Source organism: Kiritimatiellaceae bacterium (assembly GCA_013141415.1).
Taxonomy (GTDB): domain Bacteria; phylum Verrucomicrobiota; class Kiritimatiellia; order Kiritimatiellales; family Tichowtungiaceae; genus Tichowtungia.
Genome location: JABFQY010000003.1, coordinates 115,343 through 230,685 on the forward strand (window position 1 = coordinate 115,343; position 115,343 = coordinate 230,685).

Below are 115,343 nucleotides of genomic sequence, written 5' to 3' on the forward strand. Positions count from 1 at the left end.
TTCGGGCATAGCCATCGGTTGCACCCAGATGATGCAGGCGGAGGCGGTTAGCAGGGTTTTCAGGCAGTCGCGTTCGCCGGGCGAAAAGAAGGTGCTGCAAACCAGTCCGTCGAAGGTAGCCAGTTCGTTTTGCAATGCAATCACCTCCGCTTCAGACGCACGCCGCGAGACGCGCAGAGCACGGCGCGGACCGGAATCGTTGAGCAACGCCTGATTGCCTTTAAAGCGGCTCTGCTTTACCCAGCCCTGAGGAACATCGCGCAGCGCCCAGCGGCGCGGATTGGCCCGCACATAATTTTCGCGAACGGCCAGCTCTTCGGCATCAAAGCAGATCACATCGTAATAATTAGGGGCCCACACTTTGCCGGGCACTTTCTGTTCTTTCTCACCATGGTGAGAGATTACCGGTTGCACGAGGCCGGCACGGCGCGCTTCGCGGGTGACCGAGCCTTTAAAGAGGTTGAGCACCTCGCCCAGCCCGGCTCCGCCGGGCCGGAGAATGCGCACAATCCCATGGAAGTGGTTCGGCATGAGCTGCCAGGCCCCGAGCCGGATATGGGAGTAGTGTTGCGGAATCTCGCCCCAGAACCGTTCAACCAACTTTCCGAGCGCATTGGGGTGCATTTCTCCTTTTCTGACCGTTCCGAAAAAATGGCGGTGATAGTCGGCACCCAACGTGACGAAATACCAGCCGGGCCGCGAATAGTCGCGACCATCCATCCGCAGTTTCTGCGACATGCTTTTTTTGAGCTCCGGCAGCATACTCTCCCCCTCAATGTAACAATGAATTACAAAGAGTTTTTCAAAGCGAGAAAATTTTTAGTTGCATATCATCAGGCAAATCGAGATCAACGGTGACAGGCCGTCCAAACTTCGGATGGCGGAAGCTGAGTCCGGAAGCGTGTAAAGCCTGACGATCCATTCGTAACCGTGCGCGGTCGGCGTCCGTGAGAGTATCTTTGCAAAAGCGGAGAAAAAGGGTTTCGTCCACGCCGTAGAGTTTGTCGCCGACAATCGGTGCTCCCAGCGCCAGCAGCGTGGCGCGGATCTGATGCAGCCGTCCGGTATGCGGTTCCGCTTCGATCAGCGCGATATCGCCGCATTGTTTAATCAGCCGGAATTTAGTTTCCGCCCATTCGGCATCCAGCGTCTCGGGACGAGCCGCTTCACCTGGAATAAACTTCCGTTTTTTGCGGATAGCTGACTCCGTGTCAGCGACCAGCCATCCGGCGGTTTCCAGTTCCGCCGGAAAATCCGTCGATTCCACCAGCGCCTGATAGCGCTTCACGACCTTGCGGCCGGAAAACTGTTTGCGGCAGTTTTCGGATGCGGCAAAATTTTTCGCGATAACGACCAGTCCGGAGGTTTCGCGGTCGATGCGGTTGACGAATGTAAAATCGGTTAAGCCCTGCTCATTTTTCAGCCACGCCCAGAGCGTATGGTTGAAATAGCGTCCGCCCGGATGGCACGGCAGATTGCCGCTCTTATTGACCAGCAGAAGATCCTCGTCGTCTGAAATGATGCCGATATTAAAATCAACCGGCGGCTCCGGCCGGTCGTCGGGTTCATAGCTCAGCCGATCGCCAGTCCGCAACGGAGTTTCCGGAACGCACGGCTGGTCGTTAACCGTCACAACTCCGGCCTTGATGCGCTCACACCAGCCGGCCCGGTCATGATAGGAAAAACGCTCGGTGAGGAAATCAGCCACCGCTGTTCCGTCCGCCGTTTCAGGTACTTCAAAAACCATTTCCCGTTTCATCCGGTCACTCATAACAGAAACTGACCAATAAGCCGATCTTGATTCTATTCACCTTTGCTTCTTGGCGGCTTTGCGGTTATTTTCTCCGCCATGAAAATACTCTGCTGTGGAATTTTTCCGGCACTGCAACGAACGCTGGAAATGAAATCGCTGAAGCTCGGCGCGGTCAACCGCGTCCGCTCGGTGACGCTTTCGGTCGGCGGCAAGGCGACCAACGCCGCGCGCGTTCTGAACACGCTCGGCGGCGATCCCCTGCTCTTCGGTTTCGCCGGTGGCAATAACGGCGCGGTGATCAAGCGCCTGCTTGACGATGAAGGCATTACCCATGCTTTTGTCGGAACGAATGCCGAGACCCGTACGTCGCAAACTCTGCTGGCCGATGACGCTCATGATTTCACCGAGCTGGTCGAAGAGGGCCCGGAACTTCCGGCCAAAGATTGGAAATCTCTGATTAAAAAATTTCAGATGATGGAAAAGGAAATCATCATCATTTCCGGTACGCTTCCGGCCCACGCGCCGCAGGAGATTTATGCCGAACTGATTCAGGCGGCGGACGGCAAACCGGTTATTCTGGATACGTCCGGCAAGCCGCTGCTCGCGGCGCTGGAGTTTCAGCCGGAACTGGTAAAAATTAACGCCGCCGAGCTGCTCAAAACAATGAACAGCGACAACATAGAAGACGCCGCGCAGGAAATGATCGCTCAAGGCGCCGGTGCTGTCGCTATCACACAAGGCTCCCAACCGGCCCTGCTGATTACCCGCGAAGAAACAGTTCAGTTTTCGGTTCCGAAAGTGAATGTCGTCAGCACACTTGGTTGCGGAGACTCGGTTAATGCCGGAATCGCTTTCGCGCTCCGGAAAGGCAGTTCGCTCAAAGAGGCGTTTGTCTTCGGGCTGGCCTGCGGAGCATCCAACGCCATGAACCGCCTGCCAGGCGTCGTTATGCCTGAACAGATCGCCGCCCTCGTCCCGCAAATTAAAATTCAGAAATGATCCCTCGCAGAGAATCAGAGAACGCAGAGGAAAATCAGATTAAATCTCTCTGCGCTCTTTGCGCCTCTGCGAGGATTATGAAGTTAAGTTGAGTATGGTTCCTTTTACACAGTACAAGCAGTGGATGATTGAGCGGTACGGCGACGCGCTGTTCCGCGTACCCGTCGAAATCGCTTCGACCTGTCCGCATGGACGGTGCGCCTTCTGTTCTGAAAACGGAGCGCGGGCTCAGCAGACCCAGCGGCAGGAAAATCCGATCGATCAGATTGAAGCGGCGATTAAATTTTCCAAGCGGCGCTATAAGGCGCAAAAGCTGATGCTGTACGTTCAGGCTTTCACCGCCGACATGACCAGCCCCGAACAGCAGAAACTGATTCTTCAATGTCTGGAAAACTACCGGTTCGAAGCGATCAGCATCGGGACACGCCCCGATTGTCTGCCAGAGGCGGCAATTCATTTTCTGGAAACTTTAAAAACGCCCGCTGAGGTCAGCGGGCCTACAGCTTGTTGTAGGCTGGGTGACCCCACCCGGCGCGAAGTCTGGGTGGAACTCGGTGTGCAGACGGCCAACGACGAAACGCTGAAACGAATTAACCGCGGCCACGACTGGGAATGCAGTAAGAAAGCCATTCTGGCGCTGGCGGCGCGCGGAATTCACGTCGCTCCGCATATCATCATCGGACTTCCCGGAGAAACTTCCGACGACTGGAACCATACGGCGGAAGAACTGACGCAACTACCTATTTCAGGAATCAAGATTCACAACCTGCACGTCATGAAGGGAACCGAGTTGGCAAAAAAACCGCCGCCGGTGCTGAACCACTGGGAATATGCCGAGGCGCTGATGGAATTTCTGCGGCGGATTCCGGCGAAGATTCCGGTGATGCGCATTTCGACCGACACGCCGGATGAAGAATTGGTCGCTCCACACTGGCATTTAGAAAAAGGACAGTTTCTCGACTACGTCATTCAGCAGATGACTATGCGGGAAATCCGGCAGGGAGATTTATGTGGAAGAGGCTTCCAGCCTCTGGCCAGCGGCAAGGATGCCGCTTCCACATTGCCTGTCACCACCGATGACGGAAGTATCACGTTCTTCAGCGAAGACTGGAAAGAGCACTACCATACAAAAACCGGCGCGCGGCTGGAGGCAGAAAAAAAGTTTGTCGAGCCATCAGGTTTAGTTGCCAAACTCCAAAACTCAAATCTCAAACTTCTCGATGTCTGCTTCGGACTCGGCAACAACTCGCTGGCGGCGCTGTGTGCCACGAAAGGCGCAAGCCATCAGCTCGATATCACCGCGCTGGAAGTGGATAAACGAGTCGTCCGCGCCGCCGCCGAATGTTTTCAAACACTGGAAACCGATCCGGTTGATTGGAAAAAAACTCTAACGGAGCTTCTGAAATCGAATCAATCGGTAATCGGCAATCATCAATTGGCAATCCGGTGGGGCGACGCCCGCCGGCTGATCCAGAGTTTGGAAGCCGAATCATTCGACATCGTCTTCCACGATCCGTTTTCCAGCCAGCACTGTCCGGAGCTGTGGACGGTGGAATTTTTTCAACAGCTTTACCGCGTGATGAAGCCGGATGGCGTTCTGCTGACGTATTCATCCTCGCTACCGGTGCGCGGCGCGATGATCGAGGCCGGTTTTATGATCGGCGAGACAAAGCCGGGCCATCCGATGGGTAACGGCACGATCGCCGCTAAACGGCTGAGTGACATTGAGTTTCCGATCACTGAAAAACCGGATGCCCGGCGCAGTATTCCGTACCGCGACCCGTATCTCTGCGCGACCTCAAAAACCATCCTGCGTAACCGGCAGGAAGCCATTGAATAGTGCGCGGCAGAAAGGTACATTCGCCGCTCAATTTAAAGGATCTTATGAAACAGATGCTGGCCGATTTGAAACTTCCGTTGCTACTGGTGACTCTAATAAGTCTGTGTGCCGTGCTGGTGATGCCAATCACACCGATTGACGAGACGCGCTATCTGTCTGTCGCGTGGGAGATGTGGAACCACCATTCCTTTCTGGTGCCCTACTTAAACGGCGAACCCTATTCCCACAAGCCGCCCCTGCTGTTCTGGCTGCTGCACGCCGGCTGGGCGCTGTTCGGCGTGAATGATTTTACGCCGCGAATGATTCCGGGAATTTTCAGCCTGCTGAATCTTCTACTGGTGTACCGCATCAGCCTCCGGCTCTGGCCACAGGAACGCAAGACCGCTTTTTTCGCCGGGCTGATTCTGGCGACCACATCAATCTGGGATGCATGGTCTATCGTGATCATGTTCGACATGGTTCTGACGTTCTGGATTCTGCTGGGACTGCTAGGAACGCTGCGCGCCGCTGATTCGAAACGCGGCGGCTGGCTAATGCTGGCGGCCGGTATTACTGGCGGACTGCTGACAAAAGGTCCGGCTGTATTGGTCTATCTTCTTTCTGTTCCGCTTCTGCGTGCCGCATGGGATACTCGGAGAGCCACGCCGGTTCGCGCAAAATGGTACTTCGGCATTCTGGGCGCCGTTGCGCTGGGCTTTGCCGCCGCCCTGCTATGGGTCATCCCGGCGGCAATTCAAGGCGGCGAAACCTACCGGCAGGCCATTCTTTGGGGCCAAACGGCCGGACGGATTACGTCATCCTTTGCACATCGTCTGCCGTTCTGGTTTTATCTGCCGATTGTTCCGGTTCTCTTTTTTCCATGGATACTTTTCCGCCCGTCTTTCGCAAAGCTCAGTCTGAAATCAGCCGACACCGGAACCCGTTTCTGTCTGGCATGGCTTGCCCTGCCGCTACTCGTTTTTTCCATGATCAGCGGCAAGCAGGTGCACTATTTGATTCCGTTCATTCCGGCAGGCGCATTGCTAATCGGCCGTAACATTGCCAAAGCCGAAGGAACCGCCGGAAAGCGTTCGGTGAAAGCCTTCGGAATTCTTTTCCTCCTGCTTGGGCTGATTGCGCCGATTCTTCCGTTCATCAATCTCGGTGAAGAAATCGGAAAACTGCCATCCGGTTCAACATACATTGCTTCAGCGGGACTGCTGACTGCCAGCCTGCTGTTACTGATTCCGTTCCGCTCAAGCGGTAATTACGCCACAAGGCTTGCCGTCAGCATGACACTGGTGCTGATTTTCGGCCTCTTCGAGGCAAAAAAAAGCTTTATGGAAAACTACGACATAAAAGAAGTGGCCATACGCATCCGAAGTGAAATGGATGCGGGGCATGCCGTAGCAAATATGGCGAATTACCACGGGCAATATCAGTTTCTAGGCCGACTGACACAACCCATTGCCGAGTTGGAAGAAAATCCCGATGCCATTAATAATTTTGCGGCAAGCAATTCCGGCGCGCTGTTTATCAGTTATAAACACAAAGAAGACGCGCTACCTGAAGGAGCTGAAATCTGGTTTACCCACAAATACAGAGGGCGCAACGTGGTGCTTTGGCACCTATGTATCGCCCAGCCTTAAACTGCTGTCCGGCGACGGTGGGTGATATCAAGAAACAGATTGTAGGCAGCCACGCAGGCAGGAAAAAGATTCGACAGAATACCGACGGAGTCGTTTTTCCCGAACGTGAAATAAGATAGCAGGCAGACGCTTCCAGTCAGGCTCATGTACCAGAAAAGTTGCGGGAACGTCGGTTTCTTTTTCATGTGCGACGCGATCAGTTGCACAAGCCAGCGACCACCGAAAAGAACAACACCGACATAGCCAACCAATTTCCACGGTGTGACAATCCAAGCTCCAATGGTAAACAGTTCATTGTTCATTGTGCCGCTCCATCTTCGGGTAAATTACTTTGCGGTTCAGAAGCCAGCGAACGCCGAATAAATCGTAAATCCCGCGCAACGCCCGGTTCCAGTTGGTGTATTTAGAAACACCGAGAGTTCTGGCGCGATGATTAACCGGCGTTTCCGCAATGCGCAGTCCGGCATGTTTAAAAATTGCAGGAAGATAACGGTGCAGTCCGTTAAACGGAACAAGCAGTTCGACGTGTTCGTGGCGGAAAGCCTTGAGCGAGCAGCCGGTATCGCTGATACCGTCATTCAGAATGCTCCGGCGAATTGCATTGGCGGCCTTGGACGCAACACGGCGGCTCCATGTGTCGCGCCGTTTTACCCGTTGGCCGCAGGCTACATCGTTCTGATCAAGCAACGCTGTCAGCTTTTCAATGTCGGCCGGATCATTCTGGCCGTCGCCATCCATCAGCACAATCAAATCGCCGGAGGCGGCGCGCATACCGGCGTACATCGCGGCGCTCTGTCCGCGGTTTTGAGTCAGCCGGAGGCCGCGCACGGACGGTATGCCACAAATGATTTCCCATGTCCGGTCGCGGCTGCCGTCATCTACTGCGATGATTTCCGCGTCCGGCTGACAGGCCCGTACTTCTTCCAGAACGGAACGGACACAGGCTTCTTCGTTATAAAAAGGAATGACGATGGATTTTTTTACGTTGCTCATTCGGCATCTTTTTCCTGCTTCTTCGGCGGCAGGTTAAGTTTGATGTGCAGTTCGCGCAGCTGCTTAAGTTCCACTTCGCCGGGCGCGCCCATCAGCAGGTCTTCCGCTTTCTGATTCATCGGGAAAGCGATGACTTCGCGAATGTTCGGTTCGTCAGCCAGCAGCATCACCATGCGATCCACGCCGGGAGCGATACCGGCGTGCGGCGGTGCGCCGTATTTGAAAGCGCGGTGAAGCGCCGGGAATTTGGTTTCGACCACTTCCTGTCCATAACCGGCGAGATCAAACGCCTTGATCATCAGTTCAGGACTATGGTTGCGCACCGCACCGGACGAAAGTTCGGTGCCGTTGCAAACGATGTCGTACTGGTACGCCAGAATATCGAGCGGGTCTTTGTTGATCAGCGCATCCATTCCGCCTTGAGGCATCGAGAACGGATTGTGACTGAAGGCCACCTTGCCTTCATCGTCGAGCTCGTACATCGGGAAGTCGACAATCCAGCAGAAGCGGAAGACGTCTTTTTCGAGCAGACCCAGACGGTTGCCGAGTTCCGTACGAACCGCACCGCCGATGCTCTGCGCCCCCTTCAACATGTCGGCGATGAAAAACATCGTGTCGCCGTCGCCAGCATTGCCAAGCGCCTTGAGCTGCGCCAGTTCATCCGCGCTGAGGAACTTGGCGATCGGGCCTTTGGCTTCGCCGTCGGCCCAGCTGATGTAGCCAAGACCTTTGGCGCCGACCGACTGCGCGAAGGCGACCATGTCGTCGAAAAATTTGCGCGGCTGTCCGGCGCACCCTTTAACAGAAATGGTTTTAACCACGCCGCCCTTCTCTACCACACCGGCAAATGCTTTGAATCCGCAGGTGCGGAAAATATCACTGGCGTCCTGCATAATGAGCGGATTGCGCAGGTCGGGTTTATCCGAGCCGTACTTATCCATCGCTTCGCGGTACGGAATGCGAATGAACGGAATTCCATCCACTTTTTTGTCGCTGAACTCTTTGAAAATAGTGGCGAGCAGTTTTTCATTCACCGCGAAGACATCGTCCTGTGTGGCAAAGCTCATTTCCATATCGAGCTGATAGAACTCGCCGGGCGAGCGGTCGGCGCGGGCGTCTTCGTCGCGGAAGCACGGAGCAATTTGAAAATAGCGGTCGAAGCCGGAAACCATCAGCAGCTGCTTGAACTGCTGCGGAGCCTGCGGCAGAGCATAGAATTTTCCGGGATGAACGCGGCTCGGCACGAGATAATCGCGCGCGCCTTCCGGCGACGAGCTGGTGAGGATCGGCGTCTGGTATTCAAGAAAACCCTGCTCGGTCATCAGTTGACGGATACGGGAAATCACTTTGGAGCGCAGAACGATGTTGTCGTGCAGGCTCTTGCGGCGCAGATCGAGGAAGCGGTATTTGAGACGCAGTGCTTCAGAACAGTCATCGTCTTTGTTGACCTGAAATGGAATGACTTCGGCTTCGCCGAGCACTTCCATGGTTTCGGCAACCAGTTCGATTTCGCCGGTTATCAATTTCGGATTAACGGCGGAAGCATCGCGGGCAACAATCGTGCCGGTAAAACAGCAAACGGTTTCCACGCGCCAGTGTTCGATGTTTTTATAAAACGCCTTGTCTGGGCTGATTACAATCTGCGTAATGCCATAGTGGTCGCGCAGGTCGATGAACAAAACGCCGCCGTGGTCACGGATGGTGTTGACCCAGCCGGAAAGGCGCACGGTCTGTCCGACGTTTTCTTTGCGGAGCTGACCGCAGGTGTGTGTACGAAATTTATGCATAATTGATTCCATTTGTTTGTGCAGGGGCGGGATGAGTCCCGCCCTTACAGAAGTTCCATCAGTTCAGGCAATTCGACTTCCCGTTGAGAGCCGTCGGCCATGTTTTTCAAAACAAAAGTTCCTTTTTGAAGCTCGGTGTCGCCGCGAATGATCACAGCTTTTGCACCGACCTTGTCGGCGCGGCGCATCTGTGCCTGAACCTTGCGCGCAGTCAGTTCCATTTCGCAGGCAATGCCGCGCTGACGGAGCATTTGGAGCAGAAGTAGATTTTCATTCAAGGCTGCTTCGCCGAGCGAAACAATAAAAACCGGTTGAGGCGGTGCAAACTGTTCGGCCATGATTCCGGTGGCTTCAAGTGCGGCAATAACCCGCTCGACACCCATCGCAAAGCCGACGCCATCGACAGAACGTCCGCCGACATCAATGCGGTAGCGTCCGCCGCCAGCCAGTGCATTCTGTGCGCCGAGACCACCATGCACGACTTCCCAAACGGTGTGGACGTAGTAATCGAGGCCGCGAACAAGTGAAGCATCCACTTCGACATCGATTTCCAGTTTTTTCAGCGTTGCAATTACCGTGTCGAGATAGGCGCGGGATTCCGCGCTCATAAACTCGATGACCGGCGGAACGCCGGCAATGACTTTTTTAACCACCTCATCTTTGGAATCGAGCAGACGCAATACATTGGTTTCAAACCGCTGTTGCGCTTCTTCCGGTAGTTCGCTCAAGCGCGGACGAATGGCTTCGCGCAACCCGTTGACTACGGCGGCGCGATCTTCGGGAAGTCCGATGGTATTGAGGCGGATTCTGGCGCCTTTAAGTCCCCACGCGGCCAGCAAATGAACCTGCAGAGCGATGACTTCGGCGTCGGCCAGCGGATTCGGCGCGCCGACCGCTTCGAGACCGATCTGATGAAACTGGCGTTTACGACCGGCCTGCGGGCGTTCGCAACGGAACATAGGGCCCATGTAGAAAATACGCGCATTGGCGGTTTCTTCGCCACCGGAAGCAACATAGCGGATGGCACCGGCGGTTCCTTCGGGGCGCAACGACAGCTTGCGTCCGCCGCGATCTTCCAGCGTGTACATCTCTTTTGTTACCACATCGGTCGTGTCACCGAGCGAATGAGTAAAAAGTTCGAGTTTTTCGAGGATGGGTGTGCGAATCTCCGAAAAACGATAACGCGCGAAAATTTCGCGCGCCCGCTGTTCGATCATTTGCCAGAGTGCGATGTCCGGAGGTGCAATATCGGACATACCCTGGATGGGTTGGTGCGATGTGGAGGCCATGGTCTAGATGCCGGTAATCTTCTGCTTCATGATTTTGCCGGGCTTGAATTTGACGACACGACGCTCGGGAATCGTTACAACATCTTCCGGCTTATTGGGATTGCGCCCGATACGGGCTTTCCGGACATTGATTTCAAAGACACCGAAGTTGCGGAATTCAACGGTTTCGTTCTTCTGTAACGCTTCGACAATGTAGTCCAGTGATTTCTGAAGGATGGCTGCAACATCCTGCTGAATGAGCCCAGTCTCGTCTGCGATACGAACTACTAAATCTCTTTTTGTCATGGTGTCCACCGATCCCTTTCGAATTGTCTAGGCTGTAACAAGTTACAGCTTCAAACAGGCCGCCAATCTTAGTGCGGCTATGCGTACGGTCAAGCCCTATTCCGAAACGTTTTGTTCAACGCGCAGAAATTCCATGAAAAATCAGCGCCACGATCATTCCGAGAAAGGTCAGCAGCGCGAGCGTTTTGTTAAACAGGTAGAAGGTGTCGGTTGGTTTAACCATAAGCACAGGTACTCCCGCCTCAATGTGCGTCGAAGGCACAACCAGAATCCGGGTAACCACACCGCGTAAAATTTCTTCGCCGTGCGTAGTGGTCCAGGTGACATCGGCGTTTTTGGCGTTACACGCCTCCAAATCAGACCGGGCTTTCATCAGGACGCTCAGCTTTTCTTCGACTGCCGCGTCTTTGGCCGCCTTAGCGGCTTCAAAAGCGGCTTCGGCTTCGGTCACTTTGGCGCGATAGCCTTCGTCGTAAAGGCTGGCCAGCGGCACCGCATTCCCTTTGATCTCATCCCCCGGCTTGACCAGAATGTCTTTTACAACGCCGGAAACTTTAAAGGGAACAGGGATTTCCAGCGGATGCCTCTTCAAAACCTTTTCGGTCGGGAACCATGCATCACGAATAGACCAGACACAGAGAAATCCGCAAAAGACGGCGGCGACCATGAAATCTTTTGTTCCTTTAACCTGACTGAATCTGCCTTTTGCCATGTCGTGCCCCTCAGTAATGGATTAATAACTTTTTGCAAAAACCACGCGGCCTAAGCTCGGACGTCCGCTAACGACGCAGGTTCCGGCTCCGCTTTGTGCATAGTCGAACGGAATGCAACGGATCGTCACAGACAATTCGTCATTAATTTTCTGTTCGGTTTCTTCGGTTCCGTCCCAGTGCGCCAATGCAAATCCGCCGCGGCCTTTGAAAAATTCAACAAACTCGTCCCAGCTGTCAATCGTGCGGGTATTTTCCGCACGGAATGTGCAGGCCCGGTCAAAAAGATTTTTCTGCATATCGGCGAGCACATCGGCGATTGCCGCCACGAACTCGGCGCGGGGCTGTCCGTATTTTTCTTTTGCACCTTTATCACGGCGCGCCACATACACGCCGCCGTTCTCCATATCGCGCGGGCCGATTTCCACACGCACCGGAATTCCCTTCTTAACCCACTGCCAGCCCTTTTCGCCGGCATTGATGTCGCGACCATCGACGACCACTTCAACCGGGCGTCCGTCATAGTGCTGTGCGCGGAGCATGGCGGCGGTTTCATTGCAGTACTGCATAATCTTTTCTTTGTCGGCGTCGTTACGGATGATCGGCAAAATCACTACATGCGACGGAGCCAGCCGCGGCGGCATAATCATGCCGTCATCATCGGCATGAGTCATAATCATTCCGCCGATCAGCCGCGTTGAGACGCCCCACGATGTAGTCCATGCGGTTTCCACCTTACCTTCGCGTGACTGAAATTCGATGCCCGAAGCTTTGGCAAAATTCTGACCGAGGAAGTGGCTCGTTCCTGCCTGAAGCGCCTTGCAGTCCTGCATCAGCGCCTCAATGCAAAGTGTATTCACCGCGCCGGGAAAGCGCTCACCAGCGGTCTTTTCACCGGTCAAAACCGGCATCGCCATATAGTCTTCAGCGAACTGCTTATAGACGTTCAGCATCTTGACGGTTTCTTCCCACGCTTCTTCTTTCGTCTCGTGAACAGTGTGCCCTTCCTGCCAGAGAAATTCCGCCGTGCGCAGAAAAAGCCGCGTACGCATTTCCCAGCGAACTACGTTAGCCCATTGGTTGATCAGGATCGGCAGATCGCGGTAGCTTTGCACCCATTTAGCGTAGGTCGCGCCGATAATGGTTTCAGACGTTGGACGAACCACCAGCGGCTCCTCCAGTTCACCAGCCGGAATCAGTTTACCACTCGGACCGACTTCAAGACGATGATGCGTGACCACCGCACATTCCTTGGCAAACCCCTCGACGTGTTCGGCTTCTTTCTCCAGATAACTCAGCGGAATGAAAAGCGGGAAATAGGCATTCACATGACCGGTTGCCTTGAAATAACGATCCAGTGCTGTGCGGATATTTTCCCACAGCGCGTAGCCCCATGGTTTAATCACCATGCAACCGCGAACATCACTGTTCTCAGCCAGCTCAGCGGCACGCACCACCTGCTGATACCACTCCGGATAATTCTCTTCCCGCGTCGGGGAAATTGCTGTCTTCACCTGTTTATTCATGAATCAGTCCCTTCTCAAAATTTTCCTTCAGATCCGCAATACGCTTCATAATCAGCTCGCCGATCAGGCCGTAGGCATCGCGTCCTTCGCCCAGCCCGCGGATTTCTTCCTGCGTGATCAGGTTTCCGAAGATCACGGAAACTGGATTGGGCTTCCATCCCTCGCTGTGCTTAGACCATGCCTCGTAAGAGCCGTGGATATAAACAGGCACCACCGGAGCATTGCCCTTGGCAACCAAAAAACCGATTCCCGGCTTCGGCGGCTGAAGAGTTCCGTCAACCGAACGGGTTCCTTCGGGGAACAGCGCCACAGAAGCTCCATCTTTCAACAGCGCAATGGCCGTTTTCATCGCCTTTATATCGCCCTTGTCGCGATCCAGCGGAATCACGCCGACCTTATGCAAAAACCAGTTCATGAACCCTTTTTTAAACAGCGTATCACGGGCCATGAAATGAGTCATTCGCGTCCGGTAGGTGCAGGCTCCAACCGCCGGAGGATCGATGTAGCTGGCGTGGTTCGAGGCGATAATCACCCCGCCGGTCTTGGGCACATTCTGCAGTCCGTAAAATTTAATCCGGTTCTTGAGCTGCAGGCAGATCAGAAAAAAATTACAGGTCATGCTGTACCAGATCGGGTTGATCATTTTATCGTTGCGCGGCTTTTCCAGCTCCGCAATACGCCCCATCAGAATCCGGGTGACTTCTTCGATATCGTGTCCCGACGTATCAATCACATAAGCGCCAACGGCAATTTTCAGCGGAGCGGTCTTGCGCGACGAATCCTTCTGATCACGCCGCTGAAGTGATTCGAGAACTTCCTGCGCTTTCTCTGTTTCTCCGCTTGCCACCAGTTCCGCGTGACGGCGCTTGGCCCGCTCTTCCGGATTGGCATCCAGATAAAATTTGTACGGCGTTTTCGGAAATACTACCGAAGCAATGTCGCGGCCTTCCATCGCCAGCGATCCGAGCTTTTTCAGTTTACGCAGACGGGCGACCACAAATGTGCGCACCGCCGGCATCGCCGCAATATCCGAAACCGCTTCGCGTACTTCCTTGCCGCGCAGCGCTTCACCCGGCTCAACGCCGTCAATCGTGAAAGCAACCGCACCGTTACGCACTTCAAACTTCCACTTAGACTTCAGCAGAACCGGCAGAACCAGTAGCGGGTTTTTCGTATTCACGCCTTCCTGAATCATCTTCCATGTCACACCGCGATACAACGCGCCGGAATCCACATAGATGCAGTTCATCCGCTTCGCCACTTCCCGCGTCACCGTGGATTTTCCCGATGCCGCCGGACCGTCAATTGCAATAATCCGTTGTCTGTTCATTCAACCTTTCCGCCCAGCCATTCCAAATGGTTCCAAAAATCAGGATAGGATGTCGCCACGCATTCCACCTGCGCCAGTTTGACCGGAGCATTAGCGAATGTCGCCAGCATCGCCATAGACATGGCAATCCGGTGGTCGCCGTGCGAATCCAGCGGCTCCTTCGGTGCGTGCAGTCTTGCCGGACCGTGAATCGTCATGCCATCGGCGTGTTCATCCACTTCGACGCCGAAGGCCCGCAGATGCGCCGCCGTCACCGCAATACGATCCGACTCCTTCACCCGCAGTTCCGCTGCATCACGGATTACCGTATCGCCGCTGGCCAATGCGCCGGTTACCGCCAGCATCGGCAGTTCATCAATCAAATTAGGAATTTCATCGCCACCGGTTTCTGTGCCGTGCAGCTGTGTGCCGCGTACAAGCACCGTACCGATCGGATCGCCCTCTTCTTCAGTAATTTCAATTTCGATCAGTGCGCCCATCCGTTTCAAGACATCCAGCAGCGCTGTGCGGCGCGGATTCAGGCCGACGCCGCGCACAGTCAATTCTGCGCCGGGACGCGCCGCAACCGCCGCGATCCAGAATGCCGCGCTCGAAAAATCACCCGGCACTGTCATCCGGCGCGCCTTGATTTGCGGGCCTGCCGGACCGAACCCTTGCAAACTGATTTCCGACCCATTGATGTGTAACGGAATTTCCAATGCCTGAAAAAGTTTTTCCGTATGGTCGCGCGTCGGGCGCGGCTCGATCACCGTTGTTTTGCCTTCCGCAAAAAGTCCGGCCAGCAAGATGCAGGATTTCACCTGCGCCGAGGCCATCGGCAGTTCGTAACGAATACCGTGCAACGGCGTACCGTGAATCGTCAGCGGCAGCGTGCCCTTTTCGCCGGTCAGCTCAATTTTCGCCCCCATCAGCTCCAGCGGCGTTTTAATGCGACCCATCGGGCGGCGTGAAAGCGAAGCATCGCCGGTCATTGTTACGGTCATCTTCTGCCCCGCCAGCAGGCCGGCCAGCAAGCGGGTGCCGGTTCCGGAATTGCCCATATCAAGCGGATTGGCCGGTTCTTTGAACTTTCCGCCTGTGCCGGTAATCTTCAGAACATCGCCTTCGAACTTGGCCGAAGCACCCAGAGAGCACATCGCACTCAGTGTGCTCATGGCGTCTTCACCGCGCAGGAAGCCGTGGACTTCCGACGTGCCCTTCGCCAGTGCCGCCAGCATGGCGATGCGCTGTGAAACGCTCTTGTCGCCGGGAACGCCCAGCTCACCGCCGAATTTAGAAACAGGATAAATCGTTTTTGAATGCATAATTTTACCCGCAGAATACACAGAACTACACAGAACCTTTATCTTGGGTCAGAATAAATCTTTCATGTTCAAGTTTCGGATGATGCCCGAAATTGATCAAAAGACCCACTTCTAATCCGGTTGCGTTTAAATAATTCAACGTCTGAGATCGATCCTTATTTGCTAATTGGTCAGTTGCCTTAATCTCCAGAATAATTTTGCCAAAACAGACGAAGTCGGCCTTGTAAATTTGATCCAGTGGTTGTCCCTTATAACTGAGCGGCAGGATTTTTTGCGGTTCGTGCGGGATTCCCTGAAGCTTGAATTCGATCGCCAGACACTCCTGATAAACCGCCTCTAAAAATCCGCATCCTTTTTCTTTATAGACCTCAAAGCAGGCTCCGAGAATCCGGTATGTTTCTTCTTTAAATATAAATTCGCCCATTTCTGTGTCTTTCTGCGTGTTCTGCGGGCTATTGCAACAGCTCCTTGCGTTTGTCACGGGCGGCGGCGAACCAGTTGGCCAGCTTTTCGCCATCCCCTTCATCAATCAGCGCGGAAAGAGCATCGAGCTGTCCGCGAAAAGTGGACAGCGCCGCTTTCAGCGCGGGTGTATTGGTGCGAACGATATCGCTCCAGACCTGCGGCGAGCCTTCGGCGATGCGCGTCGTATCGCGGAATCCGCTGCCGCAAAATAAACCGTTGTCGCCTGCCGAAAGCGCCAGTGCGGCCGCAACAACGTGCGGCAGATGGCTGGTTGCCGCCAGAATGCGGTCATGCGAAACAGCATCCATAACCGTCACCAGCGACCCCGCGCTTTTCCAAAGATTGGAAACCTTTTCAATCGACGTTTCATCCGCCAGCATCGGTGGCGTCACGACGGTCACCGCGCCTGCATATAAATCGGCATTACCCGCCTCAATGCCCTGCTGCTCCGAGCCGCAAATTGGATGAGAGCCGATAAACTCCACATTCATTCCTTCAAGCGCACCAATCATCAGGCGGTTCAGCGCCTCTTTGGTACTGCCGACATCCGTGAGAATGGCGCCGGGTTTAAGTCCGGCACGGCAGGCTTTGGCCAGTTCAGGAATGGTTAATACCGGCACACAAAGAACCACGATGTCGGCATCCCTGACCGCTTCGGCCGGATCGGCGAAGACCGCATCCGCAATACCAAGATTCAGGGCCGCTTCACGGGTTTCCTGACGACGGGCATAGGCATGGATGCGTACCGGTACGTTGCGCTTTCTCAGCGCAAGTCCCAGCGACGAGCCCATCAGTCCGCTTCCTACTATTGCAATGGTCTGCATACAACGCTCCTAAGGTGAGCGGGGAATCTACAAAACCGGACTCCGGAAACAAAGTAGAAATGCACACCGGCCCGAAAAACCCGGCACCGGAGATTGTCTTTATAATAAGTTTAGCCGGAGTTTTTAATTGTTATGCGCCGTTCAATTCCGTAGAACCGCCCGACAGTTCCGTATGCAAAAGCATCTACAGCTTATCTTGACCGGTCTGGTGTGCTTACACCTTCTTCCGGCTTTCGCGCAGGAAATTCCGGCTCAACCGCTTCGCTGGATGGGCCACTGGAAAAACGAAGGTCTGCGCGAAAAGCTGGTTTTGGATGTGCTGGATGATTTTAAGTTCCAAAATCAGGAAATCCCCGTTCAGTTCGCCTTCGCCGCCGACATCCTTCCTGAAAAGAGTCAAAAGGCCGAAGCGGAATTTCTTGCCGACATGATCCGTTCGGGGGAAATCACCTGGGATGTCGTCTGGCTGGATGCATCAATCTATAGACATGTAGCCGTCCTCTTAAAAGATCCGGACTGGGGACGGAAACATCTGGTCGATTTTTCGGAGGTTCCCGGATTCAAGGAAACGCAGAAACCGTTTCTTGTTGAAGGGACGAACTGTCACCAGAAAACCGGCGGTGTTTTCGTAGGCCCGTATATTGAAGGTTTTTTCTATGCTCTCTGGTACAATGCCGCCGTGGCGGAAAAACTGGGTATAAAAATCCGCGAAGAGGAAATGACTGCGGAAAATCTCCTCCAGTATGTGCAGCGAGTGGACGAATATAACCGGACGGCCGTCGTCCCGATCTCAGCTTTCATTGACTTTAAGTATTCCGGCTCCTTCCCGCGTTTGGCATACAACCTCTATCTTTCTGCTCAACCGGACGGCACGGAAAAAAACGATTCGGCCATCCGGCAGGTGCTGGAAACATTTGAGAAACTCGGTCAGCTCCATCCAGTTCTGATGAATCAAACGAATATGTACTGGCGGGATGCGGCCCGCCTGCTGACGGAAGACAAGGCGCTTTTCACGATCGAACCGACCTGGCGGTATAATGCGATTCAGAAAAACTATCCGCAACTCCTCTCCAAAATGCGGCTGGCTCAACTGCCGGGTTTCCAAAAACAGCAGTATTATGCAGGCGGCTTCATACCGGTCTGGGCCGTTATGAAAAACAGTCCCAACCGGGATGCCGCGATCCGGCTTATGCAGTTCTGGAGCCGTCCGGAAATTGCCGAGAAATGGGTTCGTTACACAAAAAGCCCGACCGGACTTGCCGGCAATCTTTACAATCCGGAATACGGGCAGGATATTTTCGCCGAGTATCAGCGCAAACTGTCATCCACCCGCACCATGAAACCCGATATTTTCACGCTCAAGCAGGATGAATCTCCAGCCTATCTGCTGTTTGATCATCTTGATTCACTACTGCAAGGCAGGTTGACAGCCGCAGAGGCCTACCGCAAAATCATGAAAATACCGGAATGAAAAACACCTCTACTTCTCTGGCGTTCAAACTCGGACTGGCGATTTTTATGGTCGCCTCCATCAGCTTTTCCGGTCTGGGAATTTACTATACAAAGCTTTTTTCGCAACAGATCGACCAGCAGCTGTTTGCACAGGCCCGGATTCCAGGGCGGCTCATGAACCAGCAAACTCTTCCGTACAATACGGCCCGCGATCTGTCGGCGCTGTCCGGACTGATCGGTGAAAATGTCATTTATGCCGCCGTCAGCCGGCGCGATCACCGCATCTATTACTGTTCCGAACCGGCGCACGAAGGCAACTACACCGACATTTCAAAAAAACCGAACTCCGGTGCTGTAACCGAAACCATAACCGCTATTTCCCCTGAAACCGGCACAGCATACCTCGCCATTTCGATACCGCTGTTTTCCGACGGCAAGTATCTGGGCAATCTTTATCAGGAAATTGATACCGGAAACACGGTCATGGAAAAGAAACGGATCGCCGCCCTCTTTTTCTTCGGCGGTCTGCTTTGCATTATATTGACCACTTTAGTCGGAGCGTTTCTGATCCGGAAACTGACTATGCCTCGCATCACTGCCTCAATTGAGTGTCTGCGAACGGTCGCTACCGGAAACTACAGCGCACGAATCACAGACATCAAATCGCTGGACGAGCTTGGGATGCTCGAGCGCGGGATTAATCACATGATTCAGCGGCTCGACGAACGGCAGGCCGAAGATACCCGCCTGCATGCCGAGCTTAAAATCTCTAAAGAAGCCGCCGAAAGTGCCAGCCGGAGTAAAAGTGAATTTCTGGCCAATATGTCGCACGAGATCCGGACCCCCATGAACGGCATCATCGGAATGGCCCAGCTCATGGAAGACACCAGCCTGACGCCGGAACAGCTTGACTACATCCAGACCATCTCTGACTCCGCAAAAAACCTGATGGTCATCGTCAACGATATTTTGGATCTTTCACGCATAGAAATAGGAAAATTCTCCCTGAAAGAAGAAACCGTTTACGTCCCCGTCATGCTCCGCGAACTGCATAAATTTTTCACACCGGCAGTCAGCAGCAAAGGGCTTGATCTCCACATTGACTGCGGAGACGACGTGCCGGAGGCCGTTATCACCGACGAAGGCTGTCTGCGGCAGGTTCTGATCAACCTGATGGCCAATGCGCTTAAGTTTACTCACAAAGGACATGTGAAAGTCTCCGTTCACTGTGTTGAAAAAACCGGCGCAGACTGCACCCTTGATTTCCACGTTCAGGACACCGGCATCGGAATTTCCAAGGAGGCCCAGAAAATTATTTTCCGCGAATTTACGCAGGCCGACGGATCACACACCCGCAAATACGGCGGCACCGGCCTCGGTCTGGCCATCTCGCGCCGGATTGTCGAAAAAATGGGCGGAACGCTCAGCGTCTCCAGCGAACCGGATAACGGTGCCGTATTTTCCTTCCGCGTCACCGTTCCGCTGGCTGTCATCGCGCCTGCCGAACAGAATTCCGGCAAAGGAAATCTATCAGCCCCCGCCAACTATGCGCTTACCCGTCCCCTTCGTGTACTGCTGGTCGAAGATAATCTGCTGAACCAGAAAGTGGTTTTAAAAATTCTCGAAAAAGAAGGCTATCGGATCGATGTTGCAGGCAACGGACAGGATGCTGTTGAAAAACTCCGGTTAACCGATCCGCCGGAACAGCGTCCCGCCTATGACATCATTCTAATGGACGTCCAGATGCCAATCATGGATGGATTGCAGGCGACCGCCGCCATCCGCCTGCACAATAAAACGATTCCGATCGTCGCGCTCACTGCACACGCCATGAAAGGCGATCGGGAAAAATTCATCCGGGCAGGCATGACCGATTATCTGGCCAAGCCGATTCACCGTGAAGAATTACAGGCCGTCCTGAACCGTTACACACCGTGCGCCTGAACGATCAGATCTGAACAAAGGTCAGCTTGTCGTCAACCAGACCGACCGCCACCGGTTTATCGCTTGTAACTTCACCGCGCAGAATCGCTTCAGCCAGCGGATCTTCCAGATTGCGTTCGACCGAACGGCGCAACTGCCGCGCACCGTACGCCTTGTCGAATCCTTTTTTGATCAGGAACTGCTTGGCCTCTTCCGACAGATTGATCGTGATCTTGCGGCCTGAAACCCGTTCCTGAACCCGGGCGATTTCGAGACCGAGGATGATCTCGATATCTTTTTCGTTGAGCTGACGGAAAACGATGATGTCATCGAGACGGTTGACCAGTTCCGGCTTAAAGGTTTCCTTGCAGGCGGCCATCATAACGGCTTTCAGCTTCTCGTAATCGTTCTCTTCGCGTTCCGGCGCAAAACCCAGCCCGCCTTTGGAAATGTGGCTGGCGCCGACGTTGGAGGTCATGATGACGATCGTATTGCGGAAGTCCACACTGCGTCCGAGACTGTCGGTCAGGCGGCCCTCTTCCAGAATCTGCAACAGCATGTGCATGACATCCGGATGCGCTTTTTCAACTTCGTCGAAAAGTACAACGGAGTAAGGACGACGCCGCACGCGTTCCGTGAGCTGTCCGCCCTCATCGTGCCCGACGTAACCGGGCGGCGAACCGACAAGACGTGATGAAGAGAATTTTTCCATGTACTCGGACATGTCGATCTGAATCAGTGCATTAGGGTCGTCAAACATGAAGCGCGCCAGTTCTTTGGCGAGCATCGTTTTGCCGACGCCGGTCGGGCCGAGGAAAGCAAATGAACCGATCGGACGGCGCGGATCTTTCAGTTCGGCGCGCGAACGGCGCAATGCGCGGCTGATCGCCGAGACCGCTTCGTTCTGTCCGACAACGCTCTTTTCAATCTGCGCTTCCATCTGGAGAAGTTTGGCGAGCGCCTGCTCGCCCATTTTATCAACCGGTACGCCGGTCCACTTGGAAACGATGATTCGGATTTCCTCCTCATCAACCGTCGAAAGGTTTTCTTTCTGCGTCGATTCCCATGCTTTCATGGCGGCATCGAATTCTTCCTTGGCCTTGCGTTCAGCATCGCGCATCGCGGCGGCTTCTTCGAACTTCTGTTCGCGGATGGCCGCGTCTTTTTTATGCTGTGCCTCAGTCAGCCGCTGACGGATTTCCTGAAACTCCGGCGGCTTGACCATATTGGCGATATGACTGCGCGCACCGGCTTCGTCGATCAGATCAATCGCCTTATCCGGCAGGAACCGGTCGGGCAGATAGCGGGCGGAAAGCTTGGCGGCGGCATCGAGTGCGGCGTCGCTGATTTTGGTGTGGTGATGCTCTTCGTATTTCGGACGAAGCCCTTTGAGAATCTGTACGGTCTCTTCAATGGTCGGCTCATTCACCATCACCGTTTGAAACCGGCGTTCGAGCGCGGCATCTTTTTCAATCGACTTGCGGTATTCGTTCAGTGTCGTAGCACCGATGCATTGCAGTTCGCCGCGCGACAGCGCCGGTTTGATAATGTTGGCGGCATCCATCGTTCCTTCGGCGGAACCGGCGCCGACGATCGTATGCAGCTCATCAAGGAACAAAAGCGTGTTTTTCGTTTTGCGGATTTCATCCATGACCGCTTTGATGCGCTCTTCAAACTGTCCGCGGTATTTGGTTCCGGCCACCATCAGTGCCAGGTCGAGCGTGATCACTTTTTTATCGGCCAGCAGTTGCGGAACCGTGCCGTCAGCGATGGATTGCGCCAGTCCTTCGGCGATGGCGGTTTTACCGACGCCCGCTTCGCCGAGCAGCACCGGATTGTTTTTGGTGCGGCGGCAGAGAATCTGAATGACGCGTTCGATTTCGTTTTTCCGGCCGATTACCGGATCAAGCTCACCCTTCTTTGCCATTTCGGTGAGATCGCGCCCGAAGGCGTTAAGCGCAGGTGTTTTGATTGCCTGACCGTCAGCGGCTTTGGGCTGTGTACCGTATGCCGGAGCTTCTTCTTCGTTCACCTCCATCGAGCCGTCATAGTCCGGATCGAGCATGGCCATAATTTCTTCACGGGCTTCTTCTAAATCCACGCCCATGTTTTCGAGCACACGGGCGGCGATGCCCTCGCCTTCGCGGAGCAGGCCAAGGAGAATATGTTCGGTGCCGACGTAGCTGTGGTTGAGCGAGCGGGCCTCGCTGGTCGCCAGCGCCAGTACTTTTTTGGCGCGCGGCGTAAACGGAATATTGCCGGCCGTTTTGGTGTCGGTTCCGGTGCCGACCGCTTTTTCAACTTCAAGGCGGAGCGACTGCAAATCGACGCCCATCGATTGTAGCGCACTGACCGCCACGCCGCTGCCAAGCGCGACGAGGCCGAGCAGGATGTGCTCCGTGCCGACATAGTTATGGTTAAACTGCTCGGCTTCCTTGCGGGCCAGATGCAGAACACGCTGAGCTCTGGGAGTAAAGTTTTCCATAGGTGCTGTCCTTATTAAAGTCGGGCGATTATTCCAGAACGCGCCTTGAATTCAAGCTATGTTCACCGATGAGCGCGAAACCATTGGATCAGCTTGTTGGTGGAGCTGTCGTGCTTGAGTTTCGCGTCGCTTTCCAGCTCCGGAAGAATCGCCGACGCGAGAACTTTACCGAGCTGCACGCCCCACTGGTCGAAGGAGAAAATATCCCAGATCATACCCTGCGCGAAAATTTTGTGTTCGTAGAGCGCGATGAGCTGGCCGAGCACTTCCGGCGTCAGTTTTTCCGCCATGATGGTATTCGTCGGACGGTTGCCTTCGAAGGTTTTGTGCGGAATCAGTTCCGCCGGAGTCTTTTCGGCTTTCAGTTCTTCGGCGGTTTTACCAAACGCCAGAGCTTCCGTCTGCGCGAAGAAGTTGGCCATCAGTTTGGCGTGGTGGTTGCCGAGCGGATTGTGCGATTTCGCGAAGCCGATGAAGTCGCACGGGATCAGCTTGGTGCCCTGATGAATCAGCTGATAGAAGGCGTGCTGGCCGTTGGTTCCGGGCTCGCCCCAGATGACCGGGCCGGTCTGCCACTCAACGCGCTTGCCGTCCTGCGTGATGTACTTGCCGTTCGATTCCATATCGCCCTGCTGGAAGTAGGCGGCGAAGCGGCTCAGGTACTGGTCATACGGCAGGATCGCCTGCGTCTCGGCGTTGAAGAAGTTGTTGTACCAGATGCCGAGCAGAGCAAGGATCACCGGCATATTTTCTTCAAACGGAGCTGTACGGAAGTGACAGTCCATCGCATGAAAACCGGCGAGCATCTTGCGGAAGTTTTCCGGGCCGACGGCAATCATCACCGGCAGGCCGATTGCCGAGCAGAGCGAATAGCGTCCGCCAACCCAGTCCCAGAAGCCGAACATGTTGGCGGTGTCGATGCCGAACTTGGAAACTTCTGCGGCGTTGGTGGAAAGCGCCACAAAATGTTTGGCGACGGCGGCTTTATCTTTCAGCGATTCCAGCAACCAGGTCCGCGCCGTTTCGGCGTTGGTCATGGTTTCCTGCGTGGTGAATGTCTTGGACGCAACGATGAAAAGGGTTTCGTCGGCATTCAGATCGCGCACGGCCTCGGCGATATGCGTTCCGTCCACGTTGGAAACAAACCGGAACGTCAGGTTGCGCTGAGTGTACGGCTTCAGCGCTTCGTAGGCCATGACGGGGCCGAGATCGGAACCGCCGATGCCGATATTGACGATATTTTTGATCGGCTTGCCGGTATACCCTTTCCACTCGCCGGAGCGGACACGGTTGGAGAACACCTCCATCTGATCGAGCACCTCATGGATGCCGGGCATGACATTTTCGCCGTTCATCAGCACCTCTGTGTCACGCGGGGCGCGCAGTGCGGTGTGCAGCACGGCGCGATCCTCGGTGCGATTAATTTTCGCGCCGGTAAACATCGCTTCAATTTTCCGGCGCAGTCCGGTCACTTCGGCCAGATCAACCAGCAGGCAAAGCGTTTCGTCAGTGATGCGGTTTTTGGAATAATCCAAAAGCAGGTCGCAGGCATTCAGCGAAAACGTTTCGGCGCGCTGCGGGTCGGCGGCAAACAGGTCGCGCAGGTGTTGCGATTCAGTTTTTTTCCAGTGTTTGGAAAGCTCTTTCCATTCGGCGGATTTTGTCAGCATGTTTTTCTCCGGTTAAATCAGGCCGCAGAGAGTAGCGGGTGAAGGCGGACGGATAAACCCAAAAATACAGTAAAGTCAGCGAACGTGCGCTTGTTTCAGCGGGCGTTTGTGATACAAGGGACAGGTTATGCGTAAATACCCGCTCTACCTGCTGCTGCTCGCCGCCGCCCTGACCGGATGCGGCAAGCCCGAGGCTTCCGCCGGTGCAACCAATGCACCGCCGCAGGATGCGCTTCCGTCCGGACGAATTGCCACCCGCGTAGCTGACCGCCTGCCCCATATTCATTTGAACCGTGATAATTTTAACGACGCGATTGCCACCAACGCGCTGAGCCTTTTCATTGACTCACTCGACTACGACCATACTTTTTTTCTCGCTTCCGACATTGCCGGATTTCAGTTGCAGGCAACCAATCTGGATAATCAGGTCGCCGCCGGAGACACTTCCTTTGCACAGGTTGTTTTCGACATTTTCAAGGAGCGGGTAACCAACCGCGTGGCCTACGCCAATCAACTGCTTGATAAGGGATTAGATACCGACACACAGGAAACCTACCGCTGGAAACGCGAAACCGCCCCCTGGCCCGTCGATCAGGCGGAATGGGATGATCTCTGGCGCAAAAAGGTTAAGAACGACTATGTGGCCCGGCTGGCGGCCATTGAATCCGGAGAGAATGATGAAAAAGCCGAGGGCACCAACGTCGTTGCCAAGACCGCTAAAATTCTATCGCCGGTCGAATTCGTCCGCGAACGCTACAAGCAGTATCAACTGCTGATCGAAAGCAACCTCGACAACGAAGCTCTGTTGCAACGCTACCTGAGCGCCTTCACTCACAGCTACGACCCGCACAGCGACTACCTCTCTCCGCGCGGCGTAGAAGATTTTGATATCAACATGAGCCTTTCGCTGGTCGGTATCGGTGCAACCCTGCGCAGCGAAGACGGTATGGCTAAAATTATGCAGCTCATTGCGGGCGGCCCGGCGGAACAGGACGGGCGGCTTCAGGCGGGCGATAAAATTATTGCTGTCGCGCAAGGCGATAAGGAACCGGTCAGTATTCTCTACTGGCCGCTCAGCAAAGCCGTCCGCATCATTCGCGGAGAAAAAGGAACCAAAGTCGTTCTGACTGTTATTCCCGCCGACGACGCCACCGGTACGCGCACCAAGATCATTGATATCGTCCGCGACGAAGTGAAACTGGAAGCACAGGCCGCCAAGGGCACAGTACGGGAATTCAAGGAACCCAACGGCGCGTCTTACCGCGTCGGCGTGCTCACCCTGCCCGAATTTTACGCCGACTTTGAAGCGGCCCGCAACGGCGATGCAACCGCAAGGAGATCCTCCACGGATGTACACCGCATTCTCAATGAATTTGCAACCAACCATCTCGACGGCGTCATTCTGGATCTGCGCAATAATGGCGGCGGATCACTGACGGAAGCCATTGATATTGCCGGCCTTTTCATTTCGACCGGCCCCATCGTTCAGGTGCGCGAACAGCGCGGTGTCTCCGTTCTGCCCGACGGCGACCCGGATATCGTATACAGCGGCCCGCTCGTTGTACTGGTTAACCGGCTCAGCGCCTCGGCCTCAGAAATTGTGGCGGCGGCGCTGCAGGACTATGGCCGCGCTGTAATTGTCGGCGACAGCAAGACGCATGGCAAGGGCACCGTGCAAACCGTCTATCCGCTTTCCAAACTCACGGAAGACCTCGGCTCGCTCAAAGTAACCACAGCCAGCTTTTACCGCATTGCCGGAGGCTCCACACAGCTCAAAGGCGTTGTCCCCGACGTGATTCTTCCATCGCTCTACGATGCGCTGGAAATCGGCGAAGAATATCTGCCGCACACCCTGCCCTGGTCGCAGGTGCGCAGCGCCTACTACCGTCCTTGGGCCGAATCTGTCAAACCGGTCATTCCCGGTCTGCAGAAAAACTCCGCGGCACGTATGACCGGAAACCCGACGTTTGCCACATTTCTTGCCCGCCGTGACCAGATTCGCAAACGGATGGAAAACCCGGAAGTTTCACTGAAGGTTTCCGACCGCGTCGGCGAAATCGTCAGCGAAAAGGAACTGGAAAAACTTCAGGACGAGACCATGGATAGCAAGAAGGCGGATAAAGACGATCCGATCCTTGCCGAGACGCTCAACATTCTTGCCGATCTGGTGGATGTCAATTCGAGCAAAACGGTGGTCACTCAGACACAGTCAGGAAAGCCCGCTCTTCCTTGATTAGTTTGCGCGGGGTTGCAACCGGCCCGGAAATGCAAATTCGATTCCCTCTTCATTAAACCGGCTCAGCACAGCCAGATTAAACGACTGATCAAATTCCATAAACGCCCAGTAGTCGGAAGCCGGAACAAACCAGTAGATCACTTGAATATTCAGCGAAGCCGAATTGAATTCGTTAAAATGAACGCGCGGCGGCATATCCGGATGCATCTTCTGATTGGCGCGATTCAACTCTTCTTTGATGATCGTCAGTGCCCGCTCCATTTTTCCCGGCGGCGTATCACAAGCAACGGCGATATTGGCCAGACGTTTGATATAAGGACGCCGGGTGATATTACGAATGCTCTTATTGGCCAGCTCGCCGTTCGGAATCGTCACCAGATGGCCGTCAACTGTGCGCAAGCGGGTCGAACGCATTCCGACTTCTTCCACCGTGCCTTCGGTGCTATCCACGCTGACAGAGTCGCCCATCTGAAACGGACGGTCGGCAAAAATCACCAGCGAGCCGAAAAAGTTTTTGATCGTATCCTGCGCCGCCAGTGCAACGGCCAGGCCGCCGACGCCGAGGCCGGCGAGAATTGAAGTGATCGGTTTATCGCTCAACTGCTGGGCAATTTGCACCAGGCCGAGAATCACCGTCACGGTACGCAGTGTTTTTCGTACCACCGGCTCCATCATATCGTCCAGCGCCGTCCGCGTTTTTGCTCTCAGATGGCGCACCCACCAGCCGGAAAGTTCCGCCATTTGGTAAACCACATACGTCACGACGATCGTGATCAGCACCGCCGTTACATCGCCGCGCAGTGAGCTTTTGACGGCCAATAGCCGCAGGGCCAGACAAATACCGATGGCCGTCGCCGGAAACGTCGTCGAACGTGCCGACAGCTCCAGCACCGTCCGGCGCAGACTGCTCTGGCCGAGCGGAGTTTTCCGGATGGCCTGCTCGCAGAAATATTTCATAAACCGTCCGGCCAGAAAACCGGACAGCACCAGCAGAATCATCAGCAGGAAATCCCAGAAGCTGTTTGTTTGCGCCGCCTGCTGTACAACCGTTGTAACCGTCGCCGTTTCCATTTTACTCCACTCCTAATCGTCCGTTTCGCTGTACCGCATCATGCAGCCAGCGGATTGTTTCAGGGCTTACCATATCCTCCGAAAACCGCCAATCCCAATTCCCCTGCGTCGTGCCCGGCATATTCATCCGCGCCGCGCCGCCCAGCCCCAGCACATCCTGAAGCGGCAGAACCGACCACTTTGCCGGCGCGCGCAGTGCCAGCTCCATCAAGTCGCGGTGCGTTGCTATACCATCTGTTTGCAGGTAATCGTGAACACGACTGCGTTCCAAACCATCAATCTGCTCCAGCCAGCTTTGCGTTGTATCGTTATCGTGCGTGCCGGTATAAACCGCCCAGTTTTTCTCGGTTCCTTCAGGACAATAGCCCGGACGGCCCATTGGTTCCGCGCCGAACCGGAACTGGAGAATCCACATGCCGGGGAAACCGCATGCCTCGCGCAACGCTTCCACTTCGTCCGTAATGATCCCGAGATTTTCGGCAATCACATGCTCATCTAACCGGAACTTCTTTCCGAGGCCTGGGGAAAATTCTGTGCCGCAACGCAGTTGCTTTTCCAGCATCTGAAAGAGTTCGAGCCCCGGCCCTTTCACCCAGCGACCATGAATCGCTGTCGGTTCATTCGCCGGAATTTCCCAGTAGTCCTCAAAGCCGCGAAAATGGTCGATACGAACGATGTCCGTCATATTCAGAATGTGGCACATCCGGCGGGTCCACCACGCATAGTTCGTTTCGCGGTGCGCCGCCCAGTCGTAAAGCGGATTGCCCCAGCGCTGGCCGGTCGCAGAAAAATAATCCGGCGGAACACCGGCAACAACCGACGGCGTGCCGTCAGCGTGCAGAAAAAACAGATTGCGGTTTGCCCAGACATCGGCGGAATCACCGGCGACAAAAATCGGAATATCGCCGACAACCGAAATATCCAGCGTCCGGAAAAACTCCGCCGTCCTTTCCCAATGAGTGGAAAACAAATATTGAAGCACTGCGTGGCGGCGAATCCGTCTGGCCAGCTTGCGCCGTGCTTTTTCCAGCGCCTTGGAATCGCGATCGCGCAGTTCGGCAGGCCATTCCGTCCACGGACGGTTGCCGTGTGTTTCACGAATTGCCATGAAAAGCGTATAATCGTCCAACCAATCCGCCTCGCGTTCACAGAATTCCGCAAAGCTGGCATTCGGTTCAAACCGGTCGGCGACGCGGAATAGAATTTTTTCGCGGGCTTCGATCACCGCCGGAAAATCAATCTGGTTAGAATTAAACTGCGGAAAAATTTTCAGCCGTTTTTCCGTCAGCAGCCCATCTTCGATCAATTCGTCAAAACTGATCAGCAAATGGTTTCCGGCAAAAGCCGACAGTGACGAATACGGCGAATACCCGTAACCGACCGGCCCCGTTGGAAGAATCTGCCATAGCTTTTGTCCGGCTGCGGCAAGAACATGACCGAAGGCTCGCGCCTGCGGGCCAAGTTCGCCCAACCCCCAGCGCCCCGGCAGTGAGGTGATGTGGAGTAAAATTCCGCTTTTGCGTTTAAAATTCATGCGCCGCAGGATACGAAGAAGAATCGGAGAAGCAAACTTCTAATTGGCTAAGCACAAAAAAACCCGCCCCGAATGCGGGACGGGTTTTGATGGCCGCATGAACGCCTTACCAGTTGATAACCGGCTTGGTGCTGGCCTTACGGATTTCCTGTTCGTCCGCCCAGACAATTTCCCCGGTTTTCAGATCTTTCAGGATCATGGAAAACTTGTAGTACTGATCGGTCGTCCGCCCTGTCGTATTCTTAATTTCCGACAGCGTGCCGGTCAGGTACATGTCCAAAGCCGTCTGCTGTCCGGCTTTAACCGCCTTGGATGCGTCAACCAGGCCCAACTGGTTTTCCTGATTGATTCGCTCGACGTCGTTGGCCGCTGTTCCAGTGGATGAACGATCCACAAAGCGGAAGACTCCGGAACGCAGCAGCTGCATGCGCACCGATTCGGTCAGGCTGACCATGTCGATATGCTGTGACGTGCGGTTTTGCATCGGCTCGACATCCAGAACAGGACGGCGGTTGCTGACAAATTCCTTCACGCCGGGAGCAACCAACAGAGACTCCACCATTTTCTCAACCGTGCGGCGAATATCCTGCGGTTCAATTTTTGTGGTGGCAGCGGTGCGGTCGAGCGGCACTTCTTTGACTTTAGTGGCACATCCGGCAAGAAGCACCGCGCAACAGGTGAGACACAGAGAGAAATATACTTTTTTCATATTCATTGTTCCTTTCGTTTATTCAGCTTGAGATGTTTCGCGAACGCGCAATTTGGAAGAAACGGCTGCGGGCGAATTGGCGACGCCGGTCACCGTGACCGCATCGCGTCCTTCAAGAATCAGATTCCGGTAGGTCTTCGTCTGGGGATCGAGTTCCATACCGTTGGCATCAAACCAGCAGATACGATAGTCAACACGGAGCCGTTTATTGCGATCAGATGTCAGTGTGATGTGAACCCGTTTCAGGCCGTTGACCTCATCGTAGGTTGCGCTGGCTACCTCTACGCGATGTGCCAGCCGGGCGTTTTCTGTGATAATCATGGACGATCCGGTCAAATGATCGGTTTTAACGATTGTTCCGGAAGTGTTTCTGCAGCCGCTAAGACCGGCCAGACCTGTTGCCAAGACGGCAACAGCGATGATGCGTTTTGATGTTTTCATAACAAGTCTCCTTACTCTCCCCGCTGGTTACTGACTCACGCCCGGAGTTACCGCCGCAGTTGTGCAACCTGAAACCCCGTTCGTGTTGAAAGGATTATTAAACTGCTGATAGGTTGGGGGCAACCCTTTCCCGGACAGGGAAGCCGTCGCCGCAACTGTAATTCCACCGGTATCAGCAATCCAGATCAGCCGGGTTTCCCCTTCGGCAACCGTTACCGGAATGGTGATGGTGTTTCCGCTGACCGGACTGCGGCATTCCAGCGTGTGCGTTCCCGCTGAAATGGAACCGCGGTAAAGTTGTGTCGCCATCGGTATCGAATACCATGCGCGGGTGTCGGAAGTGGAAGCCAGCGACGAAACCGCATTGAACGCCATCATGCCGAGTTTCATCATGTCATCGTTCTGATTATTCACCACCTGCTGGGCCGCCACTTTGGTCACAGCGCGAGTGACATTACGCACCACGATGCCGGTCATTTTCTCCTTCAGGTCACGATAGGCCAGCGACTGGAGATAAACGACCGGCGTCGCGACACCAAGTTCCGTTCCGTTATCGGTAATCGTGAACGGCAACGGTGTATAGGCGGAATCGCTGTAAAACGGGAAATCAATCGAGATCAGCGTGATCGCGCCGCGGAAGTCCGGAATCGGGAGCGGAATTTTTTCTGCATGGCGCTGCGAAATCATCGAGTCCTCAACCAGCACGATAATTTCAGTTGAACCGCGCGTCAGGCTTTTCACATCCATGTTGTTCTGGAGAACCAGATCAAGAAATGCCTGCCGATCCTGCGTCTGCAGGAGGCGGATAAAATCTTTTACAATGTCCGGGTTCTGCGGCGACAGTTCCCACGCCTTGCGGTAACAAAGCGTCGCATTGGCGGTATCGCCCTGTTTTTCAAAAATCAGTCCGCAAAAATACCAGGCCAGACCGTTTTCATGTGAACTGCGCGTACGTTCCAGTGCCGGGCCCATCGTCGCCATCTTCGCGTTGACCGCATCCATCGCCTTAGCCTTCGTGGCATCGGACTGCGTCTGTGCGTCGGCGACTTCCTTGGAATATTTTTCCGCGATAGCATCCTGTGCAAACACCGTACGCCGCATTTCAACACTGGCACCGTCCGAATCGCCGCAGAACAGATAGTTCAGCGTCTGGTAATGAAGCAGCTGGATAATTTCGTACGGCGAAAGTTCGTAGTTGCGGATTGTGTCGTCGGCAACTGTCGAAGCAGCCACGGTTGAACCGACCGAACTGACTTTAATCACCGGGCCGTTTTCGGTCGTCTCAAGAACCTTATCAATGGCCGTCGCAAAGTCGGCACGACTGCCTGTGAAATCGCCTTCCAGCATCTTGATACGACCGCTTTCGAGATAACCGAGATCCTTACTGAATAGACTGGTCTTCAGTTTTTCAGACCATTGCAAAGCTGACGCGGTATCGCCGGATCTGAGCCGGTTGATTGCCATTCCGGCATTCTGGCTGTGCGTCGCACAGCCAGCCATTAGCAAAACCAGTCCTGCAAACAACAAGCTTCGGTACATCTTGATTCGCGTCATCAATGCACCTCGTTATTGACCAACAGCATTAATCAGCCCGTTCTGACGAAGTTCGTTCTTCTCCATGTTGATCTCGTTTCCTTTATTGCCGACAGAAACATCGCGCCATCCGGCCGTGTCAAAATTAACTTTCACGCCTTTGAGCGCCATCGCTTCGGCATAATCCTTGGCAATCTGCGCTCTCATTTTTTCCAACGACTGGAACTTCGCCAGTCCGGCGTCGGAAAGTTCCAACCCGATCTTAAAACTGCTTCCGTTCTGAATGTTAACAGTTTGCTGCCAGTCTTTCATCCACTGACGCGAAACTTTCATCTGATGCAGCCCTGGAACAACCTGATAGGTTCCCGGCGACGAACCGACTGCGGCGCCGTCAATCTGAACCGTTGCTCCGCCGATTACGTGGCGCATTTCGTTGAGCAGTTCATTCGGAGCGCGCACGCCGGATTCCAAGCCTTGAATCAACTCGTCGATCGTTGTGCTGACGGAAAAGCTGACCAGTTGAACCGGAGCCGCTTCGACACGACGCCACGTTTTGGATTTATCGGCAATCTTTGCGCCGGTTTCACTGGCCCATGTGTCCAGCAGATCGTTGTAATAAACGCTGGCGTCCGTACCGGCGGCACTGTCGCCCGGAACCGGAACTTTACGCGTCCAGTTGTCGCCATAAACTGAGGAACCTTGTACGGCCTCATTGACTTTAACCGTCATGCGAAGCGTATAAGTGACCATCGGTTTTCCGCCGACGGTAAGGGCCGCGCGATCCGCCGCAATAATGGAAGCCACCATGACATAGTCTGCGCCGAGCATCTGGCCGACGCGCACCGTTGAGCCGCCGGTAAATACGCCTTCGATCAGTCCGGCGCGTTCTTCGGCGGTCGTTACTTTGAACCGGTTGAAACCGGAAGCGATTTCCGCCTGATCCATAACCACCATTCCTGCTCCGGCCAGTTCGGCGGAAATACGGTCGCGAACGCCGTCCACCATGTCGTCCATCCCGGCAACCTTGGTCTGGTTTTTGACAAAGATAGCGATTTTAGGATTCGGCACCGAAACCAGTGTGGCTTCGCGCACTGCGCCGACAGATACAACTTTCATATCTGGATTAGCGGCCTGAACCTGATTTTTGAACGCCTGAAGTTCTGCGGAACTCGCAGGATTAACCGGTTGAGAAACGGTCGCGGCAGTCTGCGCAAAAGCAACTGCGCCGGTGAGACAAACAGCGGTAAGGATCGTTTTTATATTCATGGTGCTCCTTTAGATTAGAAGAAAAAGTTAATGATCGGCAGAAACGGCAGGTCGTTATTTTCAATCACATTAATCACGCCGATCTGCACGCCTCGCATAAGACGAGTATGGTTGATCACGCCGATTTGGAAGCCGGACACATCGTCCGCTTCGTTATAGACGCCAAACTGCAAAGCCGACGAACGGTCGGCAACATTCACCACGCCAAATTGAAGCCCGGTGAATTTTTCTTCGACGATGTTTACCACACCGACGGCCAGACCGACTTCTTTACCAACGGTATGATTCACCAGACCAACGTCCAGACCGTACAGGTTTTGACAGCGGCCATAGAGAAGATCAATGCGCAGACCTTTGACGTTCCACTCCGGCGACGGTGCCTGCGCGGGAGTCATCAGGCTGATCATGACGGGTGTCATGGGTATGTCTTTAGCGGAAACGTTTTGCACGCCGACAGCCAGAGTCAGCGCAACAGCGATCATCAAACACAACCTTCTCATACTTTTTCCTCCGGAGTTATCAGCGGCTTCACCAGCCCGAATTTCGTGCGCATTCTGAGAACACCCACCCAGCAAAACAAGAAGAAAACCTGTTTCTGTTTTTTAAGATATCCTTAAAAATTATGCGTGAATTATCGGGACACAACTATTGGAAAGCATAAATGTCGGGTTTTGATTTGCTAACCACAGAATGGCTTATTAGATTGCCTGTGAGAAGGGAGAGTTAAACCAACTCCCGACAAGGAGATCCCAATGAAAAGATTCATTCCCACCCTGCTCATCGCCAGCATTCTGCTCACCGGATGCACCGGCCCGTTCCAACTCACCAAAAACCTGCATAAATGGCAGAGGAATGTTTCTGAAGACCGCTGGGCCGAAGAAGTTGTATTTATTGGCTGCGCAATCATCGCCTATCCGATAACTACATTGGGTGATGCCCTGATCTTCAACAGCATCGAATTCTGGGGCGGCGAAAATCCAATCCAAAAAGCCTCGGCTCCGGTTGGTAACGAAATGTGCCTGCGCAGTGTCGCTGAGCAGATGTAATTCAGTTAAAAAAAAACAGTGAAAGCCGTTCCGGAATTCCGGAACGGCTTTTACCTTTGTTGCAATTTTGAACGTTACAGTTGACCAACAAGCTCCTTGCGCTTGGTTTCGTATTCCTGCTCGGTCAGCAATCCTGCGTCCTTCAGCTCTTTAAGTTTCTGTAATTGGGCAGACGTATCAGGCTTTTGGGCCGCTACGACTGGCACGGATTGTGGTTTTTGTTCCACGACAACCGGTGCGACTATTGGTTTAGCCATGATATTTCCAGACAGTCCAGAATCAATCAACGGCGTTCCTTCTACAACAAAGGAACTCTGTCCATAGATATAAGGTATCCACCAAAGTTTCTGATAAACAACGCCATCTACAAGGGCCACACAACCCGGCTTAGATTCAATAGCCTGATCGATAGCCTCTTTCATATTAGGAATTCCGGTCGGAATAAACACGATGATATGAACGACATCTTTTCCTTCAACCCGAACTGGCGCTCTGCTGAAAGTTGCAGCTCTTGACCAATCAACGTTCTTGGTAGAGATCGTTGTGAAGTCAACCAGCCGGGTGGTGCAACCAACACTTATTAAACCGATTAAACCAAATATTAACCCTTTGTGCATGAGCGTACTTCCTTAGTTTATTATTAGCTTCAATCAGAGCTACCGCGAACTGCGGACAGCCTAACAGGTCTTTTTGACTTTCAAAGGGGAAAATTGGATGCGCTGAACGGATGTAATTCTGTGATGATGGCAAAAGCCGCTCCGGATTCCGGAGCGGCTTTTTACTTTTCAGCGCAGAGCTTATTTGCCGAGGTAGAAGTCGTCCACTGCGATGAACTCATCTGTTCCGGCTGCGATCCCGTCGCTCCAGACAAGTACAAGATAGTAATCGTAGCCGGTTGAGAAGTCCACGGCTCCTAAAAAAGTCTGCCAGTCAAACTCTGTGGCCGCAACATTGCCGCTGTCGTAAAGCAGCGTGCCGCTGGCGGTTTCAGTTGTCATCGCATAGCTAAAGCTCGTTCCGCCGTAAACTTTCACCTTTAATGTGTCGCTGGTTCCTTGATGAGTGGCGCGGAACCGGATGATTCCGGCTCCTTTTACTTTTTTCGAGTCTGCAATAGACTGTGCCATCGCCGGATGTGTTACTTGAGAAACTCCGCAAAAAGGAAAGCTCCACTCATTCGCCCGGTCCCACTGCCAGGAACGTTTTATTCCAACACACCAGCCGAGATTAGCGGTTGTGCCATCTACGGCACTCACCTCGGTATGCGCATGTTCCATCAGCGGGTCGACAACCAAATTGACACTTGCTCCGACGTGCACGGTCACCGTTGCCGATGCGATTGCGCCAAGTGTGTCGCTGACGGTATAAGTGAATGTATCCGTTCCGCCCGTCCAGCTGGACTGCGGCGTATAAACAACATTTGTGGTGGTGAACAAAACCGTTCCGTGCGCACCTTGCGTTACACCCGTCACAACCAGCGACTGGAAGTCCGGATCAGTATCGTTATCCAGTACGCTCACAGTGACCGCCTTGTTCGTTACCGTGAAGACCTCGTCATCGCGCACAACCGGCGCGGCATTCGGCGGCGGAAGCGGGATGTTCTGCGTCACCTGTAACCGGTAGAAATACGTCCCGTTATGGGTGGATACATCTGTGAACGTGTTGACTGGCGGTGTCGCCGCAATGTGATGCGCCACCAGTTCTGTAAGACCGCCAGCCAGATTGGTGGAACCCCAAATGGAATAGCTTCTATTCGAGACGCTGTCCCACGTGATCTGCAACCGGTTGCCGCTCAGCGGCTGTCCGCTGAGCTGCAAGATTGAATCCGCATTGGCCGGATCGGTTCCAGCTATGATTTCCAGATTATCGGCAAGGCCGTCGGAGTCGGTATCTTTGGCGGACGGATTCGTTCCATAGGCGTATTCTTGCAGGTCGGTCAGACCGTCACCATCGGTATCACTCGTCGCGTTCATCGCCGTGAGATTTCCAGCCTGAGCCGTTTCCCACGTGTCAGGCAGTCCGTCGCTGTCGCTGTCTGTACCCGGTGAAGTAACGGATAGCGCCTTCGTATCAAACCCTTTCATTCCGTCGTTATCCCGCACGGTCAACTGAACGGTGCGTCCGCCGGTCGTTCCAAACGACGTGGTGTAGATTGCATTGGTCGAAACCACTGCACCGTTGACCCGCCATTCATAGGCGACAATCTGTCCGTCCAGATCCTGACTGCCGGTTCCATCGAAGGTGAATACCGTCGAGGTCGTTCCGGACGCAGGCGTGACGGTTGCTTTTGCCGCCGGAGCGCTTTCGGGTTGCCCGAAGCAGGCCACGCTGCCGTCCATGGCAGAAATATAAAGCGCGTTATTGGCGGCGGCCATGCCGTCATATACCGGCGGCGAGCTCAGCGTACACTCCGATACACGTTCACCGTTGGTCGGCGACACCGTCCAGAGCGATCCGCCCGCACGGCCTTCAAACGCGGCAAACGGATCGGCGCGGTTAAACACATCCGGCTGACCGGCTACAAACAGATAATCGCCAGCCCGCACCATCGCCTGAACCCGCAGAGGAACCCTCCGCCACCACGTGTACTGAGTCAACGGATGGGGGCGCAGTTCATTTTCCACACCGGCTTCAGCCAAAGCCGTGGTGCCTTTCACATTAACGTCCTGCGCAAACAGAATGTATCCCGACCCAGGCAGATAGGTGACTGAGAAATCTTTCTGTATGGTGTAAGCCTTAATGCCATAGGCTTTGGTTCCATCAACACAGAGCTGCTGAGCAAAAACGTTATTAAAGGCCCAGTCCTGCCGATGGTGCCACGAAGGATCTACAATCCGATTTCCATTGGAACGGAAATGGTCAGTACGACTGGATGCAGTCGCTTCAAGGTTGGTGGTGAAAACAGCTTCCCTCACAAACAGATTTGCGCCATCGCTGACGAACAGATCATTTTTCAACCCTTCATCATCTGTTCCGCCCTCATTGGTCGGCGCGGGAACTGCCGGCGATACATTCTCGATGCGGTTCGTGGCAAGAACCGCTCCGGTAAGCGCATTCAGTTTATAAAACCAAATGCCGCCATCCAGCCGCGATGAGTGACCGGCAGAACAGTAAACACTGCCATTATCAACCAGTACACTGCCCGGTACCGGCCAGACTGAAGAAACCTCTTCGAGTTGCATATTCCGGCAGTCCCGCGGGGCTGCCTGAAACCGCCAGACGAGTGCTCCGTCACTGGCGCGCAGACAATAAACCCGTCCGTCGCTGCAACCAAAAATCACACAGTCGCCCCAGACAGAAGGTGCGCTGTCCGCCGAGCCTCCCGCAGCATATTTCCAAAGAACCGCACCGGTCGTCGCATCCAGCGCACAAATTGTATGATCCGTTTTGTTTGCCACAAATAGACGTCCGCCGGCTATTACGGGCGGCGTCAGTTGCGCATTGGTTGCGACCGTTGTGCCCCATATCTTCTGCTGTTGTTTCGGAACAGACATCGTTGTGGCACTCAGGCGCTGTGTATTATACCGGTAAAGCGGCCAGTCATTGGATGAGGCCGTACTGCCGTTTACCGCGCCGAAAGCCGATCCAGTTGTCAGACGATTTGTACTGCTGAACGTGCGTCCGGCATCGGCCGCTGGGCCGGCATAACTGTAAAATCCATGCAGCATCGCACTGTAAACACAGGCACAGGCCGCCGGAGGAACATACATCAATCCATTGGCCGGAACCGGCCCCATGTTACACGTCCCGCGCGTCCAGTTGTTGAGCATATTGGTTGCACCGGTCAATGAGATAAATTCGACACCTTCCTGCGCGGCAATGATAAAACGATCCGTTGCCTTATCATCATGGCAGCGGTGATGATGACTGGCGTAATAGACATTCGACGCGTTAACAATAGACTGCTCAGCACCCGTCATCGGGTTGAGACCGGCGAGAATCATATCGGTTTTAAACGTCCAGATAAGATTCGTTGTCGCGAAAAGCTGGCTGGGTCTAGCAGTTACCCCGGTAGGACGGGTGTTCGCGGCAAACGGATACGACCACAGGAATTGGCCGTCCGAAGTGCTATAAGCAACCCAGCGACTGGATGCCCCTGCCTTCGTGACCACAACCGAACCGTTGTGAACGACAAACCCGCCGGGGGTAGAAGGTTTTGTTCCGTTTGATATCCACTGTTCTGTAAGCGTGGTCATGTCAAAACCATGAACACCATCGCTCCTCACCACACAAAGCTGATTACTGGAAATCGCTATGCAAAGCGGATTATAGCTTGAGTCCGACCACAGAAGAGTTCCGGTGTCCGGATCAAATATCATCAGCTTAGGATCTACAGACCGGAAAACGATCAGCTTCCCGTCACTGATGTAGGTTTCCTTGGTTGACTCAGTCCCGGTGAAGGTTCGTATGATTTCTCCGGTTGTGGCATCGAGTGCCACAATCGGCCCATCATAACTGAGCGTGCCGTAAAGCCGGTTTCCATCCACTACAAACCGGCGCTGTTGCGGGGAATCCACGGCCGGATTCATATCTGAACTTTCGAAGAATCCAAAAGGATGGTAGGGTGCCGCTCCCCACAATCCCATCGGTTTGCGCCACAAAATTTTTCCGTTAAACGCATCGCGGGCCATCAACGCCCATTTTTCCGGAAACCCGCCGCCGCCTGTAGAGGTTGGTGATTCATCTACCACATAGAAAATCTTCCCCCCTCCTGAGAGGACAAAGTGTACTGCCGGACTGCCGAAGTGGTATTTTGTCCAGAATGGCCAGACAAACCACTGCATACGGCGCAACGGAGCCCCTATCAGTTGATCATGAGAAACCCGAGTATTGCCCGGAGAATAACTATAGTGGGTCCAGTCATCCATCTCCGCCGGACGCGGCTTTATTTCGGCAACCCAATTTGTTCCCTGCAACCGGTAGGCTTTACCATTCGGCACCAGCACCCGCGCCACTTCCGCAGAACTCACATTGCACAGATTCTCCAGAATCAGCGCGTTCACAAAGTTGTTAATGAATGGCAGATCGGTTCCGTTCCATTCGTCCACCAGAACCTGACCGCTGTAGCCCTCGCTACGCAACGCCGTTCGTAAGATCGCCACGTTCGCTGTATTGGTATCCAGACCGATTGCGAAAAATGATTCGTTAGTCCCGAACTGACGCAACAGCGACCCGCCACCAACTTGAACCAGCACTCCGCCGGACAAGCCGGACAGGTTCGGTTCCAATGCAAAACTCTGAGCGAAAAGAAAAAGCAGACAAGCACCAGCCAAAGTCGCTCCACGCTTAAATGGCGGGGAAGTATCCATAACAACATTCTCCAATGTGAACCCGACCTGTTCCTTTCATAGTACAGAAAAATGGAAAAAAATGCCAGCGACGATTCTTTTTGCTTTCGCCCTCAGTAATCAACGCGCCAAAGAAATAGTCCATGAGGCCGGACGGTCAGCACTTCGTTCGTACGAATTCCGGTTTTTAGAAGCCGCTCCGCATCTTCCGGCTGTAATTCACCGATGCCAACCCGCAGGAGAAAGCCGGTGATACTGCGAACCATTTTATAGAGAAAACCTTCACCGACGACGCAGATGGTCATATCCCCTTCCCGCGTACGACTGACGGTCACTTTTGTGATCGTTTTTACAGTGCCTTCGATTTCGCGGTGAGGATTGGCAGTGAAGGCCGCGAAGTCGTGTTTGCCAACGAGATGTTCGGCCGCTTCGCGCATCGCCGCGATGTTCAGCTTGCGCCGTTCGTGTAAACGGTAAAGCCGAAGTTCCGGCGGAACCGCGTGGCCGTTCCAGATGAAGTAACGGTATTCTTTGCTCACTGCATCGTAGCGGGCGTTGAAATCCGGACGGACTTTTTCCATCTTCATGATACGGATGTCGTAATCCAAATGGGCGTTCAGCCCGTTCATAAATCGTCCAGTATCCACCGGCTCTTTCAGGTCAAAGTGTGCCACCTGCCCTTTGGCGTGAACTCCGGAATCCGTTCGTCCGGAATGGTGAATGCGGATGTGTTTACCGGTCATATGCTCAGTGGCACGTTCGACCTCTCCCTGCACGGTCGTCTTGCCCGGCTGAACCTGCCAGCCGGCATAGTTTGTACCGTCGTAAGCGATTGTCAGTTTGTAGCGTTGCATCATGGGATCCTATTTACCAAATGGTTTGACCACAGAATACACAGAAAACACGGAAGCAGGCATTCTGTTTTCCGGTTTCTGTGTTTTCTGTGTGTTCCGTGGTGAAAAATTCCTTTTCCAACATTCCTCTATTCCAACACTCCATCTCTCTGCTACGCTGTTTCGCATGTTCCAATACCAACAACGAAACCAGTATTTCGCCCAGATCGCCACCGGGTTCGAAGAAATCGCCAAAGCCGAGCTTGAAAGCCTCGGCGCAACGAACATCATCGAAGCCTACCGCGGGTTGCATTTTGAAGCCTCCCACGAGGTGCTTTGCCGCATCAACTACACATCGAGGCTCGTCGTCCGCGTCCTCGCACCGCTGGTGACCTTCGACTGTCACAGCGACAACTACCTCCACCAGACTGCACTGAAGCAGGATTGGAGTCAGTTCATGACGGTCAACGACACCTTCGCGGTGCATGCCGTCACGTCCAATACGCCGTCGCTGACTCACTCGCAGTACGCCGCGCTGAAAGTCAAAGACGCCATCTGCGACTTTTTCCGCAATAAAGAAGGCGGCCGACCCAACGTAGATGTCCAGAACCCGGATATTGGCATTCATCTGTTCATCCGCAACAGCCGCGCCACAATCAGCATCGATGTCTCCGGCGGCTCGCTCCACAAGCGCGGCTACCGCACCGTTTCGGTCGAAGCACCGATGCAGGAAACGCTGGCCGCCGCCATCATCCGGCTTTCCGGCTGGGACGGTGAACGTCCGCTGATTGATCCGATGTGCGGCGCCGGAACGTTGCTCTGCGAAGCCGCCATGCACTATTGCCGCATTCCCGCCGGAACCCTGCGCAAACAGCGCTGGGGTTTTGAACGGTTGCCGGACTTTGATTCCAAGGTCTGGAAAAAAGTGAAGACGGAAGCCGACGGCTTGATGCGCCCCCTGCCCGCCGGACTGCTGATTGGCAGTGACATGAATCGCGACGCGGTTCGCGCAACCCGCGCCAATCTCAACAATCTGCCGGGCTGCAAAGACCGGTTCCAGTGTTCAGAAAAACGATTTGAGGACTACCCGAAAATTGAAAATTCCACTCTCGTCGTCAATCCGCCCTACGGCGTGCGGCTTGGCGACCGCGAGTCCGCCGAAGCGCTGATGAAAGATTTCGGTGACTTCCTCAAGCAGCGTTGCACCGGCTGTACCGCCTACGTTTACGCTGGCGACCGTCAGCTGCTGAAAAAAGTCGGCCTTAAACCCGAGTGGAAAAAAGAACTCAACAACGGCGGACTGGAAGGCATGCTCGGAAAAATCGACCTCTACGCTTCGCCGAAAATAGAGAAATCAGCAAAGATTTAGCCCACGAATCATACGAATCTACACAAATACAAAACTGTGGAGTTAACCACAGAATACACAGAACACACAGAAGCTGGAGAAAACGAAACATGCCGGAAGAAAACAGAAACAGAAAATCCGTTTTCATTTTCTGTTTTATCCCGGCATAAGTTCCACATAGCGGAACGGCGGCAAAAGCCGCATTGGTTTTCTCGTTGTACTCTGCGGTCTCTGTGCCCTCTAGTGAACGAAGTGAACGGGTGGTGAAAATATTTTTCCGTGTTTTCTGTGTATTCTGTGGTGAAAATTCTTCATCTCAATTTTTGACGGTTCGTGGGCGATAAAAATGAAAAAAGTTTCTGAGGTTGACTGGGAAAACTGGAACCCGAAAGAGCGCGCCACGCTGATGTTTATTCTGCAGAATGGCCGGATGCTTTTGATCCACAAAAAGCGCGGCTTCGGCGCAGGCTATTTCAACGCACCAGGCGGACGGCTGGAGCCGGGCGAAACTCCGCTGGAATGCGCCGTACGCGAAACGCAGGAAGAGCTTTGCATCACGCCACTCAATCCGGTCCACGCCGGAACGCTGATGTTCCAGTTCATCGACGGACACAGCATTCACGGCGAAGTGTTCACCGCCACTGAATTTACGGGCACGCCGACCGAAACCGACGAAGCGATTCCGCACTGGTTTCCGGTCGATGCGTTGCCGTGGGAAAACATGTGGGCCGACGATCCGGTCTGGTATCCGAAACTGCTCGCCGGAGAAAAATTTACCGGCCGATTCACCTTTGACCACAAAATGATGCTCGACCACGAGCTGATCGGATGCTGAGTGCAGGAAAAACAAAAGACCTTTAAAAACCCCTATAAAAAATTCGAGCCGAAGGGGCTGACGATTCTCTACGAGGATCGCGATATTCTGGTCGCGGACAAAGTAAGCGGCCTGCTGACCATGAGCGACGGCAAAGCGCCCGGCAGTACGGCACATGAACTGTTGAACAACTATGTCCGCCGGGGAAATCCGAAATCCAAAAACCGGATTTATATCGTGCATCGTCTGGATCGCGAAACCTCCGGAGTGCTGGTGTTTGCCAAGACGGAAGCGGCCAAGCAATACCTTCAGGATGAGTGGCAGGAATTCCAGAAGAAGTACTACGCCATCGTCTGCGGAACTCTGGCAGAGAAGGAAGGCGTCATCACCTCCTATCTGGCGGAAAACAGCGCCTTTAAGATGTATTCGGTCTCCGATCCGAAAAAAGGCAAGCTGGCCAAAACCGGCTACCAAGTATTGAAAGAATCGCCGGGCTTCAGTCTGCTGGAGATCGAGCTTTTCACCGGCAGAAAAAACCAGATTCGCGTCCACCTCGCGGACAAAGGCTGTCCGGTGGCTGGCGACGCGAAGTACGGCGCAAAAGAAAAAAGCTTCAAAAAGCTCACGCTCCACTCAGCTTCACTGACTCTCACTCATCCGTTTTCAAAAGAGAAAATGACGTTCACCGCGCTGGTACCCGCTTACTTTGAATCGCTGGTGAAAGGCGCACAGAAAATCTGTAACGCGGAACTGAAATAAAGAATTCTATGGAGTGCGCAGGCTTGCCTGCGCTTTATTCACCGAAGCTTGCTTCGGCTGATTTAAAAAAGGACAACATAATGAGAAACAACGATATCTTACGCCGCCTCCGCTACACCTTCGACTTGAAGGATTCAAAAGTAATCGCCCTGTTCGCCTTGGCGGAACTTCCGGCAACGTGGGAACAGATCAACGCCTGGCTGAAAAAAGACGATGATCCGGCCTATCAGGAATGCAGCGATACTCAGCTGGCGGCTTTCCTGAACGGATTCATCATTGATAAACGCGGCAAAAAAGACGGGCCACAGCCCGCGCCGGAAACGGTTCTGACCAACAACGTCATCTTGATGAAACTGCGCATCGCATTAACCCTGAAAGCCGAAGACGTGCTGGAAATCATGGGTCTGGCCGACATGCCGATCAGCAAACATGAACTCAGTGCGTTCTCCCGCAAGCCGGATCACAAACACTACCGCGACTGCAAAGACCAGATGCTGCGCAATTTCCTGAAAGGCGTGCAGATTAAATACTGCTCCGCACTGTAGAAACCTCGTTGTAGCCGAGGTCCCTGACCTCGGATTTCGGCGGGGTCACGGCCCCCGCCCTACACCGCCGGAAGGAAAACGGAAAAAGTTGAACCTTCTCCGTAGCGGCTCTGGACGGAAACCGTTCCGCCGTGCGCCTGAGCGATGTGTTTCACAATGGAAAGGCCCAGACCGGTTCCGCCTTCCTGCCGACTGCGACCTTTATCCACACGGTAGAAGCGTTCAAAAAGCCGTTCGAGATGTTCTTTTTCAATTCCGTAGCCCTGGTCTTTTACGGACAGCACAACACCGCCGTTTTCAGAGTGCGCGCTGACGACAACGTTCTTGCCGTCGGCACTGTACTTGACGGCGTTGCCGATCAGATTAATAAGCGCCTGCTCGACGAGCGGTGGATTGACGACGGAAGTTAATTCTTCGGGGCACTCGACGCAGATGGTGATATTCTTTTCAGCGGCGCGCCGGGCGCAGACTTCGACGGCGGAATTCATGAGTCCGCAGAGTCCGGCTTTCTGCATTTCCATCCCCTCCTTGCCGCCCTGTTCGAGGCGCGAGAGCATAAGCAGGTCTTCAATGATCGCGTTGAGCCGGTCGGCGTGTTTGGCGACAATTTTCAGGAAGCGCTCGGCTTCAACCGAATCGTTGATTGCGCCGTCCAACAGAGTTTCTACAAATCCTTTGATGGTGGTGATCGGCGTTTTCAACTCGTGCGAAACGTTGGCGACGAAGTCGCGCCGCAAGTTTTCAAGCCGGCGCAGGCGGGAGACGTCGTTAAAGACCACGACGGCACCTATACGCCGGTTTTGCGCTCCGAGCAGATTGGTTCCGCACGCCTGGAGGTAATAGGCCTGATGGTTCTGGATAGCCAGTTCGCACTCGCGGGTCTCCTGTCCTTCAAGAACTTCGGCGACAAACCGCTGCAATTTGACGTTCCGGAAAACTTCTTCAATACTTCGGCCTGCTGCGGTTTCAGGCTGAAACACATTAAAGAACTGTGCGGCGGCTTTATTCAGACTGATGATGTGTCCGTCGGTGTCCACCGCCAGCACGCCCTCGACCATACTGGAAAGCACGGCTTCGCGCTGGTTGCGCTCGTTACTGACCGTTTGCAGACGTTCTTCAAGCTGTTCCGCCATCTGATTCATCGTTTCGGCCAAAGCGCCGACTTCAGCAGATCCGAGCACGCGAAGCCGGTACGAGAAATCGCCTGCGGCAAACCGCTCAGCGCCCTGTCTGATATTTTCAAGCGGCTTTGAGATGCGGCGCGAAACAAACAGGCTCAGGAGCGCCGCCAGAAGAAGAACTACGATACAACCCCACAGCAGACTGCGCTCGATCCCGCTAAGCACTTCATTCATCCGGAGCAGCGGCATCGCCATGCGAACCACGCCGACCAGCGTATTGTCGCGATAGACAGGCACCGCAACATAGAGCATGGATTTACGGACACTGCTGCTGAACCGCGTCGACTGTCCGGTACGGCCTTCTTCAATCGCAGTCTTCACTTCCGGGCGGTCGCGGTGATTTTCCATCTGCTCGCGCGACTTGGCCGACTCGCCGGCGACCGTTCCGTCCGGAAGAATCAGCGTGACGCGCGCTGACGATTTGGCGCCGAGTTTAACCGCCGTGTCGTTGAGATAATCCAGGTTGTTTGCATCGAGGCGGTCGCGCACCTGTTCGGCAGAGAACAAAGCCAATGACTCCAGATTCTCCGCGACCTGCTTGCGGTAGAAGCGCTCCAGAGCGGACGTGAAAACGGCAAAACAGACCAGCAGCGCAAAAAAAGTGATAATGAGGTGGCCGGGATAAATCTGCCAGAAGATGCGCCGCGTCTGCATAGCTATTCCTCATCCTTGAAGCGATAGCCGATGCCGCGCACGGTTTCGATGTAGTCGCCTGCCTTTTTCAGTTTTTTGCGCAGGCCGACAATCTGCACATCAACCGAACGTTCGGTGACAGGATAGTCTTCGCCATGTACCGCATCCACGATCTGATAACGGGTAAAAACCCAGCCCGGACGGCGGGCCAGAAAATGAACAATTCCGAATTCGCTGGCGGTCAGATCAACCGGTTTCCCGCCGACCGTTACTTCGTGACGGCCCGGATGAATAACCAGATCGTAAATGCGTAGTACGCCTTCCGCATCCGGCGTCGCTGGGGCAGCTTTCCGCCGCAAGACAGCTTTTACGCGCGCCACCAGAACTTTCGGGCTGAACGGTTTCACGACATAGTCTTCCGCGCCGAGTTCGAGACCGGCAACGATGTCGCTCTCTTCGCCGCGGGCCGTCATCATGACGACCGGAATATCGCGGCTGTCGGCGTTCTGCTTCAGTTCGCGGCATATCTGCAAGCCGTCTTTGCCGGGCAGCATGAGATCAAGCAGAATCATATCCGGTCTTTTCTGCGCGACGGCCTTCAGACCGGCTTCGCCGGATTCCGCCTCAGTCACGGCAAAGCCTTCGCGCTCCAGATTGTAGCGCACCAGTTCGCGGATATCCTCTTCGTCTTCGACAATCAGAATTTGTGTTTTTGCAACTGCCATACGAACGAACCTTTTCTCCGCATTCCTGCGGGCAAAACCGCCTGTAAGATTTTAGATGGTCGCTTCGGGACGGTGGCGCACGATGGTTCCTTCAACCAGATAAATAACGTCTTCTGAAATATTGGTGGCGTGATCCCCAATCCGCTCGATATTGCGTGATACCAGCAGCATGTCGAGATAACAGCTGATTCGGGCAGGATACTGCAAAATCTGCGCTTCCACAAAACGGCGGACCTGACTGCAAAGGCGATCCACCTCATCATCCGACCCGCAAACCGCTTTGGCCAGCCCGGCATCAAAATTCACAAAAGAATTCAAACAGTCGCGCACCATATCGCGAGCCCGCGTTGCCGCATGTCCAAGTTCATCCGGCATCGTCAGCGCCGGTTCTTTACACATTTTGACAGCACGTCTGGCAATATTGGTCGCCAGATCGCCGATCCGTTCCAGATCGTTATTGATCTTGAGCACCGCCGTCAGGAAACGGAGGTCGGCCGCCACGGGCTGATAAAGCGCCAGAATCTTCAACGCTTCTTCCTCGACCTCGACCTCAACCTGATCGACGTCGAAGTCGCCGCGAATGACCTGCTGAGCAAGCTGTTCATCGCGAGTTAACAGCGCCTTGACTGAAAGAATGAGACTCTCCTCAACCTGTGCACTCATCATCAGAATTTGTTTTTTCAGTTTTTCGACTTCGTTAATAAAAACCTGAGACATAAGTTTCTCCTTATCCAAACCGTCCGGTCACATAATCCTGCGTTTCCCGCAGGTGCGGATTTTGAAAAATCGTACTGGTCGGGCCGAACTCAATCAGCCGTCCGAGATACATAAAAGCGGTATAATCACTCACCCGCGCCGCCTGTTGCATATTGTGTGTCACGATCACAATCGTATACTCACCGCGCAGATCGGCAATCAGATCCTCAATTTTATTTGTGGCAATCGGGTCGAGCGCCGAACAGGGTTCATCCATCAAAAGCACTTCCGGCTCGGCGGCAATGGCCCGGGCGATACATAGACGCTGTTGCTGTCCGCCGGACATGCCGAGAGCACTTTCGTTCAGGCGATCCTTGGTCTCTTCCCAGATCGCCGCGCCGCGCAGACTGCGCTCGCACACTTCGTCGAGCACCGCTTTGTTACGTTCGCCGTCGATCCGGAGCGGATAAATGACGTTTTCGTAAACGCTCATCGGAAACGGATTGGGTTTCTGAAAAACCATCCCCATCCGCTTGCGCAGCTCGATGACATCTACGGACGGCGCATAGACCGGTTCGCCGTTCAGCGTCATTTCGCCGTTAATCCGCACGGTGCTGAGCAGATCGTTAATCCGGTTGATGGAGCGCAGCAACGTGGACTTGCCGCAGCCGGACGGGCCGACCAGCGCAGTGACTTTCCCCTTCGGGATAATCATGTTGATATCGAAAAGCGCCTGTTTTGCGCCATACGAAAGATTGAAGTTCGACACCTCAAGCAGTGCCGTCTCGTTTTTCAGCACATCGTGCGTTTCGGTCGGAAACGTTTTTCCGGCGGCAATCTCCGCGAGGCGGTTTGATTTCTTTTTCGACAGGCTTTGCACATCCATAAAACGCTCCTTCACTAAAATGCAGAGGAAACAAACTTACGGCGCAGGCGGGTCCGCAAACGGACCGCCAGCAGGTTCAGGAAAAAAATCAGCACAATCAGCAGCAGCGTGGTGGTGAAAACCATCGGCTTGGCGGCCTCGCTGTTCTGGCTCTGGAACCCGAGGTCGTAGATATGGAATCCGAGATGCATGAAACTGCGCTCGGCATGCACAAACGGCGCCACGCTGTCCACCGGCAGTTCCGGCGCCAGCTTCACCGCGCCGACGAGCATCAGCGGCGCCACCTCGCCCGCGCCGCGGGCCATGGCCAGAATCATACCGGTCATAATGCCGGGCAAAGCGCGCGGCAGAACAATCCGTTTGATCGTCTGCCATTTACTTCCGCCGCAGGCATAGGAACCTTCGCGCATGGAATTCGGTACGGCCGCCAGAGCCTCTTCGGTGGCGACGATCACCACCGGAAGCGTCAGCAGTGCCAGCGTCAGTGACGCCCAGAGAATACCGCCCTTCCCGAAGGTTGGATTCGGCAACGACGAAGCGAAGAAAAGTTCGTCAATCGAAGCACCGATCAGGTAACAGAAAAAGCCGAGGCCGAACACGCCGAAAACAATACTCGGAACACCGGCGAGATTATTGATCGAAATACGTACCGCGCTCACAACAAATCCCGGCCTGGCGTATTCGCGCAGATAAAGCGCCGCCATCACGCCGAACGGAACCACCGCCAGCGACATCAGCAGCGTCATAATCACGGTGCCGAAGATCGCCGGGAACACGCCGCCTTCGCTGTTGGCTTCGCGCGGCTCTTCAAAAAGAAATTCGTGCCAGCGGCTGAAATAGATTCCGGTCTTTCCGGCGATTGAAAGCTGATTGGCCGGATAAGCGCGGACAATGTTTTCAAGCGGCATCGCCACCGCTTTGCCCTGAGCGGTTTTTAGATTCAGTACATAGCGGCTGTTTTCGGCGCGCAACCGGCTGATCTCTTCCTGAAGCTGTTTGAATTCCGTCGTGCCGATTTTTTCCGTTTCGAGAAATTCCGCGTTTTCCGTCTGCCAATCGGTGCTGCCAGCGCCTTTGCTCAACTCTACGGAACGCAACGCCAGTCGTGCTTTTTCAAGCCGCCGATTGACGCGGCCGACTTCTTTCGTTTCAAGTTCGCGGATTTTTGCGCGCCGGTCGGTGATTGCGCTGTGATACTCGTTAAACTTTTTCCACGCGGATTCCGGCGTCAATGCGACTGTTTCGCCGCCCAGCGTGAAGCTTTCCGGAAATCCGTAGAAACGGCCCCATGCCGTGCGCTCAATCACCAGCGCCCACTCCGGACGAGTTTCTGTTTTCACGTCGTGATCGTTAAGCCAAGTGAAATGTTCGCCGGAAATTTCAAAGTTTCCGGTGCGCACCAGTTTGCGTTGCAGCACACGCACCTTTTCGTCGTTGGTGCGGAAACTTTCGGAGCGGGTGATTTCACCCATGAACACCGAGCCGTCCGACGTTTGGAACTGCTGTACCGGTGCCGGCCATAGTGTGGCAATCCCGTTACATAAAATCAGCGCGAGCAGCCCGATAATCATGCACAGCGCAATGGCGAGTCCGCCGCCGGTCAGCCAGATCATCGGCTCGCCTTGAGCAAACAGCGAAACCCGCGAACGGCGGCGGCGCGGCTTGACGGATTTTTCTTCCGGCGTTTGAAAACTCATAAATCCACCGCCTTTTTACGGAAGCGCATACGAACCAGCTCCGCGATGGTGTTCAAAATAAAAGTGATCACAAACAGTGCCAGCGCGGCGAGAAACAGCGTGCGGTAGTGTGTACTGTTACGCACGGCTTCCGGCAGTTCGACGGCGATATTGGCTGAGAGCGTGCGGAAGCCGTTAAATATATTCCACTCCATCACCGGCGTATTTCCGGCGGCCATCAGCACGATCATCGTTTCGCCGACGGCACGTCCGAGGCCGATCATGATGGCGGAAAAAAGTCCGCTCATCGCCGTCGGAATAATGATGCGTACTGCCGTCTGCCACGGCGTGGCCCCTGCCCCGAGCGACGCCGAGCGCAGATGATCCGGTACGGAGGAAAGAGCATCTTCTGAAATGGTGTAGATGATCGGAATGATGGCGAAGCCCATCACAAACCCGACGACCAGCGCGTTGCGCTGAACGTAGGTGCCGAACAGTCCGCCACGCGGATCAAAGCCGAGCGCCTGCAACAGCGCGGCGGCGGCAATCGCCAGTACCAGCGCGGCGGCGAGGCCAAACAGGAATTTAAACAGATCAAACAGAGCGCACTGCATCCGTGACCAGTTCATGGAAAGGGGGCGGAGGCGTGGATCCACTACGACGCTGAACAGCCACGCAATCAGCAGACAGCTCACCGGCATAATCAACAGCACCCAGCCGCCAAAGGCCTGACCGATCTGACCGTCGAGCCAGCGCATAATATCGCCGGCAAAACACAGCCGCTCAATCAGCGGACTAATTAGATGCGCCATGCCTACGCCAGCCGGAACCGTCAGCAGTAAAAAGATCAGGCGGAACCGCGCCAGCAGAAGCGTCCAGCGTTGCGGAAGAAGCTGCCAGATGTAGGCACCGAGCAGAAAGGCCGCCGGAACAGTGATAAAGACCGTCATAAACACCGTGAGCAGTTTCGCGACAATCGGCGCCAGCACCAGTGCGGCGATGAAGCCCAGTACGACGCTCGGTAGTCCGGCCATCATTTCAACGGCGGGTTTGATATGCAGTTTGGCGCGCGGCGAAAGAAACTCGCTGGTGAAAATCGCGGCCAGCAACGCGATCGGCACGCCGAACATCATGGAAAAAAGCGTCGCCTTGAGCGTTCCGAAAATCAGCGGCATCAAACCGAACTTCGGCTCGAAGTCATCGGTGCCGGACGACGATTGCCAGACATATTCCGGTTTGGCGGCGCCTTCGTACCAGACCGGCGTGAAGAGCGCGGCCGGGGTAATTTCCGGATGCCGGGGATCAATGTTCCACTGCACAAGGTGCTTGGGCGTCAGCGCCAGTATTCCGTCGTCTTTGGGCGACAGAGCGACGGACTGTACCGGCGAGTCGCCAGCGTTCAGATGGGCCAGCTGTTTCTGACTGGTGATGTGAAACAGATCCACCGTGCCGTCGGCATAGCCCGCCGCGACCATGCGGATGCGCGACGACGAAGCCAGCGCGGTGACGGCGGTCGAACCTTGAAAGGTGTGCGCCTGTGTCAGAAAAGTCTGCGACGGATTGTTCGGTGAAAATGCGGGGAACCACGCTTGAATGCGGCCGGAAGAATCGCCCGCCAGCAGCGTGGTGCGGCCCAGTAGCGGCTGAAGCGAAGTCAGTTTGCGATCCGGTTCCGGGACAAGATCAATCCGCTCGATCAGCGACGGACTGGTGAAATTGCGGGTATCGAAACGCAGCAGTGTGCCGTCGCGCCAGACGGCGCAGACGGTATCGCCCAGTCCGGAAAGAATAACCCACGCCGGCGGCTCGCGGCGTTCCTGCGCTTTGTATGGAATCATAGCGACGGTGCGGCGGATCGTCACTTTGCCGGTCATGATGTTTTCGCGTTTGGTGAAGCGGAGAAGAGAAAGAGTTCCTTCGTCATTCAGCATCACGGAAATCTGCCCGGCCGGACTGGTGGTCTGATCGAGCAGGCGTACCGCCGAGGACGTTTCGCCGAAAATCGGTTCGTCAAAAATGGCGGAAAGCCGGATTGACCGGAACTGTTCGCCGGAAATCCGCTGAATCAGCGCGCCGTTCCATTCGCCGATTCCGTTTTCACCTAGTGCCTGCAATTCCGGCGGCAGTTCTTTGTCGGCGACATACGAGGTTTGAAAACTGATACGGCCCATCCGGATCGAGCCGTCGGCGAAACCGCAAAGCGCCTCGGAAGTCGTACCCTCGAGGGTAAACGCCGTCAGCGCCGCGTTGGTGAAAAGCATCTGTTCAGAAAGTAAGGCACCGGTATCGAGCCGGGTGCAGACGAGACGTCCGGAGCCGTAGAGAACACGGTTCATCAGTCCGTATTCGTCGGACTGAATCGAAAGCGGCTGTGCGCTATCGGCGGCGGGCCGGTTCAGCGTTTCGCTGCCGGCAATGCGTGCCGGACGGAAAAGCGGAATGGCGACGTAGAGCAGATAAAAGAAAACGGTGGAGACGGCGAGGATGGTGCCGATTCCGCCGACGGTGATCAGCGATTTGGAGAGACGATCCGACGCACGCACACTCCAGTGCGTTTTTTTCCGCCGTGCCCGACCTGTAAAACTTTTCGTCATATTCCAGAACAACCTCCGGACGTGTTTAAACTCGTCCGGAGGTTTCGTTCCACCTTATTTGATTAGAACCCTGCTTTGATTCCTGCCGATTCAAGCGTCTTGCGGGCTACATTGGCAGGCACCGGGAAATAACCGTCTTTGAGCACGTCCGTCTGCCCCTGCTTGCTGAAGATATACTTGATGAACTCGCGGCGGAGCGGATCGAGCTCGCTGCCAGGTTTGAAGTTCACGTAGAGATACAAATAGCGGGCGAGCGGATATTCGCCGGTGTAGGCGTTTTCCGGAGTCGCTTCTACAGGGTATGAATACGCGTCGCGGGCCAGCGGAAGAGCGCGAACGTCGGCGGTCTTGTAGCCGATACCACTGTAGCCGATGGCGCCTTTGTCGGTGGCAACACCCTGCACCACGGCGGAGCTGCCGGGCTGTTCTTTCACGGAATCCTTGTAGTCGCCTTTGCCAAGCGCGTTTTCTTTGAAATAGCCGTAGGTGCCGGAAGCGGCGTTACGACCGTAAAGGCTGATCGGCAGGTTGGCCCATTCGCCTTTGAGTCCAAGCTGGCCCCAGCCAGTGATGTCTTCCGAGTTGCCGAGCTTGCGGTTCTTGGAGAAAATCGCGTCAACCTGAGTCAGCGACAGCGCTTTGATCGGATTGTCTTTGTGAACATAGACAGCCAGCATGTCGATACTGGTCGGAAGTTCGGTCGGCTTGTAGCCGTACTTGCCGACAAATCCGTCGAGTTCCAGCTGTTTCATCGGTCGGCTCATTGAACCAAAGGTCGCGGTGCCTTCGATCAGCGCGGGCGGCGCAGTGGAAGAACCTTTGCCTTCAATTTCGACCTGAACATTCGGATAGATTTTTTTGAATCCTTCCGCCCAGAGCGTCATCATGTTGTTCATCGTGTCGGAACCGATCCCTTTGATCGTGCCGGAAACGCCTTGAACGGCTTTGTAATCCGGAAGACCGGCATCAACCTGTACCTGAGCCTGCGCCGACCAAACGGCCGCCGCGATCAGGGCTGCACTTACTGCTGCTTTTTTCATATAGAGTTTCTCCTGTTTCCACTCGTTAGTTGGTTCGGCAGTCACCGGACAGGAAGGTCTTTCCTTTCGCCTTCTCTTTCCGGCGGCCGCCTCATACGGGAAGAAATATGAGCGAACTCTATTAGAGAATTGTTAGGGTTTGATTAGAACGCTGTGAAAATTAACGAAACGCCGGAAACGCTGGAGCAATAGCTGTCGAGATGCTAAACAGGGATTATGAAATTACAACAGGGGCAAATCTGGAAAAAGGGTGACGAATTCCTGCGTATCGTCGAATGCGAGCGGCTTGCCGTCAAATACAAGACGATGGAACATCCATTTTCCAAAGAAGGCGAAATGCATCAGGTCACAAAAAAAGAATTCTGCCGCATGCTCAAGGATGCAAAGCTTCTGCCATAGGTGTGGAATACTGAAAACTACGGCAAGGCCGGACGGACTTTGATGGTTTTCTCGCGCTTAATGGTGACGGTTCCGGGCTTAGCACCGCGCGGTTTGGATACATTTTTTGCTTCGGCGCAGGAAACCGGAACGATTCCGGCATTGCGCGCTTTGCTGTGCCACGCGGCAATCGACGCCGCCTGTTTGATGGTGGCACTGTCAGCGGTCTCACCTTCGGGGCCACGCAGAATCACATGACTGCCGGGCAGTCCGTGGACATGAAACCAGAGATCGTTCGCCTTTGCCGTCCGCAAACTGAGCAGATCGTTGTCGGCATCGGTCTTACCGGCCAGCACTTCCCAGCCTCCGGCAAGCGCGTATTTCCAGACATCGGGTTCTGTGATTCTCTCTTTCATCGTGCAAAACCTATCAGAAAACGCCCGCTCCGCCATAAGGAGATTTCATAAAAGGTGCAGGCCTCCGGAGTTACCGGAGGCCTGCGGGGTTCGATCCGCTCACGCGGATCAGAGGCTTTGAACAGAGCCTAAAATTTAAAGTTCAGGTCAGCCTGCAGGGTATTTGCGTCCTGATTTTTGTAATCCGTACTCAGGATATAAGCCCCGTCAAGCGACAGATTTTTTGCGATCTGGTATTTGCCTCTGAACACATGTCCGGAGCAGTCGGTCCAGGTTTCTCCGGCGAAGTCAGAGTCATTGAGACCGGCAACGACGGCGTCTTTTTGAATGTCGCGGTAGTTGTAGCCGATTTCCCAGCTGCCTTTGTCTTTGGCTTTTCCGATAGTAATACCGGCAAGATACGCCGTATCCTCGTTGCTGTTTTTGGCCTCGATATTAACAACATACTGCGCATTCAGCAGAACCGGAACTTTGAATACATCGAACCCATATGAGCCAAAGCCTTCCACCAGATTAAACTCCGTTCTGGGGGTGTTACGACTGCCGCTGGTATTAACCAGATTGGTCGATGAGTTTGCGTTTCCGAAATAATAATCACTTATACCCAGTGTCAGTGTGTGGGTACCGAATATCTTCTTCTCAACCGCCACCTGTGCGCTACTGAGCTGGATATCAGGATTGGCACCGTTTTCCTTCATAACAAACGTTCCTGCATTCGCCATCAGCTTGGCCGGGAGAAACTGCTTTTCATAGGTCACGGCAGCACCTTCCGGATTCAGGTCGGTATCCCAGATCAGTCCAGTATTGTAGGTTATCCAGGGTTGAGGCATTTTGCCAAGGAACAGGTGCGCACCGCCCATCATCTCGGGGTGCATGTCCACATACGCCTGATCCAGATAGATCGACTTCATGCCAGCACTGTCATCAAGGTCTGCATTAGACGATGTGCGCGATCCGCCAGTAGCTAAGCGCACACCGAAATCGGTAAAGTCGTTCACCTTGCCATACGCACCAACCCGTAAGCGTATCCGCTGACGGTCTTTAGTGGTATTGTCTGCCACCTGCCGGTTTTCATACCGTGCGCGGACATCGCCCTTCAGTTTAATGTCGTTAGCCCAAGCCCCGGCCATATTCTTCTTTCCTTCGGCCTGAAGCTGTTCAAGCGACCACGTCTTTTTGGCGTTGTCTTGCTCGATCTGAGCGATTTTAGCGGCATTCGCGTTTTCAACCTGCGCGGTTTTTTCAACCTGCGCGGCCTTTTCCGCGTTAGCTTTCTCAAGCTGGGCGATCTTCGCCGACAGCTCGTTAAGCTGCTTCTGCAGTGCGGACAGCTCTTCAGAGCCTTGCGCCTGCACGCTGAACACGGCCATCACCGCAACAGCTGCTATCATAAGTATTTTCTTCATAGTCTCCCCTTCTCTCTGTTCAGGTTCGCACCGCCGGTTTTCCTTAGTCCCGCGCGGCTTGTTCTCACGGGCGTGTGACCACTTCTATTTGCGGCCCGTTAAAAATCTGCACACAAGCTATTGTACCGATGTTAGGATTTTGTTAGGCATGTATTAGTTTTTTGTGTCGTGTCGGTTTCGAGATACTGTGTGGCGGTTTAATTTCGATGAAAATGGAGTTACTATAATGAAACAGATGTTACGAATATTGGTATGCGGTCTTATTCTTACAGCAGGCAGTGGATGCGGTAAGCAGCGGACGGCAGTCACAGCGGCAGGATCAACAGCCTTCCAGCCGTTTGCTGAAAAACTGGCCGAGCAGTTCATGGTTGAGCGGACGGATATCGCAGTAACTGTACAAGGCGGAGGCTCGGCGCTTGGTGTTCAGGCAGCCCTCTCCGGTGCCGCCCAGATCGGCATGGCTGACCTCGTTCAACTGCCGCCGGAAGCTCAGGAGCTGACCGCCGTTATCGTTGCTCGCGACGGCATCGCGGTGGTCGTGAACAACAAAAACCTGATCAAAGACCTGACCATGGAACAGATTCGCAACATTTTCTCCGGAAAAATCAGCAACTGGAAAGAACTGGGCGGTGTGAACCACGAAATCACCGTCGTTTCCCGCGAAGCCGGCTCCGGTACACGTTCCTCATTCGAAAAAATCGTTAAAGATGTCACGCTCACCAAAGATGCCATCATTCAGGACTCAAACGGCACGATTCGCGAAACCGTCGCCATGGACGAAAACGCCGTCGGATACCTCTCCCACGGATTGCTGAACGAAAAAATTAAAGCAGTAACCGTTCATGGCACGGCCTGCACAACGGAAGAAGTCGTCGCGGGCCGTTACCCCATCGTGCGGCCTGTTTATCTGCTGACCAAGGGTGAACCGACCGGCGCCTGCAAAGCTTTCATTGATTATGTCTGCTCCGCCGAAGGGCAGAAAACAATCCAAGAGAGCGGCCTGATTCCTGCCAAGTAAAACACCGTTTTCAGGACTGAATTTAAATGCAGGACATCCCGAACACTCCGGAACATCCGAAGCGTCCCGCCCAGCGGGTCTCGGGTGCAGTTGCGATCTGGTGCAGTGACCATCTGGCGCGCTACATTTTCATGGCTGTGGCCTTTTCGGCCACGGTCAGTCTGCTGCTGATTGCCCTTTTCATTCTGAAAGAAGGCGTACCGTTTATCGTTAAAATCGGGTTCAAGGATTTCCTGTTTGCCTCGGAATGGGATCCGTCCGCCGGCAAGTTCGGCATCTATCCGATGATTATTTCGTCGTTGTGGGTCACACTGGGCGCCATGCTGATCGGCGCACCGCTGGGCGTAGCCGGAGCCATTTTCCTGACCCAGTTTGTACCGAAGTCAGTCATGCGGATTATCAAGCCGATGATTGAACTGCTGGCCGGCATTCCATCGGTTCTGTACGGATTCATCGGCGTGATGGTGCTGGCACCGTTCATCCGCAACCATTTCGGCGGGCCGGGGCTGTCCCTGCTGGCCGCATCAATCATTCTCGGCATCATGGTGCTGCCCACCGTAATCAGCATTTCCATCGATACCATCAACGCCGTGCCGCGCACCTACCTTGAAGGCGCGCTGGCACTGGGAGCCACCCGCTGGCAAAGCGTGCATATGGTAATTCTGAAAGCGGCGCGTTCGGGAATTATCGCCAGCATCATTCTGGCGATGGGCCGGGCCGTCGGCGAAACCATGGCGGTCATCATGGTAGCCGGTAACGCCGTCAAAATCCCCCACTCCGCGCTCGACTCCGTACGAACACTGACGGCGAACATCGCGCTGGAAATGGGCTATGCGACCGGGCTGCACCGGCAGGCGCTGTTCGCCACCGGCGTGGTACTGTTTGTGGTCGTCATGATCCTGAACTCGCTGGCGATGGCCGCGATGAAACGAAAGACGGGGAGTTGATCGTGCGGATATCTCCAAAATTTACACAGGCTCTGGCTGTCATCCTTCTGGGCGCTGCCACACTCATCACCGTCGTCGTGCTTGTGATGATCATTGCGTTCGTGCTCAAGCGCGGCGTTCCGGAAATTTCGTGGGAGTTCCTCTCAACCAAGCCGAGGGAAATGGGCAAAGCAGGCGGTATTCTGCCGACCGTTGTCGGCACCGTACTTCTGCCGCTGCTCGCGATTGCGATCGCTTTGCCGATGGGCGTCGGCACCGCCGTGTACCTTTCGGAATACACCCGCGAAAACCGCATCACAAAAATCATCCGCTTCGGCACCGACTGTCTGGCTGGCATTCCATCGATTATCTTCGGCCTGTTCGGCTATATCTTTTTCGTAACCATACTGGGCATGGGCTGGTCCATGATCTCCGGCGGACTGACACTGGCTATCATGATTCTGCCGACCATCATCCGGACATCGGAAGAAGCGATCCGCGCCGTGCCGCAGGCATACCGTGAAGTAAGCTGCTCGCTGGCCGCCACGAACTGGGAAACCGTTTACAAAGTGGTTCTGCCGAACGCCCTGCCGGGAATCATGACCGGCGTTATGCTGGGCATCGGCCGCTCCATTGGCGAAACGGCGGCTGTCATTTTCACCGCTGGTTCTTCGCTGATGATGCCGAACTCTCTGAACGACTCGGTGCGGACGATGTCGGTGCATTTTTACCTGCTGGCTCGCGAAGGAATTTCCAATGAGAAAGCTTATGCGACGGCGGCGGTGCTTGTTTTTGCTGTGTTGTTCGTGAATCTGACGGCTTACTGGATGATGAACCGGTTTATCGCGAAACGGTCGCGGTGATTATGGAAAGGGTGCGCGTGGAACGTGAGGTCAAAATTTCGGTGCAGAACCTGAGTGTCTTTTTCGGACGCCATCAGGCGTTGCGCAATCTGACATTGAACGTGGCGGCAAACCGCATCCTCGGCATCATCGGCCCGGCCAGTTCCGGTAAAACAACCTTCCTGCGGACGCTGAACCGGATGAACGACCTCGACCCGGAAAGCCGCGCCGAAGGACGTGTGCTGATGGACGGCTCAGACATTTATCATCCTTCGCAAAGCGCTGTGCAGTTGCGTAAGCGCGTCGGCATGGTCTTCGCTCTGCCCATGCCGCTGCCGATGAGCATCTACGACAACGTCGTTTACGGCCCGCGTCTTTCCGGCATACGCAACCGTGCAGAGCTGGATGAAATTGTCGAGCGGACGCTGACGGCGGCTTTCCTGTGGGACGAAGTGAAAGACCGTCTGGATCTGCTGGCACTGCGTCTTTCCGGCGGACAACAGCAGCGCCTCTGTCTGGCCAGAACGCTGGCGATGGATCCCGAAGTTGTTCTGCTGGACGAGCCCTGCTCCGGACTCGACCCGATTTCCACCGCCCGGATTGAGGACGCCCTGTCCGTTCTGAAAGCGCGCTACACGATCGTTCTTGTCACCAACAACACCAAACAGGCTTCACGCGTGGCCGACGAAACCGCTTTCTTCCTGATGGGCGAACTGGTTGAAATGGGCGAAACGGCTCAGGTCTTCACGGTGCCGAAAGACCAGCGCACCAGCGACTACGTTACCGGGAGGTTCGGCTGATGAATGCACCGACTTCAAATCCCCTGCGCATGACCGTCCGCAATCTGGATCTTTTCTACGGAGATTTTCAGGCACTGAAAAAAGTCGATCTGCTTGTGCAGGCCAACCGGATCACCGCGCTGATCGGGCCGTCCGGTTGCGGTAAATCCACTCTGCTGCGCTGTCTGAACCGCATGAACGATCTCATTCCCGGCGTGAAAGTGACTGGCGAGGTTCGACTCGACGACCAGTCCATCTACGGTTCCGGCACGGATGTCTGCCTGTTGCGCAAACGTGTCGGCATGGTCTTCCAGCGTCCCAATCCGTTCCCGCTGTCGGTCTGGGACAACGTAACTTTTGGACTGCGCGTGGCAGGCATGTTCCGCAAAAATCAGCTTCAGGAAGTTGTCGAGCGCAGTCTGCGCGCCGCCTGGCTGTGGGATCAGCTGAAGGATCGGCTGGACAGCCCCGCCCTGAGCCTGCCTATGGATCAGCAGCAGCGGCTTTGCGTAGCGCGCCTGCTGGCCGTCGAACCGGAAGTGATTCTTATGGACGAGCCCTGCTCGGCGCTCGACCCCATTTCCACCGGCAAAATCGAAGACCTGATGCTGGAACTGCGGGAACAGTACACCATCGTCATTGTGACCCATAACATGCAGCAGGCGGCGCGCATCTCTGACTTTTCGGGCTACATGCTGCTCGGTGACATGATCGAGTTCGGCCCGACCGGCAATATTTTTACAAACCCGACGGATAAACGAACACAGGATTACATCAGCGGACGATACGGCTAGGAGCGGTATAGATATGGAACGGCATTTTGACGAACAACTAACGGCTCTGAAGCACACTCTTATCAAAATGAGTGCGCTCAGTGAGGCCATGATCTCCGACTCAATTCAAGTTTTGTGCAAACGCGATACCTCCGCCGTTCCGCGCATTCGCGAACACGAAGAAGAAGTTAACCGTCTGCAGATTGAAATCGACGGGATCTGTCTGCGACTGATCGCCCTCTACCAGCCCACAGCGGGCGACCTGCGTTTCATCCTTGGCGCCGTAAAGACCAATGGCGATTTGGAACGGATGGCGGACCTCGCCATCAACATCTGCGACAAGGCCGAACGGTTGCTGGAAGAACCGCCGCTGGCGCCGTTGGCCACCAGCCTGCCGGATATGGCGGCTCTGGCCAGCCAGATGGTCAAGGAAAGTCTGCATGCCTACGTCAACCGCGCGGCGGACAAGGCCCGTATTGTATTGCTGCGCGATGACCAGCTCGACGATATGAACCGTCGCATCACCACCGACCTGCTTGCGCTGATGCAGAAAGATTCCGGCATGATTAAGCGGGCGCTGAATCTCCTCCTGATTGCCAGGAATCTGGAACGGATCGGCGACCACGCCACCAACATCGCGGAAAACGCGATCTTCGTGGTCAAAGGGCTGGACGTCCGGCATCACCACGAATAAAGACCGCCATTCGGCGGAATATTCAATGCTCATTATTCCAAAAGCCGCTTGCCAAAGCGGATGCCCCTACGTATAACCTCCCCCCTTAATAGCTTCCGCATGGAGCGGGGCTGAAGCGAGTGCTGTCCGGTTGCCCCCGGAAAGCCAAAGCGGATTGTTCAAAATGAACTAGAGAAAGGGGCTTGTTATGTCAGAAAAGACAGTGACGATTCAGGAACTGCTGGACGCAGGTTTACACTTCGGTCATCAGACCAAACGCTGGAATCCCAAAATGAAGCGCTTCATTCACGGCGCAAAAGGCGGGATCTATGTCATCGACCTCCAGAAAACCCTCGTACAGCTCAAGCTGGCGCAGGAATTCCTGGCCGGTGTTGTCGGCAACGGACGCAAAATTCTTTTCGTCGGCACCAAAAAACAGGCCCGCACTGTTTTTCAGGAAGCCGCAGAAAAAGCCGGTCAGCCGTATGTCATCTATCGCTGGCTTGGCGGTATGCTCACCAACAACCAGACCATCCGCAAGAGCGTCAAACGCATGGAAGATCTTCAGGCACTCTTCGCTGACGAAGCGAAGCTAAAAGCCTTCACGAAACAGGAACAATCCGTTCTGCGTCGTGAACTCGTTAAACTCGAACGCAACCTTACCGGCGTAAAAGATATGACCTCTCTGCCGGGCGCACTGCTCGTCGTCGATATCTGCCGCGAAAAACTGGCCATTGCCGAAGCTCAGCGTCTGGGCATTCCGGTTGTCGCGCTGGTTGACACCAACGCCGATCCGGATCTGGTTGATTATCCGATTCCCGGTAACGACGACTCCATCCGTTCGCTCACCCTGATTGCCCAAATCCTCGGTGGCACCATCGCCGAAGCCCACGACGCCTGCGTCAAAGCCAAAGCCGCTGAAGACAAGCGCCGCAAAGAAAAAGACGACGCCGACAAAGCCGTCGCCGACGCTGCCCGTGAAGAGCGCAAAGCCAAAGAAGACGAAGAGAAAAAGAAACGCGCCAAGGTTCTCGATAAGCTGAAAAAAGAAAAAGCCGCCGCCGATAAAGAAAAAAAGAAAGAAGCTGATAAAGCCGCTTTCAAGGCAAAAGAAGACGCAGAAGCTAAAGCCGCCGCTGAAGTAAAAGTGGAAGCAACTCCGGTTGTCGAAGCCGCTGCAGAAGAACCCAAGGCTGAGTAATCTTAATTGAGAGGATCTAACAATGGCTGAAATTACAGCAAGCATGGTCAAAGAACTGCGCGACGCCACCAACGTCAGCATGATGGAGTGCAAACGCGCACTCCAGGAAGCCAACGGCGACAAAGAAAAAGCCTTCAAACTGCTGCGTGAACGCGGCATGGCCGTGGCCGCCAAAAAAGCGGATCGCGTCGCCAAGAACGGCAAAATCTCCGCCAAGGTTTCCGCTGACGGCAAAACCGGCGTCATGATCGAAGTGAACTGCGAGACCGACTTCGTGACCCGCAACGAAATCTTCCAGAAGTTCGTGGTGGATATGACCGATAAAGCGATGGACTGCTCCGGTGACCCCGCCGAAGCGTTCAAAGCCGACATCGTCGCCAAGGTCGCTGAAATCGGTGAAAACATCGTTCTGCGCAAGAGCGAAAAATTCACCGCCGCCAACGGCGCAATCGCCAGCTACATCCACATGGGCGGCACCTGCGGCGTACTGGCTGAACTCGCGTTCAGCAAAGCCGACACCGTCAACAACGCAGTCTTCAAAGAACTGGCTCTGGATATCTGCCTGCACATCGCGGCGGCCCGTCCGGCATCACTGGATCGCTCCGGTGTTCCGGCCCAGCTCGTTGAAGACGAAAAAGCCCTCTTCCTGAAACAGGTCGAAGGCAAACCGGCCAACATCGTCGAAGGCATCCTGAAAGGTAAACTCAACAAGTTCTACTCACAGATCTGCCTGATCGAACAGCCGTTCGTCAAAGAAGACAAAATCAGCATCACGCAGCTGCTCGAAGCGAAAAGCAAAGAGATCGGTGACACCGTCACCATCAAACGCTACACCCGCTGGCAGCTCGGCGACGCGTAAGCGTTTCGCCCATATGCACAAAAGCCGTTCCGCACTCCGGAACGGCTTTTTTGTTTATAAATCATCACTGATTTAAAAATAAGACGTTATTTGGAATCGTCTCTGGCAAATTGCTGAAACTTTTTGCTTCGCCATTTTTTGTACAACCAGATACAAAAAATCCAAGCTAAAGTGCTTTGAATGCCTACTATCCAGCCAAGCAGCACCATGAAGAATTTCGCCAGAAACGCACCAGTTTCTGGATCTGGCTGATTCTCAAGTTGAGCAACTTTAAGCAAGATAGGATCGTGTATAAAAAAATGATAGAGAATCAAAAGCACCCACACAGCAATTACGCTAACAAAGAATCGTGCTTTTCCTGACATTCTTCGAGTCGCAGGAATTACGCCAGTAAGTACTAAGCCTGGCACACCAAGCCAAATAACATACCATACGATCATCGATATTTTAGAAAGCAGGTAATACATTCTCTATCTCTCCTTGAAATACTCTGCAAACTAGCGACTTTCTTATATCGAATAAAGCCTATTCATTTCTGGCAGTGAGGACAAAAAACGGTGGTGCGCTGGACGATCTGGGTTTTGTGAAGCGGCTGGCCGCAGACAACGCAGGGCTGTCCGGCGCGGCCATAGACTTTGACTTTTTCGCGATGGCCGCCAGCTTCGCCATTGAGATCGACATAGTTGCCCTGCCCATCACCGAGCGACGTTCCTTTGTTGCGCACACCGGCTTTGATCACCTTCGTCACCGCTTTATAAAGCGCCAGCTTTTCGGCGTCACTCAATGTCCCGGACTTCCGGCACGGATCGAGCCGCGCTTCAAACAATGCTTCGTCGGCATAAATGTTGCCGACACCCGCCACGAATGACTGGTCGAGCAAGAGCGCCTTCAGCACTTTGTTCTGATTCTCTAGCGCTTTACGAAACTGTTTCTGTGTCACCGTCAGCGCGTCCGGCCCGAGGCCTGCAATTCTGGAGGGCGGACTTCGACGAGCTCTGTCGAGTCGCGCTCCGTCGCCGCCGGAAACGGTTTCGACGGAGCGAAACCCTCCCGGAACGAGCCGCCAGCGACCGAATTTGCGCGGATCGCGGAAGTGCAGATTCAGTCCACCGCTCAGCTGAAGAATCGCGCGGTCGTGTTTCCCTTTTTTCAGCGCGCCCTGCGTCAGATAAAATCCACCGGTCATCCGCAGATGCACCAGCAGGTTTTCTTTTCCATCCAATCGGAAAACCAGCCACTTTCCGTGGCGATCAATCTTTTGCAGCGTGCGGCCTTGAATCTGTTTGCAGAAAGCGGACGGCGTCAGCGGCTCAACGGTACGCGGCCATTCGATATACACCTTTTCGATGGTTCGCCCTTCCACACCGGCGGCGCAGAGCTGGCGACGAATGGTTTCAACTTCTGGTAACTCTGGCATCTGAAAATTCCACTTTCAGAAATGTAGGACAGGCATCTTGCCTGTCTAGACAGGCTGGAAGCCTGTCCTACGTTAAAAACGGGTTGACGATTTGGGCGTTAGGAAAAATCTTCTTCACGGCGCGGGTGTCTTTTTCAAGGAAGAGCAGTTTCAGATTCGGGCCGGCATCCATGGTGAAATAAACCTCAAGGCCGTCTTCGCGCGCCTGCCAGACTTTCTGCATCAGCGCGACCGACTGCGGTTTCCAGTAGCAGAGCGGCGGCCACGCCGCCAGCATAGTGGCGTGCATCGCCAACGCGTTATTCTCGGCGGTTTTGCCGAGCATGGAGAAATCCTGCGCGGCAATCGCAGTACGCAATTCGTCAAAGTCACAGTCGGCCTGCGCGGGCCACGCTTCATAAAGTTCCGACGTTTCAACCGTGCGGTTCATGCCGTCGGTCGAACCGGTTTTCTTCTTGGACTTGGAAACTTCGAGGACGCCAATCCGCAACTCTTTCCATTCTGCGGAAATCGGTTCGGCGTAGCTGTCCATGCCGTCGGCGCGCACACCGGCATGCCAGACGGCAAAACCGTCGTAGAGCGAACGGGCCGCACTGCCGCTACCGAGCCGTGCCAGCATGGAAAGTTCGCGCGGATTAAATCCCCAGCCGAACAGCTGATCGAGCGCTTTGACCAAGGCGGCGAAGCCGGAGGCCGACGATGCCAGTCCGGCGGCGGTCGGAATATTGTTTTTGGTTCGGACTTCGAAGAATTGTCCTTCGGCGCGGAACAGGTTGAGATATTTCGAGAGCCGGTCGGCGAAATCCGCCGGAGCCGGTTTGCCGTTCAGAAAAATCCGGTCGGCGGTTTTGGCGAACTTCACCACGGTGTGCGTGCCGAGTTTACCAAGCGAAATGGAGAGGCTCGAATTAACCGGCAGGTTGAGCTCGGCGTCACGCTTGCCCCAATATTTGCAGAGCGCGATGTTGGCGGGCGCAAACTCCTCGCCGCGTGTTACTGGCTTTCCGGAAGCCCGCTTGAGCATTAACTTAACGAATTGTTGGCGTGTCATATCCCGAAATTACTATTTTCTGACCGGATGAACAGGATAAACAAGATGAGGTCTATTCTGGAGTGCTCCGGCAAACAAAGTGCGACGGAGCTTTTCCCTTCAAAGGAACGTCGCAACAAAAAAAGCGGCCTCGCGCTTCGCTTGCGTCCGCACTCCAAATCAATTAAATCCCTTTACATGAGTACGAAAAAGGAACGGGCAGAATTTATCGGCGGTCGGCTGGACAAACTTTATCCAGCCGTCGAAGTACCGCTGAAGCACACCGACTCCTATACCCTGCTCGTCGCTGTGATTCTTTCCGCGCAATGTACCGATAAGCGAGTCAATCTGGTGACGCCCGCGCTGTTTGCCAAAGCGGACACGCCGGTGAAAATGGTTAAACTCGGCCAGGAAAAAATCCGCAAACTGATCGAAACCTGTGGACTGGCGAACACGAAATCAAAATCGATTTTTGAAATGTCAAAGATGCTGGTCGCCGAACACAACGGCAAAGTGCCGGACAGTTTTGATGAATTGGAAAAACTCCCCGGCGTCGGCCATAAGACCGCATCAGTCATCATGGCGCAGGCGTTCGGCGTTCCGGCATTTCCGGTGGATACGCATATTCACCGTCTGGCGCAACGCTGGAAGCTGACCAGCGGAACGAACGTCGTCCAGACCGAAGCTGATTTGAAAAAGCTGTTTCCGCCGGAACGGTGGAATAAGCTACACATCCAACTGATCCTCTACGGACGCGAACACTGTTCCGCACGCAGCTGTGACGGTACGAAATGCGAAATATGCCGGACGCTCAACTGCGGATAATAAAAACCCGCCGGTTTCTAAACGACAAATCGGATCGGATCGGATATAAAAACCCAATGACTCCGGAACAGATTGCCCAACAGTTTGATCTGCACGGACGGCTGGCAAGCATCCGTCCAACAACCAGCGGAAATGTGAACGACACCTATATTGCTGTGTTTCGAACTCACTTTTCCGAGGAACGCGTTATTATTCAGCGCGTCAATCACCATGTTTTCGTCCGCCCAGACTGGATCATGGAGAACATGCGGATTCTTACTCAACACTGTCACGAACAGTTACTGCGAGAAAGCGAAGACGCCGACCGCATCTGGCAACTACCGAGAATTATTCCCTCTAAAGCCGGAGAAGATCTTTTCAAAGACGAAGACGGAAATTTCTGGCGCGCCATGACGCTGATTGCTTCCGCATCGACTTTTGATATTGCTCAAAGCGAGGAACACGCCTACGAAACCGGCGTTGTGCTGGGCCAGTTTCACCGGCTGATTTCCGGAATCGATCCAGCCCGTCTGCACGACACACTGCCGGGTTACCACGAAACCCCGAAGTATCTGGAAAAATACGACCAAACCATTGCCTCGGCAAAAGCCCGCGAACTGATGCGCGGTTCTGAACAGGTACGAAGCCTGCATAAATTTATTGAGGCTCGGCGAGATTTTATTCCGGTTCTGCAGAATGCGCTGAGTGCCGGTGAAATAAAAACCCGGCTGATCCACGGCGACCCGAAGGTTAGCAATTTTATGATCGACGACGACACCGGCAAAGGCACGGCGATGATTGATCTTGATACGGTGAAGCCGGGACTGATTCATTATGACTTTGGCGACGCTCTGCGCTCGCTGTGCAACCGTGAGGGCGAAGAAACACAGGATTTGTCCGGCGTGGCGTTCGATTTGGATTTCTGCGATGCGTTTATTCGCGGGTATACCGCTCATGCCAAAGGATTTCTGACCGCAAACGACCGGAAGTATCTTTATGATTCCATCCGGCTCATCGCTCTGGAACTGGGTCTGCGTTTCTTTCAGGATCATCTGGCCGGAAATGTTTATTTCAAAATCCGACTTCCGGAACAGAATCTTCACCGCGCCAATGTGCAGTTCCGCCTTTGTGAAAGCATTGAGATCCGTAAACGGCAGATTGTCAAAATACTGGACGAAGCATTCGCATAAGCCGCCTATGAACGCTTAATAGCGGCGGGCAGACTCAGCAGGCGGACGTCCGGATTGCGTTCGCAGAAAAATTTCACAATCCATTCGGAATCAAACAGCATCACTTTTCGATCCGATGAATCCAGCAAAAGACGGCAGCTCGGCGGCAGCATGGATTCGGTTACGACCGATGCCGCTCCGCCCGATTCGTCCACCCAGCGGATAATTTTGTACGGTGCCGGTTCGAGCCGGGCCGTCGCGCCGTATTCGTGTTCCAGCCGGTATTTGAACACTTCAAACTGCAACACGCCGACCGCGCCCAGCAACGGCGCGTTCTGTGCCTGATCCGGAAAGTGGAACGACTGCAACGCACCTTCCTGTAAAAGGTGCTTCACGCCAGCCTGAAAGCGTTTGTACTGCGCGGGAACCGGATTGTAGAGCATCGCAAAACACTCCGGCGCAAACTGCGGCATTTCATGGTACACAATCGCCGGGTCTTCCGTCAGCGTGTCGCCGATACCGAAGCCGGTGTGCCCTACCAGTCCAATCACATCGCCGGGATAAGCGATATCCACCGTTTCCCGTTCTTTCGCAAAAACCCGGTGCGAACTGGAAAGCCGTACCAGTTCGCCGGTCCGCGAATGGGTCACGCGCATGTCGCGGGTGAAACATCCGGAACAGATGCGCAGGAAGGCGATCTGGTCGCGATGCTTGGGATCCATGTTCGACTGAATCTTGAAAATAAAGCCGGAAAATTTCGGATTCTCCGGTTTAATTTTTTCCGCGCCGGAAAAGCGCGGCTGCGGCGCAGGCGCATAATCGACAATCGCGTCGAGCATCAGCTGAACGCCAAAATTATTGATGGCACTGCCGAAAAACACCGGACTGAGTTCGCCGGCCTGAACCTCCGGGAGGTTGAAAACTTCGCCGGCAGTATCCAGTACGTCCAGCTCGTTGATCAGCGCTTCATAGACATTTTCCGGCATCCGGTCGCGCACCTGCGAGTCGGTTACCGCGTGAAGTGCCACCGGTGCGCGATATGCGCCGTGCGCGGTGCGTTCAAAAAAGTGCGCCTGCTTGGCTTGCCGGTCATAGACACCTTGAAAATCAGAACCGTTGCCCAGCGGCCAGTTCATCGCGCAGACGCGCAGTTGCAGAGTCTGCTCCAGTTCGTCGATCAGAACCAGCGCATCGCGTGACGGCCGGTCGAGCTTGTTCATGAACGTGAAAATCGGAATGCCGCGCATCCGGCAGATTTCAAACAGCTTGCGGGTCTGGCTTTCAATCCCCTTCGCCGCGTCGATCACCATCACCACCGAATCCACCGCCATCAGTACGCGGTACGTATCTTCTGAAAAGTCACGGTGACCGGGTGTATCGAGCAGGTTGACGCAAACTCCGCGATATTCAAATTGAAGCACGGTCGAGGTGACGGAAATTCCGCGCTGACGTTCCAGCTCCATCCAGTCGGACGTTGTCGCCCGCTGGGTTTTGCGCGCGGTCACCGAACCAGCCAGCTGAAGCGCGCCGCCGTAGAGCAGCAGCTTTTCCGTCAGCGTTGTCTTACCGGCGTCCGGGTGCGAAATAATCGCAATCGTGCGCCGTTTGGCGATTTCCTGCTCAAAACTCATAGCCGTCATCCGGGATCAAAGTAGCTGGAACTTTCAGCGGCGACCCGCCGCGAAAGCGAGTGGTGGGCGATTGGAGACTCGAACTCCAGACCTCTTCCATGTCAAGGAAGCGCTCTAACCAACTGAGCTAAACGCCCGAAAAGTGAACCGAGAAAGTATAGAACTCGCCTAGGTGTGTCAATGCGCGGAAATGGTTTTTATCAAAACTGTCGCAGAATAACCCAGCGAACCCTTTCCGATGCGCAGGAGCTGCGCCTTCAGCAGCTCATTTATGAAAATCGGACTGAACAGCTGAAAAAGAATTTTGCCCTGTGGACTCGCGGTGCAGTCAGATAAAACAAAAATCAGAGACTGAAAAGATCGTCAGTGAGAATGGCAGATTCAAAAGCTACGTCAGCGGGCAGGTCTTTCAATTGCGACGCCTCGACCGCCAGCACATCACACCGTTCATTTTCGGGATGACCGGCGTGACCTTTGACCCAGTGGAATTTGACGGCGTGTTCGGCACACAGATCGAGGAGCTGTTTCCAGAGATCTGAATTTTTAGCCAATTTACCCGGAGAGAGCTTCCACCCATTGGAACGCCACCGTTTAGCCCAGCCCTTTTCTATGGCATTCACCACATAGCTGGAATCGCTGGTCAGCTCGACGATGCAAGGCCGCTTTAACGAGCGCAGCCCTTCGATACAGGCCATCATTTCCATGCGGTTATTGGTGGTTTTACGGAATCCGCCGGAAAGCTCTTTCCGGCGTTCGCCGGACAAAAGAACCGCGCCGTAACCGCCCGGCCCGGGATTTCCCTTGCACGCGCCATCCGTATAAATTTTTACAGGTTCATCCATAAATCGGAACGCACGGTAGTTGATTTCCCCAACCCTTGAAAACTTAAAGGATGGCTGTGTTTTTCCCTCCGTTTTCAGGTTGCGGGGGTGCGGGTGCGTCCGTATAGTTCCGGCTCATTTTTCAGAGCGCTTTAGAACCCGCAAACCAAAGGAGCAGATATGTCAGTTATTGTAGAAGTATTGGCCCGTGAAATTCTTGATTCGCGCGGCAACCCGACGATTGAAGTGGATGTGATTCTCGAATCCGGCGCAATGGGCCGTGCGGCCGTTCCGTCCGGTGCCTCAACCGGCGAAAACGAAGCGCTCGAACTGCGCGACGGCGATAAGAAGCGTTATCTCGGCAAAGGCGTTCAGAAAGCCGTTGCCAACGTCAATGAACAGATTGCTCCGGCGATCATCGGCATGGACGCGCTCGATCAGGTCGGCGTTGACCGTTTCATGATTGATCTCGACGGCACCAAGACCAAGAGCAACCTCGGCGCCAACGCCATTCTCGGCGTTTCGCTGGCCACCGCCCGCGCCGCCGCCGATTATCTGAACATTCCGCTCTTCCGCTACATCGGCGGCGTGAATGCCAAGGTTCTGCCGGTTCCGATGATGAACATCATCAACGGCGGCTCACACTCTGACGCTCCGATCGCTTTCCAGGAATTCATGATCCGCCCAGTCGGCGCGAAGTCCTTCAGCGAAGGTCTGCGTTGCGGTGCTGAAGTGTTCCATGCGCTGAAAGCGATTCTGAAGAAAAAAGGTCTGAGCACAGCCGTCGGTGACGAAGGCGGTTTTGCACCGAAGTTTTCCGGCGGGACGGAAGAAGCTGCCGACAGCATCATGCAGGCGATCAAGGATGCAGGTTATGAGCCGGGCAAAGATGTGATGATCGGCCTCGATTGCGCCGCTTCTGAGTTCTTTAAGGATGGCATTTATAACTACGCCAAGTTTGAAGGCCCGAACGGCGCGAAGCGTTCGTCCGCCGAACAGGCTGACTATCTCGCTTCGCTGGCCGCAAAATACCCGATCGACTCCATCGAAGACGGTATGAGCGAAAACGACTGGGAAGGCTGGAAGATTTTGACCGATAAGCTCGGCGACAAGTGCCAGCTGGTCGGCGACGATCTGTTCGTAACCAACGTTGAATACCTCAAAAAAGGTATCGATACCGGTTGCGCCAACTCGATCCTGATCAAGGTCAACCAGATCGGCACGCTGACCGAAACGCTGGACTCCATCGAAATGGCCCACAAAGCTGGCTACACCGCCGTTGTTTCCCATCGCTCCGGCGAGACCGAAGACAACACGATTGCCGACATCGCTGTGGCAACTAACGCAGGCCAGATCAAGACCGGCTCACTCAGCCGTTCTGACCGGATCAGCAAATACAACCAGCTGCTACGCATTGAAGAAATGCTGGGCAGCGAAGCCCGTTACGGTTGCTAAGTTTCATGGATAAAAAACCATGAAGACTGATCGCCCCGGAGTTTCTCCGGGGCGGTTTTTTGTACTGAATCCTTCTTTTTCATATTTCATATTTCCTACTTCATAATTCATCCCCCTCCCCCTATACTGCGCGCCGTGAGTCCTCAGAAATACTGGAATGTTGTTTACCGCTATGTTGCGATTGCCGTGATTGGTCTCGCGCTGACCGGCGTCGTTTTCGCCTTTCTGCCGAAGGTGGCTCAGTTCCGCAGTTATCAGGAAACCAAGAACGTGCTGGAAGCTGATATCCGCGCCAAGGAGGAATCCATCAAAGAACTGCGCATCAAGCAGGAGCGCTTCGGTTCCGATAAATATTTTGTTCAGCAAATCGCCCACGAAACCGGTTACGCCCACGATGGCGAAACCATCTATCAGTTCAACGATAAGACCGTCAGCAATCCGCCGCCGGTCGCAACCGGAGCGACCAACCCATGAAAAAACCGATTGTTTGGACCATCGCAGGTGCGGATTCCGGTGGCGGAGCCGGTATCCAAGCTGACATCAAAGTCATCAACCTGCTCGGTGCGCACGACTGTTCGGCGATTACAGCACTGACAGCCCAAAATACCATCGGCACGGGCCGCCTTGAATGGGTCGCGCCGGATATGCTCTCCGCCCAGCTTGAAGCGCTCAAGGCCGATCTGCCGCCTGCCGCCGTTAAACTCGGTATGCTCGGCACCGCTGCCTCCGTCGAAATCGTCGCGGCTTTTCTTAAAACAGTTAAAGCGCCTTTCACAGTTTGTGATCCGGTTCTCATTTCATCCAGCGGCGCATTTCTGCTCGAGGCCTCTGCATGGAAAATTCTCACCGAAAAACTTTTTCCGGTCGTTGATTTAATCACGCCGAACATTCCCGAAGCCGAACACCTGCTCGGCATGGAAATCGCCACGCCCGCCGACATCGAAGCCGCCGCTCAAAAGGCGCTCGCTTCCGGTGTCAAAGAGGTTCTGATTAAAGGCGGTCACGGATTCCACGACATGGAGCTTTCAAGCGATTACTGGAGCAACGGGAAAGATCACGCCTGGCTTTCCAGTCCGCGTATCGACACGAAGCACTCGCATGGAACAGGCTGCGTACTTTCGTCTGCGGTCGCAACGGCCCGCGCACTGGGTTACCGCCCGCTTGACAGCATCATCGTTGCCAAAGCTTACCTGAATCAGGGACTGCGTCTGGCACCGGGACTTGGCAGCGGCTTCGGCCCGCTTGCCTTCAACCCGTGGGAAAAGGCGGAACAGGATTTTCCGTTCGTCGCTCAGAAAATCGGCGGGCCGGGATCACGCGCCGCGCTTCCAACCTGCGGAAATACTTAGCCGAGCGCGGCGTGTGTTTCTTTCAGGCGTTCGATGATGGGAATCTTCTGCGGGCATTTTTCCAAACAGGCGCCGCATTCGATACAGTGCGACGCATCTTTACCTTTGGCGATCCACGGCTTGCCGAATTGCGCGTACTGGTTGCGGGCGTGTTCCGTCAGACCATAAACGCGGTGATAATTCATAAACTCAAAGCATTTCGGAATGTTGACGTCCTGCGGACACGGCAGGCAATAAGCACAGCCGGTGCAATAGAGCGATGCCAGCTGCTTCAGGTCGTCGGCGGTCTTTTCAATCGCTGCTTTTTCATCCGTGCTGAGCGGCGTTTCATCCGAAGCGGCAACCACATTCTCTTCCACCATCTGGATGGTTTCCATGCCGGAAAGCGCGCAATCCACGTTCGGATTAGATAAGACAAACCGTAAAGCCAGTTCAGGTGTCTTGATCTGCTTGTTCCCGATCGCTTTCTTAAACGCTTCGGACGGGTACTTGAGACGTCCGCCCGCCACCGGTCCCATAATGACCACGCCCAGCCCTTTGCTTTTGGCATAGGCAATGGACTCTTCGTTGGCGCGATCGAGAAGGTTGTACTGGCAGAGCACGGACGAAAAACAGCCGCGGTCAATAATCGGGATCATCTCTTCCGGTTTGTCGTGAAATGAAAATGAGACGTGGCGGATCATTCCCTCGTCTTTTGCCTTCAGAACATCATCGAGAAGATGAAACCGGTCGACCACATCACGCATGGCCTCTTTGCCGACACCGTGCAAATGGTAAACATCAATATGATCGGTATCGAGCCGCTTGAGTTGTTCTTCCAGAAAGCGTCGTCCGTCATCGCGTTTTTCGACCTTACCCACCGGTAATTTTGTGGAGAGCGTTATTTTTTCCCGCCAGCCGTCTTTCAGTGCGCGGCCAACGGCTGTTTCACTTTCGCCCTGACAGTAAAACCAGGCTGAATCCACATAGTTAACCCCCAGTTCAAAGGCGCGGCGAATCAGTGCAACCGATTCATCCATTTTTACATGACCGACTCCGCCTTCGCTCCAGCTCATCGGCAGTCGCATGGATCCAAATCCCAATGCAGATATCTTGATTCCGGTGTTTCCGAATGAGTTGTAACGCACGTTGAACTCCAAAGTTTTAATTTGTCAAATCACGACATCAACACGGTGTTCACCGTCTTTAAACAGCGGCAGAACATTGCCGTCGATTTTTTTACCATCCACGGTGATGGAAGTAACTCCACGGCAGCGTCCGGCTGTGTTGTCGATATTTACATTATAGACTGCACCACGGAAGGTGCGCTTGACGGAGGCTTTCGGAACTTTCTTTGAGAGACATGGGTCAATCAGAAGTCCTTCATAGCTGCGCCGGACGCCGAGAATCCACTCGATCAGCACCATGGTGAACCACGGAGCGGTTCCGGTGCGCCAGGCGTAGCCGGATTTGCCGCGGGTCTGGGCAACCAGATCAAACATGTTCACGAACGAAAACGGCTCCGCCCCGGAACGGCTGATCGGGTTTTCCGGATTGTCGGGACAAACGCGGATATAGGTCTGCCAGGCTTCTTCGGCCCGTCCCATCAGGCAGTCCGCCAACGCTTTAAACCCTGATGCGTGGCAGTAACAGCCGCCATTGGTGCCGGCCAGCGGCATAAGCGTCGAAAACCGTCCGATGCGCTCGTCGTAACTGTTGAGCGGCGGGTGGCAAATCACATACCCTTCCGGCTTGGTGCAATATTTGTCCACGGCCTCCATGCAGGATTTCGCGCGGTCGCTGTCGGCTACGCCGCCGATAATCGCCCAGGCCTGCGTGTTGAGGAAAATTTTCGCCTCATCATGCTGATCGGATCCGAGCGGATACCCATCTTCGCAGATGGTGCGCTGATACCATTTCCCATCCCACGCGTTTTTGTTGATGGCGTTCGACATCTGTGTGAAGACAGCGTGACACTCTTCCGCGACTGCTTTGTCGCCGATCCGTTCCGCCAGTTCAGCGATTTCCAGACAGCCGTGACAGAGCTGCTGGCTGACCATAACGCTTTCGCGCTCGCCGGTTTTTTCAGACGGCTCCAGCCCGTCGTTCCAGTCGGCGAAGTGCTGAAGCGAAAGGCCTCGCTTGCCGATATCCTTAGCCATATAGCGGATCGTGCGCTGAATGTGATCCCAAACTGTACCCTTCTCTTTCGACTCAAAGTACGGAACAACCTCTTTGAGTAGATCAAAATCGCCGGACTCTTTGATCATCCACGGGACCGTCATCAGAATCCACGCCGGCTTATCCGCATAGGTCAGACGGTTGAATGGGCGGAAGCTGTGCAGCACCTCTCCGGACGGTTTCTGCGAAGAAAGCGCGCGCAACAGATTGGCGCGAGCCGTCGGATAGTCGAACATCGCGATGGCACAGTCGGTCTGCAGATTATCGCGGAAACCGGACTTGTCGATGAGGTAAGAATACATCTGCTTTTTGACAAACAGGTTCATCAGCGCATCGCGGTCTTTATTTTCTGCGCCGGTATTAACGCTGAACATGGATTCGTGCTGACGTTCCACGGCGGCCTGCTCGGCGCACAGCGTGTCGAGTTTCTCCGGTGTAATACGGGCGCGCAGCGCTTTAACATCTTCGACGCTGTCACAGTGTCCGATCAGGAAGTCAGCACGCGACTCGCCCTTGGCCGGGATGTCCAGCCCGACCTGAATAATGCCGGCGCAGTCGGGGCCGTACCCGGGCCGGTTATCGCAGTTCCAGCCCCAGAGAATGTTCGGAGCAGACACGGAATAATCGGCACGGGTGAAATCATCGCGGTAGCCGTTAACGCCCATGCAGTTGTTGAGCGTGGTCATGTAACCGCGAATAAATCCTTTCGGAAAAATTTTAACGTCACGGTTCGAGACGACCACGGTACCGACTTCGGGATAAACATCGGAAAAGTTGTTCCGGCCAAACCCTTTCCCTTCGTGCGTTTTTCCGTTCATCGGCATCAGCGCGTAGCCGAAAACCGAAAGTTTCCGCGGACGATTTGACAGGTTTTTCACGGTGCAGGTCCATGCCTCAAAGGCTTCGGTGCGGGGAACAAAAATACGCCAGGTCACGCGCAGGTCGTCGCAGGTGGAGCTGATCTCGGTTTTTTCCGGAAAAAACTTACAGGAATAGTCTTTCACCAGAGTCGGCGCCGGCATGCCCGCCGGACAAAAAACTTTACCGGTTTCTTCGTCGCGGATGTAGAGATATTTGCAGTCGTAACCGACCAGTTCTACGGAAAATCCGTCATCAAAACGAACCCGGGTATGTCCGTCGCCGATATGAGTCGCCTCAACGTAGTATTCAACCGGTCCGCACTGGTTATAATGAATATTGCGCCATTTGCGCGGCGGTTCTCCGGTGAGTTCAAAGCAGTTTTCTTCCTGAATAAACCGTCCGTATTTTTCGATCGTTCCCATGATGTACTCCTGTTATTGAGGGCGTTTTTCGTTGAAAAACAAGGTGTGAGAGATAACTCTATGTCCCTTCGATTTTCAAGGAGAATGATTTATGAAGAAGCCGAATTTCCTCATTATTTTGACGGATCAGCAGCGGTTCGACACCCTTGCTGCCGCTGGCTTCCCGTGGATGAAAACTCCGAACCTTGACCGGCTGGTTCACGAAGGCTGTCTGTTCAAAAATGCCTATACGACCAACCCAATCTGCGTGCCAGCCCGTTACGATATGCTGACCGGGAAAACCGGACGCGCTCACGGGCACTTTGACAATGCTTCAATACTGCTCGACGAAAACCTACCCACTTTTCCGCGCGAGCTCTCGGCTCACGGCTGGCGAACAGCCGTGCTGGGAAAATGCCACTTTAACCCGCCGACTGCCCATCACGGATACGATGAACAGCATCTCATGGAAGAAATTCCTGAGCGCGTTGAAGACGATGCGTACCTCCAGTATTTAAAAACAAATGGGTATGGTGATCTGCGCAACATCCACGGCATCCGCCCGCTTTTATATCACGAAGCACAGAAGGCACTGATTCCGGAAGAACACCTCGGCCCGAACTGGCTGGCCGGACGTGCCGAAGAATGGATTGATCAAAATAGTGATCAACCGTTCCTCCTGACACTCGGCTGGATTAAACCCCATCCGCCATGGAATATCCCTGAATCGAAAAAAGGAATTTATGCGGATGCGAATCTGCCGGAGCCGCTGGAAAGATCGCGCGACCTGCCCTATCCGTCCGAAGACAGCGATCTCTACGGCGACTTCGACTCCACAGAAGAAAAACGGAAAATCCGCGAAGCGTATCTTGAGTCTGTCACGATGGTGGATGAAGCGTTTGGTCGGGTTCTCGCGGCACTCAAGCGCAACGGCATTCTGGACAATACCGTGATTATCTACACCGCTGATCACGGCGAGATGCTGCAGGACAAAGGTTTCTATCAAAAAACTCTGCCCTACGACAGCGCCTGCCGCATTCCACTTGTTGTCCGCTATCCGGAAAAATTTAAACCCGGCTCAGTCCGCGAAGAATTTGCCGACCTGCTGGATATTTTTCCGACACTGCTCGACATCGCCGGGATTCGTCTGGATCGCGCGGTTCTTGACGGTGAATCCCTGCTTTCGAATTCATCCGTCAAACGGAAAATCCAGTATGCGCACTCCTGTCAGGGCCGCTACCGCTGGATCATGACCCGCGATGAACGCTACAAATACATTTATTACTTTGCCGGCGGACATGAATACCTCTACGACATGCAAAACGATCCTGCCGAAAAGAACAACCTGCTCGGCCTGCCGGACTGCCCGCAAGCCGTCTATGCGAAACTGAAAACCGAAGCCATCCGGCGCGAACAACAGGCCGGTCCGGAGGGAACCGTCAAAGACGGCGAGTTTTTGCCTGACGCGCAAGGCCGCCACCCTTCCTTCGACTGGAACAACGGCGAAAAATATCCGCGCTGGTGCTTCACGCCCGGCCACTTTCAACAGTTCGGAAAAAAATCTCCAGCCGAAGAAGCGGCGCTTTTTCTAAAAGAATTCAGTGCCTCCAAAGACGAAGCTCCGCACTGTCCGTCTGCAGCCAAAAAGATGTTACTGGAGGCCTACAGCAAGGTGTGGGGATGCGATCCGGCAGAACTTGAAAAACTGCTAACAATCAAATCTTAGCCAACAGACGGCGGGATTTCGTTGTTTTCCAGCAACGGCTCTTTAATTCCGGCCTGAATCCGGTTGTCAGCGACATCAATTCCTTTGCAGGCATCGAAGGTCAAAAGCGCCTTCATCCGGCGAATCATCGGATAGGTCTCCGTTCGTTCGACCATATTATTTTTGAACGTAATACCATCCACGGAACGGGCGTAGAGAATGCCGGTGTCAAAGGTTCGGAAGGTGTTATTTTCGATGTGTATGTTGCGGTGGTAGCACTCCCGGTTTTTCCATGGATTGGAAATTTCCGGATCAATATCGATCACCGCACGTCCCCAACCCTGCGGACCGTAACAGCAATCACCGAATGCATTATTGCGGATTAGCACATCGCGCACGGCGCCTGATTCAAACCAGTAATTGGCGTCACCGCTGATTTTCACGGCGGAACCCGCCGCAGCGATCCGGTTGTTTTCTAAAACGATTTTACCCGGTGTGGAAAGCAGGTAACCGCGTGCTCGGTTGTTATGACTGAAGCATCCGCTGATGTGCGCATCCGCTACCCAGCTCTGATTATCCAACACATCGGACACGCGCAAAGCGTCCGGCAGTTTTTCGTCGAAAACAATCCGGCAGAATTGCGCATTGATCGGTTCCACCGCTTTAACGGTTGCAGACGCGTAAACTAACAGATCGTCGTTATGTGCGAAACTCAGGGTATCGCCAGGGAACGCAATCTCAAACCCATACTGTTCATTGTGCACCAGCTCAGTAACCACTGAATAATCGTCAAGACGTTCTTTGATGCGCGTGTTGGTGCCATGAAGATTGGCCGGATCGTCCATCTGGTTTTCGAAATGACAGTCTTCGATGCGAATCAGTCCGCGACAATTGACAAAATGAGTGGCATCGACCGTGACAGAAAACATCCGGTCCGTTCCCGGAGTCGGACGGATGGTGAAATTTTTCAGATGGATGTCTTCAGAAAACTGAGCGATGACGCCCATTCCGCCGGCGTGGTTTAGCTCCACTTGTTCAATCCGGATATTCCGGCTCTGCTTCAGATGAATTCCAGGGCAGAGTCTGGAATAATGACGGAGCAGAAGCACGTTGCCGACAATCGCTCTGCGCTCAAACTTATTATTAAACCGGATCGTTCCGGCATCAATCTGAGTAACGCTGAAGTCTTTTGCAGTCATCCAGCGACCCAGTGAATCGCCGCTCAGCCAAGCGGGACAGCCGGTGCGGACATCCATTTCAAAAATTCCGTCGTGCAAGGTGTGTGACCAGCCCTCGCCGTCAAAAACGACCTGATCGCCTTCCATGTGAAACGGATATTTTTCCCAGTCAATTTTTACTTCAACACCGCTGTCGTCCACCTGCGTAATGATGCCTTGTGAATAAAAAGGCCGGCGCCAATCGACGGAAAAGTTTTTCAGTGTGATGCCGGACGATTTTTCGACCACAAACGGCATCATTTCACCGTGGAAGATAAATCGGGAGCCGCCGCCGTCAATGGTAAGATTTTTTCTGCCGATAACCGGGAAGGCGATGCGTTTGAGACTGGCGCTGTTATTGGAGATGTAATAGTGCTTCTCAAAAGCCTGATCGGGATAAAAATGATATTCGCCTTTTTGAAATTTCAGGATCGCGTCATCGCCGCATGCTTCCAAAGCTTGAAAAACGATCGGCGACATATCGTCCAAGATTTTTGCGATGAGGATTTCTTTCATGACTCTTCAGGAATTTCGCGGTTGTGCGCCGATCAGTTAGTATGGTCGGGGTGACAGGATTTGAACCTGCGACATCTACACCCCCAGCGTAGCGCTCTACCAGTCTGAGCTACACCCCGACATTGTTTAAAGCGTGAGAAGCTAGCACGGGACAAAATGGTGGTCAACGCGAGAGTGGTTAATTAGACAGTACTTTCGCGATGCTGTCACTGAGGCGGGCAGACAGCACTTTGACAGCCGGTTCGCGCAGCATATCGCGGTGGCCGCCAGGCACCAGATAGACATCCTGATCTTTCGTCAGGGCAGCCCACTCCATCGTTAAATCCGGAAGAAACCAGGCGGCCAGCACATCGGAGCGAAAGAGTACAACGTGCCCCGGATAGAATCGGGATGTATATTTAAGAGCGGCTTCGCGGTTCCGGCGATAGACTTCCTCACGATTGGCCAGCACCCCTTCTTTCATCTGCACGCCGTCGAGCATCTTAACCGCATTGGCCACATCATTCCGGAAAAGGGTTTTAATCCTGTCCACCAAAATTTGAAAAAACATGCGCACCCCGATAATACGGATCAACTGCAACCGCCGCCTATAGAAGGCGATGCGCCGCTCACACGGCGGATAAACCCAGCAGTCAATTAATGCCAGTAGCTTCACATCACAGCCCATCTCGACCAGCTGCCGCGCCATTTCCATAGCGACGTATCCGCCGTAGCACCAGCCGCCGAGCATATACGGCCCGTCCGGAAGAAATTCGCGCAGAACAGAAATATAGTGTGCGGCCATTTCCGGAATCGTCGAATGAACGTTATCCGGATCGACCAGCCCCAGCGATTGGAACCCGTACACCGGCTGGCCGGACGGCAGATTATGAACCAGATTAGAATAACCGAGCAAGTCGCCGGGCGCGCTATGAAGCAGGAAAAGAGGAACTCGTCCCGGTGCTCCGTCTTTAAGACAAACCAGCGATTTATACTCCGTTCCGCCACGCAGACCGACAATTTCCGCCATCTGCGCAATGGTTGGATACTGAAAAAGCTGAGCGACTGTCAGCGACAGGCCGGACGCAAGAATCCGCTCAACCAGCTGGATGGCCAGCAGGGAGTGCCCGCCCAAATCAAAAAAGTTGTCATGGATACCAATCTCTTCCATGCCGAGCACGGTCAACCATATATCCGCCAGCGTTTTCTGTTGCGGGGTTGACGGCTCCACAAAATTTTCCCGCGACCGGGCCGCCGTTTTTACCGGTGACGGCAACGCTTTGCGGTCAACCTTCCCGCCCGGCGCGGTTGGAAATTCATCCAACTCCATAAAAGCGGCAGGCACCATATACTCCGGCAGAGTGGCAGCAAGGAACGCACGCAGTTCGTTGACCTGCGGCGACCGGCCCGGCTCCGGAATATAGTAAGCCGCCAGTTCTTTCTGCTCCGAAAAATCGTCACGCGCAACGACGACAGCCTGCGCAATATCGCTGTGCTGTTCCAATACAGCGGCGATCCCGTCCGGCTCAATACGGAAGCCGCGGATTTTAACCTGATTATCCACGCGGCCCATGAACCCGATGCTTCCGTCGGAATGGCGGCAAACCAGATCGCCGGTCCGGTAGATTTTTCCATCGCCCCACGGATTCTGAATGAATTTTTCACGGGTCAGATCAGGCCGGTTAAGATAACCGCGTACAACACCTTCGCCGCCGATCAGCAGCTCGCCCGGCATTCCGATTGAAACCAGCTGCTGCCGCGGATCGGCGACATACAGTGCTGTGCCGGCAATCGGCAGGCCGATCGGCACTTCGCCGGTAACCGAGCCGGTCAGTTCGTGAACGGTGGAAACCACCGTGCATTCGGTCGGGCCGTACGTATTGAACAGGCGAACCGTTCCGCCGCCTTTCTGAAGCCAGACGCGGCAGAGTTCCGCCGAAACTTTTTCGCCGCCGATAATGACCGCCCGCAACGTTTCCGGCACGGCGCGCAGATTACGCACCCATTCGTGCCAGTAAGCCGTCGGCAGATCAACCACCGTGATTTTCCAGTGTGCAATGAATTTTTCAAATTCCGAAATGGAACTGGAAAGTTCGTCGCTACGCAGAACCACCGTTCCGCCGCAGGCCCAGGCAGGAAACATTTCCTCCACCGAGCCGTCGAAATTCATTGAGAAAAACTGAAGCACGCGATCGGAGGCTCCGATGCCGTAGGTCTGAATCGAGGCGAGACAATGGTTCACTACGTTGCGGTGTTCCACCATCACCCCTTTGGGTTTGCCGGTGGATCCAGAGGTATAAAAAATGTACGCCAGATTGGAATGTTCAACACGGCCGGCCGGTTTGGTTTCGCTTCCTTGAATCCGGTCGACGCAAATGGTTTTGCGCCCTGTCGCCTCTATTCGTTCCATCAATCCGGATACCGTGACGACCACCGGCAACGCCGTATCGCTTATAATAAATTCAAGACGGTCCGCAGGATAATCGGGATCCAGCGGAACATAGGCCCCGCCCGCTTTCAAAATACCGAGAATGCCGACGCACATTTCGGGCGAACGGTTGATGAACAGACCGACCGGCGTATCGGGTTTTACACCGGCTTCCTGCAGCCGGACCGCCAGCGCATCGGCCCGCGTATTCAGTTCGTCGTAGCTCAGCTTCCCGTCAACGCTTTCGACCGCGATGGCGCGCGGCGTCTTTTCCGTCTGCGCCTCGAAGAGCTGGTGAATACAGCGGGTTTCGCCGAAACCGGGTGTGCGGGTCTGTAATTTCTGCAGTTTGCGCCGGTCATGATCGGTCAGAACCATTTGCGAAAAAAGCGGATGGCTGATGTCGGCTGTGCGGCGGAACGCGCAGAAGTGTTCCCACATTCCGGACGAGCAGCGCACTTCGTTCTCGCTGAGAACAACCGGGTAGGCTGGCGGACGGCGCAGTGACGGAAAGCGCTGGAACAAATCGCGGGCAAACGTCTTGCGCTTCCGGCAGGTTTCAATCGCCTTCTCAGCACGGGATAGATTTTCGGCCAGCGAAGCCTCGGCCTCCAGCTCGACGTAGAGCGGAGCCGTCTCCGCAAAAAATCCGGCGGCTTCCGTGCCGGTCGTCCAGCCTGCAGTGAACTGATATTGCGAGCAGAAGCGGGCCAGAAAGCAGAGAAACAGCGGCAGGTCACTGAGCGTATAGCTGTGTTCCGTGCGGTCAATGACGGCAGGAAGTTCTAATCTTTGGAAATTTTCAAACCGGCGAACCCAGAACCGTTCGTGGCGGGCCATCTCGCCGTTAAGTGTTTCCAGTTTTTTTCCGAGCGTTTCAAACCCAGGTTCATTAACCACCCAGTCGGCTGCTTCGCCGATTGCCGGGAAACGCAAAACGGCCGGTACGCCGTCCAGAGTTAACAGCGACCCGTCCGATTTGATCACATACAGTTCGCCACCCAGCAGCATCTTCGGCAGACCGAGATCGTTCGGCTGATTACCGAAATCGAGCGCGCGGCGCAGTGCATCGGTTTCATTCCGCGGAAGGCTCCAGTTGATCAGTCCGCCGCTGGCCGGGCGTTTATGAAGCGGATAATAAGTTCGTTCCTGCAGATTCTGCCGGGTGCGGGTCTCGCGGCTTTCTACCAGCTCCAGCGCCAGTTCACTGAGCGCATCAATGGCGGCATCATAGCAGCGTGCGTTCAGTGTGAAGGAAGTATCATTTTCAAATATTTCCACACGGCGCTGTTTGAGCAGATCGCCCGCGTCAACTTCTTCCGCCATCATATGCCAGCTGACACCGTGGAACGGCTCGCGGTTGATGATGGCCCATGCGGTGGAATAAACCCCGGCATAGCGCGGAAGCGGCGCATCGTGATAATTGATTGCACCACGGCGCGGCATCGCAAGCACGTCCGGCTTAAGGATGTAGCTGTTAACAATGCTGAAAAGAAAATCGAACGGCTGTGCCGCAAGAATCTTTTCAAAGCCTTCATCCGGATGATGCCACGGCACACCCTTCTCTTTCGCCCAGCGCCGGTTGGCAGCCTCCGGCGAAATCAAACCGAGTACACGCATTCCGCGTTTACGCAGCACCTCGGTGCAGCGCAGACAAAGCGAGCCTTCTCCGATCACAAAACAGGTCGGAGCCTCTTCATCGCCCGGTTGCAAATACTCATCAAGCGGACGGCCCGGATCTTTAACAACCTGCCGCGCCATCATCAGAAAATCCGCCACCGTCTGTTCGGCGGTGGCCGCATCAAAAAGTTCCGCATCGTATTCCAACTGTCCTTCGAGCTGTCCTTCGCGCTCAATAAAGTAGAGCAGCATGTCCATCTTGGCGGTATCGTTGCCGATTTCGTCATCGGTGAGCGTGAGCCCGGCAAACGTTTTGGTCGGCAGCGGCATATTGTGCAGGATGAGCGAATTGCGGAACACCGGATGGCGCGTACCGTCACTGATCGCCTCCATCACCTTTTCAAACGGGATATCCTGATGTGCATAGGCATCCAGAGCGGTTCGGCGAACACGGTCAAGCACCTCGGTAAAAACCGGAGAACCGGAGAAGGTTGTACGCAACGCCAGTGCATTGATAAACGTGCCGATGATATTTTCAAGCTGCGGATAATTGCGATTGGCAATGGCGGTGCCGGTGATGATATCGGCCGAGCCGGTGACGCGATGCAGCAGCGTCTGCCAGATGGCCGCCAGCACCATGAACAGCGAAGCGCTTTCACGGCGGCCCAGCGCAGTGAGCGCGGCGGTAAGATCCGGCGAAATCGTAAAAGCATGGCGGGCGCCGCGGTGTACGGAAACATCAGGACGTTTCTGTTTTAACGGGAAACTGAGATCGGGGCGCGGGGCGGCCAGTTTTTCTTTCCAGTAGTCGAGCTGCGGCTGAAGTGCGCCGCTCCGGATGCGTTCATCCAGCCACGCGGCCACATCGGAATACTGCCGCTCAACCGGCGGAAGCGGCGAAGGCTGACCGTTCAGGAATGCCGTGTACGCTTCAGAAAACTCCGTATTGAAGCGGCTGATACCCCACCCGTCCGCGGCAATGTGGTGAATGTTAAAGAAAAGCTGAAAACGGTTTTCGGCCAGCTTGACCAGTTCAGCGTGAATCAGCGGGCCGGTCGAAAGATCAAAAATATGCCGCCCGTTCTCCATCCGCATTTCCGCTGTCCGGCGGTCGCGCTCGGCGGCATCCAGTCCGCTCAGATCGGTGAACCGGATCGGCACATGCACGGTGTCGAGCGGGCGCTGCACCATTTCGCCTTTTTCCATGGTGTACACCATACGCAGCGAGTCATGGCGGCGGATCACCTCATTAAAGGCGCGCTCCATGACTTCGACATTCAGCGGGCCGCTCAGGTAAATCACTTCCGGAATATTGGACAGAATTCCGGAGCGGTCGGACTGATGCAGCATCCACATGGTGCGCTGTGACGGCGTCAGCGGATACGAAGCACGTCCGGCAGACGACGGAATTTCTTTACACACCGCCCCGGTGGTGCGGCGCAGATCAACCAGCTCCGACAGTTTTTCGACCGTCGGGTTTTCATAGATATCTTTCAGCGGAATATCTACATGCAAGCGGATGTAGATATTTGCTGCCAGTTGCGTAGCCAGCAGGGAATGGCCGCCGAGCAGAAAGAAGTGATCGCCCAGTCCGGCCGACCCGGATTTGAGCACCGCAGAAAAAAGCTCAGCGACCGTTTTTTCAGTCGCCGAGACCGGCGGACGGAATTCGGCAGCCCGCAGCTGCTCGATCTCGCGCAGTGCCGGCGGCGGCAATGCTTTGCGGTCGATTTTTCCGTTGGGCGTGAGCGGAATCTGCGCCAGTTGAATAAAGAACGACGGAATCATGTACTGCGGCAGTTCGAGTGCCAATATCTGCCGGATTTTTTCGACCGAGGGTCTGGCGCCCGCCTGCACCGTGTAATAGGCAATCAGCCGGCGAATACCGGGAACGTCTTCCCGCACCGTGACAACCGCTTCGCGTATGCTCTCAATCCGGCAAAGCGCGGCTTCAATCTCGCCCGGCTCCAGCCGGTAGCCGAGAAATTTAATCTGCTGGTCAATGCGTCCGGCGAACATCAGGTTGCCGTCCGGCAGGCGAAGTGCGCGGTCACCGGTTCGGTAAAGCCGCCCGTGCGGCGTCTCCAGAAAAACCTCAGCGGTCAGTTGCGGACGGTTCAGGTAGCCGCGCGCCACCTGCGGGCCGCCAATAAAAATTTCGCCCTCTTCGCCGTCAGCAACCGGCTCCATTTTTTCATTAAAAAGAAAAATGCTGACATCATCCAGCGGCCTGCCGATCGGCGTGGTGCGCTGAGTATTTCCGGAACCATCCACGCAGTAACAGGTGCAGTACACGGCGGCTTCGGTCGGGCCGTAGCCGTTGATAATGAAAAGCTCCGGCACCTCGCGGGCAATGCTGGTCAGCCGCCGCTCCGGAATCGGCTCCACACCGGTGAGCAGACGGCGCAACCGGCTTTGTCCGGGATGTTCGTGAACCCAGGCTTCGAGATCGGCGATCATCGCCGGAGGAATAAAAGCCGAAGTGACTTGTTCTGCGCAAAGCCAGTCCATCAGTTTTTTAGAACTCAGCCGGACTTCTTCGGGAACAATCGTCAGCGTTGCGCCGCAAATGAGCGGCGAGAAAATTTCATACACGGAAACATCAAAACTGAAACTGGTCCACCAGCTGCAGATATCGCCGGGGCCGAGCGTCCGGCGGCGCTGAGCGTCATCGAGCATATTCAGCGCGCCGCGATGATGACAGCGTACTCCCTTCGGTTTGCCGGTGGAGCCGGAGGTATAAATGATGTAGGCCAGATCATCCGCCTGCGGCAGTTCACAGGCACCCGCAACCGACGGCAGAGATTCATCCGGAGAAACAACGACGGCCTCCGTGATAAATTTAGGTCTGTGCGCGGTCGGCGCAATCACAACCGGCGCGCCGCAATCGGTCAGCATGAACCGGCGGCGTTCGACCGGATAGGTCGGATCAATGGGCACATACGCCGCGCCGGTGCGCAAAACAGCCAGCAGAGCGACAATTAAATCCGGTGAACGATCCATGCAAACGGCGACTGGAACATCGCGGCCCGCTCCGTGTGTGTGCAGAAGCCGGGCAAGTCCCAGCGAACGTCGATCCAGTTCAGCATAGGAAACTTCAGTCTCTCCCAAACGGACAGCGACGGCTTCGGGATGTAAAGCCGTCGCTTCAAGGAACCGGGAAATCAGAGTTTGATCCTTTTTCAAATTCATACTGCCGACGCTCGCATCACTCGGGGGACGATGCTATAAAAACCATTGATTCAGATGAAGACTAAAGTAGAACCATTTAAAAGATCGATCGAAGTCTGGAACATTCACTTGTCCGATCACCGCGGCGATGTTGACCTTTGCCGTGACCTGCTGACCGGCGAAGAGCTGGGTCGCGCCGCCAAATTTCTCAAACCGGCAGATGCCGAAGGGTTCATTCTGGGCCGCGGACTGCTGCGCCGGGTTCTGGCGGACTGCCTGAACCGCGAACCATCCGCCCTGCGGTTCAACCGCAACGCGCAAGGCAAGCCGTTTCTGGAAGGCAGAGAACTGGAGTTCAACGTATCACATTCACGAGACCGCTTATTGATCGCCGTTACCGCCGGACGCGCGGTTGGTGTTGATATTGAGTTCCGCCGCGACGGACTGAATATGAAGTCCATTGCCAAACGGTGGTTTTCGCCCGAGGAGCAGACATTTTTCCAAAGACTGGAAAATCCGGCAGATGGGTTTTTCGAAATCTGGGCCAAAAAAGAAGCCTATGTGAAAGCGCTGGGTGTCGGTATCTACAAAGATCTCAACACGTTTGCGGTGCCTCTGGGCGAGCCGCCGTTTTTTCCAATCCTCGGAAGCGACAAACAGTGGTTTTTCCAGACATTGGAAATTGATTCCGGCTACGCGGCGGCGGTAGTTTCCGAAGCGCCGCCTGTACCGGTCACCCTGCGGAATTTTTAACTCATGAAAATCAGTATTGGCATTCTGGCGTGGAATGAGGAGAGCAGTATCCGCGCGACGCTTCACAGTGTCTTTTCGCAAAGCCTGCTCCGCGACCTCGAAAAGAGCGGACATGAGATTGACCTCATCTGTATACCGAATGGCTGTACCGACAACACCGTACTGGCTGCCCGCGGCGCGATGCTGGCCGCTGCCGAACGGCTGAGTCATCCGGTGAATCTATCGTGGAAGGTTCATCCGCTGGAAAAACCGGGTAAAACCAATGCATGGAATGTCTTTGTGCATGAACTGGTCGATCCGCAGACCGACGTCATTTTTCTTGTCGATGCCGATATTCAAATTTATATGCCGGACACGCTCAGTAATATGCTCGATCAACTGATGAATCATCCGGATGCGTTCATTTGCACCGATCTGCCGGTAAAACATATTGTGTTTAAGCAGCGCTACAGCCTGCTCGACCAGATTTCCATGCACACCGCACGCATCAATCAGTCGGCATCCGGCCAGCTCTGCGGCCAGCTCTACTGCGCCCGGGCTGCGTGGTTGCGCCGTCTCTGGATTCCGGAAGGCATTATTGTGGAAGACGGCTTCATCAAAAAAATGGCGGTCTCCAACTTTCTGACTGAAACAGAAAATGCCGCGCAGAGGATTGTGGTTGCCGAAACCGCATCACACGTTTTCGAAGCCTATACCCGCCTGCCCGATGTACTGGCGACGCACCGGCGCCAGATTGCCGGGTATATGATTCACCGTTGGATATGGGAAACCCTGCAAGTCCGCCGGAGCGAAGCGCCGGATGCCGCCGCGCTGATTGAACAGCTCAACCGGACGGAACCGGGCTGGTCGCGCGCTGTAATCGCCGATGGCATCAAAAAGAAAGATTACGTCCGGATCTACCGTATCCTGCTCGCAACACGCATCGCCCGTTTCCGGGGGTTCAGTGCATCCAAGAAAATGGTTTTCATACCGGCATTGCTGGTTCAGCTTCTGCTTGATTCGATTCAGTTTCTGGCCGCACTCCGCCTGCTCTGCCGCGGAAAGCTGCAGAAAGTCTGGCGGGACACCCGCACCACCAACACGGAGGTCACCCGGTGAAGCTGGCTTTCGCGCATCATCTGGATTTAAAACAGTCTGCCGCACGGAAACCCGGTGCGGTCGGCATTCACAGCGCAGCGGAAAATATTGCCCTACACCTCAAGGCGGCTTCGGACGGTTTTGAAATGCTGGCGCCGCTGAAAAATATCTGTTCGCCTTCGGCGGCCGCGCGGATTCTGCTCTATCAGAAACTGACGCCAGAAAAATATTACGGCTGGGCCGAGCCGTCGCTGAGCCGCTCTTATGGGCGACAGCTTTCACGTAAAATGAAAAACAGTTCCGCACAGATTGTGCTTTGCACCGAGGTCAAGCACGCCGCGTTTTTAAAAACCGATCGGCCTGTCGCCATCTGGACCGATTCGCTCTATGGCGGATTGTTCGATTATTACCAGACATTCACCGGTCTCTGCCGCCGAACTCAGGACGATCTCCGCGAAATGGATCGGGCTGCCGTCAAAAACTGTGCCTGTCTGATTTTCGCTTCCGACTGGGCGGCGCGGCGCGCCATGGAACTTTATGGTGCATCAGCAGAACAGGTGAACGTGGTGCCATACGGCGCCAATCTGACTTCGGGCTTTTCCAAATCCGATGCGGAACAGCTCGTGGCCGGAAAAACTTTCGACGGGATCTGTCGGCTTCTTTTTACCGGCGTGGAATGGAAACGTAAAGGCGGTGATACGGCGGTCAAGGTCGCTGAATTTTTGAACGCGCAAGGCATCCGTACCGAGCTGACTTTTCTGGGAACGGATCCAGCGCGACATATGGAACATGTTCCGGACTTTGTAAAAAGCGCCGGCTTTCTTTCACTCTCTAAACCGGACGAACGGGCGAAGATGGAACGGCTTTATCGTGAGGCCCATTTTCTGATTCAGCCGTGCCGCGCCGAATGTTTCGGCCACATTTTTCCGGAAGCCAACAGCTTTGCCCTGCCCGCGATTGCTTCGAATACCGGCGGAATTCCAACGGCGGTGCATGAGGGAATCAATGGATACTGTGTAGAGGTCGAGAATGTGACGGCTTATGCGGAGATCATCGGCCGGCTCTTTGACAACCCGGAAGCATACCGCATACTGGCACTGAAAGCCTTCGATGATTACAATTCCCGGCTGAGCTGGCAGCAGGCCGCGCGGAAAGTAGTGCTTCTTACCCAGAAATATTTATCTGACGTTAAAAAAGCGCAGGCAGAGCGGTAAGCCGGATTCTGTTCTCCCGAAGGAGTCAGCCATTTATCTAATGCGATCAACCCGGAACTCAAGCGGAGCGGGCAGCTCCTTGTTCCCTATTTGATCTTGCTCCGGACGGGGTTTACCCTGCCTCCGCGGTTACCCTTGGAGCGGTGGGCTTTTACCCCACCATTTCACCCTTACCCTTCGATGCGCCGAAGCGCCCTCAGGGCGGTATAATTTCTGTGGCACTTTCCATCCCCGGCGATCTCGCACCGGAGTTTCCGCGTTAACCACGGAACGTCCTGCCCTGCGGAGTCCGGACTTTCCTCCCCTTGGCGAACCAAAGAGCGGCCGATACACTCTGCCTGCGGTGGAGAAAGGTACGCATCGGCACCCGCCATGGCGAGAAGTTTATTCTGGAGTGCTCCGGCAACCGGAGTGCGACGGAGTTTTTCGATTTTAGCGCTGGTTGATAAGCATGCGTCCGCAGAAGTTGCAGATGACCAGCTTATCCGGGTTGAGCGCGTCGTTGGTGACCTGCGGCGGAAGGCGCATGTGACAGCCGGAACAGTGATCCTTCTCAACCTGAACAACGGCGAAGTCGCCTTTGTTTTTGAAAAGCCGTTCGTATTTCAACAGCAGGGACGGAGTAACGGACGAGGTAATCCGTGCGCGGTCGGCCAGCAGTGCATTCAGGTCTTCCTGAACTTCCGCGAGGCGGTCTTCGAGCATTTCCTTTTCTTCGCTGACGCCGCCTTCTTCTTCTTTGAGTTCAGCTTCGCGGTCACTGATAATTTTTTTTGCCGATTCGACATGTTCCATCAGAACCATTTCGCGGTCTTCGAGAGCGGAAATATGTTTTTCGGCAGCGGCGATTTCCTGCAGGAAGGCACGATACTGATCGTTGGTCTTCGCCTCCATCTGCTGCTGTTTATACTTAAGAATCTTTTCGCTGTGCGTTCCGGCTTCGATCTCGAGCTGCTTCAGATCGGCGGTAACTTTCTTCAACGCTTCGCGGGCCTGATTGAGCTTGGTTTTGGCGCCTTCAAGCTGTTTTTCGATGTCGGCTTTACGGGCAGGAATGTCGCGGATTTCGCGTTGGAGTTTTGATATTTTGCGGTCTTTTTCCTGTAAAACCAGAAGTGCCTCGAGCGGATGCGCCATAACCATGATCTCCTTTGCAACTCAACAGAACAAAATTGAGCGGCGAGGATACGGCGGCAAACCGGTTTCGACAACCGAAAATGCAGTTTAACTTCCGGGGTGAACCAGCGGCAGTCCCTGCCTGCAAAGCGGGCATTCGGCGGGCTCCCAGGTGACCGGCTCAATATCCAGCAGACTGACGGTCGGGAAGTCGAACTTAGCCTTTCCGCCGCTGCGGTTTACCAGTACGCCGACCGCTTCCACAATGCCGCCATTTTGCGCCACAATATCAATCGTTTCCTGAACGCGGCCGCCGCGGGTAATGACGTCTTCCGCCACGAGAAACCGCTCGCCCTTTTCGATCTTAAAGCGGCGCATGGTCAGCATTTTTTCGGCGTTCTTTTCCGCAAAAATGAAACGGGTTCCAAGTGCGCGGGCCACTTCGTGCCCGACGGGAATCCCGCCAAGTGCCGGGGAAATCACGGTGTCAATTTTAAGTTCACCGAGAACCGATTTCATCTTTTCGACCAGCGCTCCGCAGACTTGCTCGGCAACACGCGGATATTGCAACAGCAGTGCACATTGGAAAAAGCGGTTGGAATGAAGTCCGGAGCGGAGTTCAAAGTGACCGTTCAGCAGAGCCTGAGTGTCCTCGAAGAGTTTGAGCAGATCGGTTTCCTTCATAATTTTTCCTGTAAATTAATTAACTGAGCAGTTCCTTGACCGCTTGACGGAGAGCCGCGGTATCAAACGGTTTTTCAAACACACGGGCGGCCCCGAGTTTTTTGGCCAGATCCAGATAATGCCCGGCACGAACCCGTCCGCCGCCTGACATAATAATCACTTTGATATCCGGCAGTTTGCGGCGGATGGCCATTACGAGTTCAATACCGTCACAGTCGGGCATGATGACATCGCTGATGATCAGATCGAACTTTTGTTTTTCCAGCAGTGCCTGCGCTTCCAGCCCGTTCGGAGCCTCGGCAAATTCATACAGTTCACTGCCCAGAATAACGCCTACCATCTTGCGAATCGCCTCTTCGTCGTCAACCAGCAGAATTCTTTTTCGATCCATAAAGGGTTCCTGTTATTTGTTCTGAAAATTTATGCGGTAATCCTGTCCGCCGCCAAACTCGAGAATGCGCTGAACGTGCTTACCGAGAATATCCGCTTCCAAATTCACTTTCGTACCCGGTTTGAACTCCGACATATCCGTTTCTTCCATCGTGTGCGGAATGATATGAACGACAAACGCGTCGTCCTTCAGCTCCGCAACCGTCAGAGAAATTCCGTCCAGCGCAATTGAACCTTTATACACCATCAACATGAGCTGACTTCGGTCGCACTCGATTTCAAATTTCCAATCTCGATCAACCCGGTCAACCCGCCGCACCCGGCCGGTACCGTCCACATGGCCGGTCACAATATGTCCGCCAAGCGTATCGCCCAGTGCCAAAGCGCGCTCCAGATTCACAATCGATCCGGGCTTTTTTTCGCCAAGATTTGTTTTATCAAATGTCTCCGTCAGCACATCGAAACAAAAATTTTCGCCTTCAATCGCGGCAACAGTCAGACAGGCTCCGTTTACAGCGATACTGTCGCCCAGACGGATCGGCGCATCAAACGGACGGTTCGGCTTGAGCGTAATCCGCCCTGCCGCGCCGTGCATCTTCACGTCAACAATCATCCCAAGCCGCTGAATAATTCCTGTGAACATTATTTCTCCCTGACCGGTAAGGCCCGTATGAAAGCATCTTTTCCGCATTTTTCCAAGGCTTGGAAATGTAAAAGCGGCATTTTCTCCAACGGCCAGCCTTTTTTTCCAATCATCGGTATTCCATCACCGCCGAGCAGCGACGGAGCAATGAAGAATGCAAATTCATCCACCAATCCGGCGCGCACCAGCGATCCGGCCAGCTCTCCGCCGCCTTCGCACAGCACATGCATCACGCCGCGTTTTCCGAGGTCGCGCAAAATTTTCGCAAGCGAACCGTTCATCACCAGCGTCCGCTCCGCCGCTTCGTCTGTCAGCACCTTGGCGTTAGCCTGAAGCGTTGAGCCAACGATCACCCGCCACGGCGCGCGGCCTTTCGCCGGACGCGGAAGCAGCAACGGATCGTCTGCCCGGACGGTTCCGGCACCGACCATGATTGCATCTGCCGTGCGGCGTAACTCCTGAACCTTCGCCCGTGCCTGCGGGCCGGTAATCCATTTTGATTTTCCGGAAGCATCGGCAATCCGTCCGTCAAGGGTTGACGCCAGCTTGAGCGTCACATACGGCATACCGGTCAGAATCAGTTTGGCAAACGGCGCAATCAGAGCCTCGGCTTCGGCGCGGCAAACACCGGTGATTACTTCGACTCCGGCGCGGCGCAGAATCCGGATACCCCGCCCCGCATGAACCGGGTTCGGATCTTTTGCCCCGATTACCACGCGGCGAATACCGCGAGCCAGAATCAAGTCGGTACACGGCGGTGTGCGTCCCTGCGTCGAACACGGCTCCAATGTAACGTAAAGAACTGAAGATTTCAGATTGCGGACTGCCGATTGGAGGCAGTTGACTTCGGCATGCGGGCCGCCAGCCTTTTTATGAAACCCTTCGGTAATGATTTTCCCCTCCTGAACCAGCACCGCGCCGACGGGCGGATTGGGCCGCGTCAGCCCTTCCCCGCGCCGTGCCAGCGCGAGCGCCCGCTGCATGAATGGTTCATGAGGACTCATTGCGGCATATTTGTGCGTGAAGGCCGGCCCAGTTCTTTCTGTATCCGGTCGAGCACGCCGTTCACAAAGCGGCCGGAATCTTTTCCGCTGTACGCTTTGGCAATTTCGACGGCTTCATTGATGGAAACCACCGGCGGAATATCGGTGCGAAAGAGCATTTCATAAGTCGCCACGCGCAAGACGACCCGGTCGAGAACGCCGAGACGGTCAACATCCCAGTTCTGCGTGTATTTTGAAATCGTCCGGTCAATTTCACGCTGTTTTTCAATCACACCGCGCACCACTTCATTGACATACGTCCGGTCGCGTTCCGAAGGTTTCTTCTCCTCATCATCCCAAAAATCAAGCAAAGCCTGATCCAGTTCATTCGGGTTGAATTCCGTCTGAAACAGAAACTGCATGGCCCATTCGCGCGCCTGACGGCGACCGGTTACTTTAGTCATTTAGATCCTTTTATCATTTTCAAAACATTGGCCGTTTCTATGGCGGCTTCGGCGGCGTACCAGCCGCGACTCGTCCGGCTACGGGTGCAGCGCGCCACCGCCTGCTCCCAGTTGCGCGTACCGACAATTTCATTAATCACCGGAACGCCGTGTTCGCGGGCGATATCGAGCAATGCAATACCGGTTGAGTCGCCAATCATCTGTGCGTGCGGCGTTTCGCCTTCCACCACCACACCCAGCGCAATCAGCGCGTCATATTTTCCGCTTTTCGCCAGCTCGTTCATCACCACCGGAATTTCGTACGCGCCCGGCACTTGAAAAATTCCGATGTCAGATTTTTTCGCACCATTTTCTTCGAGACACTGAATAGCATCGTCGGCCAGTTGCTGTGTCAGCTCCGAGTTAAACCGGCTGACGACGATGGCAAACCGCAGTCCGCTCGCATCCAGTTCTTTTTTTAAAATTCCTTTGGCCATTGTTTCAACCTCAGAGCATGTGTTTCATTTTGTCGCGCTTGGTGTCGAGATAGCGCGCGTTGTGCGGTGTTGAAGGAAGCACAATCGGCACCCGTTCGACAATCTCAATACCGTATTTATCCAGTCCTTCGATTTTGGCCGGATTATTCGTCAGCAACAGGATGGTTGTCATTTTGAGGTCTTCGAGAATCTGTGCGCCGATTCCGTAGTCGCGCAGATCGGCGGCAAAGCCGAGCTCCACGTTGGCTTCGACGGTGTCCATGCCTTGATCCTGCAATTCGTACGCGTGAATTTTTTTGGTCAGCCCGATGCCGCGGCCTTCCTGCCGCATGTAAACCAGCGCGCCGTAGCCGTAGTCGCTGATCATCTGCATGGAAAGCTGAAGCTGTGAACCGCAGTCGCAGCGGGCCGATCCGAACACATCGCCGGTCAGGCACTCGCTGTGAACCCGCACCAGCGGATTCGGCTTCTCCGCCGTCGGACCGCCGATGAACAGCGCCAAATGGTCTTTATCATCCACAAAGGAACTGTAGATGCGCAGATTGAAGTCGCCCCACTCTGTCGGCATTTTCACCTGCCGCTCCATGCGAATGAGACTTTCGTTGACGTAGCGGTATTTGGCAATTTCAGCCACCGAGGTGAACTTAAGACCATGTTTCTTCGCAAATTTCACCAGATCCGGCAGTCGCGCCATTTCGCCGTCGTCGCGCATCACTTCACAAATCACCCCGCCCGCTTTGAGGCCGGCCATGCGCGTCAGGTCAACGGCGGCTTCGGTATGCCCGGCCCGTTTGAGTACGCCGCCGTCGACCGCCATCAGCGGAAACAGATGTCCGGGCGTTACCAGATCGTCGGCGGTCGAAGTTTCGCTCATCAGAATCTGCACCGTCAGCGCGCGGTCAGCGGCGCTAATGCCGGTGCTGATACCATGACGAGCATCGACAGACTCCATGAACGCAGTTTTGTATTTATCGCCATGATGCTCCGGCACCATGCGGGCCAGACCCAGCCGCGTCAGGCGATCCTCCTCAATCGAGATGCAAACCAGGCCGCGGGCGTGCGTCGCCATAAAATTAATCTGATCCGGCGTGCAGAATTCCGCGGCACAAATGATGTCCCCCTCGTTTTCGCGGTTTTCGTCGTCCGTCACCACAATCATTTCACCGCGCCGCAAGGCATCCAGCACTTCATCCATCGGATCGAATAACTTCTCGCTCATAATCAGCCGTCCTTAAAATGCAAAAACCCTGAAGACATACGTCATTCAGGGCAGAAAGGTTTTCGCATCCGTTTATCTTCTTTCATCCAGACTGTACTGTCGGTCGCAGAATCTCACTGCATCTGCCCCGCAACTGCGGGGCTCGCGGACTTTATCATCCTTCGATCAAACTCAGGATAAACCGCCGGTCGGGAATTTCACCCTGCCCTGAAGATGGCGAGGATTATTGTCATTTAGAGTATGCGTTCAAGAACATTCTGCCTGCCGGAGCGGAATGGTTCCATCAATACGGGTTCCGGCGTCTGGACAGCTCCGGATGCACAGCTCTCCGCCAAGTGCTTCGATCCGCTCGCGCATTCCAAGCAGACCGAAGGAAGTCGGTTTTTTTTCTACGTCAGACGCCATACCGCACCCGTTGTCGGCAATTGAAAAACGAAGAGCCTCTCCATCGGCAACCAGATTAATTTCGACATGGGAAGCATAGGCATAGCGCGAAACATTGGTGAGAGACTCCTGCACGACACGAAAGACGGCAGTTTTAATTTCATCGGTCAGTTTTTCATCCGGGGCGTTTAAATAGAGTTCGCACTCCACTCGATTGCATTGTTTCCAATCGCTCACCATATCATCAAGGGCATCTTCCAGTCCCATATCGTCCAGTGCGCCGGGGCGCAACCAGTGACAAAGCGAATGCACACTTTGAATTCCTTCACTCAACATCCGTTGCATGCCGCCCATACGGTCTTTCACCTCACCCGCACAGGAACATTCATTTTGCACCATCGAAAGATCAATCTTAAGCGCCGTAAGCGTCTGACCGATATCGTCATGCAGTTCACACGCCACCCGTCTGCGCTCTTCTTCGCGAATCATCTCAAGGCGCCGCGCCATCTGGCGATAGCGCACTGCACCCGCCTCAACCGCCGCCTCGGCCTGCCTTCGACCAGCAACCATACTGCTCAGAAACAGGCCGGAACAAATCACCACGGCGAGAAACATCTGAAGCGACACCAGATGTTCCGTTCGTGTCTGGCTGGCAAAACTGAATATGCCGTGTCCTTGCATGGTATTCCAGATGGCAATCACTGAGAATACCAGCAATACGGTGACTACGCCGCGCGGAGAAAATCGGAATGCCAGCCAGGCGAGCAACGGGAAGACCATGTAATTGCGCAGCAAGGGTGTTTCCGCAGTAGTAAAGGATCCGAATGTCAGCCATGCGAACACCGACAGCGTTAACCCGATCAGAACCGCCTCAACAACCCGGCGCGGTGAAGCGAACGAAAACAAGCCCTTTTTCAAAACCCAACTGACGATGAACGGCGTTACCAGCATCATGCCCAGTCCGTCAGCCGCCCACCAGATTGCCCAGCTGTGAACAAATGAACTGTGGAAGGCTACTGCAGGAACCGCCGCGCCCAGCAATGCAGTGACACCATTGCACAGGATTGCCACGAGCAGCAGCACCAGACTGTCCAGCGTGCGCTCAAACGTGACTGCCGGTTTGCATAAGCCGGTCAGCACCCATGCACCAAGAACTGCCTCGGCAATATTGACCAGAGCAAAGCCAAAACTGACCGGCAGAGAGTTTCCCCCACCCCAGTTTCCTGCGGCATTGGTAATGAAAATGACTGCAAGCAGTTTGCCCCATTGGCGCTTTGGCTGGAGCAGTAGAACTGCCAGCGCCACCCCGCTGGCAGGCCAGACGGAAGCAATTCCTTCAGGCCGTGCCACGAGCAAAAGTCCAAAGCGGACAGCGATCCAGTACGCCAGTGCGACACCGGCCAGCATCCATGCTTCAGAACGTAAAACTGAAATGCTCTTTTTCAATAAATCACCCCTTGTTGGGGCAAGCTTTATTCCAGTCGCCGGCAAAAGCCAAGGCAGATTCTAACGTTCTTCAAACTCCGCCAGACCGGCTTCGCGCAGACTGAAGAAGTCATTCCGTCCGTCATGGGTTTTGCGTCCGATGACAAGGTGGTCGAGCACTTTGATTTCCATGGTTTTCCCGGCTTCGATCAGCTTTTTGGTGATTCGAATGTCCTGTGCCGACGGCGACGGATCGCCGGACGGATGATTGTGCGCCAGAATAACGGCGGCGGCAGAATGCTGGATGGCCGGTTTAAAAATCTCACGCGGATGCACCAGACTGGAGTTCAGCGTTCCTTTCGACACTTCACACGGCGGAGCCATCAGCCGGTTTTTTGTGTCGAGCAGCAGGACCCAGAACACTTCGCGGTCGAGACTGCGGGCCCGTTCCCGCAAAACGGCGGCGGCTTCTTCCGGCGAAGCAATGCGCGGATTCTCGCCGACGTTTTCCTGCACCAGCCGCCGTCCGACTTCAAGCGCGGCTTTCAGAATCTTGGCTTTCTCTCTGCCAATGCCATGAAATTTCTGAAGCTCCGCTGCTGAAGCACGCGAAAGCGCACTGAGCGATCCGTATTGAAGCAGAAGCAGCTCCGCCAGCTCTACGACGTTCAGACCGGCGGTGCCGGTTCGCAACAGCAGTGCCAGCAGGTCGCTTTCGGAAAGATTTTCCGGGCCGAGGCGGTCGAATTTTTCGCGCGGCTGAAGCGCTTTCGGTAAATCGTCCGCCCGCACCCGGTACACTTCGCCCTCTTCGTTGACACGTTTTCCAAGCATGAAACGGTTTTACCCGTTTTTTGCGAGACTTGGAAACTATTTGGTCAGCAGACTTTGACGGCGTCCACTTCGATTTCGAAAAGGAGGTCGTGGCGGCAGACATCGGCATGCGAGACGGCCAGCGGAAAGCGCGGAATGCCTAGGTCTTCCGCAACGCGGCGATAAATGGGCAGATAGTCCATGTCTTTGAAATAGGCGATGCCTCGGAAAAGATCGCACCAGTCCATATCGCGCGATTCGAGAATCGCTTTAACAACTTTCATCGTGAGCCGGATTTGTTTTTCAGGATCGTCCAGATAAACGGTTTTTCCATCCGGATCAATGCTGGCGGTTCCGGAGATGAGCAGACTGCGGTGTGAGGGAAACTTCAGTTCGACGGCACGGCTGAAGGAACTCTTGTAGTCGAGAGCCGGATTCTGAAGCGGCGAATCGACCGCCTGGATTTTCACCTGCGCTGTTTTGGGCTGAACGGCGAGCACGTCCATCATGATGGCGGCACCGAACGGATTGCAGGCTCCGATACCGGTACTGGCCGGAACCATGTGGTTAAAAATATCGGTCGCTGTAAAAAATTCAGTGCGGACGCGGTTGAAGTCGCCGTACCAGTCAAGGAGCTGATCGAGATAAATCCATGTACGAACGGTATCCGTGAAACGAAAACCGTTTTTGACCAGCGCGGCTTCCATAATCTGAAAAGCCGAATGGGTTTGCTCTGCTCGCGAAGCCTTCAGATTGGCCGGAAGAATTCCGCGCAGGCGGCAATAGCGGGCATGCTCATCTTCGTAGGTGAAACCGATGTCGCGGCCATTCAGTTTGACCGGTTCAGGTTTAATGCCGGAAATCGCGACGGCCTGCATGGAGTAAATATTGCCATCTTTGCAGGCATCGCCCTGCAGCCAGACAACCGGCCAGTCGGCGCTGCCGGTCTCGGCGAGAAACTCCCGATAGTGCTGCGTTCCTGCAAAAACAAACTGACTCAGGATGGATGCGCTGAGACCGTCCGCCGTCTTACGGAGAAGTCCATTCATGTTCTGCCCGGATTGTACCGTGACGCAATGCTCGGCATGCGACAGAAGACTGAGCGTTGCGGTGTCGGTTTCATAACTGGTTTTTGAGATTCGAGCAATCAAAACGCGTCCTTTCAGTTAATGATTTCTATGGAAACGGCATCAATGGTGAAATCCAATGTTTTTGAATTCGCAAATTTCAGAAACGGAATAGTACTCACATCCTTGGCGATTATCCGGATGTTTCCATTCAGAAGCACGGTCGCCTTGTCGCCCGGCTCGGCATTCGGACTGACGGTGAAAGTAATTCCTCCTCCTTGTCCGCCAATATTGCCGGTTTTCAGCGTCAGCCATTCCGGAGGTTCCGCCAGAATCAGCTTAATGCTTTTCTGGGCATTCTGACCGCTCCATTTGACCGACGAGTTAATTGTGAACTCACTGCCGGGACGGGCATAAAATACACCTTCCTTCGGCACACTCAGGTTGACCGTCACCGGAGCCGGTTCGCTCACTCGAACCAGCATTTGCTGCGCCGGCACCCAATGGCGGTAAAGGAACGCCTGCATCATGTCTTCGGCTGGAACGGCGCGGCGATGAACGATCCGCGAGCCGCAATCGGCTATGCCTTCGATTTCGAGCGCCATCAACTGCTCCTCGGAACGCGATTTCGCCGCGATGACAATCCGGGCTATGTTCGCGCCTTCAGGAATTACCGCCCGCTGGATTTCTATTCCGAGCGGCGCATCAACAACCGAAAGCCGGATCTCGCCGGCAAATCCGCCGTACCGGATGGCATGCACGGTTGCAATGGCCGCTCCGTTCCTTGGAACGCATAGACTGGCCGGAACGATTCGCAGCTGGAAGTCCGGCTGTTCTTTGCCAATCATCAAACGATAGGCATATTCATCGCCACCCTTGCCTTGTAAATCGTCAAGACGAACAAAATAGGTTCCGGTTTGGGGAAGCTTGGTGTCGATCCGTGCGTCGGCATGGTGCGTAAGAAGGCCTTCACCTTTATCTTCCGCATCATCATTCATGGCCAGCACCTCCTGCTTTTCGTTAAGCAGAATTAAACGGGCATCAAGCGGAGATCCCAGCCGACGGGCGGAAACTTCAATTGTTTTCTTCTCTCCTTCACGTCCGTGAAACCGGAACCAGTCCTGATCGCCGGGCTTCCCGACCGTGCCGTTAATGATGATATCGTTCGTTACTGCGACGGCTTCGGAAAACTGATTGTTCGGCTCTGTTTCCAGACGATCCGGCAACGGTGACACGCTGAATATCCGGTTGTTGGAAACCATTTTCCCTTTTCCAACATGGATCAACTTGACGCCCTGATCATCTCCGCTTGGTTTCAGAACCATCTTTTCCGCTGGCAGGTTTACGCCATAAAGGGACACGGCGACCTGACTGTTCTCCGTTGCGCCAAGCGGGAATATCCGGTCAATAAAGGGAGTTTCTCCGATCGATATCCGGTAAACGAAATCCTCCCGTCCGCGGAAAATCGAGTCGCGGATGGATAGAACGTAGTCTCCGTCTTTCGGTATAGCACAAATCAGCACCGGATCGGGATCAAAGCGATAGTCATCATCGTAGGCGATCTCGTTACCCTGCGCGTCGGAAAGTGTCAGCACGGCCTGAAACCAGCCGGGAACCGCATCGGCCAGATAAGGAACCAGAGCCCGGGCGGCGGCGCGGAAAACCAGCGTCTGTCCCTGCTTTGCGCTAAAGCGGAAGCGGTCCGTGTCTCCGGGCATGATCTGTCCATTTACCAGAATCGGAAAGCCCGGCAGTTTTTCCGCACTCACCATCTTATCATTCGGCTCTTTTTCGGAGATTTCCGGCATCTGTCCGACCTCAAACATCAACGGGTTGGAAAGTCCGTTGGTTGTAATCACTCTCAGCTCGTGCACCCCTGAAGAAGCATTGTCCGGCAAAGTAAATTCGAGTGTAACGCGTTCTGAAATCTGCGGGTTGAACTGCCGTTTGGCCGCCAGCTCGGGATTCATTTTATCCTGACGGCGCAGCTCCGTAACCATCGCCATTTCCTCTTCAGCCGCATCAATTTGCCGCTGCATCTGCTGTTTACGGGCCTCATCCGTCTCTTCCGCCATTTTGGTTTCGATCAGCTCTTTCCGCCGTTTTATCCCGCCGGCTTCTTTCTGATCATAGATGCGCAAGTAGTCAGTCAACCGGGCTTCGACCGGAAGGCCGGACAGATTTAAACCGGCAAAATCTCTGAGGTACTGACCGCCGATTATAACCTTAACCGTCGTGCCGGGCATTCCGCCGGCAGGATAAACATACCCGACATGCGGGGTCACCGCAGCGGATAGACCGGATGCGAATAAAGCAAAAACAATCAGGCTAAAGTAGGTTATTTTTTTCATGCCATGATCTCCCTGAGAAGTCCGCCGCTTTCAATCTTGCTGCCGTCGGCCAGTGGAGAAAAATAAGCCGTCTTTCCGTCCGGCGTCGGCAACGGACTGTTCGGGTCAATCCCCATCAGCTCGTAAACGCTGGCCGCCAGATCCCACGGATAAATCGGCCGATTAATCACTTCTTCGCCGCGCGCATTGGTCGCACCAACCACCCGTCCGCCGGTGAATCCACCGCCCGCTATGAGATGAGAAAATGCTTTTCCGTAATGTCCGCGCCCGCCATTCCATGGCGCCGTCCAATCGACTTTCGGCGTACGGCCGAACTCTCCACCGCACCAGACGATGGTCGTATCAAGCAATCCCCGATCCGAAAGATCCTTCAGAAGCATGGCAAGTCCGCCATCCAGCATCGGAACCATACGTCCCAGTTCGTCAAAATTCTTTTTGTGCGTATCCCATCCGTTGAAATTAATGGTGACAAACGGCACCCCGGCCTCCACCAGTTTACGCGCCTGCAAACACGACTGGCCAAACGTGTTCCTTCCGTAAGCGGCACGAAGTTCGTCCGGTTCTTTGGACAAATCAAACGTCTCTTTTGCTTTTCCCAGAATCAGCGAATAAGCGTCCTGTTTGTTTTTATCCATCCGGTCAATGAGCTGACTGCCTTCCATGGCACGGGCAAACGTATCAAGGTCTCCCAGCAGCGTACGACGACCCTGCTGGCGGGCCTCAGTGATTCCAGCCGCCACGACACCCTCAACAGCAAAAGGAGTTTTCGCCGGATCGCCGCCGGTTGCGAATGGCTGATATTTTGATCCAAGAAAACCAGACTCTGAAAACCGGCCCTGCGGTCTCGTCAGAGCAACGTAGGGCGGAATCAGTCCTTCGTATCCCGCGCCGTAGCCCTTCTTGTAGGAAACAACGGAACCCACGGACGGATTGACTACTCCGTCAACCGGTTTGGTACCGGTCATTATCATATAGGATGCTGTTTCATGTCCGTTGTTTCCGTGCGTCATGCCGCGCAGCAAAGCGTATTTGTCTGCCATTTTTGCCAGCTGGGGCATCAGCTGACCGATCTGAACACCGTCCACATTGGTGGCAAGCGGCTTGTCGAATTTTCCATAGTAGTCATACCCGGCACCGGGTTTCGGGTCGAACGTATCAAGGTGAGACGGCCCGCCCCACAGCCAAACCTGAATCACCGATTTGGCCCTCGCCTTCAACGGATTAATCGCTCCGGCAGCCTTCAAGGCAAACCAGTCTGAAAGCATCAGTCCGGCCGCGCCGAACAGGCCAAGCTGAATTGCATGGCGACGGGTAACAGGATGTCCAATCAATGAATTGCTCATAGCCACCTCATTAATGTTTAAGAATAAACTCACTCGTATTCATCAGTGCCCACGCCAAATCGTAAAACCCGGCTTCAGGACCGTTTCCTGAAGTTGAAATATAATCTGTGGCAATTTTCTGTTCCTGCGGAGCCGGAGGCCGGGACAGAATTTCCATGTAAAGCAGACCGACCCGTTCCTTGTCCCCGGGAACAGAGTTCATCAGCTTACGGAGCCGCGGGCCTTTCATAATTTTATTCTGAATATGCGAAGAGTTCAGCAGGTGCAGCGTCTGGAATACGGATACGCTGTTATTCCGATCCGACTCAAGGGATGAATCCCGTCCGGGCCTTCCGAACATTTCGAGAAACGACGATTTAATACTGCCGTCCGACAACGTAATCGTCCGCTTGCTGGAAGGAATGTAGGTGAACGGCTCCGGAATGGGACTGGAATACTCTTCACCGGTTCCGGTGATCTGGCAAATCGCATCAATCAGCACCTCGGCATCCAGACGGCGCACGCGGTAATGTGAAAATCCTTTTTCATCGGCCAGATTTTCAGACGTTGGAATCGATGAAATCTGGTAGGTGGATGAATTGAGGATAATCCGGTAGATGTGCTTCAGGTCATATTTGTTTTCGACCAGTTCCTTCTCAAGATAAGACAGCAGTTCCGGACTCCATGCCGGATTGCCCTGACAGATATCATCCGCTTCATGAATGATCCCCCGCCCCATCAGCCAGAACCATATCCGGTTAACAATTGCTTTAGAAAACCACGGATTGTCCGGCGCAGTCAGCCAGTTGGCAAAAGCGACCCGCGGGTCGTCATATTTATCCAGCTTCAAAGGTGCGCCGCCCAGCGGAGTCGGCATCACCGGTTGTTTCGTTGCAGGATTAATCAGCTGTTTTTCCGGATCGGAATAAACAATCTCTTCCTTCCATTCATCGGTTTTCTTGTAGGCCACTTTGGCAAAGAAGGCATCCATGCCGAGCATCTGATCTTCACTCCAGCCGGAATGCTCCAGCCGGACGCCCATAAAAATCAGCGCCGTCGTGTCGAGAATTTTATGCGGGGTGCGTTCCTGAAACGGGCGATAGAAATTGACCGGAGGATCTCTGAAATTGCTTCCGCTCGCGGTAAGCAGAGCGCGGGCAAATTGGTCGTACGGCATATTCTGCCGGAGAGCATTCTGTATCCAGTAATGATAGGCCTGAACCGCGTTGGGCCAAAGATTGCTCGGAAATTCAGATTTGACCCTTAACAGATCGCACCATTTCAGCGCCCAATACTCGGCAAATTCGGGCCGATCAAGCAACTCGTCAATCAGTTTGGCGCGCTTATCCGAATCGCGACTGGAGAGAAACCGGCGCACCTCGTCAGCCGTCGGCAGGGTTCCGATTACATCCAGATAAACGCGGCGGACAAAAACAGCGTCCGCGCAGGGCTCCGAAAACGAAAACCCGGCTGCGGTCTGCCGGTCGGAAACCAAAGCATCAATCCGGTTACGGGCGGCGGCCTGTTCCAAAGACCCGCATACCACCCAAAAAACAGCTGCCAGTAAAACGAACCTACACATTCGATTCATATACACCCCTGTGATTGATTCAATTATAACGCTCAGCTACGCAAAATATTGCGTACACTCTTCATTTATTTTATACAGCACGGCTGATTTTTAGCACTCCCAAAACACGGCGAACCTTCCGGGATCCAAAGCCGGTAAAAGCAAAAAGCCGCCCCGGAAATTCCGGAGCGGCTCATAGTTTCGACAACAGCGGAGTTATCCCTGCAGCGCCATCAGGAATTCGGCGTTGCTCTTGGTCTTTTTCAGCCGATTGATCAGCAGTTCCATCGCTTCGACCGCCGGAACGTCCTTGAGCGCCTTGCGCAGCGTCCAAATCCGGGCCAACTCGTCTTTATGGAGAAGCAGCTCTTCCTTGCGGGTTCCGCTCTTCTCGATGTTGATCGCCGGGAATATCCGCTTGCCGACCAAATCGCGGTCGAGCGCCAGCTCCATGTTGCCGGTGCCCTTGAATTCTTCAAAGATCACCTCATCCATCCGGCTTCCGGTATCAACCAGCGCGGTCGAAATAATCGTCAGACTTCCGCCGCCTTCAATATTGCGGGCCGCGCCGAAGAAACGTTTCGGTTTGTGTAGCGCGTTAGCATCCACACCGCCGGAAAGAATCTTTCCGCTGTGCGGCTGAATCGTGTTATAAGCACGGGCCAGACGGGTAATGCTGTCGAGCAGGATGATGACATCTTCGCCGTTTTCAACGCGGCGTTTAGCCATTTCAATCACAATCTCGGCAACCTGCACATGGCGTTCCGGATGTTCATCGAAGGTCGAAGAAAGCACTTCGGCTTTCGTGGTGCGTTGCATATCCGTCACTTCTTCAGGACGTTCGTCAATCAGCAGAATGATCAGCTTCGAGTCCGGACTGTTCTGAGAAATGCTGTTAGCGATTTTCTGCAAAAGAACCGTCTTACCGGTACGCGGCGGCGCAACAATTAATCCGCGCTGCCCTTTACCAATCGGTGTCGCCAGATCCATCACGCGCATCGAAATTTCATCGGCCGTGGTTTCCAGTCCGAGACGTTCGTCAGGAAAAAGCGGCGTCAGGTTTTCAAACGGAATGCGGTTGAGGTTTTTCTCCGGTGCGTTGTTATTGACCTTATCCACCGACAGCAGCGCAAAGAAACGTTCCTTCGGGCGCGGAGAACGGATCGGCCCCTCAATCAGGTCTCCGGTACGCAAACCAAAACGACGGATCTGTGAAGGAGAAACATAAATGTCTTCCGGGTTCGGCAGATAGTTATTTTCCGATGAACGCAGGAAGCCGAACTTATCCGGCAGCACTTCCAGAATACCGCGGCAGAGCGCTTCGTTGCCCCAGCGAATCTGGGTTTTCAGAATTTCAAAAATCAGTTCGTGTTTACGCAGACCGGCCGGATCTTCAATCGAATAACTTTCTGCCAGAATCTTAAGTTCCGGAATCTCCGTTACCTGCAGTTCAAAGAGTTTCAGCGTCGGCATTTTTTTGGCTGGCGCATCGGATATGCGTTCCGGTTCGTCGCCGTTTCCATGATCATGTCCGCCGCGGTTTCCGTTTCCGTCATTATTATTCCGCCCGTGATGGCGGGGGTTGTTGTTGTTGCGGTTATTATTCTGCCGGCGGTTGTTATTATTATTGTTGTTTTGCCGCTGCCCACGATCATCGTGCCGAGGGCCGTTGCCTTGACGCTGTCCGCGATCATCGTGCCGGGAATCATGATTGTCCTGCCGCTGTCCGCGGTCTTCATGCCGGGGCTCGTCATGATCCGACCGTTCGCGATCATCCGCGATTTCTGACTGCGGTGCGGATCGGTCAACCGATGTTGCCGGTTCGACGACCACAGGCGCTTCCTCCGGTTTCGGTGCTGCTGACTTCGCAGCCCGTGAAGCTCTTACCGGTTTCACAACATTTTCCTGTTCTTCACTCATAACTTTTCCTCTTCTCACGCCTGATCTTTTCAACAAGGCCAACGATCCGGTCGCGTAACACATCTACCGCTTCGCTGTTTTCTATTACAAAATCCGCTCTGTCCGCCTTTTCCGTCTGCGACATCTGCGCCGCAATCCGTTTACGCGCCTCTTCTTTCAACAGCCCGCGTTTTTCCAGTCTTTGGAAAACCTGCGCTTCCGGAGCCGTCACACAAATCACGGCGTCCCAGCCTTTCGTCCAGCCCGCTTCAAACAGGAGCGGCACCAGCACCGCCGCATCTTCCTGAGCCGAACGGCAATCCTTCATCCATTCCTGCGCCGCCGCAATCACCGCCGGATGTACCAGCCGGTTCAAAGCTTCCCGCGCCTGCACATCCTGAAAAACCTTCGCACCGAGTTTGGCCCGATCAATCTCCCCATCCTCTGCCAGAATCGCATCGCCGAACTGTTCAACCACTGCGGTGTAAACCGGACGTCCTTTACCCATCAGTTCATGCGCCAGAAAATCGCTATCCAGCACCTTAAAACCTTCTGAGGATAAAATATGTCCTGTTTCTGTTTTTCCGCAGGCAATACCGCCGGTAATGCCTAAAATAATCGCTTGCGGTGAATTCATAAATTATGAGGGATAGACCGGAATCCGGCTGATTGAAACCATTCGGTAAAAATCTGGGAAATGAAGAGAAGCACCGGAATGGCCGAAATAGTTACTGTAACCCCTTTGAATGTCAACCCCGTTTACGCCTGTGCATCGAGATAATTCTGCAGGATGATCTGCGCGGCCACTTTGTCCACCACGCCCTTGCGCTGCTTTCCGTCGAGACCCGCCTCGCGCAGTGCATTGTGCGCACTCACCGTGCTCATCCGTTCATCCCATTCGAACAAGGGAACAGCAGTTCTGGTTTTCAGCTTTTCAATAAACCTCCGGACTTTTTCCGTTGCCGAACCATACGAACCATCCATATTGCGCGGTAGTCCGACGACGATTTTTTCTACCTGATGCTCGGCAATCAGCGCGACGATTTGATCGATCCCAGCATTCGTACTGTCGATCACGCAGAGCGGCGACGCCAGAAATTCCGTCGGATCGCTTAACGCAATACCGATACGCACGTCGCCGTGATCAATGCCGAGGACTCGTCCCATTATTTAAACTTCTCTGTTTCGATGCGGTGCTTTTCAAACGTAGCGCCTCTCTCGGCATAGTGCTTAAGTCCGTCCCGCACCATAGGCTCCACGGTTAGCACGGCACCAACCACAAGAGCTGTCACCGTCCACGCAATCAGCGCAGTAACATATCCGCCTTTCTGAAACAGTACCGTCAGCGGAACAATCACAACCAGAAGCGCTAGACCAGCCGCCGCCAACGGCATCCAGCAGGCATCCAGACCAAAAACCAGCGGAGCAGCCATCGCCGCAACAAGCAACACCAGACCGAGCGGAGTCAGCAGAATGGCCGTGGTGTAGAAAGCGCCTATCGCGCCGAGCTTGGTGCTGATGTGGCTTAACGCCAGTGCGCCAAGCAGCACGCAAAGCGCAATCAGCAGATAGGTTTCATTCGGCGTCTCCCTGCTGAAAAAATGCAGAAGCAACTGATACGTTCCGTCCAGCCATGCATCCATGATTTCCTCCCGGTTAGAGCAGATAATCAAAAGATCCCGTCTCACGAAGTGCCGTCACCATCCGTTTAATGTCCTGTGCCCGATCCTTCGGACAAACCAGCGTTACACCTTCAGCCTGCACAACAATCAGATTCTCCGCTCCGATCACCGCCGTCAGCCGATCCTTCGAAAAAACGATGTTGTTTTTTGCATCAACCTGCTTGCAACATCCGATCAGCGTATTGCCGTCCATGTCCTGCGGGTAATGATTTTCCAAAGCAGTCCACGTGCCAATATCATCCCACATAAACGTGCCGCAGGCCATAACGATATTATCCGCCTTCTCCATCAGTGCATAATCCACTGAGATTTTCCCAAGGGTTGGATAGATTTTTTCCAAACCGCGGACAATTTCGCCGCGTTTCGCATACGCCGTCAGCTCATCCATCAGTTTCTTCATCTCCGGACAGTGCGCCGCGAACGCTTTTCCAAGCGTCGGAACCGACCAGATAAACATACCGGAGTTCCAGAAAAACTTTCCGCCTGCCAGATATTCCTGAGCCTTCGGCAACGCCGGTTTTTCGACAAACCGTACCGCCTTCTTAAACTGCACTCCTTCGGCCTTTGAAAAATCCGCGCCGGACTCAATGTAGCCAAAACCGGTGCTAGGAAACGTCGGCTGAATTCCGATCGTCACCAGAATTTCATTCTTCTCCGCCAAATCCATACCGCCGCGCAGCGTCGCCTTGAAAATATCGAGGTCGCCCATCACCTGATCAGCCGTCAGCACTGCGAAAACAGCCTTCGGATCACGCGCACCGACCAGCGCGCCGCCGCAAGCCACCGCCGCCGCCGTATCTCGACCGACCGGCTCGCCGACAATATTTTCCGGCGGCAGCATCGGCGCGGCCTTGCGCGTCGCTTCAACCAGATCGGCATTCGTCACCACAAAAACATTTTCCGGCGGAATCAAACCGTCGAGCCGCTCCACCGCCTGTGCAATCAAAGCCTTATCGCCCGCCAGCGCCAGCAACTGCTTCGGATGCTTCGACGTACTCATCGGCCAAAACCGTTCGCCCTTCCCGCCCGCCATAATCACTGCATATCGTCCTGACATAAATAACTCCTACTTCAATTCCACGCCGATTTTGTAGAATCCCTGTCCGTCAACTTTGTGAACGGTATCGGTGAAAGCGCCCGCCGTCCACGGAATATTCGTTTCCAAAGGCTGGAAGCCGTTCAGCAGATTGGTGGAAAAATAGACGGAATAAACGCGCCCGGAGGTCGCGTTCCACCGAAGAATATTATCAGAAGCCGGAGATTTATCGGCGACCATCTGGAATCTGCTCTGCGGATTCTTTGGATCGAGTCCGGCGATGTAAGCTTGCAGAATTGAGTTCACACCGTTTGAGCAAGTCGCACCGGGGTTTTGATTTCCTCCTTGCTGACGCTCCCAGTCATCGTTAATTCCGTCAACATCGCTGTCGGCCAAACCAACGATTTCCTGGTATTCATACGCACCCATATCGACCGTGCCTTCGACGATACGAGGATTGCCGGCCAAGTCGGTCGCGTTCGACACGACCGAATTATTCCCCCAGTTAATGCAAGGCGAGTTAGACTGCAACCGAAAATCCCCATTCGCCTCATCCACAAACAGCGGCGTGCTCGTGATGTTTCCATTGACTCCATTGATCAGATCGGAGGCACAAGAACTGTAAAATTCTGATCCAGCATTAGCACTCTTCTCGGGTGAAAAAACAGAGTTATAGACCACACTTCTATATACATCGACACAGGATGTGCTGATAAATGTGCAGTTATAGGCCGTCCCGAAGGCGATTGTACATCCCAGCATACCTGCAGTATTATCTATAAATAAACAATTATACGTCTCTCCGCCATATTGTCCGCCGCCATACCCGTTAGCCCCAATCGCACCTCCGAAGGGATTTGCCACATTGCCAATAAAAGTACAATTGTACGATTTCCCTTCAGCCATCCCACCGCCGTCACTTGCTTCATTCCCGCGAAAAATACAGTTCTGCGCTGTTCCGCGAAACATTCCTCCACCGCTGGCAAAATCAGCCCGATTTGTGGCTATAACGCAGTTAACCACTACTGGAGTTGTATCCGCACAACGTACTCCCTGCTGACCATTTTCAATTGTGAACCCGCTGACCGTACAGGCGCTGTCATTCAGACTGAAACAGCCGAATACACCGTTCCCATCAACAATGGTCGCCTCTGGGCCATTGACGCTGCGGATGGTGATGGCGTTGGTGACGGAAATTTCAGCAGACAAAACATAGGTTCCGTTGGTGACCCAAACGGTGTCGCCATTCACAGTCAAGTTGACTGCAGCTTGAATGGTTTTCTTCGCCGTCGCCCAGCTGGTGGCAGCACCGGTATCATCGGGACGCGTCGCATCCACAAAGTACTCCGCAGAGAAGGAGGAAAGTGCGGCGAGAAGAACGGTCAGTAGGATCAGATTTCGTTTCATGCGGTCTCCGGTTAGATGCGGAGCAAACTAAACAAATTCCCGCCTTTCAACAAGACTTCTGCCGCGTTATTCCAAGGATTAGAAGCGCGGGCGCGGCATTATTAACGACTGATTTCGCGTCACCGATGCTTCACAGCGTCGGTTTATTTAAGTTTATCCAACTTGGCGAGCAGGACTTCGCGCAGGCGCGGTTTGTCGTCCGGATAAAGCGAGATGAGTTTTTTGCCCTGCTGCTGGTAGAGTTGCTGTTTTTTGAGCATGCCGATTTTATAGTCGGCGGTGTCCATGCCCCAGTATTCGACATAGACATCAAACTCCGGCAGGTAAAAGTCGGGCCGGATGGCGTGGCCGCTGAGGATGCGGAACCGTTCGTCGTAGCGGTATTGGACTCTCTCCGCCGCCAGCACCTCGCAGATCAGCCGCTCGCCGTCGGACTGCACAACGGTTCCGTCTTTGGCGCGAATGGTTTTCTGTAATTCCACCTTGGTTTCAAAGTTACGCCGGTCGAGAAATACCTCGTCGAAGCAGTGGTCGCAGAACGGACGCTGAAAAGCCTTTTGCGAACGGGCATATTCGTCCGAAGCCAGCTTTACGCCGCAACGGCGGCAGTGATGAACAGTCTGTTCTTCAGCGATCCGCACCGCTTCACGGATGGTTTTTCCGGCGGCCAGCACACTGCGCTTGACGTAGTCTTTCTCCACCGGGCTTTTGTAGAGATCGCGCAAATCCGGCAGAACGTCTTTGGCGTGTACTCCGAAAGCACCGAGCGCCTTGGCAGAATATTGCCGAACCTGCGGGTGAGCATCCGCAAGCAACGGCTGGAGCGTCTTCACAGCAGGTTCCGGCGCAACAATCCCCGCCAGCTTGCCGAGTGCGGAAGCGGCCAGTCGCCGAACCAGCGGCGATTCGGAGCGCGTCAATTCAGCCAGTTCAGCAAATGAAGACGGGCTGGCACTTTCGCCCAATTCCTTGGCCCGCGCAGCCAGCTTTCTTTCATTCCCGATATTCATGACTGATTCTGCATCTCTAATGCTTCACCGCGTCCGCAGTAAGTTTAAAACGCTACAAAGGACGATTAATCCAGCGAGCGAACATCGGTACGCCGATAGAAGGCTTTGATTTCGGCTTGGGTGTTAAACAGAAATCCAAGATGTCCCCACGGCATGACCCAGGCCCACGGCTGACGGTCGAGCGCTTCGTCCGGAGGAAGTTCGCCGACTTCCGCCAGCGCGACGGGTTTTCCGTCGGCCAGCGCAACCAGATCGGCGTAATGCGACTGCTGATAGTCGCGGCGGTAGATGTCGGTCGCCAGAATATCCACATACTTTGCACCTGGATAAAAATCCGGATACGGATAGGCTTCGTCGTTTTTCCGATCACGTGGAGCATGCGCATTCCAGACCCACAGCAGATTGTTCAGCTTGTGGTGCATCGTCAGCCGTTCATAGAGCTGAATCCAGAGTTGCTGATAACCGCGCGGGCCGGGCTGATTGCACCACCAGAACCAGACGCCGTTCATTTCGTGATACGGACGCCAAAGCACCGGAATTCCGGCATCGCACAACTGTTTCAGGTAAACCGCAATAGCGTCCACTTCCGCCTGCCATTTCATGTGCAGTTCGGTGCCAGGAGTAATTAATTCCTCCCACTGATCTTTCGGCAGACCGCCGTGCATCCAAAGCTGTTCATACGGGCCACAGTCGTTATTGCCGGGAGCCAGTGCATGCCACATCAGCGTGATGATATGCCCTTTGGCGTGCTGTTTTTTAATCCGCTCCACTAATGCCTGCCGCATGACCGGAGGCGTCACACCGGCAACAATCATTTCGTCCGGCGTTTTTTCCGGAAAGCCGTCAGGAAATTCCGCGCTCATGTCGCGGGCGGCGAATTGCAGATCGCTGGCCGTGACGGCCAGTCCCGGATCAATCAGATTCATCGGGCCGCAGTGTTTATTCGGCTCAGGGTTTGCACCTTTAAAGCAGAATCCCAGATCACTTCCCCATATCGCTGGCTTGTGTCCGGTCAACTCTTTGATTCGGTCGCAATATTTGGTGCCGCTGGCGAGAAAGTCGTGCTGTGCCGAAAGCGTCTGCTTTCCTTTGATGGAATAAAAGTATTCAAGAAGCGCACAGGCTTCAGCGCTCGCCTTTGGATTTACCGGTTTTTTATTCACAAATTAAACACTCTTAACGGCTCGAACCATTTCGGCGACGAACTTTGCCGCATCGGCACGCCCTTCCGGTGTGTGCGGGTTGTTGTGGAATTTATTGACGATGGCGCTGCCGACGACGACAGCGTCGGCAAACGACGCCGCTTCGGCGGCCTGTTGCGGCGTACCGATTCCGAAGCCAAGTGCGACAGGAAGTTTTGTGTGTGCCTGAATTTTTGCAACGAGTCCGCGCGCACCTTCGGCGATGGAATCGCGCACGCCGGTGACGCCTTCGCGGGAAACACAATAGACGAAGCCGTTGGCGTCTTTGACAATCTGCTTGATCCGCTCTTCCGGCGTCGTCGGCGTAATCAGCGAAATGGCATTCAGATTAGCGGCGGAAATAAATTTACGGTACGGCCCGGATTCTTCGCGCGGCATGTCGAGAATCAGAAATCCGTCAATGCCAGCGGCGGCGGCATCGTTCATCGCTTTTTCAAAACCACGGGCATAAAGTGTGTTGAGGTAGGCGTAGAAAATCAGCGGAACCTGTGAGCACTTGCGGATTTCGGCGACGCAATTCATCACGCCGTCGAACGTCGCTCCGGCGGCCAGCGCGCGGGTGGCGGAATCCTGATTGACGCGACCGTCGGCCAGCGGATCGGAAAACGGCAGTCCCAGCTCAACCAGATCAACTCCGGCGTCTTCGAGACGCAGTACGATATCCACCGTATCGGCCAGCGACGGATCGCCCGCACCGATATAAGCGATGAATCCTTTTTTGCCCTGCTTTTTCAGGGTGGCGAATTTCCGGTCAACGCGTGTTTTTTTCATAGGATCCAAGAATACTATTTGGCGGAAAGTTTTTCATCAATCTTACGGATGTGCTTAGAGAGATCGTTGAGACGGAATTCGATCGAGTTGAGCACCCAGAACTGAAAGTGCTCCACTTTGGCTCCTTTATGAATCATCCAAATAATTTTTACGGAAACCAGCAGTACCGATAGTTCCAGCGAAAACATCGGCGGCAGCGGAATCTGTATATGAAAAACATGCCGCACGAGATCAAAGGCAAACAGCAGAACCATCACGATGACAAAACCGATATTGATGAGGTAGTCGCGCCGCTGGGACTCCACGCCGCCGATCTGCCCGACCAAGAGCCGGATGCGTTCCTTTTCCTTGCGGAACTGTTCCAGCTCTTCCATCAGCGCACTGTGATCTACCGGTGTGGTGTCTTCGCTCATTTCCCCTCCAGAAATTTCCGGACAAGCTGCGCACGTTTGATATCGCGCTCTTCCGGACTCAGCACCACGCCGGCCTCTTTCTGAAGGTGTGCCGGTTGAATCCGGATAAAGAGCCGGTCAATATCGCGCCGCACCATATTCGGCGTAAGTCCCAGATCAACGCCCATTCGCAACGCGGAAAGAAGATCCAGCGCTTCGCCGGTGGCCATCAGCGCGGCGTTGGCCAGAATGCCGTAGGCGCGACCGACGTGGTCGTGTACGCGGATTTCCTGTTTACTCATCAGCCGCAGGCGGGCATTTTTTTCGTGCTCAATCACTTCAAGGACGATCTGTTCGAGGTTCGTAATGATTTCCAGCTCCGGTTTTCCGAGCGTGATCTGGTTTGAAATCTGAAACATGTGACCCGACGCCTCGGAGCCTTCGCCCCAAAGTCCGCGTACGGCGAGACCGATTTTTGAAACCGCATTGATCACCGGTTTGATTTCTTCGGTCAGCACCAGTCCGGGCAGATGGAGCATCACGCTGGCACGCAAACCGGTGCCGACGTTCGACGGACAGGCCGTCAGGTAACCGAGCTTGCTGGAGAAAGCGTACGAAAGCCCCTGTTCCAGCGCGTTGTCGAGTTCGTCGGCAATCTCCCACGCCTTCTGCAGGTTCATTCCCGGCTGAAGAGACTGAAGGCGGATATGATCCTCTTCATTCACCATCACGGCGCGGCATTCGTCTTCGTTAACAAACACGCCGCTGCCGGTCTGACGCTCGGCCAGTTCACGGCTGATCAGGTGGCGTTCAAAAAGGAGGTCGCGATCCAGAGTTGACAGTTCATCCATGCGCCAGCGCAAAAAACTGCCGTTATCCGGAACTCCGTCGAACGCCAGTACGACTTCGTTCCAGACACGGTTACGGACTTCTTTGGAAGCCCAGCCGGGGAACGTGGTATCGCGCAGGTTGCGCGCAAGCCGAACGCGACTGCTGATGACCGGCCCTTCATCCGGGCCTGATTCGAGCCAGCCACCGTGGCGCTGTAACAGTCCGTCGAGAGTCATTTCTTACTCCCGTCGTCCGGCGTATTTTCTTCGCGGTGTTTTTTGATCTGGTCGCGCAATTTGGCCGCCTTTTCAAAATCCTCGCGGGCAATCGCCGCTTCCAAATCCTGCTGAAGGCGTGCGATTTTTGATTTCACCTTCGTCTGCACTCCTTCGCGCGCCGGAATTTTTCCGAGATGCTGTCCGCTGTGGTGCATGGCTTTGATCGCCATGGTCAGCTCGGCCATAAACGTTTTGTAGCAGTCCGGACAGCCGAGCCGTCCGGTTTTACGGAATTCCTCGCGGGCCATACCGCAACGCGGACAGGCCAGACTGAGTTCATGGGCGATATTTTTCTGCGGCCCGCTCAGGCCCATCAGAATATCGGTAATGGAAATCGGGCTGTTCAGATCGATGCCTTGCGCGATGGCGTGTTCTTCGCAGAGATGAACTTCTTTCATCTCACCGTTGACCACCTGCGTCATATGCACGACCGCTTCTTTATCGCAGAGATCACACTTCATGGACTGTTTTCCTATTGGACTTTGACGCCGTCTTTGCCGGCGAGTTTCCGGTAGGCCAGAGCAAGTTTTTTCGTGACAGGGCCGGGTTTGCCGGTGCCGATCGAACGTTTATCGAGATCAACAACCGCGATGACTTCCGCCGCGGTTCCGGTCAGAAACACTTCATCGGCCGTCCAGAGTTCGTAACGGGTCAACACGGTTTCGGAAACTTCCATGCCCACTTCGCGGGCCAGAAGCATGACCTTATCGCGGGTGATGCCTTCCAGCCCGCCGCACCAGGTGGGCGGAGTCATCAGCTTGT

98 protein-coding genes, 2 tRNA genes, 1 other RNA gene, 1 pseudogene and 1 riboswitch (2 of these 103 running past the window's edge) are annotated in these 115,343 nt (G+C 54.4%); of the genes and pseudogenes, 29 read left to right on the forward strand and 73 right to left on the reverse strand.

What is annotated here, in order from left to right:
• Both HOO88_04760 and HOO88_04765 read right to left on the reverse strand, forming a co-directional pair.
• Nucleotides 1-738, reverse strand: the 5' portion of a protein-coding gene (locus HOO88_04760; protein NOU36060.1) for a hypothetical protein. Its footprint begins 150 nt before the window's first position; the window shows 738 of its 888 coding nt (coding positions 1-738); the start codon lies at nt 736-738; its stop codon lies beyond the left edge, outside the window.
• A gap of 64 nt (nt 739-802) precedes the next feature.
• Nucleotides 803-1,759 (reverse strand): RluA family pseudouridine synthase, encoded by a 957-nt coding sequence (locus tag HOO88_04765; GenBank protein NOU36061.1) that lies wholly within the window; start codon nt 1,757-1,759, stop codon nt 803-805.
• A 90-nt stretch (nt 1,760-1,849) separates the two neighbouring features.
• Here HOO88_04765 and HOO88_04770 point away from each other — a divergent pair, with 90 nt between their 5' ends.
• The 3 genes from HOO88_04770 to HOO88_04780 all read left to right on the forward strand — a co-directional run bounded on the left by HOO88_04770 (nt 1,850) and on the right by HOO88_04780 (nt 6,220).
• Entirely contained in the window at nt 1,850-2,752 is a 903-nt protein-coding gene (locus HOO88_04770) for a 1-phosphofructokinase family hexose kinase (GenBank protein ID NOU36062.1), read from the forward strand.
• A gap of 94 nt (nt 2,753-2,846) precedes the next feature.
• Nucleotides 2,847-4,592 (forward strand): TIGR01212 family radical SAM protein, encoded by a 1,746-nt coding sequence (locus HOO88_04775; protein ID NOU36063.1) that lies wholly within the window; start codon nt 2,847-2,849, stop codon nt 4,590-4,592.
• Between the two features lie 44 nt (nt 4,593-4,636).
• On the forward strand, nt 4,637-6,220 hold the full coding sequence (locus tag HOO88_04780) for a glycosyltransferase family 39 protein (protein NOU36064.1): 1,584 nt from the start codon (nt 4,637-4,639) through the stop codon (nt 6,218-6,220).
• On the opposite strand, the gene HOO88_04785 is transcribed toward HOO88_04780, so the two are convergent.
• The 11 genes from HOO88_04785 to HOO88_04835 form a co-directional block, all read right to left on the reverse strand.
• Nucleotides 6,217-6,522: a hypothetical protein gene (locus HOO88_04785; protein ID NOU36065.1), complete on the reverse strand. Its 306-nt coding sequence runs from the start codon at nt 6,520-6,522 to the stop codon at nt 6,217-6,219. The genes HOO88_04780 and HOO88_04785 overlap by 4 nt on opposite strands.
• Nucleotides 6,512-7,213: a glycosyltransferase family 2 protein gene (locus tag HOO88_04790; GenBank protein NOU36066.1), complete on the reverse strand. Its 702-nt coding sequence runs from the start codon at nt 7,211-7,213 to the stop codon at nt 6,512-6,514. Before HOO88_04790 ends, HOO88_04785 begins: the two co-directional genes overlap by 11 nt.
• The gene (gene aspS, locus HOO88_04795) at nt 7,210-9,000 is read right to left on the reverse strand and encodes an aspartate--tRNA ligase (GenBank protein NOU36067.1); all 1,791 of its coding nucleotides are present in this window, start codon (nt 8,998-9,000) and stop codon (nt 7,210-7,212) included. Before aspS ends, HOO88_04790 begins: the two co-directional genes overlap by 4 nt.
• 44 nt (nt 9,001-9,044) lie before the next feature.
• A complete protein-coding gene (locus tag HOO88_04800; protein NOU36068.1) occupies nt 9,045-10,256 on the reverse strand; it encodes a histidine--tRNA ligase in 1,212 nt (403 codons plus the stop codon).
• Between the two features lie 36 nt (nt 10,257-10,292).
• Nucleotides 10,293-10,574: an integration host factor subunit beta gene (locus tag HOO88_04805; GenBank protein NOU36069.1), complete on the reverse strand. Its 282-nt coding sequence runs from the start codon at nt 10,572-10,574 to the stop codon at nt 10,293-10,295.
• 115 nt (nt 10,575-10,689) lie between these two features.
• On the reverse strand, nt 10,690-11,286 hold the full coding sequence (locus HOO88_04810; protein NOU36070.1) for a hypothetical protein: 597 nt from the start codon (nt 11,284-11,286) through the stop codon (nt 10,690-10,692).
• Between the two features lie 21 nt (nt 11,287-11,307).
• Nucleotides 11,308-12,810, reverse strand: a complete 1,503-nt coding sequence (locus HOO88_04815; GenBank protein NOU36071.1) for a proline--tRNA ligase — start codon at nt 12,808-12,810, stop codon at nt 11,308-11,310.
• Nucleotides 12,803-14,140: a (d)CMP kinase gene (locus HOO88_04820; GenBank protein NOU36072.1), complete on the reverse strand. Its 1,338-nt coding sequence runs from the start codon at nt 14,138-14,140 to the stop codon at nt 12,803-12,805. The genes HOO88_04815 and HOO88_04820 overlap by 8 nt, the downstream gene beginning before the upstream one ends.
• Nucleotides 14,137-15,444 carry a 3-phosphoshikimate 1-carboxyvinyltransferase gene (aroA, locus tag HOO88_04825; protein ID NOU36073.1) on the reverse strand — a complete coding sequence of 436 codons (1,308 nt, stop codon included), beginning with the start codon at nt 15,442-15,444 and terminating at the stop codon, nt 14,137-14,139. The genes HOO88_04820 and aroA overlap by 4 nt, the downstream gene beginning before the upstream one ends.
• A 25-nt stretch (nt 15,445-15,469) precedes the next feature.
• On the reverse strand, nt 15,470-15,868 hold the full coding sequence (locus HOO88_04830) for a GxxExxY protein (GenBank protein ID NOU36074.1): 399 nt from the start codon (nt 15,866-15,868) through the stop codon (nt 15,470-15,472).
• Nucleotides 15,869-15,896: 28 nt separating this feature from the next.
• Nucleotides 15,897-16,733 (reverse strand): prephenate dehydrogenase/arogenate dehydrogenase family protein, encoded by an 837-nt coding sequence (locus HOO88_04835; protein NOU36075.1) that lies wholly within the window; start codon nt 16,731-16,733, stop codon nt 15,897-15,899.
• Between the two features lie 172 nt (nt 16,734-16,905).
• Here HOO88_04835 and HOO88_04840 point away from each other — a divergent pair, with 172 nt between their 5' ends.
• Together HOO88_04840 and HOO88_04845 are read left to right on the forward strand one after the other, a co-directional pair.
• On the forward strand, nt 16,906-18,204 hold the full coding sequence (locus HOO88_04840) for a carbohydrate ABC transporter substrate-binding protein (GenBank protein ID NOU36076.1): 1,299 nt from the start codon (nt 16,906-16,908) through the stop codon (nt 18,202-18,204).
• Entirely contained in the window at nt 18,201-20,129 is a 1,929-nt protein-coding gene (locus HOO88_04845) for a response regulator (GenBank protein NOU36077.1), read from the forward strand. The genes HOO88_04840 and HOO88_04845 overlap by 4 nt, the downstream gene beginning before the upstream one ends.
• Before the next feature lie 4 nt (nt 20,130-20,133).
• Here HOO88_04845 and HOO88_04850 read toward each other — a convergent pair whose 3' ends face one another.
• Together HOO88_04850 and pgi are read right to left on the reverse strand one after the other, a co-directional pair.
• Nucleotides 20,134-22,593, reverse strand: a complete 2,460-nt coding sequence (locus tag HOO88_04850; GenBank protein ID NOU36078.1) for an ATP-dependent Clp protease ATP-binding subunit — start codon at nt 22,591-22,593, stop codon at nt 20,134-20,136.
• A 62-nt stretch (nt 22,594-22,655) separates the two neighbouring features.
• Nucleotides 22,656-24,263 (reverse strand): glucose-6-phosphate isomerase, encoded by a 1,608-nt coding sequence (gene pgi / locus HOO88_04855; protein ID NOU36079.1) that lies wholly within the window; start codon nt 24,261-24,263, stop codon nt 22,656-22,658.
• A 127-nt stretch (nt 24,264-24,390) separates the two neighbouring features.
• On the opposite strand from pgi, the gene HOO88_04860 reads away from it, so the two are divergent.
• Nucleotides 24,391-26,496: a carboxy terminal-processing peptidase gene (locus HOO88_04860; protein NOU36080.1), complete on the forward strand. Its 2,106-nt coding sequence runs from the start codon at nt 24,391-24,393 to the stop codon at nt 26,494-26,496.
• Here the strand turns inward: HOO88_04860 and HOO88_04865 are convergent, their stop codons facing one another.
• The 7 genes from HOO88_04865 to HOO88_04895 all read right to left on the reverse strand — a co-directional run bounded on the left by HOO88_04865 (nt 26,497) and on the right by HOO88_04895 (nt 33,553).
• Nucleotides 26,497-27,570, reverse strand: coding sequence for a mechanosensitive ion channel family protein (locus HOO88_04865; protein ID NOU36081.1), 1,074 nt, complete (start codon nt 27,568-27,570; stop codon nt 26,497-26,499).
• A gap of 1 nt (nt 27,571) precedes the next feature.
• On the reverse strand, nt 27,572-29,104 hold the full coding sequence (gene malQ, locus HOO88_04870; protein NOU36082.1) for a 4-alpha-glucanotransferase: 1,533 nt from the start codon (nt 29,102-29,104) through the stop codon (nt 27,572-27,574).
• 106 nt (nt 29,105-29,210) lie between these two features.
• Nucleotides 29,211-29,813, reverse strand: a complete 603-nt coding sequence (gene lpoB, locus HOO88_04875; GenBank protein NOU36083.1) for a penicillin-binding protein activator LpoB — start codon at nt 29,811-29,813, stop codon at nt 29,211-29,213.
• 18 nt (nt 29,814-29,831) lie between these two features.
• Entirely contained in the window at nt 29,832-30,254 is a 423-nt protein-coding gene (locus HOO88_04880) for a DUF1425 domain-containing protein (protein ID NOU36084.1), read from the reverse strand.
• A gap of 27 nt (nt 30,255-30,281) precedes the next feature.
• A complete protein-coding gene (locus HOO88_04885) occupies nt 30,282-31,808 on the reverse strand; it encodes a hypothetical protein (protein ID NOU36085.1) in 1,527 nt (508 codons plus the stop codon).
• Nucleotides 31,809-31,820: 12 nt separating this feature from the next.
• Complete coding sequence (locus tag HOO88_04890; GenBank protein NOU36086.1) at nt 31,821-33,053, reverse strand: PEGA domain-containing protein; 1,233 nt, start codon at nt 33,051-33,053, stop codon at nt 31,821-31,823.
• Between the two features lie 14 nt (nt 33,054-33,067).
• The gene (locus tag HOO88_04895) at nt 33,068-33,553 is read right to left on the reverse strand and encodes a hypothetical protein (GenBank protein ID NOU36087.1); all 486 of its coding nucleotides are present in this window, start codon (nt 33,551-33,553) and stop codon (nt 33,068-33,070) included.
• 252 nt (nt 33,554-33,805) lie between these two features.
• Here HOO88_04895 and HOO88_04900 point away from each other — a divergent pair, with 252 nt between their 5' ends.
• Entirely contained in the window at nt 33,806-34,099 is a 294-nt protein-coding gene (locus tag HOO88_04900) for a DUF3332 family protein (protein ID NOU36088.1), read from the forward strand.
• 74 nt (nt 34,100-34,173) lie between these two features.
• Here HOO88_04900 and HOO88_04905 read toward each other — a convergent pair whose 3' ends face one another.
• The 3 genes from HOO88_04905 to truA all read right to left on the reverse strand — a co-directional run bounded on the left by HOO88_04905 (nt 34,174) and on the right by truA (nt 40,244).
• Nucleotides 34,174-34,716, reverse strand: coding sequence for an SHOCT domain-containing protein (locus tag HOO88_04905; GenBank protein NOU36089.1), 543 nt, complete (start codon nt 34,714-34,716; stop codon nt 34,174-34,176).
• A 180-nt stretch (nt 34,717-34,896) separates the two neighbouring features.
• Nucleotides 34,897-39,408: a PQQ-binding-like beta-propeller repeat protein gene (locus tag HOO88_04910; GenBank protein ID NOU36090.1), complete on the reverse strand. Its 4,512-nt coding sequence runs from the start codon at nt 39,406-39,408 to the stop codon at nt 34,897-34,899.
• A gap of 92 nt (nt 39,409-39,500) precedes the next feature.
• A complete protein-coding gene (gene truA / locus HOO88_04915) occupies nt 39,501-40,244 on the reverse strand; it encodes a tRNA pseudouridine(38-40) synthase TruA (protein ID NOU36091.1) in 744 nt (247 codons plus the stop codon).
• A 163-nt stretch (nt 40,245-40,407) separates the two neighbouring features.
• Here truA and HOO88_04920 point away from each other — a divergent pair, with 163 nt between their 5' ends.
• The 4 genes from HOO88_04920 (at nt 40,408) to HOO88_04935 (ending at nt 43,686) form a co-directional block, all read left to right on the forward strand.
• Complete coding sequence (locus HOO88_04920; GenBank protein NOU36092.1) at nt 40,408-41,589, forward strand: class I SAM-dependent RNA methyltransferase; 1,182 nt, start codon at nt 40,408-40,410, stop codon at nt 41,587-41,589.
• Nucleotides 41,590-41,914: 325 nt separating this feature from the next.
• Complete coding sequence (locus tag HOO88_04925; GenBank protein ID NOU36093.1) at nt 41,915-42,403, forward strand: 8-oxo-dGTP diphosphatase; 489 nt, start codon at nt 41,915-41,917, stop codon at nt 42,401-42,403.
• The gene (locus HOO88_04930) at nt 42,404-43,141 is read left to right on the forward strand and encodes an RluA family pseudouridine synthase (GenBank protein NOU36094.1); all 738 of its coding nucleotides are present in this window, start codon (nt 42,404-42,406) and stop codon (nt 43,139-43,141) included.
• 80 nt (nt 43,142-43,221) lie between these two features.
• Nucleotides 43,222-43,686, forward strand: coding sequence for a DUF1456 family protein (locus HOO88_04935; protein ID NOU36095.1), 465 nt, complete (start codon nt 43,222-43,224; stop codon nt 43,684-43,686).
• 59 nt (nt 43,687-43,745) lie between these two features.
• On the opposite strand, the gene HOO88_04940 is transcribed toward HOO88_04935, so the two are convergent.
• The 7 genes from HOO88_04940 to HOO88_04970 form a co-directional block, all read right to left on the reverse strand.
• The gene (locus HOO88_04940; GenBank protein ID NOU36096.1) at nt 43,746-45,521 is read right to left on the reverse strand and encodes a HAMP domain-containing protein; all 1,776 of its coding nucleotides are present in this window, start codon (nt 45,519-45,521) and stop codon (nt 43,746-43,748) included.
• A gap of 2 nt (nt 45,522-45,523) precedes the next feature.
• Nucleotides 45,524-46,225, reverse strand: coding sequence for a response regulator transcription factor (locus HOO88_04945; protein ID NOU36097.1), 702 nt, complete (start codon nt 46,223-46,225; stop codon nt 45,524-45,526).
• A gap of 51 nt (nt 46,226-46,276) precedes the next feature.
• The gene (gene phoU / locus HOO88_04950; protein ID NOU36098.1) at nt 46,277-46,942 is read right to left on the reverse strand and encodes a phosphate signaling complex protein PhoU; all 666 of its coding nucleotides are present in this window, start codon (nt 46,940-46,942) and stop codon (nt 46,277-46,279) included.
• A gap of 10 nt (nt 46,943-46,952) precedes the next feature.
• Complete coding sequence (pstB, locus tag HOO88_04955) at nt 46,953-47,807, reverse strand: phosphate ABC transporter ATP-binding protein (protein NOU36099.1); 855 nt, start codon at nt 47,805-47,807, stop codon at nt 46,953-46,955.
• A gap of 14 nt (nt 47,808-47,821) precedes the next feature.
• Entirely contained in the window at nt 47,822-49,504 is a 1,683-nt protein-coding gene (gene pstA / locus HOO88_04960; GenBank protein ID NOU36100.1) for a phosphate ABC transporter permease PstA, read from the reverse strand.
• On the reverse strand, nt 49,501-52,077 hold the full coding sequence (locus HOO88_04965; GenBank protein ID NOU36101.1) for an ABC transporter permease subunit: 2,577 nt from the start codon (nt 52,075-52,077) through the stop codon (nt 49,501-49,503). The genes pstA (HOO88_04960) and HOO88_04965 overlap by 4 nt, the downstream gene beginning before the upstream one ends.
• A gap of 62 nt (nt 52,078-52,139) precedes the next feature.
• A complete protein-coding gene (locus tag HOO88_04970) occupies nt 52,140-53,117 on the reverse strand; it encodes a phosphate ABC transporter substrate-binding protein (GenBank protein ID NOU36102.1) in 978 nt (325 codons plus the stop codon).
• A 216-nt stretch (nt 53,118-53,333) separates the two neighbouring features.
• Between HOO88_04970 and HOO88_04975 the strand changes: the two genes are divergently transcribed.
• A complete protein-coding gene (locus tag HOO88_04975; protein NOU36103.1) occupies nt 53,334-53,516 on the forward strand; it encodes a hypothetical protein in 183 nt (60 codons plus the stop codon).
• A gap of 17 nt (nt 53,517-53,533) precedes the next feature.
• On the opposite strand, the gene HOO88_04980 is transcribed toward HOO88_04975, so the two are convergent.
• Nucleotides 53,534-53,911, reverse strand: a complete 378-nt coding sequence (locus HOO88_04980) for a DUF814 domain-containing protein (GenBank protein ID NOU36104.1) — start codon at nt 53,909-53,911, stop codon at nt 53,534-53,536.
• Between the two features lie 128 nt (nt 53,912-54,039).
• Nucleotides 54,040-55,317, reverse strand: coding sequence for a hypothetical protein (locus HOO88_04985; GenBank protein ID NOU36105.1), 1,278 nt, complete (start codon nt 55,315-55,317; stop codon nt 54,040-54,042).
• 226 nt (nt 55,318-55,543) lie between these two features.
• On the opposite strand from HOO88_04985, the gene HOO88_04990 reads away from it, so the two are divergent.
• The 8 genes from HOO88_04990 to tsf all read left to right on the forward strand — a co-directional run bounded on the left by HOO88_04990 (nt 55,544) and on the right by tsf (nt 62,388).
• A complete protein-coding gene (locus HOO88_04990) occupies nt 55,544-56,335 on the forward strand; it encodes a phosphate ABC transporter substrate-binding protein (GenBank protein ID NOU36106.1) in 792 nt (263 codons plus the stop codon).
• A 26-nt stretch (nt 56,336-56,361) separates the two neighbouring features.
• Nucleotides 56,362-57,282 carry a phosphate ABC transporter permease subunit PstC gene (gene pstC, locus HOO88_04995; protein NOU36107.1) on the forward strand — a complete coding sequence of 307 codons (921 nt, stop codon included), beginning with the start codon at nt 56,362-56,364 and terminating at the stop codon, nt 57,280-57,282.
• 2 nt (nt 57,283-57,284) lie between these two features.
• The gene (gene pstA / locus HOO88_05000; protein ID NOU36108.1) at nt 57,285-58,124 is read left to right on the forward strand and encodes a phosphate ABC transporter permease PstA; all 840 of its coding nucleotides are present in this window, start codon (nt 57,285-57,287) and stop codon (nt 58,122-58,124) included.
• A 2-nt stretch (nt 58,125-58,126) separates the two neighbouring features.
• Complete coding sequence (gene pstB / locus HOO88_05005; protein ID NOU36109.1) at nt 58,127-58,903, forward strand: phosphate ABC transporter ATP-binding protein; 777 nt, start codon at nt 58,127-58,129, stop codon at nt 58,901-58,903.
• Entirely contained in the window at nt 58,903-59,676 is a 774-nt protein-coding gene (pstB, locus tag HOO88_05010) for a phosphate ABC transporter ATP-binding protein (GenBank protein NOU36110.1), read from the forward strand. Before pstB (HOO88_05005) ends, pstB (HOO88_05010) begins: the two co-directional genes overlap by 1 nt.
• 13 nt (nt 59,677-59,689) lie before the next feature.
• Complete coding sequence (gene phoU / locus HOO88_05015; GenBank protein ID NOU36111.1) at nt 59,690-60,349, forward strand: phosphate signaling complex protein PhoU; 660 nt, start codon at nt 59,690-59,692, stop codon at nt 60,347-60,349.
• Between the two features lie 187 nt (nt 60,350-60,536).
• Nucleotides 60,537-61,529, forward strand: a complete 993-nt coding sequence (rpsB, locus tag HOO88_05020; protein NOU36112.1) for a 30S ribosomal protein S2 — start codon at nt 60,537-60,539, stop codon at nt 61,527-61,529.
• A 22-nt stretch (nt 61,530-61,551) separates the two neighbouring features.
• On the forward strand, nt 61,552-62,388 hold the full coding sequence (gene tsf, locus HOO88_05025; GenBank protein ID NOU36113.1) for a translation elongation factor Ts: 837 nt from the start codon (nt 61,552-61,554) through the stop codon (nt 62,386-62,388).
• An 86-nt stretch (nt 62,389-62,474) separates the two neighbouring features.
• Here tsf and HOO88_05030 read toward each other — a convergent pair whose 3' ends face one another.
• The 3 genes from HOO88_05030 to mvaD all read right to left on the reverse strand — a co-directional run bounded on the left by HOO88_05030 (nt 62,475) and on the right by mvaD (nt 64,856).
• Nucleotides 62,475-62,855, reverse strand: a complete 381-nt coding sequence (locus HOO88_05030) for a hypothetical protein (protein NOU36114.1) — start codon at nt 62,853-62,855, stop codon at nt 62,475-62,477.
• 62 nt (nt 62,856-62,917) lie between these two features.
• Complete coding sequence (mutM, locus tag HOO88_05035; protein NOU36115.1) at nt 62,918-63,805, reverse strand: bifunctional DNA-formamidopyrimidine glycosylase/DNA-(apurinic or apyrimidinic site) lyase; 888 nt, start codon at nt 63,803-63,805, stop codon at nt 62,918-62,920.
• Nucleotides 63,806-63,872: 67 nt separating this feature from the next.
• Complete coding sequence (mvaD, locus tag HOO88_05040; GenBank protein NOU36116.1) at nt 63,873-64,856, reverse strand: diphosphomevalonate decarboxylase; 984 nt, start codon at nt 64,854-64,856, stop codon at nt 63,873-63,875.
• Nucleotides 64,857-65,033: 177 nt separating this feature from the next.
• On the opposite strand from mvaD, the gene nth reads away from it, so the two are divergent.
• Nucleotides 65,034-65,660, forward strand: coding sequence for an endonuclease III (gene nth / locus HOO88_05045; GenBank protein ID NOU36117.1), 627 nt, complete (start codon nt 65,034-65,036; stop codon nt 65,658-65,660).
• Complete coding sequence (locus HOO88_05050; GenBank protein ID NOU36118.1) at nt 65,627-66,829, forward strand: aminoglycoside phosphotransferase family protein; 1,203 nt, start codon at nt 65,627-65,629, stop codon at nt 66,827-66,829. The genes nth and HOO88_05050 overlap by 34 nt, the downstream gene beginning before the upstream one ends.
• Nucleotides 66,830-66,834: 5 nt before the next feature.
• Here HOO88_05050 and HOO88_05055 read toward each other — a convergent pair whose 3' ends face one another.
• The 3 genes from HOO88_05055 to rnhA form a co-directional block, all read right to left on the reverse strand.
• Complete coding sequence (locus HOO88_05055; protein NOU36119.1) at nt 66,835-68,439, reverse strand: peptide chain release factor 3; 1,605 nt, start codon at nt 68,437-68,439, stop codon at nt 66,835-66,837.
• Nucleotides 68,440-68,499: 60 nt separating this feature from the next.
• Nucleotides 68,500-68,576: transfer RNA gene (locus HOO88_05060), tRNA-Val, on the reverse strand.
• Nucleotides 68,577-68,783: 207 nt separating this feature from the next.
• Nucleotides 68,784-69,281 carry a ribonuclease HI gene (rnhA, locus tag HOO88_05065; GenBank protein ID NOU36120.1) on the reverse strand — a complete coding sequence of 166 codons (498 nt, stop codon included), beginning with the start codon at nt 69,279-69,281 and terminating at the stop codon, nt 68,784-68,786.
• A gap of 159 nt (nt 69,282-69,440) precedes the next feature.
• Here rnhA and eno point away from each other — a divergent pair, with 159 nt between their 5' ends.
• The 3 genes from eno (at nt 69,441) to thiD (ending at nt 72,064) form a co-directional block, all read left to right on the forward strand.
• Complete coding sequence (gene eno, locus HOO88_05070) at nt 69,441-70,715, forward strand: phosphopyruvate hydratase (protein ID NOU36121.1); 1,275 nt, start codon at nt 69,441-69,443, stop codon at nt 70,713-70,715.
• 135 nt (nt 70,716-70,850) lie between these two features.
• The gene (locus tag HOO88_05075) at nt 70,851-71,189 is read left to right on the forward strand and encodes a hypothetical protein (protein ID NOU36122.1); all 339 of its coding nucleotides are present in this window, start codon (nt 70,851-70,853) and stop codon (nt 71,187-71,189) included.
• Nucleotides 71,186-72,064, forward strand: a complete 879-nt coding sequence (thiD, locus tag HOO88_05080; GenBank protein ID NOU36123.1) for a bifunctional hydroxymethylpyrimidine kinase/phosphomethylpyrimidine kinase — start codon at nt 71,186-71,188, stop codon at nt 72,062-72,064. The genes HOO88_05075 and thiD overlap by 4 nt, the downstream gene beginning before the upstream one ends.
• Here thiD and HOO88_05085 read toward each other — a convergent pair.
• Nucleotides 72,061-73,191 carry an aldo/keto reductase gene (locus tag HOO88_05085; GenBank protein ID NOU36124.1) on the reverse strand — a complete coding sequence of 377 codons (1,131 nt, stop codon included), beginning with the start codon at nt 73,189-73,191 and terminating at the stop codon, nt 72,061-72,063. The genes thiD and HOO88_05085 overlap by 4 nt on opposite strands.
• Before the next feature lie 24 nt (nt 73,192-73,215).
• Nucleotides 73,216-75,507 (reverse strand): hypothetical protein, encoded by a 2,292-nt coding sequence (locus HOO88_05090; GenBank protein NOU36125.1) that lies wholly within the window; start codon nt 75,505-75,507, stop codon nt 73,216-73,218.
• A 91-nt stretch (nt 75,508-75,598) separates the two neighbouring features.
• Between HOO88_05090 and HOO88_05095 the strand changes: the two genes are divergently transcribed.
• Nucleotides 75,599-77,212, forward strand: coding sequence for a sulfatase-like hydrolase/transferase (locus HOO88_05095; protein NOU36126.1), 1,614 nt, complete (start codon nt 75,599-75,601; stop codon nt 77,210-77,212).
• Here HOO88_05095 and HOO88_05100 read toward each other — a convergent pair.
• From HOO88_05100 to HOO88_05110, 3 genes are all read right to left on the reverse strand, one after another.
• Nucleotides 77,209-78,924, reverse strand: a complete 1,716-nt coding sequence (locus HOO88_05100; GenBank protein ID NOU36127.1) for a right-handed parallel beta-helix repeat-containing protein — start codon at nt 78,922-78,924, stop codon at nt 77,209-77,211. The genes HOO88_05095 and HOO88_05100 overlap by 4 nt on opposite strands.
• Before the next feature lie 42 nt (nt 78,925-78,966).
• Nucleotides 78,967-79,043, reverse strand: a tRNA-Pro gene (locus HOO88_05105).
• 59 nt (nt 79,044-79,102) lie between these two features.
• Entirely contained in the window at nt 79,103-86,143 is a 7,041-nt protein-coding gene (locus HOO88_05110) for an amino acid adenylation domain-containing protein (GenBank protein NOU36128.1), read from the reverse strand.
• Nucleotides 86,144-86,197: 54 nt separating this feature from the next.
• Between HOO88_05110 and HOO88_05115 the strand changes: the two genes are divergently transcribed.
• The 3 genes and pseudogenes from HOO88_05115 to HOO88_05125 all read left to right on the forward strand — a co-directional run bounded on the left by HOO88_05115 (nt 86,198) and on the right by HOO88_05125 (nt 89,040).
• Nucleotides 86,198-86,875, forward strand: coding sequence for a 4'-phosphopantetheinyl transferase superfamily protein (locus HOO88_05115; GenBank protein ID NOU36129.1), 678 nt, complete (start codon nt 86,198-86,200; stop codon nt 86,873-86,875).
• 3 nt (nt 86,876-86,878) lie between these two features.
• Nucleotides 86,879-87,973, forward strand: a complete 1,095-nt coding sequence (locus HOO88_05120; GenBank protein NOU36130.1) for a glycosyltransferase family 2 protein — start codon at nt 86,879-86,881, stop codon at nt 87,971-87,973.
• Between the two features lie 125 nt (nt 87,974-88,098).
• A pseudogene (locus HOO88_05125) lies at nt 88,099-89,040 on the forward strand (glycosyltransferase family 4 protein).
• Nucleotides 89,041-89,147: 107 nt separating this feature from the next.
• On the opposite strand, the gene rnpB reads toward HOO88_05125, so the two are convergent.
• The 28 genes from rnpB to ilvE form a co-directional block, all read right to left on the reverse strand.
• Nucleotides 89,148-89,507: RNase P RNA component class A (gene rnpB, locus HOO88_05130), an RNA gene on the reverse strand.
• Between the two features lie 91 nt (nt 89,508-89,598).
• Nucleotides 89,599-90,303, reverse strand: coding sequence for a hypothetical protein (locus HOO88_05135; protein NOU36131.1), 705 nt, complete (start codon nt 90,301-90,303; stop codon nt 89,599-89,601).
• Between the two features lie 87 nt (nt 90,304-90,390).
• The gene (locus HOO88_05140; protein ID NOU36132.1) at nt 90,391-90,966 is read right to left on the reverse strand and encodes an orotate phosphoribosyltransferase; all 576 of its coding nucleotides are present in this window, start codon (nt 90,964-90,966) and stop codon (nt 90,391-90,393) included.
• 19 nt (nt 90,967-90,985) lie between these two features.
• Nucleotides 90,986-91,357: a response regulator gene (locus HOO88_05145; GenBank protein NOU36133.1), complete on the reverse strand. Its 372-nt coding sequence runs from the start codon at nt 91,355-91,357 to the stop codon at nt 90,986-90,988.
• Between the two features lie 12 nt (nt 91,358-91,369).
• Nucleotides 91,370-91,999 (reverse strand): riboflavin synthase, encoded by a 630-nt coding sequence (locus HOO88_05150; GenBank protein ID NOU36134.1) that lies wholly within the window; start codon nt 91,997-91,999, stop codon nt 91,370-91,372.
• The gene (gene ribD / locus HOO88_05155) at nt 91,999-93,003 is read right to left on the reverse strand and encodes a bifunctional diaminohydroxyphosphoribosylaminopyrimidine deaminase/5-amino-6-(5-phosphoribosylamino)uracil reductase RibD (GenBank protein NOU36135.1); all 1,005 of its coding nucleotides are present in this window, start codon (nt 93,001-93,003) and stop codon (nt 91,999-92,001) included. The genes HOO88_05150 and ribD overlap by 1 nt, the downstream gene beginning before the upstream one ends.
• Nucleotides 93,000-93,446 (reverse strand): transcription antitermination factor NusB, encoded by a 447-nt coding sequence (gene nusB, locus HOO88_05160; protein NOU36136.1) that lies wholly within the window; start codon nt 93,444-93,446, stop codon nt 93,000-93,002. The genes ribD and nusB overlap by 4 nt, the downstream gene beginning before the upstream one ends.
• A complete protein-coding gene (locus HOO88_05165; GenBank protein ID NOU36137.1) occupies nt 93,443-93,922 on the reverse strand; it encodes a 6,7-dimethyl-8-ribityllumazine synthase in 480 nt (159 codons plus the stop codon). Before HOO88_05165 ends, nusB begins: the two co-directional genes overlap by 4 nt.
• 10 nt (nt 93,923-93,932) lie before the next feature.
• On the reverse strand, nt 93,933-95,141 hold the full coding sequence (gene ribA, locus HOO88_05170) for a GTP cyclohydrolase II (protein ID NOU36138.1): 1,209 nt from the start codon (nt 95,139-95,141) through the stop codon (nt 93,933-93,935).
• 70 nt (nt 95,142-95,211) lie between these two features.
• Nucleotides 95,212-95,360: riboswitch (FMN riboswitch) on the reverse strand.
• A 27-nt stretch (nt 95,361-95,387) separates the two neighbouring features.
• Entirely contained in the window at nt 95,388-96,971 is a 1,584-nt protein-coding gene (locus tag HOO88_05175; protein ID NOU36139.1) for a hypothetical protein, read from the reverse strand.
• 60 nt (nt 96,972-97,031) lie between these two features.
• A complete protein-coding gene (gene radC, locus HOO88_05180) occupies nt 97,032-97,784 on the reverse strand; it encodes a DNA repair protein RadC (GenBank protein NOU36140.1) in 753 nt (250 codons plus the stop codon).
• Between the two features lie 44 nt (nt 97,785-97,828).
• Entirely contained in the window at nt 97,829-98,914 is a 1,086-nt protein-coding gene (locus HOO88_05185; GenBank protein NOU36141.1) for a translation initiation inhibitor, read from the reverse strand.
• Nucleotides 98,915-98,925: 11 nt separating this feature from the next.
• On the reverse strand, nt 98,926-101,181 hold the full coding sequence (locus HOO88_05190) for a hypothetical protein (protein NOU36142.1): 2,256 nt from the start codon (nt 101,179-101,181) through the stop codon (nt 98,926-98,928).
• Nucleotides 101,178-102,524, reverse strand: coding sequence for a DUF1501 domain-containing protein (locus HOO88_05195; protein NOU36143.1), 1,347 nt, complete (start codon nt 102,522-102,524; stop codon nt 101,178-101,180). The genes HOO88_05190 and HOO88_05195 overlap by 4 nt, the downstream gene beginning before the upstream one ends.
• A 10-nt stretch (nt 102,525-102,534) precedes the next feature.
• Nucleotides 102,535-104,034, reverse strand: a complete 1,500-nt coding sequence (locus HOO88_05200) for a DUF1553 domain-containing protein (GenBank protein ID NOU36144.1) — start codon at nt 104,032-104,034, stop codon at nt 102,535-102,537.
• Nucleotides 104,035-104,289: 255 nt separating this feature from the next.
• Entirely contained in the window at nt 104,290-105,993 is a 1,704-nt protein-coding gene (rho, locus tag HOO88_05205; protein NOU36145.1) for a transcription termination factor Rho, read from the reverse strand.
• A complete protein-coding gene (locus HOO88_05210; GenBank protein ID NOU36146.1) occupies nt 105,986-106,609 on the reverse strand; it encodes a dephospho-CoA kinase in 624 nt (207 codons plus the stop codon). The genes rho and HOO88_05210 overlap by 8 nt, the downstream gene beginning before the upstream one ends.
• Nucleotides 106,610-106,731: 122 nt before the next feature.
• Nucleotides 106,732-107,139: a Holliday junction resolvase RuvX gene (gene ruvX / locus HOO88_05215; protein NOU36147.1), complete on the reverse strand. Its 408-nt coding sequence runs from the start codon at nt 107,137-107,139 to the stop codon at nt 106,732-106,734.
• Complete coding sequence (locus HOO88_05220; protein NOU36148.1) at nt 107,139-107,615, reverse strand: hypothetical protein; 477 nt, start codon at nt 107,613-107,615, stop codon at nt 107,139-107,141. Before HOO88_05220 ends, ruvX begins: the two co-directional genes overlap by 1 nt.
• Nucleotides 107,616-107,628: 13 nt before the next feature.
• A complete protein-coding gene (locus HOO88_05225; protein ID NOU36149.1) occupies nt 107,629-108,711 on the reverse strand; it encodes a mannose-1-phosphate guanylyltransferase in 1,083 nt (360 codons plus the stop codon).
• Between the two features lie 9 nt (nt 108,712-108,720).
• A complete protein-coding gene (locus HOO88_05230; GenBank protein NOU36150.1) occupies nt 108,721-110,097 on the reverse strand; it encodes a hypothetical protein in 1,377 nt (458 codons plus the stop codon).
• Between the two features lie 143 nt (nt 110,098-110,240).
• Nucleotides 110,241-111,107 (reverse strand): HEAT repeat domain-containing protein, encoded by an 867-nt coding sequence (locus HOO88_05235; protein ID NOU36151.1) that lies wholly within the window; start codon nt 111,105-111,107, stop codon nt 110,241-110,243.
• 65 nt (nt 111,108-111,172) lie between these two features.
• Entirely contained in the window at nt 111,173-112,270 is a 1,098-nt protein-coding gene (locus tag HOO88_05240) for a glycosyl hydrolase family 26 (protein NOU36152.1), read from the reverse strand.
• A 3-nt stretch (nt 112,271-112,273) separates the two neighbouring features.
• Nucleotides 112,274-113,080: a tryptophan synthase subunit alpha gene (locus tag HOO88_05245; protein ID NOU36153.1), complete on the reverse strand. Its 807-nt coding sequence runs from the start codon at nt 113,078-113,080 to the stop codon at nt 112,274-112,276.
• 14 nt (nt 113,081-113,094) lie between these two features.
• The gene (locus tag HOO88_05250; GenBank protein NOU36154.1) at nt 113,095-113,493 is read right to left on the reverse strand and encodes a hypothetical protein; all 399 of its coding nucleotides are present in this window, start codon (nt 113,491-113,493) and stop codon (nt 113,095-113,097) included.
• Nucleotides 113,490-114,539: a protein arginine kinase gene (locus HOO88_05255; protein NOU36155.1), complete on the reverse strand. Its 1,050-nt coding sequence runs from the start codon at nt 114,537-114,539 to the stop codon at nt 113,490-113,492. Before HOO88_05255 ends, HOO88_05250 begins: the two co-directional genes overlap by 4 nt.
• Entirely contained in the window at nt 114,536-115,042 is a 507-nt protein-coding gene (locus tag HOO88_05260; GenBank protein NOU36156.1) for an excinuclease ABC subunit B, read from the reverse strand. The genes HOO88_05255 and HOO88_05260 overlap by 4 nt, the downstream gene beginning before the upstream one ends.
• An 11-nt stretch (nt 115,043-115,053) precedes the next feature.
• A protein-coding gene (gene ilvE, locus HOO88_05265) for a branched-chain-amino-acid transaminase (protein NOU36157.1) crosses the window boundary here: on the reverse strand, nt 115,054-115,343 show its end. 580 nt of this gene lie beyond the right edge of the window; only the last 290 of its 870 coding nucleotides appear in the window; the start codon falls outside the window, past its right edge; its stop codon occupies nt 115,054-115,056.

Excerpts from the sequence above, each read along its gene's own strand:
- HOO88_04785 (NOU36065.1), bottom strand. The coding sequence starts at position 6,522 with ATGAACAATGAACTGTTTACCATTGGAGCTTGGATTGTCACACCGTGG.
- HOO88_05235 (NOU36151.1), bottom strand. The coding sequence starts at position 111,107 with ATGAATATCGGGAATGAAAGAAAGCTGGCTGCGCGGGCCAAGGAATTG.
- HOO88_04810 (NOU36070.1), bottom strand. The coding sequence starts at position 11,286 with ATGGCAAAAGGCAGATTCAGTCAGGTTAAAGGAACAAAAGATTTCATG.
- ribD (NOU36135.1), bottom strand. The coding sequence starts at position 93,003 with ATGAGTCCTCATGAACCATTCATGCAGCGGGCGCTCGCGCTGGCACGG.
- malQ (NOU36082.1), bottom strand. The coding sequence starts at position 29,104 with ATGAATTTTAAACGCAAAAGCGGAATTTTACTCCACATCACCTCACTG.
- HOO88_04990 (NOU36106.1), top strand. The coding sequence starts at position 55,544 with ATGAAACAGATGTTACGAATATTGGTATGCGGTCTTATTCTTACAGCA.
- HOO88_04910 (NOU36090.1), bottom strand. The coding sequence starts at position 39,408 with ATGGATACTTCCCCGCCATTTAAGCGTGGAGCGACTTTGGCTGGTGCT.
- HOO88_05115 (NOU36129.1), top strand. The coding sequence starts at position 86,198 with ATGAAGACTAAAGTAGAACCATTTAAAAGATCGATCGAAGTCTGGAAC.
- pstB (NOU36110.1), top strand. The coding sequence starts at position 58,903 with ATGAATGCACCGACTTCAAATCCCCTGCGCATGACCGTCCGCAATCTG.
- HOO88_05165 (NOU36137.1), bottom strand. The coding sequence starts at position 93,922 with ATGGCCAAAGGAATTTTAAAAAAAGAACTGGATGCGAGCGGACTGCGG.
- HOO88_04770 (NOU36062.1), top strand. The coding sequence starts at position 1,850 with ATGAAAATACTCTGCTGTGGAATTTTTCCGGCACTGCAACGAACGCTG.
- mutM (NOU36115.1), bottom strand. The coding sequence starts at position 63,805 with ATGCCAGAGTTACCAGAAGTTGAAACCATTCGTCGCCAGCTCTGCGCC.
- HOO88_04830 (NOU36074.1), bottom strand. The coding sequence starts at position 15,868 with ATGGGCGAATTTATATTTAAAGAAGAAACATACCGGATTCTCGGAGCC.
- HOO88_05260 (NOU36156.1), bottom strand. The coding sequence starts at position 115,042 with ATGAAGTGTGATCTCTGCGATAAAGAAGCGGTCGTGCATATGACGCAG.
- lpoB (NOU36083.1), bottom strand. The coding sequence starts at position 29,813 with ATGAAAAAAGTATATTTCTCTCTGTGTCTCACCTGTTGCGCGGTGCTT.
- HOO88_05150 (NOU36134.1), bottom strand. The coding sequence starts at position 91,999 with ATGTTCACAGGAATTATTCAGCGGCTTGGGATGATTGTTGACGTGAAG.
- nth (NOU36117.1), top strand. The coding sequence starts at position 65,034 with ATGAGTACGAAAAAGGAACGGGCAGAATTTATCGGCGGTCGGCTGGAC.
- HOO88_05190 (NOU36142.1), bottom strand. The coding sequence starts at position 101,181 with ATGAAAAAAATAACCTACTTTAGCCTGATTGTTTTTGCTTTATTCGCA.
- HOO88_04965 (NOU36101.1), bottom strand. The coding sequence starts at position 52,077 with ATGACGAAAAGTTTTACAGGTCGGGCACGGCGGAAAAAAACGCACTGG.
- HOO88_05225 (NOU36149.1), bottom strand. The coding sequence starts at position 108,711 with ATGTCAGGACGATATGCAGTGATTATGGCGGGCGGGAAGGGCGAACGG.
- rho (NOU36145.1), bottom strand. The coding sequence starts at position 105,993 with ATGAGTGAAGAACAGGAAAATGTTGTGAAACCGGTAAGAGCTTCACGG.
- HOO88_04935 (NOU36095.1), top strand. The coding sequence starts at position 43,222 with ATGAGAAACAACGATATCTTACGCCGCCTCCGCTACACCTTCGACTTG.
- HOO88_04805 (NOU36069.1), bottom strand. The coding sequence starts at position 10,574 with ATGACAAAAAGAGATTTAGTAGTTCGTATCGCAGACGAGACTGGGCTC.
- HOO88_05090 (NOU36125.1), bottom strand. The coding sequence starts at position 75,507 with ATGGGAACGATCGAAAAATACGGACGGTTTATTCAGGAAGAAAACTGC.
- mvaD (NOU36116.1), bottom strand. The coding sequence starts at position 64,856 with ATGACACGCCAACAATTCGTTAAGTTAATGCTCAAGCGGGCTTCCGGA.
- HOO88_04895 (NOU36087.1), bottom strand. The coding sequence starts at position 33,553 with ATGAGAAGGTTGTGTTTGATGATCGCTGTTGCGCTGACTCTGGCTGTC.
- HOO88_04980 (NOU36104.1), bottom strand. The coding sequence starts at position 53,911 with ATGAAAGAGAGAATCACAGAACCCGATGTCTGGAAATACGCGCTTGCC.
- HOO88_04905 (NOU36089.1), bottom strand. The coding sequence starts at position 34,716 with ATGCACAAAGGGTTAATATTTGGTTTAATCGGTTTAATAAGTGTTGGT.
- radC (NOU36140.1), bottom strand. The coding sequence starts at position 97,784 with ATGCTTGGAAAACGTGTCAACGAAGAGGGCGAAGTGTACCGGGTGCGG.
- HOO88_04890 (NOU36086.1), bottom strand. The coding sequence starts at position 33,053 with ATGAATATAAAAACGATCCTTACCGCTGTTTGTCTCACCGGCGCAGTT.
- HOO88_04780 (NOU36064.1), top strand. The coding sequence starts at position 4,637 with ATGAAACAGATGCTGGCCGATTTGAAACTTCCGTTGCTACTGGTGACT.
- thiD (NOU36123.1), top strand. The coding sequence starts at position 71,186 with ATGAAAAAACCGATTGTTTGGACCATCGCAGGTGCGGATTCCGGTGGC.
- HOO88_04850 (NOU36078.1), bottom strand. The coding sequence starts at position 22,593 with ATGGAAAACTTTACTCCCAGAGCTCAGCGTGTTCTGCATCTGGCCCGC.
- HOO88_04900 (NOU36088.1), top strand. The coding sequence starts at position 33,806 with ATGAAAAGATTCATTCCCACCCTGCTCATCGCCAGCATTCTGCTCACC.
- HOO88_04765 (NOU36061.1), bottom strand. The coding sequence starts at position 1,759 with ATGAAACGGGAAATGGTTTTTGAAGTACCTGAAACGGCGGACGGAACA.
- HOO88_05195 (NOU36143.1), bottom strand. The coding sequence starts at position 102,524 with ATGAGCAATTCATTGATTGGACATCCTGTTACCCGTCGCCATGCAATT.
- pstB (NOU36099.1), bottom strand. The coding sequence starts at position 47,807 with ATGGATGTGCAAAGCCTGTCGAAAAAGAAATCAAACCGCCTCGCGGAG.
- eno (NOU36121.1), top strand. The coding sequence starts at position 69,441 with ATGTCAGTTATTGTAGAAGTATTGGCCCGTGAAATTCTTGATTCGCGC.
- truA (NOU36091.1), bottom strand. The coding sequence starts at position 40,244 with ATGATGCAACGCTACAAACTGACAATCGCTTACGACGGTACAAACTAT.
- HOO88_04975 (NOU36103.1), top strand. The coding sequence starts at position 53,334 with ATGAAATTACAACAGGGGCAAATCTGGAAAAAGGGTGACGAATTCCTG.
- aspS (NOU36067.1), bottom strand. The coding sequence starts at position 9,000 with ATGCATAAATTTCGTACACACACCTGCGGTCAGCTCCGCAAAGAAAAC.
- rpsB (NOU36112.1), top strand. The coding sequence starts at position 60,537 with ATGTCAGAAAAGACAGTGACGATTCAGGAACTGCTGGACGCAGGTTTA.
- HOO88_05050 (NOU36118.1), top strand. The coding sequence starts at position 65,627 with ATGCGAAATATGCCGGACGCTCAACTGCGGATAATAAAAACCCGCCGG.
- pstC (NOU36107.1), top strand. The coding sequence starts at position 56,362 with ATGCAGGACATCCCGAACACTCCGGAACATCCGAAGCGTCCCGCCCAG.
- HOO88_05135 (NOU36131.1), bottom strand. The coding sequence starts at position 90,303 with ATGGCGCATCCGCTCGAGGCACTTCTGGTTTTACAGGAAAAAGACCGC.
- HOO88_04835 (NOU36075.1), bottom strand. The coding sequence starts at position 16,733 with ATGCAGACCATTGCAATAGTAGGAAGCGGACTGATGGGCTCGTCGCTG.
- HOO88_05230 (NOU36150.1), bottom strand. The coding sequence starts at position 110,097 with ATGAAACGAAATCTGATCCTACTGACCGTTCTTCTCGCCGCACTTTCC.
- HOO88_04985 (NOU36105.1), bottom strand. The coding sequence starts at position 55,317 with ATGAAGAAAATACTTATGATAGCAGCTGTTGCGGTGATGGCCGTGTTC.
- HOO88_05245 (NOU36153.1), bottom strand. The coding sequence starts at position 113,080 with ATGAAAAAAACACGCGTTGACCGGAAATTCGCCACCCTGAAAAAGCAG.
- aroA (NOU36073.1), bottom strand. The coding sequence starts at position 15,444 with ATGCATTCAAAAACGATTTATCCTGTTTCTAAATTCGGCGGTGAGCTG.
- phoU (NOU36098.1), bottom strand. The coding sequence starts at position 46,942 with ATGTCTCAGGTTTTTATTAACGAAGTCGAAAAACTGAAAAAACAAATT.
- pstB (NOU36109.1), top strand. The coding sequence starts at position 58,127 with ATGGAAAGGGTGCGCGTGGAACGTGAGGTCAAAATTTCGGTGCAGAAC.
- HOO88_05250 (NOU36154.1), bottom strand. The coding sequence starts at position 113,493 with ATGAGCGAAGACACCACACCGGTAGATCACAGTGCGCTGATGGAAGAG.
- HOO88_05140 (NOU36132.1), bottom strand. The coding sequence starts at position 90,966 with ATGAAGGAAACCGATCTGCTCAAACTCTTCGAGGACACTCAGGCTCTG.
- HOO88_04860 (NOU36080.1), top strand. The coding sequence starts at position 24,391 with ATGCGTAAATACCCGCTCTACCTGCTGCTGCTCGCCGCCGCCCTGACC.
- HOO88_05210 (NOU36146.1), bottom strand. The coding sequence starts at position 106,609 with ATGAATTCACCGCAAGCGATTATTTTAGGCATTACCGGCGGTATTGCC.
- HOO88_05100 (NOU36127.1), bottom strand. The coding sequence starts at position 78,924 with ATGAAAGAAATCCTCATCGCAAAAATCTTGGACGATATGTCGCCGATC.
- HOO88_04820 (NOU36072.1), bottom strand. The coding sequence starts at position 14,140 with ATGAACAGACAACGGATTATTGCAATTGACGGTCCGGCGGCATCGGGA.
- HOO88_04845 (NOU36077.1), top strand. The coding sequence starts at position 18,201 with ATGAAAAACACCTCTACTTCTCTGGCGTTCAAACTCGGACTGGCGATT.
- HOO88_04970 (NOU36102.1), bottom strand. The coding sequence starts at position 53,117 with ATGAAAAAAGCAGCAGTAAGTGCAGCCCTGATCGCGGCGGCCGTTTGG.
- HOO88_04920 (NOU36092.1), top strand. The coding sequence starts at position 40,408 with ATGTTCCAATACCAACAACGAAACCAGTATTTCGCCCAGATCGCCACC.
- HOO88_05120 (NOU36130.1), top strand. The coding sequence starts at position 86,879 with ATGAAAATCAGTATTGGCATTCTGGCGTGGAATGAGGAGAGCAGTATC.
- HOO88_04815 (NOU36071.1), bottom strand. The coding sequence starts at position 12,810 with ATGAATAAACAGGTGAAGACAGCAATTTCCCCGACGCGGGAAGAGAAT.
- pstA (NOU36100.1), bottom strand. The coding sequence starts at position 49,504 with ATGAGTTTTCAAACGCCGGAAGAAAAATCCGTCAAGCCGCGCCGCCGC.
- HOO88_04945 (NOU36097.1), bottom strand. The coding sequence starts at position 46,225 with ATGGCAGTTGCAAAAACACAAATTCTGATTGTCGAAGACGAAGAGGAT.
- ribA (NOU36138.1), bottom strand. The coding sequence starts at position 95,141 with ATGAGCGAGAAGTTATTCGATCCGATGGATGAAGTGCTGGATGCCTTG.
- HOO88_04790 (NOU36066.1), bottom strand. The coding sequence starts at position 7,213 with ATGAGCAACGTAAAAAAATCCATCGTCATTCCTTTTTATAACGAAGAA.
- HOO88_04925 (NOU36093.1), top strand. The coding sequence starts at position 41,915 with ATGAAAAAAGTTTCTGAGGTTGACTGGGAAAACTGGAACCCGAAAGAG.
- HOO88_04775 (NOU36063.1), top strand. The coding sequence starts at position 2,847 with ATGGTTCCTTTTACACAGTACAAGCAGTGGATGATTGAGCGGTACGGC.
- HOO88_05255 (NOU36155.1), bottom strand. The coding sequence starts at position 114,539 with ATGACTCTCGACGGACTGTTACAGCGCCACGGTGGCTGGCTCGAATCA.
- HOO88_05110 (NOU36128.1), bottom strand. The coding sequence starts at position 86,143 with ATGAATTTGAAAAAGGATCAAACTCTGATTTCCCGGTTCCTTGAAGCG.
- HOO88_05220 (NOU36148.1), bottom strand. The coding sequence starts at position 107,615 with ATGGATGCATGGCTGGACGGAACGTATCAGTTGCTTCTGCATTTTTTC.
- pgi (NOU36079.1), bottom strand. The coding sequence starts at position 24,263 with ATGCTGACAAAATCCGCCGAATGGAAAGAGCTTTCCAAACACTGGAAA.
- phoU (NOU36111.1), top strand. The coding sequence starts at position 59,690 with ATGGAACGGCATTTTGACGAACAACTAACGGCTCTGAAGCACACTCTT.
- HOO88_04865 (NOU36081.1), bottom strand. The coding sequence starts at position 27,570 with ATGGAAACGGCGACGGTTACAACGGTTGTACAGCAGGCGGCGCAAACA.
- nusB (NOU36136.1), bottom strand. The coding sequence starts at position 93,446 with ATGACTAAAGTAACCGGTCGCCGTCAGGCGCGCGAATGGGCCATGCAG.
- HOO88_04800 (NOU36068.1), bottom strand. The coding sequence starts at position 10,256 with ATGTCCGATATTGCACCTCCGGACATCGCACTCTGGCAAATGATCGAA.
- HOO88_04880 (NOU36084.1), bottom strand. The coding sequence starts at position 30,254 with ATGAAAACATCAAAACGCATCATCGCTGTTGCCGTCTTGGCAACAGGT.
- tsf (NOU36113.1), top strand. The coding sequence starts at position 61,552 with ATGGCTGAAATTACAGCAAGCATGGTCAAAGAACTGCGCGACGCCACC.
- HOO88_05095 (NOU36126.1), top strand. The coding sequence starts at position 75,599 with ATGAAGAAGCCGAATTTCCTCATTATTTTGACGGATCAGCAGCGGTTC.
- HOO88_04940 (NOU36096.1), bottom strand. The coding sequence starts at position 45,521 with ATGCAGACGCGGCGCATCTTCTGGCAGATTTATCCCGGCCACCTCATT.
- HOO88_05030 (NOU36114.1), bottom strand. The coding sequence starts at position 62,855 with ATGTATTACCTGCTTTCTAAAATATCGATGATCGTATGGTATGTTATT.
- HOO88_04885 (NOU36085.1), bottom strand. The coding sequence starts at position 31,808 with ATGACGCGAATCAAGATGTACCGAAGCTTGTTGTTTGCAGGACTGGTT.
- HOO88_05055 (NOU36119.1), bottom strand. The coding sequence starts at position 68,439 with ATGAGTTTTGAGCAGGAAATCGCCAAACGGCGCACGATTGCGATTATT.
- HOO88_04840 (NOU36076.1), top strand. The coding sequence starts at position 16,906 with ATGCAAAAGCATCTACAGCTTATCTTGACCGGTCTGGTGTGCTTACAC.
- HOO88_05145 (NOU36133.1), bottom strand. The coding sequence starts at position 91,357 with ATGGATCGAAAAAGAATTCTGCTGGTTGACGACGAAGAGGCGATTCGC.
- rnhA (NOU36120.1), bottom strand. The coding sequence starts at position 69,281 with ATGGATGAACCTGTAAAAATTTATACGGATGGCGCGTGCAAGGGAAAT.
- ruvX (NOU36147.1), bottom strand. The coding sequence starts at position 107,139 with ATGGGACGAGTCCTCGGCATTGATCACGGCGACGTGCGTATCGGTATT.